The sequence below is a fragment of the Fuscovulum ytuae genome, from assembly GCF_029953595.1.
Lineage (GTDB): Bacteria > Pseudomonadota > Alphaproteobacteria > Rhodobacterales > Rhodobacteraceae > Paragemmobacter > Paragemmobacter ytuae.
This window is the reverse complement of sequence record NZ_CP124535.1, coordinates 2,335,971-2,451,313: the sequence shown is the minus strand read 5'-3', so window position 1 is coordinate 2,451,313 and position 115,343 is coordinate 2,335,971. Positions and strand designations below refer to the sequence as shown.

General features: G+C 64.0%; 100 protein-coding genes (2 of these 100 cut by a window edge). 58 read left to right on the top strand and 42 right to left on the bottom strand.

Features of this window, described 5'->3' with window-relative positions; all coding sequences use genetic code 11:
• The 3 genes from QF092_RS11840 to QF092_RS11830 all read right to left on the bottom strand — a co-directional run.
• Positions 1-780, bottom strand: partial view of a Hint domain-containing protein gene (locus tag QF092_RS11840; RefSeq protein WP_281464108.1) — the beginning only. 2,580 nt of this gene lie to the left of the window's left edge; the window shows 780 of its 3,360 coding nt (coding positions 1-780); its start codon is at positions 778-780; its stop codon lies off the left edge, out of view.
• A gap of 349 nt (positions 781-1,129) precedes the next feature.
• Entirely contained in the window at positions 1,130-1,978 is an 849-nt protein-coding gene (locus tag QF092_RS11835) for a LytTR family DNA-binding domain-containing protein (protein ID WP_281464107.1), read from the bottom strand.
• On the bottom strand, positions 1,975-2,853 hold the full coding sequence (locus tag QF092_RS11830; RefSeq protein ID WP_281464106.1) for a LytTR family DNA-binding domain-containing protein: 879 nt from the start codon (positions 2,851-2,853) through the stop codon (positions 1,975-1,977). The genes QF092_RS11835 and QF092_RS11830 overlap by 4 nt, the downstream gene beginning before the upstream one ends.
• A gap of 1,295 nt (positions 2,854-4,148) precedes the next feature.
• Between QF092_RS11830 and QF092_RS11825 the strand changes: the two genes are divergently transcribed.
• The 12 genes from QF092_RS11825 (at position 4,149) to QF092_RS11770 (ending at position 33,353) form a co-directional block, all read left to right on the top strand.
• The gene (locus QF092_RS11825) at positions 4,149-4,463 is read left to right on the top strand and encodes a hypothetical protein (protein WP_281464105.1); all 315 of its coding nucleotides are present in this window, start codon (positions 4,149-4,151) and stop codon (positions 4,461-4,463) included.
• Positions 4,464-4,475: 12 nt separating this feature from the next.
• Positions 4,476-10,037 carry a beta strand repeat-containing protein gene (locus tag QF092_RS11820; RefSeq protein WP_281464104.1) on the top strand — a complete coding sequence of 1,854 codons (5,562 nt, stop codon included), beginning with the start codon at positions 4,476-4,478 and terminating at the stop codon, positions 10,035-10,037.
• A 509-nt stretch (positions 10,038-10,546) separates the two neighbouring features.
• Complete coding sequence (locus QF092_RS11815) at positions 10,547-11,227, top strand: hypothetical protein (protein WP_281464103.1); 681 nt, start codon at positions 10,547-10,549, stop codon at positions 11,225-11,227.
• Positions 11,228-11,869: 642 nt separating this feature from the next.
• Positions 11,870-12,274 carry a hypothetical protein gene (locus QF092_RS11810; protein WP_281464102.1) on the top strand — a complete coding sequence of 135 codons (405 nt, stop codon included), beginning with the start codon at positions 11,870-11,872 and terminating at the stop codon, positions 12,272-12,274.
• Between the two features lie 12 nt (positions 12,275-12,286).
• Positions 12,287-22,750, top strand: coding sequence for a Hint domain-containing protein (locus QF092_RS11805; protein ID WP_281464101.1), 10,464 nt, complete (start codon positions 12,287-12,289; stop codon positions 22,748-22,750).
• A 184-nt stretch (positions 22,751-22,934) separates the two neighbouring features.
• Positions 22,935-24,221: an efflux RND transporter periplasmic adaptor subunit gene (locus QF092_RS11800; protein WP_281464100.1), complete on the top strand. Its 1,287-nt coding sequence runs from the start codon at positions 22,935-22,937 to the stop codon at positions 24,219-24,221.
• A complete protein-coding gene (locus tag QF092_RS11795; RefSeq protein WP_281464099.1) occupies positions 24,218-27,262 on the top strand; it encodes an efflux RND transporter permease subunit in 3,045 nt (1,014 codons plus the stop codon). Before QF092_RS11800 ends, QF092_RS11795 begins: the two co-directional genes overlap by 4 nt.
• 120 nt (positions 27,263-27,382) lie before the next feature.
• Positions 27,383-28,633: a sarcosine oxidase subunit beta family protein gene (locus QF092_RS11790; protein WP_281464098.1), complete on the top strand. Its 1,251-nt coding sequence runs from the start codon at positions 27,383-27,385 to the stop codon at positions 28,631-28,633.
• A 9-nt stretch (positions 28,634-28,642) separates the two neighbouring features.
• Positions 28,643-28,942 carry a sarcosine oxidase subunit delta gene (locus QF092_RS11785; RefSeq protein WP_281464097.1) on the top strand — a complete coding sequence of 100 codons (300 nt, stop codon included), beginning with the start codon at positions 28,643-28,645 and terminating at the stop codon, positions 28,940-28,942.
• The gene (locus tag QF092_RS11780; RefSeq protein WP_281464096.1) at positions 28,939-31,890 is read left to right on the top strand and encodes a sarcosine oxidase subunit alpha family protein; all 2,952 of its coding nucleotides are present in this window, start codon (positions 28,939-28,941) and stop codon (positions 31,888-31,890) included. Before QF092_RS11785 ends, QF092_RS11780 begins: the two co-directional genes overlap by 4 nt.
• Positions 31,883-32,449: a sarcosine oxidase subunit gamma gene (locus tag QF092_RS11775; RefSeq protein ID WP_281464095.1), complete on the top strand. Its 567-nt coding sequence runs from the start codon at positions 31,883-31,885 to the stop codon at positions 32,447-32,449. The genes QF092_RS11780 and QF092_RS11775 overlap by 8 nt, the downstream gene beginning before the upstream one ends.
• Positions 32,450-32,792: 343 nt before the next feature.
• Complete coding sequence (locus QF092_RS11770) at positions 32,793-33,353, top strand: helix-turn-helix domain-containing protein (protein ID WP_281469948.1); 561 nt, start codon at positions 32,793-32,795, stop codon at positions 33,351-33,353.
• Between the two features lie 93 nt (positions 33,354-33,446).
• Here QF092_RS11770 and QF092_RS11765 read toward each other — a convergent pair whose 3' ends face one another.
• Positions 33,447-33,665: a hypothetical protein gene (locus tag QF092_RS11765; RefSeq protein ID WP_281464094.1), complete on the bottom strand. Its 219-nt coding sequence runs from the start codon at positions 33,663-33,665 to the stop codon at positions 33,447-33,449.
• Between the two features lie 16 nt (positions 33,666-33,681).
• Entirely contained in the window at positions 33,682-35,112 is a 1,431-nt protein-coding gene (locus tag QF092_RS11760; protein ID WP_281464093.1) for an ammonium transporter, read from the bottom strand.
• Positions 35,113-35,356: 244 nt separating this feature from the next.
• Between QF092_RS11760 and QF092_RS11755 the strand changes: the two genes are divergently transcribed.
• From QF092_RS11755 to QF092_RS11730, 6 genes are all read left to right on the top strand, one after another.
• Entirely contained in the window at positions 35,357-36,253 is an 897-nt protein-coding gene (locus QF092_RS11755) for a class II glutamine amidotransferase (RefSeq protein ID WP_281464092.1), read from the top strand.
• A 5-nt stretch (positions 36,254-36,258) separates the two neighbouring features.
• Positions 36,259-36,948 carry a GXGXG domain-containing protein gene (locus QF092_RS11750; RefSeq protein ID WP_281464091.1) on the top strand — a complete coding sequence of 230 codons (690 nt, stop codon included), beginning with the start codon at positions 36,259-36,261 and terminating at the stop codon, positions 36,946-36,948.
• 13 nt (positions 36,949-36,961) lie between these two features.
• Complete coding sequence (locus QF092_RS11745) at positions 36,962-38,287, top strand: FMN-binding glutamate synthase family protein (RefSeq protein WP_281464090.1); 1,326 nt, start codon at positions 36,962-36,964, stop codon at positions 38,285-38,287.
• Between the two features lie 45 nt (positions 38,288-38,332).
• Positions 38,333-39,640: a type III glutamate--ammonia ligase gene (gene glnT / locus QF092_RS11740; protein WP_281464089.1), complete on the top strand. Its 1,308-nt coding sequence runs from the start codon at positions 38,333-38,335 to the stop codon at positions 39,638-39,640.
• A 220-nt stretch (positions 39,641-39,860) separates the two neighbouring features.
• Positions 39,861-40,394: a dihydrofolate reductase family protein gene (locus tag QF092_RS11735; RefSeq protein ID WP_281464088.1), complete on the top strand. Its 534-nt coding sequence runs from the start codon at positions 39,861-39,863 to the stop codon at positions 40,392-40,394.
• Entirely contained in the window at positions 40,391-40,900 is a 510-nt protein-coding gene (locus QF092_RS11730) for a TetR/AcrR family transcriptional regulator (RefSeq protein WP_281464087.1), read from the top strand. The genes QF092_RS11735 and QF092_RS11730 overlap by 4 nt, the downstream gene beginning before the upstream one ends.
• Here QF092_RS11730 and QF092_RS11725 read toward each other — a convergent pair.
• On the bottom strand, positions 40,872-42,194 hold the full coding sequence (locus QF092_RS11725; RefSeq protein WP_281464086.1) for a serine hydroxymethyltransferase: 1,323 nt from the start codon (positions 42,192-42,194) through the stop codon (positions 40,872-40,874). The genes QF092_RS11730 and QF092_RS11725 overlap by 29 nt on opposite strands.
• 111 nt (positions 42,195-42,305) lie before the next feature.
• Between QF092_RS11725 and QF092_RS11720 the strand changes: the two genes are divergently transcribed.
• Positions 42,306-43,211: a LysR family transcriptional regulator gene (locus QF092_RS11720; protein WP_281464085.1), complete on the top strand. Its 906-nt coding sequence runs from the start codon at positions 42,306-42,308 to the stop codon at positions 43,209-43,211.
• 157 nt (positions 43,212-43,368) lie between these two features.
• Here QF092_RS11720 and QF092_RS11715 read toward each other — a convergent pair whose 3' ends face one another.
• Positions 43,369-44,016: a response regulator transcription factor gene (locus tag QF092_RS11715; RefSeq protein ID WP_281464084.1), complete on the bottom strand. Its 648-nt coding sequence runs from the start codon at positions 44,014-44,016 to the stop codon at positions 43,369-43,371.
• A gap of 257 nt (positions 44,017-44,273) precedes the next feature.
• Here QF092_RS11715 and QF092_RS11710 point away from each other — a divergent pair, with 257 nt between their 5' ends.
• The gene (locus QF092_RS11710; RefSeq protein ID WP_281464083.1) at positions 44,274-44,795 is read left to right on the top strand and encodes a putative pterin-binding protein; all 522 of its coding nucleotides are present in this window, start codon (positions 44,274-44,276) and stop codon (positions 44,793-44,795) included.
• 54 nt (positions 44,796-44,849) lie between these two features.
• A complete protein-coding gene (locus QF092_RS11705) occupies positions 44,850-47,492 on the top strand; it encodes an ATP-binding protein (RefSeq protein ID WP_281464082.1) in 2,643 nt (880 codons plus the stop codon).
• 2 nt (positions 47,493-47,494) lie between these two features.
• Here QF092_RS11705 and QF092_RS11700 read toward each other — a convergent pair whose 3' ends face one another.
• Complete coding sequence (locus tag QF092_RS11700) at positions 47,495-48,607, bottom strand: hypothetical protein (protein WP_281464081.1); 1,113 nt, start codon at positions 48,605-48,607, stop codon at positions 47,495-47,497.
• A 119-nt stretch (positions 48,608-48,726) separates the two neighbouring features.
• Here QF092_RS11700 and flgB point away from each other — a divergent pair, with 119 nt between their 5' ends.
• From flgB to QF092_RS11635, 13 genes are all read left to right on the top strand, one after another.
• Positions 48,727-49,110 carry a flagellar basal body rod protein FlgB gene (gene flgB, locus QF092_RS11695; RefSeq protein WP_281464080.1) on the top strand — a complete coding sequence of 128 codons (384 nt, stop codon included), beginning with the start codon at positions 48,727-48,729 and terminating at the stop codon, positions 49,108-49,110.
• Between the two features lie 2 nt (positions 49,111-49,112).
• Positions 49,113-49,523, top strand: a complete 411-nt coding sequence (flgC, locus tag QF092_RS11690; RefSeq protein ID WP_281464079.1) for a flagellar basal body rod protein FlgC — start codon at positions 49,113-49,115, stop codon at positions 49,521-49,523.
• Positions 49,524-49,563: 40 nt separating this feature from the next.
• Entirely contained in the window at positions 49,564-50,280 is a 717-nt protein-coding gene (locus tag QF092_RS11685; protein ID WP_281464078.1) for a flagellar hook assembly protein FlgD, read from the top strand.
• Positions 50,281-50,315: 35 nt separating this feature from the next.
• Positions 50,316-51,587 carry a flagellar hook protein FlgE gene (locus QF092_RS11680; protein ID WP_281464077.1) on the top strand — a complete coding sequence of 424 codons (1,272 nt, stop codon included), beginning with the start codon at positions 50,316-50,318 and terminating at the stop codon, positions 51,585-51,587.
• Positions 51,588-51,596: 9 nt separating this feature from the next.
• Entirely contained in the window at positions 51,597-52,361 is a 765-nt protein-coding gene (locus QF092_RS11675) for a flagellar basal body rod protein FlgF (protein ID WP_281464076.1), read from the top strand.
• A 107-nt stretch (positions 52,362-52,468) separates the two neighbouring features.
• Positions 52,469-53,257 carry a flagellar basal-body rod protein FlgG gene (gene flgG / locus QF092_RS11670; RefSeq protein WP_281464075.1) on the top strand — a complete coding sequence of 263 codons (789 nt, stop codon included), beginning with the start codon at positions 52,469-52,471 and terminating at the stop codon, positions 53,255-53,257.
• A 9-nt stretch (positions 53,258-53,266) separates the two neighbouring features.
• Complete coding sequence (locus QF092_RS11665) at positions 53,267-53,932, top strand: flagellar basal body L-ring protein FlgH (protein ID WP_281464074.1); 666 nt, start codon at positions 53,267-53,269, stop codon at positions 53,930-53,932.
• Entirely contained in the window at positions 53,932-55,047 is a 1,116-nt protein-coding gene (locus QF092_RS11660; protein WP_420026541.1) for a flagellar basal body P-ring protein FlgI, read from the top strand. The genes QF092_RS11665 and QF092_RS11660 overlap by 1 nt, the downstream gene beginning before the upstream one ends.
• Position 55,048: 1 nt before the next feature.
• Positions 55,049-55,363, top strand: a complete 315-nt coding sequence (locus tag QF092_RS11655) for a rod-binding protein (RefSeq protein ID WP_281464072.1) — start codon at positions 55,049-55,051, stop codon at positions 55,361-55,363.
• An 11-nt stretch (positions 55,364-55,374) separates the two neighbouring features.
• Positions 55,375-59,469: a FlgK family flagellar hook-associated protein gene (locus QF092_RS11650; RefSeq protein WP_281464071.1), complete on the top strand. Its 4,095-nt coding sequence runs from the start codon at positions 55,375-55,377 to the stop codon at positions 59,467-59,469.
• A gap of 23 nt (positions 59,470-59,492) precedes the next feature.
• Positions 59,493-60,764, top strand: coding sequence for a flagellar hook-associated protein FlgL (flgL, locus tag QF092_RS11645; protein ID WP_281464070.1), 1,272 nt, complete (start codon positions 59,493-59,495; stop codon positions 60,762-60,764).
• A gap of 39 nt (positions 60,765-60,803) precedes the next feature.
• On the top strand, positions 60,804-61,727 hold the full coding sequence (locus tag QF092_RS11640; RefSeq protein ID WP_281464069.1) for a lysozyme family protein: 924 nt from the start codon (positions 60,804-60,806) through the stop codon (positions 61,725-61,727).
• Between the two features lie 185 nt (positions 61,728-61,912).
• Entirely contained in the window at positions 61,913-63,019 is a 1,107-nt protein-coding gene (locus QF092_RS11635; protein WP_281464068.1) for a sigma-54 interaction domain-containing protein, read from the top strand.
• Positions 63,020-63,105: 86 nt separating this feature from the next.
• Here QF092_RS11635 and fliD read toward each other — a convergent pair whose 3' ends face one another.
• The 3 genes from fliD to QF092_RS11620 all read right to left on the bottom strand — a co-directional run bounded on the left by fliD (position 63,106) and on the right by QF092_RS11620 (position 66,797).
• Positions 63,106-64,752: a flagellar filament capping protein FliD gene (fliD, locus tag QF092_RS11630; RefSeq protein ID WP_281464067.1), complete on the bottom strand. Its 1,647-nt coding sequence runs from the start codon at positions 64,750-64,752 to the stop codon at positions 63,106-63,108.
• A gap of 76 nt (positions 64,753-64,828) precedes the next feature.
• Complete coding sequence (locus tag QF092_RS11625; RefSeq protein ID WP_281464066.1) at positions 64,829-66,025, bottom strand: OmpA family protein; 1,197 nt, start codon at positions 66,023-66,025, stop codon at positions 64,829-64,831.
• A gap of 10 nt (positions 66,026-66,035) precedes the next feature.
• Positions 66,036-66,797, bottom strand: coding sequence for a motility protein A (locus tag QF092_RS11620; protein WP_281464065.1), 762 nt, complete (start codon positions 66,795-66,797; stop codon positions 66,036-66,038).
• 352 nt (positions 66,798-67,149) lie between these two features.
• On the opposite strand from QF092_RS11620, the gene QF092_RS11615 reads away from it, so the two are divergent.
• Positions 67,150-68,622: a flagellin N-terminal helical domain-containing protein gene (locus QF092_RS11615; protein ID WP_281464064.1), complete on the top strand. Its 1,473-nt coding sequence runs from the start codon at positions 67,150-67,152 to the stop codon at positions 68,620-68,622.
• Positions 68,623-68,808: 186 nt separating this feature from the next.
• A complete protein-coding gene (gene rpoN / locus QF092_RS11610) occupies positions 68,809-70,167 on the top strand; it encodes an RNA polymerase factor sigma-54 (RefSeq protein ID WP_281464063.1) in 1,359 nt (452 codons plus the stop codon).
• A 105-nt stretch (positions 70,168-70,272) separates the two neighbouring features.
• On the opposite strand, the gene QF092_RS11605 is transcribed toward rpoN, so the two are convergent.
• The 8 genes from QF092_RS11605 to QF092_RS11570 are packed head-to-tail and all read right to left on the bottom strand — an operon-like array spanning position 70,273 to position 75,368.
• Positions 70,273-71,001, bottom strand: coding sequence for a hypothetical protein (locus tag QF092_RS11605; protein ID WP_281464062.1), 729 nt, complete (start codon positions 70,999-71,001; stop codon positions 70,273-70,275).
• 7 nt (positions 71,002-71,008) lie between these two features.
• Positions 71,009-71,779, bottom strand: a complete 771-nt coding sequence (locus QF092_RS11600) for a hypothetical protein (RefSeq protein WP_281464061.1) — start codon at positions 71,777-71,779, stop codon at positions 71,009-71,011.
• 47 nt (positions 71,780-71,826) lie between these two features.
• Positions 71,827-72,027, bottom strand: coding sequence for a hypothetical protein (locus QF092_RS11595; RefSeq protein WP_281464060.1), 201 nt, complete (start codon positions 72,025-72,027; stop codon positions 71,827-71,829).
• The gene (locus tag QF092_RS11590; protein ID WP_281464059.1) at positions 72,024-73,181 is read right to left on the bottom strand and encodes an EscU/YscU/HrcU family type III secretion system export apparatus switch protein; all 1,158 of its coding nucleotides are present in this window, start codon (positions 73,179-73,181) and stop codon (positions 72,024-72,026) included. Before QF092_RS11590 ends, QF092_RS11595 begins: the two co-directional genes overlap by 4 nt.
• On the bottom strand, positions 73,174-73,983 hold the full coding sequence (gene fliR / locus QF092_RS11585; RefSeq protein WP_281464058.1) for a flagellar biosynthetic protein FliR: 810 nt from the start codon (positions 73,981-73,983) through the stop codon (positions 73,174-73,176). Before fliR ends, QF092_RS11590 begins: the two co-directional genes overlap by 8 nt.
• Positions 73,983-74,249 (bottom strand): flagellar biosynthesis protein FliQ, encoded by a 267-nt coding sequence (fliQ, locus tag QF092_RS11580; protein ID WP_281464057.1) that lies wholly within the window; start codon positions 74,247-74,249, stop codon positions 73,983-73,985. The genes fliR and fliQ overlap by 1 nt, the downstream gene beginning before the upstream one ends.
• 1 nt (position 74,250) lies before the next feature.
• Positions 74,251-74,997 carry a flagellar type III secretion system pore protein FliP gene (gene fliP, locus QF092_RS11575; RefSeq protein WP_281464056.1) on the bottom strand — a complete coding sequence of 249 codons (747 nt, stop codon included), beginning with the start codon at positions 74,995-74,997 and terminating at the stop codon, positions 74,251-74,253.
• The gene (locus QF092_RS11570) at positions 74,994-75,368 is read right to left on the bottom strand and encodes a hypothetical protein (RefSeq protein WP_281464055.1); all 375 of its coding nucleotides are present in this window, start codon (positions 75,366-75,368) and stop codon (positions 74,994-74,996) included. The genes fliP and QF092_RS11570 overlap by 4 nt, the downstream gene beginning before the upstream one ends.
• A gap of 135 nt (positions 75,369-75,503) precedes the next feature.
• Between QF092_RS11570 and QF092_RS11565 the strand changes: the two genes are divergently transcribed.
• Positions 75,504-75,713, top strand: a complete 210-nt coding sequence (locus QF092_RS11565) for a hypothetical protein (protein ID WP_281464054.1) — start codon at positions 75,504-75,506, stop codon at positions 75,711-75,713.
• An 83-nt stretch (positions 75,714-75,796) separates the two neighbouring features.
• Here QF092_RS11565 and fliN read toward each other — a convergent pair whose 3' ends face one another.
• From fliN to QF092_RS11510, 11 genes are read right to left on the bottom strand one after another with little or no spacing between them, the layout of a single operon-like run.
• Positions 75,797-76,081: a flagellar motor switch protein FliN gene (gene fliN / locus QF092_RS11560; protein WP_281464053.1), complete on the bottom strand. Its 285-nt coding sequence runs from the start codon at positions 76,079-76,081 to the stop codon at positions 75,797-75,799.
• 6 nt (positions 76,082-76,087) lie between these two features.
• Positions 76,088-77,056 carry a flagellar motor switch protein FliM gene (fliM, locus tag QF092_RS11555; RefSeq protein ID WP_281464052.1) on the bottom strand — a complete coding sequence of 323 codons (969 nt, stop codon included), beginning with the start codon at positions 77,054-77,056 and terminating at the stop codon, positions 76,088-76,090.
• Between the two features lie 12 nt (positions 77,057-77,068).
• Positions 77,069-77,629: a flagellar basal body-associated FliL family protein gene (locus QF092_RS11550; RefSeq protein WP_281464051.1), complete on the bottom strand. Its 561-nt coding sequence runs from the start codon at positions 77,627-77,629 to the stop codon at positions 77,069-77,071.
• Positions 77,630-77,641: 12 nt separating this feature from the next.
• Positions 77,642-78,982, bottom strand: a complete 1,341-nt coding sequence (locus QF092_RS11545; RefSeq protein WP_281464050.1) for a flagellar hook-length control protein FliK — start codon at positions 78,980-78,982, stop codon at positions 77,642-77,644.
• Positions 78,983-79,039: 57 nt separating this feature from the next.
• Positions 79,040-79,447 carry a hypothetical protein gene (locus tag QF092_RS11540; protein WP_281464049.1) on the bottom strand — a complete coding sequence of 136 codons (408 nt, stop codon included), beginning with the start codon at positions 79,445-79,447 and terminating at the stop codon, positions 79,040-79,042.
• Positions 79,444-80,778, bottom strand: a complete 1,335-nt coding sequence (locus QF092_RS11535; RefSeq protein WP_281464048.1) for a FliI/YscN family ATPase — start codon at positions 80,776-80,778, stop codon at positions 79,444-79,446. Before QF092_RS11535 ends, QF092_RS11540 begins: the two co-directional genes overlap by 4 nt.
• Entirely contained in the window at positions 80,775-81,557 is a 783-nt protein-coding gene (locus QF092_RS11530; protein ID WP_281464047.1) for a FliH/SctL family protein, read from the bottom strand. The genes QF092_RS11535 and QF092_RS11530 overlap by 4 nt, the downstream gene beginning before the upstream one ends.
• Positions 81,558-81,560: 3 nt before the next feature.
• Positions 81,561-82,577: a flagellar motor switch protein FliG gene (fliG, locus tag QF092_RS11525; protein WP_281464046.1), complete on the bottom strand. Its 1,017-nt coding sequence runs from the start codon at positions 82,575-82,577 to the stop codon at positions 81,561-81,563.
• 52 nt (positions 82,578-82,629) lie between these two features.
• Complete coding sequence (gene fliF, locus QF092_RS11520) at positions 82,630-84,339, bottom strand: flagellar basal-body MS-ring/collar protein FliF (RefSeq protein ID WP_281464045.1); 1,710 nt, start codon at positions 84,337-84,339, stop codon at positions 82,630-82,632.
• Between the two features lie 23 nt (positions 84,340-84,362).
• Complete coding sequence (gene fliE / locus QF092_RS11515) at positions 84,363-84,749, bottom strand: flagellar hook-basal body complex protein FliE (protein WP_281464044.1); 387 nt, start codon at positions 84,747-84,749, stop codon at positions 84,363-84,365.
• Between the two features lie 10 nt (positions 84,750-84,759).
• The gene (locus QF092_RS11510) at positions 84,760-85,896 is read right to left on the bottom strand and encodes a sigma 54-interacting transcriptional regulator (RefSeq protein WP_281464043.1); all 1,137 of its coding nucleotides are present in this window, start codon (positions 85,894-85,896) and stop codon (positions 84,760-84,762) included.
• 391 nt (positions 85,897-86,287) lie between these two features.
• On the opposite strand from QF092_RS11510, the gene QF092_RS11505 reads away from it, so the two are divergent.
• The 12 genes from QF092_RS11505 to QF092_RS11450 all read left to right on the top strand — a co-directional run bounded on the left by QF092_RS11505 (position 86,288) and on the right by QF092_RS11450 (position 98,106).
• Positions 86,288-86,593, top strand: a complete 306-nt coding sequence (locus QF092_RS11505; RefSeq protein WP_101921659.1) for a hypothetical protein — start codon at positions 86,288-86,290, stop codon at positions 86,591-86,593.
• A 153-nt stretch (positions 86,594-86,746) separates the two neighbouring features.
• The gene (locus QF092_RS11500; protein ID WP_281464042.1) at positions 86,747-87,958 is read left to right on the top strand and encodes a chemotaxis protein CheA; all 1,212 of its coding nucleotides are present in this window, start codon (positions 86,747-86,749) and stop codon (positions 87,956-87,958) included.
• Complete coding sequence (locus QF092_RS11495) at positions 87,955-88,764, top strand: CheR family methyltransferase (protein WP_281464041.1); 810 nt, start codon at positions 87,955-87,957, stop codon at positions 88,762-88,764. The genes QF092_RS11500 and QF092_RS11495 overlap by 4 nt, the downstream gene beginning before the upstream one ends.
• Positions 88,764-89,930 (top strand): protein-glutamate methylesterase/protein-glutamine glutaminase, encoded by a 1,167-nt coding sequence (locus tag QF092_RS11490; protein ID WP_281464040.1) that lies wholly within the window; start codon positions 88,764-88,766, stop codon positions 89,928-89,930. The genes QF092_RS11495 and QF092_RS11490 overlap by 1 nt, the downstream gene beginning before the upstream one ends.
• 38 nt (positions 89,931-89,968) lie before the next feature.
• A complete protein-coding gene (locus QF092_RS11485) occupies positions 89,969-90,490 on the top strand; it encodes a chemotaxis protein CheW (protein ID WP_281464039.1) in 522 nt (173 codons plus the stop codon).
• Positions 90,491-90,504: 14 nt separating this feature from the next.
• Positions 90,505-92,559 carry a methyl-accepting chemotaxis protein gene (locus QF092_RS11480; RefSeq protein WP_281464038.1) on the top strand — a complete coding sequence of 685 codons (2,055 nt, stop codon included), beginning with the start codon at positions 90,505-90,507 and terminating at the stop codon, positions 92,557-92,559.
• Between the two features lie 45 nt (positions 92,560-92,604).
• The gene (locus QF092_RS11475; protein ID WP_281464037.1) at positions 92,605-93,009 is read left to right on the top strand and encodes a response regulator; all 405 of its coding nucleotides are present in this window, start codon (positions 92,605-92,607) and stop codon (positions 93,007-93,009) included.
• Positions 93,010-93,071: 62 nt separating this feature from the next.
• Positions 93,072-96,332: an Hpt domain-containing protein gene (locus QF092_RS11470; RefSeq protein WP_281464036.1), complete on the top strand. Its 3,261-nt coding sequence runs from the start codon at positions 93,072-93,074 to the stop codon at positions 96,330-96,332.
• A 165-nt stretch (positions 96,333-96,497) separates the two neighbouring features.
• Positions 96,498-97,001, top strand: a complete 504-nt coding sequence (locus QF092_RS11465) for a hypothetical protein (protein ID WP_281464035.1) — start codon at positions 96,498-96,500, stop codon at positions 96,999-97,001.
• Between the two features lie 177 nt (positions 97,002-97,178).
• A complete protein-coding gene (locus QF092_RS11460; protein ID WP_281464034.1) occupies positions 97,179-97,574 on the top strand; it encodes a flagellar export chaperone FliS in 396 nt (131 codons plus the stop codon).
• Positions 97,571-97,876 (top strand): hypothetical protein, encoded by a 306-nt coding sequence (locus tag QF092_RS11455; protein WP_281464032.1) that lies wholly within the window; start codon positions 97,571-97,573, stop codon positions 97,874-97,876. The genes QF092_RS11460 and QF092_RS11455 overlap by 4 nt, the downstream gene beginning before the upstream one ends.
• An 11-nt stretch (positions 97,877-97,887) precedes the next feature.
• Positions 97,888-98,106, top strand: a complete 219-nt coding sequence (locus QF092_RS11450; protein WP_281464031.1) for a hypothetical protein — start codon at positions 97,888-97,890, stop codon at positions 98,104-98,106.
• Here QF092_RS11450 and QF092_RS11445 read toward each other — a convergent pair.
• Positions 98,066-98,266, bottom strand: coding sequence for a hypothetical protein (locus tag QF092_RS11445; RefSeq protein ID WP_281464030.1), 201 nt, complete (start codon positions 98,264-98,266; stop codon positions 98,066-98,068). The genes QF092_RS11450 and QF092_RS11445 overlap by 41 nt on opposite strands.
• A gap of 53 nt (positions 98,267-98,319) precedes the next feature.
• Positions 98,320-98,805, bottom strand: a complete 486-nt coding sequence (locus tag QF092_RS11440) for a hypothetical protein (RefSeq protein ID WP_281464029.1) — start codon at positions 98,803-98,805, stop codon at positions 98,320-98,322.
• Positions 98,806-98,951: 146 nt separating this feature from the next.
• Between QF092_RS11440 and QF092_RS11435 the strand changes: the two genes are divergently transcribed.
• Positions 98,952-99,380: a hypothetical protein gene (locus QF092_RS11435; protein ID WP_281464028.1), complete on the top strand. Its 429-nt coding sequence runs from the start codon at positions 98,952-98,954 to the stop codon at positions 99,378-99,380.
• Positions 99,377-100,000, top strand: coding sequence for an SEL1-like repeat protein (locus tag QF092_RS11430; RefSeq protein ID WP_281464027.1), 624 nt, complete (start codon positions 99,377-99,379; stop codon positions 99,998-100,000). Before QF092_RS11435 ends, QF092_RS11430 begins: the two co-directional genes overlap by 4 nt.
• Positions 100,001-100,065: 65 nt before the next feature.
• Here QF092_RS11430 and QF092_RS11425 read toward each other — a convergent pair whose 3' ends face one another.
• The 5 genes from QF092_RS11425 to QF092_RS11405 all read right to left on the bottom strand — a co-directional run bounded on the left by QF092_RS11425 (position 100,066) and on the right by QF092_RS11405 (position 103,203).
• Positions 100,066-100,485 (bottom strand): hypothetical protein, encoded by a 420-nt coding sequence (locus tag QF092_RS11425; protein WP_281464026.1) that lies wholly within the window; start codon positions 100,483-100,485, stop codon positions 100,066-100,068.
• A gap of 45 nt (positions 100,486-100,530) precedes the next feature.
• Complete coding sequence (gene flgM / locus QF092_RS11420) at positions 100,531-100,770, bottom strand: flagellar biosynthesis anti-sigma factor FlgM (RefSeq protein WP_281464025.1); 240 nt, start codon at positions 100,768-100,770, stop codon at positions 100,531-100,533.
• A 101-nt stretch (positions 100,771-100,871) separates the two neighbouring features.
• Positions 100,872-101,564, bottom strand: coding sequence for a flagellar basal body P-ring formation chaperone FlgA (gene flgA / locus QF092_RS11415; protein ID WP_281464024.1), 693 nt, complete (start codon positions 101,562-101,564; stop codon positions 100,872-100,874).
• An 11-nt stretch (positions 101,565-101,575) separates the two neighbouring features.
• Positions 101,576-102,670 (bottom strand): hypothetical protein, encoded by a 1,095-nt coding sequence (locus QF092_RS11410; RefSeq protein WP_281464023.1) that lies wholly within the window; start codon positions 102,668-102,670, stop codon positions 101,576-101,578.
• Complete coding sequence (locus QF092_RS11405; RefSeq protein WP_281464022.1) at positions 102,670-103,203, bottom strand: LPP20 family lipoprotein; 534 nt, start codon at positions 103,201-103,203, stop codon at positions 102,670-102,672. Before QF092_RS11405 ends, QF092_RS11410 begins: the two co-directional genes overlap by 1 nt.
• A 314-nt stretch (positions 103,204-103,517) precedes the next feature.
• Between QF092_RS11405 and flhA the strand changes: the two genes are divergently transcribed.
• Genes flhA through QF092_RS11390 form a run of 3 tightly spaced genes read left to right on the top strand, consistent with a single transcriptional unit; the run spans position 103,518 to position 107,558 of the window.
• Positions 103,518-105,674, top strand: a complete 2,157-nt coding sequence (flhA, locus tag QF092_RS11400) for a flagellar biosynthesis protein FlhA (protein ID WP_281464021.1) — start codon at positions 103,518-103,520, stop codon at positions 105,672-105,674.
• On the top strand, positions 105,671-106,798 hold the full coding sequence (locus QF092_RS11395) for an AAA family ATPase (protein WP_281464020.1): 1,128 nt from the start codon (positions 105,671-105,673) through the stop codon (positions 106,796-106,798). Before flhA ends, QF092_RS11395 begins: the two co-directional genes overlap by 4 nt.
• A 34-nt stretch (positions 106,799-106,832) precedes the next feature.
• Positions 106,833-107,558 (top strand): sigma-70 family RNA polymerase sigma factor, encoded by a 726-nt coding sequence (locus QF092_RS11390; protein ID WP_281464019.1) that lies wholly within the window; start codon positions 106,833-106,835, stop codon positions 107,556-107,558.
• Between the two features lie 17 nt (positions 107,559-107,575).
• Here the strand turns inward: QF092_RS11390 and QF092_RS11385 are convergent, their stop codons facing one another.
• The 3 genes from QF092_RS11385 to QF092_RS11375 all read right to left on the bottom strand — a co-directional run bounded on the left by QF092_RS11385 (position 107,576) and on the right by QF092_RS11375 (position 109,371).
• Positions 107,576-108,835, bottom strand: a complete 1,260-nt coding sequence (locus QF092_RS11385) for a GAF domain-containing protein (RefSeq protein ID WP_281464018.1) — start codon at positions 108,833-108,835, stop codon at positions 107,576-107,578.
• 66 nt (positions 108,836-108,901) lie between these two features.
• Positions 108,902-109,093, bottom strand: a complete 192-nt coding sequence (locus QF092_RS11380) for a hypothetical protein (RefSeq protein WP_281464016.1) — start codon at positions 109,091-109,093, stop codon at positions 108,902-108,904.
• 98 nt (positions 109,094-109,191) lie between these two features.
• Positions 109,192-109,371 carry a hypothetical protein gene (locus QF092_RS11375; RefSeq protein ID WP_281464015.1) on the bottom strand — a complete coding sequence of 60 codons (180 nt, stop codon included), beginning with the start codon at positions 109,369-109,371 and terminating at the stop codon, positions 109,192-109,194.
• A 181-nt stretch (positions 109,372-109,552) separates the two neighbouring features.
• Between QF092_RS11375 and zapE the strand changes: the two genes are divergently transcribed.
• Positions 109,553-110,632, top strand: coding sequence for a cell division protein ZapE (gene zapE, locus QF092_RS11370; RefSeq protein WP_281464014.1), 1,080 nt, complete (start codon positions 109,553-109,555; stop codon positions 110,630-110,632).
• 127 nt (positions 110,633-110,759) lie between these two features.
• On the opposite strand, the gene QF092_RS11365 is transcribed toward zapE, so the two are convergent.
• On the bottom strand, positions 110,760-111,524 hold the full coding sequence (locus QF092_RS11365; RefSeq protein WP_281469946.1) for a TSUP family transporter: 765 nt from the start codon (positions 111,522-111,524) through the stop codon (positions 110,760-110,762).
• A gap of 112 nt (positions 111,525-111,636) precedes the next feature.
• Here QF092_RS11365 and QF092_RS11360 point away from each other — a divergent pair, with 112 nt between their 5' ends.
• Positions 111,637-112,317 (top strand): COG3904 family protein, encoded by a 681-nt coding sequence (locus QF092_RS11360; RefSeq protein ID WP_281464013.1) that lies wholly within the window; start codon positions 111,637-111,639, stop codon positions 112,315-112,317.
• Positions 112,318-112,512: 195 nt separating this feature from the next.
• Here QF092_RS11360 and serB read toward each other — a convergent pair whose 3' ends face one another.
• Entirely contained in the window at positions 112,513-113,394 is an 882-nt protein-coding gene (gene serB, locus QF092_RS11355; RefSeq protein ID WP_281464012.1) for a phosphoserine phosphatase SerB, read from the bottom strand.
• Between the two features lie 150 nt (positions 113,395-113,544).
• Between serB and QF092_RS11350 the strand changes: the two genes are divergently transcribed.
• Together QF092_RS11350 and serA are read left to right on the top strand one after the other, a co-directional pair.
• Positions 113,545-114,702, top strand: coding sequence for a phosphoserine transaminase (locus tag QF092_RS11350; RefSeq protein ID WP_281464011.1), 1,158 nt, complete (start codon positions 113,545-113,547; stop codon positions 114,700-114,702).
• A 64-nt stretch (positions 114,703-114,766) separates the two neighbouring features.
• Positions 114,767-115,343: the beginning of a phosphoglycerate dehydrogenase gene (gene serA / locus QF092_RS11345; RefSeq protein ID WP_281464010.1), read on the top strand. Its footprint extends 1,019 nt past the window's final position; the window shows 577 of its 1,596 coding nt (coding positions 1-577); the start codon lies at positions 114,767-114,769; its stop codon lies off the right edge, out of view.

Genomic DNA, 115,343 nt, shown 5'->3' with positions numbered 1-115,343 from the left:
AAGGCCATCGGCCACGGTGCCCGCCACCATGTCGACGGTGAGGTTGCGGTTGTCGGCGGGGGTCAGGACAAGCGTGTCAATGCCCGATCCACCATTGAGCGTATCGTCGCCCGCGAAGGAGCCATCGACGGTCACGCTGTCGTTGCCGGCGCCCGCATCGACGAGATCCGAACCTTCGCCGCCGTTGATCGTGTCGTTGCCCGTGGTGACAGGCGTCGACAGGGGCGTGACGGTGACATTGTCGATCGCCAGATCGGTGTTGACCACGCCGGTCGAGTTCGGGTTCGAGAAGCGCAGCGTTGTGGTGGCCGTGGTCGCCGTGAAGTTCAACGTGACGAGCTGGCTCGTTCCATTTGCGATCACGAGGGTCTGGGAGCCGATCACCTGCCCGTTGCCGTCGATGGCCTGAACCACGAGGGTATGGTTCGCAACCGCGCTGCCCGTCTCGAAGGCGTCGAATGACAACTGGTATTGGACGCCGCCTTCGGTCGTGATCGTCTGCTGCGCGGTCCCGCCGGCAACAGTATTGGCCGCGTTGAAGGCGAGGAACCCGTCATAGGCGAACGTGCCCGACCCGGTCGTCGTCCAGCCCGTGGTGGTGTTGCTCGTGAAATCGCCATTGGTGACGTTTACGGGGGCGGGGGTTCGATTGTCCCCCGAAATCCGGTCATTGCCATCGCCGCCGGTGATGAAGTCGTTCCCGGCGCCGCCCGTGATCGTGTCGTTGGCGGCACCGCCGCTCAGCGTGTCATTGCCAGACGTACCATTTATGATCGTCACGACAGCTCTCCCTGAAGGAGATCGACGAGAATGTAGTTGCTGCCAGTCCCGATCATGAGGCCACCCACTTATTCGGGTGGCAGTCGCTGTTCGCCGAAAGATCGGATTGGGCGTCGTATCCGCTCTGGATACGTTTCAGCCGTCCCAGACTCCAGTCAGGGGCATTTGCCTTGCGGATTTCGATCACTTTGCCACTCGCTACTGCCACATCGACGACTCTTCCGGCCGTCCGTACACAGGTCACAAAAGCCAGATAAATGTGGCAACAAATCGGCGAAACATGCGCCTTTATGCATCAAGGTCGAAACAATCTCCGCGACACCCGTCCCGGCCACCGCGCCTCACGGCCTTACATCTTCAGCACATGCGCCGCATAGGCCGGACCCTGCCGCGACATCCAGTTCGTGAACTCCGCCTCGCGATCTCGCGCTACAGGCAACATGGAACCGGATGGCAAACGGACGCTGATCCTGCGCCCGTCCTTGCGGCTTCCCAGCACGAGATTGCGCGAAATCCAGATGCCTCGGTGGATCTGAAAGCCCAGATCCGTCGGCAAATCCGCGATCACCGTCGAAAACCGTGCCCGGATCCGTTGCACGTCACAGCCTGCCACCACCTCGGTATAGGGGCCATCTGCGCGGATCACTTCAACTTTCCACATCGGCAGCGTCGTCCCACGCAGAAAGAGCTGCGCCCCTTCCGGCGGCGGCGACATGTCGTCAACGGTCGTGGCCTCGTAAAGCTCGGGAAAGATCAGCACATGCACAAAGCGGATGTAGATATAGCTCACGCCCTGCAGCAGCACGATACTGGTGGCGACGCCATACAGCTTTTCTTCGCTGGTCAAATAAACGCCGACCAAGGGCAGCAGGGGCAGGGTGATCGCCGCCACGATCAAAGCTGTGGGAACGGATAAGAGTATCTCTGGCACATGGGTCCACCCCAGACGCCGGAACAGACTCAGGAAGAACACTTCAAAGGCGCCGTAGATCGGCAAGAACAGCACTGCAGCCAGCAGCCAATACCCTGTCTGAATCAGGAACGGGGCCTGCGTTAGGCCCACCATCGGGGTCAGAAGGCCCATCAGTGCCCCTGTCGTCAGCGTGAACAGTTGGAACTTTGGCACACGCATGGCACCCAGAACCCACGCTTCGGACTTCGGGATGCTTGGCCCAAGAATATGCTTGATCCGACTCATGCCGTTCCAGCCCCTTCCTCGGCGATCCGTTTCACATCCCGCCACCGCTCACGCGAGATCGGCACCTGCCCCCCCGACTTCGTCGTCATACGAAAGGCGCGCCCATGGCGGCTGATCGCCCCGAACTCTTCAAAGGCCAGCCAGTGCGACCGATGCACTGTCATTCCCCGCCCGTCCAGTTGGGCCGCAGCTTCGGACAGCCGTCCGATCACCCGAATGGCTTCGCTTCCAGCCGTGATGACCAGATAATGGTCATCCACCTCGATGTGCCGAATGCAATCCGGGTCCAGCACAAGCCGACCAACCCGGAACTGCGGGCCTTCACTCCTTGGTGCAACCTCTTGCTCTGCCCTCACCGCGTTCCACTTACGATGGGCCGGCAGGATGAACTGGAAGAACAGCAGGACCAGACCCTGCCAGAACACATAATTCAGCATGATTTGGAACAGGATATCGCCGCGCGTCAGGGTGACTTCGCCCTTGGTCAAGACCCCAACAGCCCGTCCTGTAAACGTAACAAGGACGGCGGCGGCAAAGGTTACCAGCGGTTCGAAAACGATTGTTCGATTGCGCAACCGCTGTACCGAATCATACAGCAGCATCAGGCCAAGAAAGACGGGAGGGAACAGCGCAAACCTCGCGATCATGGCTGCCGTAAAGGCCAGATAGGGGGATGTGTCGCGCAACAACGGGGGGGCCACGATCGACACAAGCGCTGCAGTCAGCATCAGCGCGACAACCGCTTCGCGCTTCACAACCCACTGCACCAGTTCGTTAACCACAAACCGGTCAGATGACCCGTTCACGAAAAGAAGGTGCAATTCGGGTCTATTGGAATTGTCCGGGTGCTGACTGTCCGGCATAGGTCTAGTCATGATTTGTGTCGATCAGATGCAGTGTTCTTTGCGGTGCCCATGGCGATCCGCAGAACACCGCGTCGGCACGATAGGCAGGATCAGGCAAAGTGTTTTCGGTATGCGCATCCCCCAGATGCGCAGCGTATGAGTGGCCTTGATCCTGCTTCCTGCTATCATTTTGTATGGCAAACGTCCTGAACGTCGGTTCCCGGGATCTTTACGCTTTACGCATCACCCTCAGTCAGTCGGCACTCGATGTAGAATATACGACACCGCCCGCTGACATTTCAGGGGCATTTGCCTGATTCTTGCGATCGCAGAATCCCAATCTGATCGCGACTTAGGCCGCGATGACCGTCCATAACGGCCAAGCGGCTCGCGCGGCGCTCCCCTTGCGTAATCGTGAATTTTTGGATTTCCATCACCTGACCACGAACCGTCCAGAACCACTTAAAACACCTACGCCCGTCCCACAACGAACGCGCCGCATCGAACGTCACTCCGGCGCAAGTGACTGACATTTCCTTAGAATTAATGCTCCTTGCGCCAACAAGCAATGCATGAATTTAACGGATTCGGCCCCGCCTCCTCGACCCGCATTAACATTTGCCGATCTCCCGCGCCGCCATTCACCCCTTGATTGAATGCCGATCCAATCGCTCGCGTCGGAACCCAAGATTCCACACTTTGGCCGCATTATGGCCAGATTTATCACCACCCGTAAGTATCGATCGGTCCCAACCTTTCGATCAGGTTGATCGGACGTCCGATCGGGTTGGCGCCATGCCCAAAACGGGATGTCCCGATCCGCAGACGTCTGGCGGTGGACCAATGTGGAAATGTTGCGGTGGGTACGAGTATGCAGTTTAGCCTCTTCAGCCTTTTTGGCGCGTGCCGTCCCCGCAGCGGAACATGGTCGATGTCGGCCCCGCCTGTACCCCGCAGTCCCCCTAGTCGCATCTCCCCGCCCCGTCCTTCCGCTCCCCTCCATCAGCCTGTCCGTGCGGATCGGGGCTAAATCCCAACGACGTCTTTTGTCCGAGTAACGAGAAGTTCTCTCATGGTAGCCACCCAACCACACCAAAGGGAAAAGGCGGGTCTCTACGACCCTCGCCAAGCCCCATCCCCGATCTGCCGCGCGATGGCGCGGCTCGCTGACCGGGCTGACCAGACAATGACCACGTCCAGAAACTGAATGATCACCCGTCCGATGGGCGCGGCGCGGTCTCTGCCATTGCCGATCAAACAGGCACCCAATCGCAACTGCGCGTTTTGCCGATCTTGGTGCGCGTAGTGGATTTAGGAAAAGTAGCATGCCGACAAACAACCCAAGCGGCAATGTCCGCAAAGTCAACGGCGCCATCTCAGGCGGGTTCATGGCTGTGGGCTGTGTCGATGCAGAGGGCGGTCGGATCACGGAAGCCAAGGGCGTGATCTTCGGCAATGGGGGCAATGACGATATTCGCTCCGGTGGGGCGGTGATTTCGTTTCCGGCGGTTCAAGCGGTCAGCTCATCGATGGCGGCCTGGGCAACGACAATCTCAACGGCGACGAAGGCTTCGGCCGCACACATCCAGTTCAATATTTCCGGCCCGACGCTGTGCGGCGGCCGGTCGCGTAAATCCTAAGGAGTAATGATCATGGCCGAGATTCGTGGACGCCTCACATTCGACATCAACCGCGACTCGCTGGAGCTTTTGAACGACGCGCCGGCGACCGTAGCAGTTCTTGATCCCGGCATCGCAGGTGTCACGGTTCAGCTGATCAACACCCGTCAACAGGTGGTCGCCACCACGGTCACCGATGCCAATGGTAACTATGCGTTCACGGGCCTGCCGTCCGGGCAGTTTGCCGTCCGGGTCCCGACATCCATCAATGGTGCCACGCTGGGCAATGACAACGACGTCGGCGTGTCTGGGTCTCCCAATGGTTTTGTCGGCACCGACGAATACGCCTTTGACAGCGATTTCTTCACGCCTCAGTTCAACGGTGTGCTGCCCCGCGAACAGGGTGGCACCTCCGACGGCACGTCGGCGTTCTACTTTCTGTCATCGAATGAGGTCGAGCCGAACGTCGACGCAAGTTACGGGTTCTACGACGGACGAGCGCTTCCAGATGGTGTCGTCAACGGGGCCGAGACGGGCGAGTTCATGTCCGTTGGATATTTTGACCAACAAGGCGACCTGATCACCGAAGGCAATGACGTCATCTTCGGCAATGGCGGCAATGACGCTATCCGCGCGGGCGGCGGCAATGATTTCGTTTCCGGCGGCATCGGCGGCGATTTCATCGACGGCGGCGCAGGAAACGACAATCTCAACGGTGACGAAGGCAATGACGACATTCGCGGCGGCGCGGGCAACGACGGCCTCTTTGGCGGTGATGGAAACGATTTCCTCGACGGTGGCGCTGCCAATGACACGATTGTCGGCGGCAACGGCAATGACGACCTGCGCGGTGGCGACGGCAATGACAGCCTGAGGGGCGGAACCGGCGCTGACCAGATCGTCGGCGGGGCGGGCAATGACACGATCATCGTCACCAGCGCGGCCGAAGGGGCGGGCGATAACATCCGCGGCAACGATTTCGGCAGCGTGGGAGATACCACCGACACCGACGTGCTCGACCTGCGCGGCGCGGGCCCCGTCACCATCAGCCAAGAGGCCGATCCCAACGACCCCGGCGCGACCCGCGGCACGATCACCTTCGGCGACGGCTCGACCCTGGCCTTCCAAGGGATCGAGACGATCCTGAGCGACCCCAACGGCGTGGTTGACGGGGCCGAGACGGGCGAGTTCATGCCCGTGGGCTATGCGGATACGCAGGGCGACCTGATCACCGAGGGCGCCGACACGATCTTCGGCAATGGCGGCAATGACGACATCCGCGCGGGCGGCGGCAATGACAGCGTCGACGGCGGCACCGGCAATGACTTCGTCGATGCGGGCGCGGGCGACGATACGGTCCTTGGCAATGACGGCGCTGACAACCTGCGTGGCGGTGACGGCAACGACAACATCGACGGCGGCGCGGACAACGACTTCGTCGACGGCGGCACGGGCAACGACACGATCCTTGGCGGCGCGGGCGATGACGACCTGCGCGGCGGCACAGGGACGGATTCCCTCGACGGCGGCATCGGCAATGACTCGCTCTTTGGCGGCGACGACAATGACCTGCTGAGCGGCGGGCTGGGCAATGACGACCTGCGCGGCGGCAACGACAATGACGTGATCTTTGGCGATGCGGGCGATGACTTCATCGAAGGCAATGCAGGCGACGACAGCATCTCGGGCGGCGACGGCGCTGACAACCTGCGCGGCAATGAGGGCAACGACACGATCGATGGCGGTGCGGGCAACGAGTTCATCGACGGCGGCACGGGCGACGATTCACTCCTCGGCGGGGCCGGGGCCGATGACCTGCGCGGTGGCGACGGCAACGACAACATCGACGGCGGCGCGGACAACGACTTTGTCGATGCGGGCACGGGCGATGACACGATCCTTGGCGGCGCGGGCAATGACGATCTGCGTGGCGGCACAGGGACGGATTCCCTCGACGGCGGCATCGGCAACGACTCGCTCTTTGGCGGCGACGACAATGACCTGCTGCGCGGCAGCGACGGCAGCGACACGCTGAGCGGCGGGCTGGGCAATGACGACCTGCGCGGCGGCAACGACGATGACGTGATCTTTGGCGATGCGGGCGACGACTTCGTCGAAGGCAATGCAGGTGACGACAGCATCTCGGGCGGCGACGGCAATGACAACTTGCGCGGCAATGAGGGCAACGACACGATCGATGGCGGTGCGGGCAACGAGTTCATCGACGGCGGCACGGGCGACGATTCACTCCTCGGCGGGGCCGGGGCCGATGACCTGCGCGGTGGCGACGGCAACGACAACATCGACGGCGGCGCGGATAACGACTTTGTCGATGGCGGCACGGGCAACGACACGATCCTCGGCGGCGCGGGCAATGACGATCTGCGTGGCAGCGCGGGGACGGACTCCCTCGACGGCGGCATCGGCAACGACTCGCTCTTTGGCGGTGACGACAATGACCTGCTGCGCGGCAGCGACGGCAGCGACACGCTGAGCGGCGGGCTGGGCAATGACGACCTGCGCGGCGGCAACGACAATGACGTGATCTTTGGCGATGCGGGCGATGACTTCGTCGAAGGCAATGCAGGCGATGACAGCATCTCCGGCGGCGACGGCGCGGACAACCTGCGCGGCAATGAGGGCAACGACACGATCGACGGCGGTGCGGGCAACGAGTTCATCGACGGCGGCACGGGCAATGACTCGATCCTTGGCGGGGCCGGGGCCGATGACCTGCGCGGTGGCGACGGCAACGACAACATCGACGGCGGCGCGGACAACGACTTTGTCGATGGCGGCACAGGCGACGACACGATCCTCGGCGGCGCGGGCAATGACGACCTGCGTGGCAGCGCGGGGACGGATTCCATCGACGGCGGCATTGGCAACGACTCGCTCTTTGGCGGTGACGACAATGACCTGCTGCGCGGCAGCGACGGCAGCGACACGCTGAGCGGCGGGCTGGGCAATGACGACCTGCGCGGCGGCAACGACAATGACGTGATCTTTGGCGATGCGGGCGATGACTTCGTCGAAGGCAATGCAGGCGATGACAGCATCTCCGGCGGCGACGGCGCGGACAACCTGCGCGGCAATGAGGGCAACGACACGATCGACGGCGGTGCGGGCAACGAGTTCATCGACGGCGGCACGGGCAATGACTCGATCCTTGGCGGGGCCGGGGCCGATGACCTGCGCGGTGGCGACGGCAACGACAACATCGACGGCGGCGCGGACAACGACTTTGTCGATGGCGGCACAGGCGACGACACGATCCTCGGCGGCGCGGGCAATGACGACCTGCGTGGCAGCGCGGGGACGGATTCCATCGACGGCGGCATTGGCAACGACTCGCTCTTTGGCGGTGACGACAATGACCTGCTGCGCGGCAGCGACGGCAGCGACACGCTGAGCGGCGGGCTGGGCAATGACGACCTGCGCGGCGGCAACGACAATGACGTGATCTTTGGCGATGCGGGCGATGACTTCGTCGAAGGCAATGCAGGCGATGACAGCATCTCCGGCGGCGACGGCGCTGACAACCTGCGCGGCAATGAGGGCAACGACACAATCGACGGCGGTGCGGGCGACGATTCACTCCTCGGCGGGGCCGGGGCCGATGACCTGCGCGGTGGCGACGGCAACGACAACATCGACGGCGGCGCGGACAACGACTTTGTCGATGCGGGCGCGGGCGACGACACGATCCTTGGCGGCGCTGGCGATGACGACCTGCGCGGCGGCGACGGTAACGACACGATTTCCGGCGGTGCGGACAACGATCTGCTGACGGGTGGGGGCGGGGCAGACCTGATCGAAGGCGGGGCTGGCAACGACACGATCTTTGCGGACAATCCCTTTGACACCACGGATGACGGTGCGGTCGACAGCGCGGGCGACCGTGTCTTCGGCGGAGCCGAGGGGGCTGCGGACAACGACGTGCTGGACCTGCGCGGCCTAGGCGCGTTGCAGATCGTGCAGGAGGCCGACCCGGACGACGCGGGTGCCTTCCGCGGGACGGTGACTTTCGCCAATGGCGGCGTGCTGACCTTCCAAGGGATTGAGACGATCCTGCGCGATACCGATGGCAGGGTTGACGGGGCAGAGATCGCCGAAACGATGGACCCCGGCTACACCGATCTTCAGGGTGACCAGATTGACGGTCCCGACGGGCTGAATGACTCCATCCGCGGCAACGGCGGCAACGACACGATCAATGCCGGTCTGGGCGACGACTCGGTCGATGGCGGCATCGGCGATGACCTCGTTGACGGCGGCGAAGGCGACGACAGCCTTTCCGGCGACGGCGGCAGCGACCTGCTGGCTGGCGGTGCCGGGAATGACACCGTCGCGGGTGGCACCGAAGACGACACCCTTCTCGGCGGTGAAGGCGATGACCTACTGTCGGGTGACGAAGGCGACGACAGCCTTTCCGGCGATGGCGGCAACGACCTGCTGGTTGGCGGTGCTGGGTTCGATCGGCTTGATGGTGGAGAGGGGGATGACAGTCTCGACGGTGGCACGGAAAGCGATTTCCTTGCCGGCGGCGACGGCGATGATCAGCTCACAGGCGGACTGGGTGACGACTTCATCGAAGGTGGCGCTGGCAATGACCTGCTGTCGGGCGATGAAGGTGACGACACGTTGGCGGGCGGCCTCGGTGACGATCAGGTCCTCGGTGGCGATGGCTTCGACGTCCTCTTCCTTGACGACGGCAACGATCAGGCCGATGGCGGTGCGGGCGACGATGTGATTTTCGCGGGCGACGGATCTGATAGCGTGATCGGAGGGGAAGGTGCCGATTTCGTTTCGGGCGGTGGCGGGGACGATGTCATCGACACGCGCGGATCGAACGAAGCACCGGACATCTTCTTTGCCGATCTCGGCGCTGCCGATATCGACCAGAACGATGATCGCGACCTCGTCTTTGGCGATGACGGGGATGACATCATCCGCACTGGCGATGACGGAGACGAGGTTTATGGCGGCCTGGGCAACGATTTGATCGACTCCGGCATCGACTCGGACATCGTATTTGGCGAGGACGGACAGGACACGATCACAGCCGGCGAAGGGATGGACACCGTCGATGGTGGCGATGGCGACGACCTGATCTACGGCGGGGTCGCGCCCAGCGACCCGGATGTCTTCAGCTTGTCAGACATGGTCGACCCAGCGCCCGAAAACGATATGGACGTCCTGCTTGGCGGTGCGGGCAACGACACCTTGTTCGGTGGCGATGATGCCGACCTGCTGATGGGCGACGATGGCGACGACTGGCTGGATGGCGGACTCGATGCCGATACGCTGGATGGCGGCACGGGCAATGACGTGCTCACAGGTGGCGAGGGGGCGGATGTCTTCGTCTTTGTTCCGGGCGGCAATCTGACGATCACCGATTTCGAGGAGGGCGACCAGCTTCTGTTGGTGGACTACTACAGCGATCTGGTGGAACTGTTGGGCGATTTCGCAGATGACCTCCTGCTCAACCAATCGGTCGGTGACTTTTCGGACAATCTCGCGCTCGATGGCAGCATCAACCTTGTTGGCGTGACGGACCAACTGTTCACAACCGACTCCACTGGGCTGTTCTGACGGCGGGCGCAGCTGGGCCTAGCCTCTGGTCCCTAATGCCTGGACCACACCGCCAAACCCCAGACGTCGCGGCATCCTTTGATGTCGCGACGTCCTGCCTTGATTCGTCGCTGTGCGCCGGCCCTTATACGTCAGGCTTGCGTACCTATCCGAAAGAAGTGGTCCGCAACGGGCAATCCGCGCCACCCCTTCCCCACCTTGCAGAACCTGCCGCAGCCGCCCCGCGCGAACACCCAACACGAGTGGGACAGATTACCCATTCACGAAAAAACCGTGCATGTCATGGTCGGCATTCTTGGGAACCCGAGGGCCAGCCGATAGATGCCCCGGCATGGCCAGCGCCAAACCAAATTGCCCGGAAGATGTTGCCGCAACATCAACCAGGATGATAGGCTGACTGGACATGATTGCAGGGTCGGAGCGAGTGTAACGAGTACAAAGTTTGCGGCATTATGATTGTAAACGGTGCCTCCGACCCTGCGTCCCCTCGGGACAATCCATCGCTGCGCATGTTGCGTGCGATTGAATGCATCGCCCGGATCGGGCCTCTTAGCTATGACAGCCTGAAGGTCGAACTTGGCATATCCAAGACAGCCACTTGGCGTATCGTGCAAACGCTGCGCGACGCGGGGTGGGTGCGTGTGCGCCGCGGTGGCAAGCTGATCGAACTTGCCACGCATCTGGACGAACTATTCGCCAACGCGCATTTCTCCGACGCGGAATTCACCGAAGTGGCGGATGTGCTGCACGATCTTGGTGCCGAACATCCGGTCCATTTCGACCTCTTCACCATGGATGCCGCAGGACAGCCCGACCTTCTCGACACCACGCGCCGCATGACGACGGCAGGCCTGCGGTTTGACATAGACGAGGATCTGCTCCTTTTCACCTTGCGCGCGGCTATGACGCCGCAGCAGTTGGTCCGTCATTTCACCAAGGTGCTGGAAACGGCCCAACCCGAACTGGCCGAGGCAATTCGCAGCGGTGCCGAAGGCCGACGTCTGCGCAAGGCTCCCGGCGCACTATGGGGCGAGACGGCCCTCTTCATCAGCCTCCGCGGGCGCATGGGCAGCCCTGCCGTGATCCGCGTCGAACCGCGCGACGGGCTGCCCCTCTTCTCTACGGCCACCTCGGCCCATAGCGCGATCAAGACCTGCCTTGCGGCGGTGGTCGAATTCCGTAGTCTCTAGGTCTGCCGAACCCTTGCACAGAACCCTGTCGCGCGACCCGCCTCGTGCCCCTTGGGCACAGCACCAGTCACGACCAAGGGAATCACCCTAAGATTCCTGTCAGAATGCATCGCACCCGCCAATTCTACCGCGAGGGTTGAGCGATATGCGCCAATGACCATAAGCCGCACTGTTGCCAAGTTGGAAAAAATCCCCGCCACCATCCGGCATAGTCCATCCCTGAATCTTGAATGATGGACTGTAAGATGTTGAAAAATATTTAAAAAATAACAAAGTCAGCACCTTAGAAACAGGACGTAGCACCGGCCCCGAAGCGCCTCATTCCGAAAAACGGAACGCATCGGTTAGACTCCTAAATCGATTGTCGTCATCTGACATAGGGGTGGGTCATGCCTCGACCAAGGTGGATGCATGGCTAGTAGTGAGTATGTCTGTGGGTACGAATGTGTGTGCTACATTCTCAGTCGCGTTGATCGCAAAGCGTTCCGAAACGCTGTCCCGCGGCCTTATGCGCGGCCCCGGCTTCGGTCGGCCGACGAAATCCATCCAGCCTTCGCCCGTTGAGGCGTCTGCCCTTTTTGATCGGGCAGATCGCATCCCCGCATCCCCGTCCAGCTGTCCATGTAACGGCGGGTCCCTCGTATGATCACGATTAATCCGCGTGACAAAGGCTACCTTGATGACGGGGCCGACACCATCGAGTTCATGCCTTTGGGCCATTTGGTTTGCAGAGGTCATGGGACGGCTCCTCATCCATTGAAGCTCGAGTGGCGCGTCGCCAAGCGCGTGCGCAGATCGGCTGATCGCCAAAAGCGCGCCCACAAGGCGCCGAGCGACCGCATGATCGGCTTTCGGGCCGCATCTGCGCTGTGTCGCCAAAACGAATCCAATCCTGCACGCAGCCTGCGCTGCGTCCTCGGCTCGCATGACGTGTTTATGCGCCCGAACCGCTATCCCCACGCGCGCCCCACACGGCATTCGGTCGCGCACATCCCGTTCAATGTTTCCGGCCCGACGCTGTGCTGCGTCCGGTCGTGTAATTCCTAAGGAGTAGTGATCATGGCCAGAATTCAAGGACGCGTTACACTCGACCAAGACCTCGACAATCTCGAGCTTCAGGGTAAGAGTCAAACCGACCCGAATGCCCTCGACCCCGGATTATCTGGCATTACGGTTCAACTGATTGTTCCAGGCAACTTTGGCACGGTGATTGCCACCACGACCACGGATGCAAACGGTTTCTATTTCTTTGATGGTCTTGCAGCAGGGGACTACGGCATCAGGGTCCCCACGAGCGTTAACGGAGCCACGCTGGCGCGGCAAAACGCGGTCGGCAATTCTGGCAGTGCGAATGGTTTCCTAGAGGGCGATGAATACGCGTTTGACAGCGACATTTTCCCAAATGGCGACTCGGTCTTCTACTTCCTGTCCTCCAACGAGACCGAGGAAAACGTTGACGTAAGCTACGGCTTCTACGATGGTGGAGTACCTGCCGACGGCGTCGTCAACGGGGCCGAGACGGGCGAGTTCATGCCCGTCGGCTATTTCGACCAGCAGGGCGACCTGATCACCGAAGGCAATGACGTCATCTTCGGCAATGGCGGCAATGACGACATCCGCGCAGGCGGCGGCAATGACTTCGTCTCGGGTGGCCTTGATAACGATTTCATCGACGGTGGCGCGGGCAACGACAACCTCAACGGCGATGAAGGCAACGACGACATCCGTGGCGGCGATGGCGCAGATGGGCTGTTTGGCGGATCTGGCGACGATTTCCTCGACGGCGGCACCGCCAATGACACGCTTACCGGCGGCAGCGGCAATGACGACCTGCGCGGCGGGTCCGGCAATGACGAGCTGTTCGGCGGGTCCGGCAATGACCAGCTTCTCGCGGGTGACGGCAACGATACCGTCATCGGTGGCAGCGAATCTGACATCATCAACGGCGGCGCGGGCGACGACATCACCTATGGTGACAACGCGCAGGGCTTTGGCACGCTAAGTGTCGCCCAGCAGATTTCGGATCAGGACGGTGCCGGTGGCAACGATCTGTTCCAGGGCAGCCTTGGCGCCGACCAAAGCTGGGGTGAAGGCGGCAATGACACGCTGGCCGTGGGCAGCGCGGCCAATGGCGCGGGCGACATCTTCGTCGGCGGCAACGGCCCCGACCAGAACACCGACAACGACGTGCTCGACCTGCGCGGCGCGGGCCCGGTGACGATCTCGGCCACGGCGGATGCGACCGATGCAGGCGCACGGCAGGGCACGGTGACCTTCGCCGACGGCTCGACGATGCAGTTCTTCCAGGTCGAAACGATTCTGGCCGACAACCCGCTGCCCAATGGGGTTGTGGACGGCGAAAACACCGGCGAATTCATGCCGGTTGGCTATAGTGACGCCAACGCACCGAACGATGGCGGCGGCGACCTGATCACCGATGGCGATGACGTCATCTTCGGCAATGGCGGCGATGACGACATTCGCGCAGGCGGCGGCAATGACTTCGTCTCGGGTGGCCTTGATAACGATTTCATCGACGGTGGCGCGGGCAACGACAACCTCAACGGCGATGAAGGCAACGACGACATCCGTGGCGGCGATGGCGCAGATGGGCTGTTTGGCGGATCTGGCGACGATTTCCTCGACGGCGGCACCGCCAATGACACGCTTACCGGCGGCAGCGGCAATGACGACCTGCGCGGCGGGTCCGGCAATGACGAGCTGTTCGGCGGGTCCGGCAATGACCAGCTTCTCGCGGGTGACGGCAACGATACCGTCATCGGTGGCAGCGAATCTGACATCATCAACGGCGGCGCGGGCGACGACATCACCTATGGTGACAACGCGCAGGGCTTTGGCACGCTAAGTGTCGCCCAGCAGATTTCGGATCAGGACGGTGCCGGTGGCAACGATCTGTTCCAGGGCAGCCTTGGCGCCGACCAAAGCTGGGGTGAAGGCGGCAATGACACGCTGGCCGTGGGCAGCGCGGCCAATGGCGCGGGCGACATCTTCGTCGGCGGCAACGGCCCCGACCAGAACACCGACAACGACGTGCTCGACCTGCGCGGCGCGGGCCCGGTGACGATCAGCGCCACGGCGGATGCCACTGATGCAGGCGCGCAGCAGGGCACCGTCACCTTCGCCGACGGCTCGACCCTGCAGTTCTTCCAGGTCGAGACGATCCTTCAAGACGCCGACGGCACTGTGGACGGGGCCGAGACGGGCGAGTTCATGCCCGTGGGCTATGCGGATGCGCAGGGCGACCTGATCACCGAGGGCGCCGACACGATCTTCGGCAATGGCGGCAATGACGACATCCGCTCGGGCGGCGGCAATGACAGCGTCGACGGCGGCACCGGCAATGACTTCGTCGATGCGGGCGCGGGCGACGATACGGTCCTTGGCAATGACGGCGCTGACAACCTGCGTGGCGGTGACGGCAACGACAACATCGACGGCGGCGCCGACAACGACTTCGTCGACGGCGGCACGGGCAACGACACGATCCTTGGCGGCGCGGGCAATGACGATCTGCGTGGCAGCACGGGGACGGATTCCCTCGACGGCGGCATCGGCAACGACTCCCTCTTTGGCGGCGACGACAATGACCTGCTGCGCGGCAGCGACGGCAGCGACACGCTGAGCGGCGGGCTGGGCAATGACGACCTGCGCGGCGGCAACGACAATGACGTGATCTTTGGCGATGCGGGCGACGACTTCGTCGAAGGCAATGCAGGCGATGACAGCATCTCCGGCGGCGACGGCGCTGACAACCTGCGCGGCAATGAGGGCAACGACACGATCGATGGCGGCGCGGGCAACGAGTTCATCGACGGCGGCACGGGCGACGATTCGATCCTCGGCGGGGCCGGGGCCGATGACCTGCGCGGTGGCGACGGCAATGACATCATCGACGGCGGCACGGAGGCCGACTTCATCGCCGGCGGTGCGGGGGCCGACACGCTTGATGGCGGTGCCGGCAACGACGACCTGCGCGGTGGCACCGAAAACGACGTTCTGCGCGGCGGGGATGGCAATGACAGCCTGCGCGGCGAGGATGGCAATGACAGCCTGCTTGGCGAGGCTGGCAACGACACGATCTTCGGCGGCACGGGCATCGACACGATCGTGGGCGGCGCGGGCGACGACATCACCTATGGCGACAACGCGCAGGGCTTTGGCACGCTGAGTGTCGCCCAGCAGATCGCGGATCAGGACGGTGCCGGTGGCAACGATCTGTTCGTGGGCGGCCTTGGCGCCGACCAAAGCTGGGGTGAAGGCGGCAATGACACGCTGGCCGTGGGCAGCGCGGCCAATGGCGCGGGCGACATCTTCGTCGGCGGCAACGGCCCCGACCAGAACACCGACAACGACGTGCTCGACCTGCGCGGCGCGGGCCCGGTGACGATCAGCGCCACGGCGGATGCCACTGATGCAGGCGCGCAGCAGGGCACCGTCACCTTCGCCGACGGCTCGACCCTGCAGTTCTTCCAGGTCGAGACGATCCTTCAAGACGCCGACGGCACTGTGGACGGGGCCGAGACGGGCGAGTTCATGCCCGTGGGCTATGCGGATGCGCAGGGCGACCTGATCACCGAGGGCGCCGACACGATCTTCGGCAATGGCGGCAATGACGACATCCGCTCGGGCGGCGGCAATGACAGCGTCGACGGCGGCACCGGCAATGACTTCGTCGATGCGGGCGCGGGCGACGATACGGTCCTTGGCAATGACGGCGCTGACAACCTGCGTGGCGGTGACGGCAACGACAACATCGACGGCGGCGCCGACAACGACTTCGTCGACGGCGGCACGGGCAACGACACGATCCTTGGCGGCGCGGGCAATGACGATCTGCGTGGCAGCACGGGGACGGATTCCCTCGACGGCGGCATCGGCAACGACTCCCTCTTTGGCGGCGACGACAATGACCTGCTGCGCGGCAGCGACGGCAGCGACACGCTGAGCGGCGGGCTGGGCAATGACGACCTGCGCGGCGGCAACGACAATGACGTGATCTTTGGCGATGCGGGCGACGACTTCGTCGAAGGCAATGCAGGCGATGACAGCATCTCCGGCGGCGACGGCGCTGACAACCTGCGCGGCAATGAGGGCAACGACACGATCGATGGCGGCGCGGGCAACGAGTTCATCGACGGCGGCACGGGCGACGATTCGATCCTCGGCGGGGCCGGGGCCGATGACCTGCGCGGTGGCGACGGCAATGACATCATCGACGGCGGCACGGAGGCCGACTTCATCGCCGGCGGTGCGGGGGCCGACACGCTTGATGGCGGTGCCGGCAACGACGACCTGCGCGGTGGCACCGAAAACGACGTTCTGCGCGGCGGGGATGGCAATGACAGCCTGCGCGGCGAGGATGGCAATGACAGCCTGCTTGGCGAGGCTGGCAACGACACGATCTTCGGCGGCACGGGCATCGACACGATCGTGGGCGGCGCGGGCGACGACATCACCTATGGCGACAACGCGCAGGGCTTTGGCACGCTGAGTGTCGCCCAGCAGATCGCGGATCAGGACGGTGCCGGTGGCAACGATCTGTTCGTGGGCGGCCTTGGCGCCGACCAAAGCTGGGGTGAAGGCGGCAATGACACGCTGGCCGTGGGCAGCGCGGCCAATGGCGCGGGCGACATCTTCGTCGGCGGCAACGGCCCCGACCAGAACACCGACAACGACGTGCTCGACCTGCGCGGCGCGGGCCCGGTGACGATCAGCGCCACGGCGGATGCCACTGATGCAGGCGCGCAGCAGGGCACGGTGACCTTCGCCGACGGCTCGACCCTGCAGTTCTTCCAGGTCGAGACGATCCTCCGCGACAGCAATGGCGTGGTGGATGGCACGCCGGGCGCCGACAACCTTGTTCCCGGCTTTACCGATGCCGATGGCGACCAGATTGATGGCACCGACGGGAACAATGACAGCATCGCCGCGGGCGCGGGCAATGACACGGTCGATGCAGGCCTTGGCAATGACACGGTCGATGGCGGTACTGGCAATGACAGTGTCGCAGGCGGCGACGGCAATGACTCTCTCCTCGGCAATGACGGGGCGGATACATTGTCCGGCGGCACAGGCAACGACACGCTGTCCGGCGGCCAAGGCGATGACCTCATCGCCATCGGCGGCGGCGATAGCGCCACGGGCGGGAGCGGGGATGATGTCTTCGTCATCGACGGCTCGGACACGGCGCCGAATGTCAATGCCACGATCGACGGCGGCACCGACGGCACCGTGGGTGCGGGCGATGATCCGACCAATGGCAATGCGGGTGACACGCTCGACCTGTCAGCTTTGACGAATGACCTTCTGCTCACCTACGGCACCAACCCGGAAGCTGGCACGGTCAATGGTCTGGACGGCGATGCCGGCCCCGACATCACCTTCACCGAGATTGAAAGGGTCCTCACCGGTTCCGGCGATGACACTGTCGACGCAATCTCCTGCCTTGGCCCGCTGGTCATCGATAGCGGTTCTGGCAATGACGAAATCCTCACGGGCGTCGGCAACGACACCATCGTCGCAGGCGCTGGCAATGACACCGTCAATTCCGGCGGCGGCGATGACAGTGTGACGGGCGGCGGCGGCAACGACCTGCTGGATGGCGGTGAGGGCAGCGACACGCTTCAGGGCAATGACGGCGACGACACGCTGATCGGCGGTGGCGGCAACGACTCCCTCGATGGTGGCGCCGATGACGACAGCCTCTCTGGTGGCGATGGCAATGACACGCTCACGGGCGGCGAAGGTGCCGATACGCTGGATGGTGGCAATGGCAACGACATTATGGAAGGCGGGTCTGGCGACGATGACCTCATCGGCGGCCAGGGCGACGACACCATGTCGGGCGATGGCGGCAACGACACGCTCGGCGGTGGTGACGGCAATGACAGCCTTTCGGGCGGCAGCGGCAATGACAGCCTGACGGGCGGCGAGGGCAACGATACCCTCTCCGGTGGCGACGGCGGCGACACGCTGGCGGGTGGTAACGGCAATGATCTGCTGATCGGCGGCGCAGGCGATGACGACATCGTTGTCGGGGCGGGCGATACCGCACAGGGCGGGGCAGGGGATGATGAATTCATCATCGACCCGAACCTTCTTGGCAGCGCACCGATCACCGTGATCGGCGGCGAGACGGATGAAGAGGCCGTCATTGACCCGACCAACAACCCCGGCGGGCGCATCGGTGATATCCTTGATATCCGCGGGCTCAATGGCGCGGTCATCACCTATGACAACCCCGACCCGATCACCGGCACCTCGGAAAGCGGGACGGTCAGCTACCTGAACAGCGCGGGGGTCCGTGTCACCCTGACCTTCTCGGAAATCGAAACGGTCCTCAGCTCGGCCGACGGCGTTGTCGACGGGTCCGGGGCGGGCGATCTGATGACCCCGACCAGCGGCCCGGGCGGCACGCCCTTCCGCGATCCGCAGGGCGACCAGATCGATGGGGCCGATGGCGTCAACGACAACATCGCAGCAGGCGCTGGCAACGATACGGTTGACGGTGGTCTGGGCAATGACACGATCGATGGCGGCATCGGGAATGACATCCTCTCTGGCAATATCGGCGATGACAGCCTGATCGGTGGCAGCGGCAATGACACGCTCGATGGCGGCGCTGGCAATGATGTGCTGTCGGGCGGCCAGTCGGATGACCTGCTGTCCGGCGGGGCCGACAATGACACGCTCTTGGGCGAAGACGGCCGCGATACCCTGATCGGCGGCACCGGCAACGATAGCCTTGATGGCGGCGCGGATGATGACCTGCTGTCGGGCGAAGGTGGCAACGATACGCTTTCGGGCGATGCCGGGGCCGATACGCTTGATGGTGGTGCCGGGGCAGACAGCCTGTCGGGTGGCGAAGGTGCCGATAGCATCATCGGCGGCGACGGTGCCGATACGATCGATGGCGGCGCAGGTGCCGACAGCATCACTGGCGATGCCGGGGCGGACAGCATCACCGCAGGTGACGGCGACGATACCGTCGACGGCGGCGCGGATGCCGATACCATCATCGGCGGACTGGGCGGTGACAGCCTCACCGGCGGTGCCGGCGATGACAACCTGACCGGCGACGCAGGCAATGACACCCTGGATGGCGGCGACGGCAACGATACGCTGACCGGTGGCGAAGGGTCCGATCTCTTGACCGCAGGCGCAGGCAATGACCTGCTTACCGGCGGGGCTGGTGACGACGATCTGGTCGTCGGCGCGGGCGACCGTGCCGAAGGCGGCGACGGCGATGACGAATTCCGCATCAACCCGGCGCTTTCGGGCAATGCCGCCATCACCATCATCGGCGGCGAAGGCGGCGAGGATCTGTCCGATCCCACCAATGGCGGAACCGGCGATGTGCTGGATCTGCGCGGCCTGACCAATGTCGTGATCACCACCTCCGGTGCGGAAAGCGGCATCGCCACCTTCCAGAACAGCGCGGGCCAGACCGTCACCATCAACTATTCGGAAATCGAACGGGTGCTGGTGGATACCAATGGTGTGGTCGACGGCACCGCAGGCGGTGACCTGATGACGCCCACCAGCGGCGCAGGTGGCACGCCTTTCACCGACCCGCAGGGGGATCAGATCGATGGCTCCGATGGGCTGAACGACAGCATCGCAGCGGGTCAGGGCAATGACACGGTTGATGCCGGTCAGGGCAATGACACGGTCGATGGCGGCACAGGCGATGACAGCCTGTCGGGCAATATCGGCGACGACCTTCTGCAAGGCGGTGAAGGGAATGACACCCTCTCGGGCGATGCCGGGGCCGATACGCTGGAAGGCGGTCAAGGTGCCGACAGCCTGTCGGGCGGTGATGGCAACGACTCGCTCTCCGGCGGCGAAGGGGCCGATACGCTGCAAGGCGGCATTGGTGACGATCGTCTCGATGGTGGCGAAGGGGCCGATAGCCTTGCCGGTGGCGCGGACAACGACACGCTCCTTGGCGGTGCGGGCGCAGACACGCTGCAAGGCGGCGCGGGTGCGGATCAGGTCGATGGCGGCGTCGGCGATGACGACATCATCGTTGGCGGGGCCGATACGGCCGCGGGCGGCACGGGCGACGATGTCTTTACCGTCGATACCTCCGATCCGAACATCAACGCGCAGATCGACGGCGGCACCGATGGCTCCTCTGGCAGCCCGGATGACCCGGCCAATGGCGATGCCGGCGACCTTCTGGATCTGTCGGATCAGACCGGCAACGTCACCGTCAACTACAACCCGGCGGTTCCGGGTGCGGGCACGGTCAACGGCCTTGATGCCGATGGCGAAAACGACATCACCTTCACGGGGATCGAACAGCTCGCCACCGGGTCCGGCAATGACACGATCAGCGGCGCAGGCAGCGTGGGCCCGATCCTTGTCACCACCGGTGCGGGCAATGACCTGATCACCACGGGTGCCGGCAATGATGTGATCGACGGCGGCTCGGGCAATGACAACATCACCGCCAACAGTGGTAATGACAGCGTCAATGCCGGGTCGGGCGACGACACCGTCACCGGCGGCGCGGGCCTCGATACAATCGACGGCGGCTCCGGCAATGACGATCTGTCGGGCGGCGCGGGCGAAGACTCGCTTCTTGGTGGCGACGGCAACGATACGCTGGATGGCGGGTCCGAAAACGACACCCTCGTTGGCGGTATCGGTGACGACCTTCTCATCGGCGGCAATGGCGATGATAGCCTTGCCGGCAGCGAAGGCCGCGACACCCTGCAAGGCGGCGATGGCAACGACACGCTGGATGGCGGGGACGAAGCCGACAGCCTGCAAGGCGGTCTGGGCAACGACATCCTCACCGGTGGTGCCGGGAACGACATCGCCGAAGGCAACGAAGGCGATGACCGGATCGAAGGCGGCGATGGGGCGGATACCCTCTCCGGGAATGACGGCAACGACACGCTGGATGGCGGCGTAGGCAATGACAGCCTCGTCGGCGGCGATGGTCGGGACTCCGTCCTTGGCGGCGATGGCGACGACTTCATCAACACCCGCGCCACGGCGGCCACACCGGACGAGGCTGGTGCCTTCTCCGACACCAACCCGACCGATGACCTTGATACGGTCTTCGGCGGCGCGGGTAACGACACGATCCTGACGGGCGACGATGCCGACGTGATCGATGGCGGCGACGGAAATGACTCCATCGATGGCGGCGTCGACGACGACACCATCCTTGGCGGGATGGGCGAAGACACGGTCCTTGGTGGCGAAGGCGACGACAGCATCGATGGCGGGATGGGCAACGACCTGCTCTATGGCGGCAACGATGTTCTTTCGCCGATCGATCTGCCGAATGACGGGACCGATCCCCTGCCATCGAACAACGAAGACACCATCGCGGGCGGTGACGGCAACGACACCATCTTCGGCTTCGACGACAACGACACCCTGTCGGGCGACGCTGGCCATGACGTCATCTTTGGCGGCTTTGACAACGACCTCATCACCGGCGGCGACGGCAACGACTCGCTCTCTGGGGATGAAGGCAACGACACGCTCAATGGCGGGGCCGGGATCGATACTCTCCTTGGTGGCGACGGCAGCGACACGCTGGTCGGCGGGGCCGGGGCGGATATCCTCACGGGTGGGGCTGGCAACGACGTCTTCACCACCGAAGGCGCCGACACCATCACCGACTTCGACCCGACGACCGGTATCCAAGGCACGACAGGGGCACCGACCGACGACAACGACTTCGTCGATCTGTCGAGCTTCTACAACGACGCCACGCTGGCGACCTTCCTTGCCAACAACCCGGGGGCGACCTTCACGAACCCCTTGGCTTGGCTCCGGGCGGATCAGGCGGACGGCGTGTTGCAAGGGGCCGGTGGCCTGCGCATCCAGAACGCAGGGGCGGCGGTCGACGGCACCCTTCTGAACGTCGAAAACACCGCGGTCGTCTGCTTCACCCGCGGCACCCGCATCCTGACAGCCGAAGGCGAACGCGCGATCGAAGACCTCGCTCCCGGCGATCTCGTCTTCACGCTTGACCACGGCTATCAGCCGATCCGCTGGATCGGGTCCAGCACGGTCGCAGGCAAGGGCCGCTTTGCCCCTATCGTGATCGAGGCAGGGGCGCTGGGCAACAACCGGACGCTGGCGGTTTCGCCCCAGCACCGGATGCTGCTGACGGGGTGGCAGGCGGAACTGCTGTTCGATGAGGCAGAGGTGCTTGTCGCGGCCAAGCTTCTGGTCAACGACACCACCATCCGGTCCGAAGAACGCGACGAGGTGGAATACTTCCACATGCTCTTCGATGCGCATGAGGTGGTCATCGCCGAAGGCGCCCCGTCGGAAAGCTTCCATCCCGGCCATGTCGGCTGGGGGGCGCTGGCCGAGGCGGCGCGCGAGGAAATCCTCGCTCTCTTCCCGCAACTCGACGGGATGGACTTCACCGCCTACGGCCCCAGCGCCCGCCGCAGCCTGACCGCAGCCGAGGCCCGCGTCGCCCGCGACGCTCTCCTTGGCGACGGGCAGATCAGCGCCGCCGAATAAGCGCTGAGAAGTCCCTGACCTTTAAAAGGGGGCCGCTGATGCGGCCCCTTTTTTCATGGCATTGCCCCAAATTCAGACCTTCGTCCGAAATTTCACCGGACCAAGCGTAGACCACAGTGCCGCCGTCTTCTGCCATCTTCGCCCCAAGTCCCGGCCCAACCGCCCGGGAAAGGAGGGTCACCGAATGCACGCGCCGGACAATACAGTCATCGCCGCCGAAACAGGCAGAACCGGGTTCGTCCTCCGGCTCTTGTCGCGCGGGACGCTGGTCTGGCTTTGCACCTTTGCCATCCTTGTCCTGCACGACAGCCTTGCCGCCCATGGCGAAGAGGCCGCCCGTGCAGACAGCGCCGCCATGGCCCCCCGACCCGTCAGTGTGGAAACCATCCGCCGCGCCGTGGTCGAGGATCGCACGCATGTTTTTGCCCGCGTGACGGCGCGCGACCCTATCGCCGTCACCATGCCCGTTTCCGATGGCGTTGTTTCCCATCTCCCCCTTGCCATCGGAGATTGGGTCGAGGCCGGCGAAACCATCGCCAGCCTCGACCCGCGCAATGCCGAACGCGCCCTGCGCGAAGCGGAACTGCGCGTCGCAACCGCGCAAAGCGCGGCAATCAGCGCCTCGGACAGGTTGCAGCTGTCCGAGGCCGGGTTGTCGCGCAAACGCGATACCCTGGTCCGCGTCTCGCAACTGGCCGAAAACGGCGCCGCTGCCGAAACCCGCCGCGAAACCGCCGCGCTTGAGGTGGACCGCGCCGAAACCGATTACAGCCTTGCCGCGTCTGCCCTACAACTCGCGCAGGATGAATTGGCGCTGGCCGAACTGGCCGTGGATCAGGCCCGCAGCATGCTGGACGATACGGTGCTGAAAGCGCCCGTCGCAGGCCGCATCCTCGCGCTCCCGCTTGAGGCGGGCACCCGTCCGGGGCCCGGCACCCTTGCCGCCACCATCGCCGCCCATGGGCGCCTTGCGCTGGCGGTTGACTTGCCTGTGGGCCATCTGTCGCGTCTCGTGGTCGGGCAGGACATGCCGCTGACCCTGTCCGACGGCACATCGCTGCGCCCCCGCCTTCTTACCCTGCCCTTCGGCAGCCCGGATCGCACGGGTTTTGCCACACTTCGGCTCGACCTGCCCGAAGAGACGACCCTCCTGCCGGGGATGACCCTTGCGGCGGATCTTGTCCTTGAACGCCGCCTCGCGATCGAGGTGCCCTTGGCTGCCCTCACCCTGCAAGGCGAAAGTCCTGCTGTGATGCGCATCATTGATGGCCGCGCCATCGCCACGCCCGTCTCCCTTGCCGCACCGCGCAAGGATGGCAAGGTCGAGGTGATCTCAGGCCTTTCCGAAGGCGATGTCATCATCGCCCGCGCCCCCGACCTCGTGCAGGATGGCGAAGCCGTCGCCGTTCCCTCAGGTCCGGGCTATCGCCGCATCGCCTCTCTCGACATTGCAGCGGAATTCTTGCCATGACCCTCGCATTTCGGGCGATCCGTCGCCCCTTCCTGCCGCTTTTGGCGATTGGCCTGTGCAGCCTGATGGGCCTTGTGTCCCTTGGCCAGATGCCCCTGCGCCATCTGCCCGATATCGGCGATGATCTTGTCGAGGCCCGTCTTACCGCCCCCGGCCTGACCCTGTCCGACACCGACCTTCTTCTTGCGCAGCCTGTGGAAGACAGCGCCACCGCCATCTCTGGCATCACCTCGGTCTCCGTCACTGTCACGCCCGGATCGGTGACGATGTCCCTGCCGCTTGCCGACCCTTCCCGTGCCGATGACGTGGTCAGCGATCTGCGCGACCGCCTCGCCGCCCTGCGCGGCATGGGCGATGTCGCCTTTGATGTGACCAGCCTTGCCGCCCGTTCCAGCCGCCAATCCGTCGCCGCCCGCATCGCGCTTTCTGCGCCGGATGATGCAGGCATGGCCCTCATCCATGACCGCCTGCTGCCCGCCCTGCATCGCCTGCCGGGGGTCGATCGCCTGCATGCCGACGGTCTCACCCTGCCAGAGCTTGTCGTCACGCCTTATCCCGAACGGCTGGCCGATGTCGGCCTGACGCAGGCCGATCTTGCCGACGCGCTGCAATCGCGCCTTTCCCCTTCGGACGGTGGCCGGATCGATGCGCCCGCAACGGGCATCCTCGCTATTTCGCTAGGCGAAGACCAGCCCGCCGCCAATCCCGAAGCCATGGGCCGCCTGCCCATTACCCTTGCATCGGGCGCCACCATTGCCCTGTCCGATCTGGCGGATATCCGCCTTGCCCATCGCCCCGAAACCAGCCGCACCCGCATGGACGGTCACCCCGCGGTGCTTGTGGCCATCTACCCCCAGCCCGAGGCCGATCTGCCCGATCTCCTTGCCCGCATCGACACTGCCGCCGCCGCCTTTTCCCGCGATCACGGCATCGCCACCCGTCTGATTGATCGCCGCGCTGATACTGTCATCGGTCAGGCACAGGCCACGACGCTGGCCCTGCTGGAAGGCGCGCTCCTTGTTCTGGCCGTGGTCTGGGCGGCCCTGCGCGGCTGGCGTTCTGTCGCGCTGGCGATGATCGTCCTGCCGCTCTCGCTTTTGCCCACGCTGCTGGGGATGCAGGTCCTTGGCTTCTCGCTCAATATCATCACGCTTATGGCGCTGACCCTTGCCACCGGCATCGTCGTCGATGACGCGATTGTCGAGGTCGAGAATATCCACCGCCACCTCGCCCTTGGCCAATCGCGCTGGAACGCCACGCTCGCCGCCACCCGCCGCATCGGGCGCGCGGTCATCGCGACAACCCTTGCCATCGTCGCCGTGTTCCTGCCCGTGGCCCTGATCCCCGGCATGGCTGGGCGCTACTTCCTTGAATTCGGCGGCACGATCGCCCTTGCGGCGCTGTCCTCCCTCGCCGTTGTCCGCCTTGTCCTGCCGCCCCTTGCCGCGCGCTGGATCGACACGCCCGCCCGTCCCGAAACCCCAACGGTCGGCGCCGCCAACCTGACCGCCCCGCCGCCGGCGCGCCCTGCGCCGTCCCGCCTTGCCCAGATGCACATGCGCCTCCTCACCGCCTCCTTCCGCCATCCGCTTCTGGTGGGGCTGGCCACGCTCGCGCTGATCACCCTTTCCGCCATGGCTGTCTTCCGCGCCGATGGTGATTTCATCCCCGCCGAAGATACGGGCCGTCTGACCTTTGCGCTGGAACTGCCCCGCGCGGAAGATGCAGTCTTGGCCGAGGCACGGCTTGCCGACCTGACACGCAACCTTCTCGCACTGGATGGCATCCGCCACGCCACCGCCATCCGCCCCGAAGATGACCCAACCCGCCTGCGCCTGATCCTTGATCTGGCCCCCAAGTCCGACCGCGCCCCGGCCGCCGAAATTCAGCGCGATGTTCAGGCCCTGCTTGCCATCGAAATCGACCTCCGCGCGCGCCCGCTGGGCGAAACGGGCCGCCCACAGGCCGAACTCCTGCTCACAGGCCGTGACCCCGCCTCGTTGCACCAAGTCGCCACCGCCGCTGCTGCCACCCTGCACCGCAGCGCCGCCCTGCCCAATGCCGCGGTCGATCGCGCGCTGATCCCCGAACAGCGCCTGATCCTTGATCCCGTCGCCGTCGATGCCCTTGCCCTTTCGCGGGATGAAGCGGCGCGCAGCCTCTCGCTTCTCACCCGCAGCGCGGCCCCCCTTGCCCGCCTGCCGCAACCCGGTCTTTCAAGCCTTCCGCTGGTGCTGGATCCCGGCCCTGCCCGCAGCCTGCTGCTCCATTCCGGCGCGGGCCCTCTCCTCCCGCTGGCCGCCGTTACCCAGCCTGAACTGACCCTCGCCCCGGCGCGCCTGGAACGCCAAGACGGCCTGCCCGTCCTCCGCCTCATGGCAGACCGCGCCGAAGGCCAATCCGCCAGCGACGCCCGCGCTGCCCTGTCCGACGCCCTCGCCACCACCGATGCCGCAACCCTTGGCATCCAGCCCCGTGCCACCGGCGATGCCGCCCAACGCGCCGATCTGATGCAGGCCCTGCAAACGGCGCTTGCCTCGGCGCTCTTGCTGCTGGCTGCTGTCCTTTTTGCCCTCTACCGCTCGCTCGGTCAGGTGCTGGTCATCCTCATCACCCTGCCACTGGCGCTGGGCGGGGCGGCGATGGGGCTGGCGATCACCGGGCAGGGCCTGTCGCTGCCGGCCATCCTTGCCATGCTGCTCTTGCTGGGGATCGTGGCCAAGAACGCCATCCTGATCGTCGATGAAGGACTGTCCCGCATCCTGCAAGGCGAAGACCCGACGACCGCCCTTCTGACCGCCGCCCGCCTGCGCGCCCGCCCGGTTCTGATGACCTCTGCCGCGATCATCGGCGGGATGATCCCCTCGCTCGTGGGCTGGGGCGAAGGCGCGGGCTTCCGCCAACCCCTCGCCATCGCGGTGATTGCAGGAACCGCCGTCTCCACCGCCCTCAGCCTCGTGATCGTGCCAGTCCTCTCGCTTCAGGCCCATCGCCTAGGGCTTGCCCTCACCTCTCGCCTGCGCCGCGCCGTCCCCGCCTGACCTCTGCGCCTTGCCTTCCGACGGCCATGTCGGTTCCGAAATGGCCGATGGCGGAAATGGATGCTACCCCGCGCCGCGCCGCCGCCATATTCGGCGGCAAGACAAAGCAGGGGAAAAACCATGCGCTATTCCGGCTTTCGTGTGATCGCCGAGGCTTTGACAGGCCATAAAGGGTGGAAACCCGCATGGCGCGACCCGGAACCCCAAGCATCCTACGATTACATCATCGTGGGCGGCGGTGGGCACGGCCTCGCCACGGCCTATTACTTGGCCAAGGAATTCAAACAGGCCCGCATCGCCGTCCTTGAAAAGGGCTATCTTGGCGGCGGCAATGTGGGGCGCAACACCACCATCATCCGCTCCAACTATTTGCTGGATGGCAACGAACCCTTCTACGAATTTTCCCTGAAACTCTGGGAAGGGCTGGAGCAGGACTTCAACTATAACGCCATGGTATCCCAGCGCGGGATCATCAACCTGTACCACACCGATGCCCAGCGCGACGCCTATACCCGGCGCGGCAATGCCATGATCCTGCACGGCGCGGATGCGGAACTCCTGAACCGCGATCAGGTCCGCGCCATGTATCCCTTCCTGAATTTCGACAATGCCCGCTTCCCCATCAAGGGCGCGCTGATGCAACGTCGCGGCGGCACGGTCCGCCACGATGCCGTGGCCTGGGGCTATGCGCGCGGGGCCGACATGCGCGGCGTCGATCTGATCCAGAATTGCGAAGTCACTGGCATCCGCACGGAAAACGGCCGCGTGACGGGCGTGGACACAACGCGCGGCTTCATCGGCGCAAAGAAGGTGGGCGTCGCTGTTGCAGGCTCCTCCTCCAAGGTGATGGCCCATGTGAACATGCGCCTGCCCATGGAATCCCACGTCCTGCAGGCCTTCGTTTCCGAAGGCCTGAAACCCCTGATCGACGGCGTCATGACCTATGGCGCAGGCCATTTCTACGTCAGCCAGTCCGATAAGGGCGGGCTCGTCTTCGGCGGCGATATCGACGGCTACAACTCCTATGCCCAACGCGGCAATATGCCCGTGGTCGAAGATGTGGCCGAAGGGGGCATGTCCCTCATGCCCATGATTGGCCGCGCCCGCCTTCTGCGCTCATGGGGCGGGATCATGGACATGTCGATGGATGGCAGCCCGATCATCGACAAGACCGATATCGACGGCCTCTATTTCAACGGCGGCTGGTGCTATGGCGGCTTCAAGGCCACCCCCGCCTCGGGCTGGTGCTTCGCGCATCTTCTCGCCACCGATCAACCCCATCCCACCGCCACCGCCTATCGCTTCGATCGCTTCCGCAAGGGGCTGATGATCGACGAAAAAGGGCAGGGCGCACAGCCCAACCTGCACTGAGAGGGCATCATGATCATCAACCACCCCCTCCTCGGCCCCCGCGACGCGCAGGAATTCACCTATCTCGGCGACGCCGCCCTGATCGACCGTCCCGATGGCATGGCCTTCCCCGATGCCAGCAGCGCGCAGGACGCCTTTCACGATTACCTCTACCTGCGCGACAACCCCGCAGGCGAACACCGCGAACTGTGGTTCCACGAACAGGGCGACCGCTCTTGGCTCGTCGTCACCCGCAACACCGTGACGCATGACATCACAAAGGTCGAACTCGCCCGCGATGTGGCACGCGCAAAGGGGCGCAGCAAATGACGCAAGAGAACCGCATCAAGGGCGGCCAGATCGACCGGAGTAAGACGCTCCGCTTCACCTTCGACGGCCTGCCCTATACGGGCCATCCGGGTGACACGCTGGCATCGGCCCTCCTTGCCAACGGCGTCCGCCTCATGGGGCGCAGCTTCAAATACCACCGCCCGCGCGGCCCCATTTCTGCGGGCAGCGAAGAACCCAACGCCATCGTCGAACTGCGCACAGGCGCGCGTCAGGAACCCAACACCCGCGCCACCGTGGCGGAACTCTTCGACGGGCTGGAGGCAAACAGCCAGAACCGCTTCCCCTCGCTCAAATTCGACCTGATGGGCGTGAACGACCGCCTCTCCCCCTTCTTCGCCGCAGGCTTCTACTACAAGACCTTCATGTGGCCCGCCGCCATGTGGGAGAAGCTCTACGAACCCATTATCCGCCGCGCCGCAGGCCTTGGCACGCTGACCCGCGAAGAAGACCCCGACGCCTACGACAAGGGCTTCCTCCACTGCGACATCCTCATCATCGGCGCAGGGCCCGCAGGCCTGATGGCCGCCCTCACCGCAGGCCGCGCCGGGGCCCGCGTCATCCTTGCCGATGAAGATTTCCGCATGGGCGGGCGGCTGAACGCCGAAACCCTCACCATCGGCAACCACGCCGGGGCTGACTGGGCCGAAGATACCCTCCGCACCCTTGCGCAAATGCCCAATGTCCGCCTGATGCCCCGCACCACCGTGCTGGGCGCAATGGACCACGGCATCTATTCGGCTGTCGAACGCGTCTCCGACCACCTGCCCATCCCCGCCCCCGGCAAGCCGCGCCAGATCCTCTGGCGCATCTATTCCCGCCACGCGATCCTTGCCGCAGGGGCTATCGAACGCCCCATCGCGTTCGAAAACAACGACCGCCCCGGCATCCTGCTGGCAGGCGCGCTTCGCACCTATGCCAACCGCTATGCAGTTACCGTCGGCGACCGGGTCGCCATCTTCACCAACAATGATGACGGTCTGCGCACGGCCACCGACTTTCAGGCCAAGGGCATCGACGTCGCCGCCGTCATCGACACCCGGCAGGAAGGCGAACTCTTGCCCGGCATCCGCCACCTGAAGGGGGCCCAAGTTATTGATACCAAAGGCCGCCTTGGCCTGAAATCCATCACCATCCGTCATGCGAACGGTCGTTCGGAAACCCTGCCCGTCACCGCTCTCGGCGTTTCGGGTGGCTGGAACCCCAACCTGAACATCGCAAGCCACCACCGGGGCCGGCCCATCTGGAACGAAGGCATCCATGCCTTCACCCCCCCGACAGACGGCCCGAAAAACCTCACCGCCGCAGGCGCGGCGGCGGGCCACTTCTCCACCCATGCCGCGCTGGAAACAGGGGCAGCCCAAGCCAATGCCGCGCTTGAAGCGCTGGGCATGCCAACCCATAGCCCCGATATCCCAAAGGCCGAAGACGCCCCCCTTAACCTCACCCCCTTCTGGTATGTCCCCGAAGGCAAGGGCCGCGCTTGGATCGATCAGCAGAATGACGTCACCGTAAAAGACGTAAAACTCGCCAAACAGGAAAACTTCACCTCGGTCGAACACCTGAAACGCTACACCACCCTCGGCATGGCCACGGATCAGGGGAAAACCGGCAATATCCTCGGCCTTGCCATCATGGCCGAACTCACCGGCAAATCGATCCCGCAAACCGGCACCACCATTTATCGCCCGCCCTACACCCCCGTCGCCATGGGCGCGCTTGCGGGTCGCTCGCGCGGCCATGAATTCAAACCCACCCGCCTGACCCCTTCCCACAAATGGGCGTCAGAACAGGGCGCGATCTTCGTCGAGGTGGGCATGTGGCTCCGCGCCCAATGGTTCCCGAAACCCACTGAGACCACATGGCGGCAATCCGTGGACCGCGAGGTACTGCAAACCCGCGCCTCCGTCGGCATTTGCGATGTAACGACCTTGGGCAAGATCGATATCCAAGGCCGTGACGCAGGTGCCTTCCTCGACAAGGTCTATGCCAACACCTTCTCCACCCTCCCCATCGGTAAGGTCCGCTATGGGCTGATGCTGCGCGAAGATGGCATCGTGATGGATGACGGCACCACCGCCCGCATGGGCGAAAACGAATGGGTGATGACGACGACCACCGCCAATGCCGTCCCTGTCTTCCGCCATCTCGAATATGTCCGCCAATGCCTTTACCCGGATATGGATGTCCAGCTCATCTCCACGACGGAAGCCTGGGCCCAATTCTCCGTTGCAGGCCCCAACGCGCGGAAACTCCTGCAAAAGGTGGTGGATCAAGATATCTCGGACGCCGCCTTCCCCTATATGGCCTGCGGAAACATCACCGTCGCAGGCGGCCTGCGCGCGCGGCTGTTCCGCATCTCCTTCTCGGGGGAACTGGCCTATGAAATCGCCGTCCCCACCCGCTATGGCGATGCGATGATCCGCGAACTCATGCGCGCGGGCGAAGAATTCAATGCCGTCGCCTATGGTACTGAATCCTTGGGCGTCATGCGCGTGGAAAAGGGCCATGTCGCGGGGAACGAACTGAACGGCCAGACCACCGCGCTGAACATGGGGCTGGGCAAGATGGTGTCGAAAAAGAAAGACAGCATCGGCATGGTCCTGTCGCAACGCGAAGGCCTGACAGCAGAAGACGGCCTCCGTCTTGTGGGCGTCAAGCCCGTAGATCCGTCTAAACCCCTCACCGCGGGCTCCCACTTCCTCGATATTGGGGCGGCCCCCGTGGCGGACAATGATGGCGGCTGGCTTACCTCCGTCGTCTACTCCCCCCACCTCGGCTCATCCATCGCGCTGGGCTATCTGAAAAACGGCCACACTCGCATTGGCCAGAAGATGCGCGCCGTGAACCTGCTCGCCAAGACAGAGGTAGAGGTGGAAATCGTCTCCCCCCACTTCTTCGATCCTGAAGGAGAACGCCTCCGTGGCTGACCATCGTCTGAAACCCCTCACCCCCCTTGGCCATGACGCGCCCCACAGCGTCAGCATCGGCCCCGTCACAATCGCCGAGGTGGTGGATACCGCGCTCGCCTCCCTCGCCGCGCGTCAGGGCGAAGGCAAGGCTGTGGCCGACATCGCCGATGCCGCAGGCATCCCCCTGCCGCCCCCCGGCAAGGCTGCGAAAGGTGCGACCTATGCCGCCTTCTGGCTTTCCCCCGACATGTGGATGGTCGAGGCGCCCTTCGCCACCCATGAAGATATCGTTGCGATCATAAAGCCCCATTTCGGCGAAGCCGCCAGCGTGACAGAACAGACCGACGCATGGGCGCGCTTCGACGTGATGGGCGATGACTTGCCCGCCATGTTCGAACGCCTCGCTGCCTTCGACTTGCGCGCGCATGGCCCCGGCGCGGCAACGCGGACGGTGATCGAACATTTGGGCTGTTATGTCGTGATCCGCGCCGAAGGCCACCTTTCGGTCATCGGCCCCCGTTCATCGGCGGCCTCGCTCTTCCACGCGCTGGAAACGGCGGCACGATCTGCCTTCTAGGGGTGGGGTAAAACCCCACCCTACCCATGGCCCTTAGGGTTGGGTTCCACCCCACCGCCCCTTAACAGACCCTCAACCCGCCGCCCGCTGCGTGCCCACAGTTTGCTGCACAAAACCCGGCACAAAACAGGGCACAGCCGTTGCTGCCCATACTGCCGTCTTGTTCCGCGCAGTTTTTTCCTTATAGTAAAAAACCATTCGCGTATGTTTACTGCGGGGTAACAGGATGGATGATCTCGACACAACACCCGACACTGGTGCCGAACCGGTTATCCCCAAATCCAAACCCGTTTTCAGCCAAGATCCCCACCGCATCCGCGAACTCGCCGAACGGAATCTGGAAATGGCCATCGGCCGTTCGGTCCGCGCTTTCCGCCGCCAGCAGGGCATGACGGTGGCCGACCTCGCCTCTGTCACCGGCCTCTCCATCGGCATGCTTTCCAAGATCGAGAATGGCATCACCTCGCCCTCTCTCACCACGCTTCAAATCCTGTCGCATGCCTTTTCCACCCCCATCACATCCTTCTTTCGGGGCTATGAGGAGCGCCGCGAATGCCAGCATGTGAAGGCCGGCGAACATCTGGAAATCGAACGACGCGGCACCCGCGCGGGCCATCAATACCACCTTCTCGGCCATATCGGATCAAACGGGTCGGGGGTGGTGGTTGAACCCTATGTCATTACTTTAACTGCGGAATCCGACACCTTTCCCGCCTTTCAACATGACGGGATCGAACTTCTTTATATGCTGGAAGGCGAAGTGGCCTATCGCCACGGCGACACGCTCTATCACCTCGAACCGGGCGACAGCCTCTTCTTCGATGCCGATGCCCCGCATGGGCCAGAGGTGTTGATCAAGCTCCCCGCGCGGTACCTGTCTGTCATCTCTTATCCGCAAATCTAGGACGCGCGACGACAAAGCAGCAGCAAGGTTGTTGCCCGCAAAAGGCAAACGGGGCGCGCCACAGCACGCCCCGTTTTTCACATCACACGCCGATCAATAGTCGTCGATAAGCTTTCTCGCAGCGTCTTCCCGCTTTTCGGCTTTCATCTCGGCTGCGATTTCTTCTTCTTCCTGCCGGATTTGCAGCACGTGCCACCCGATCCAAAACGCAACCCCCAAGACCACCATGATCCCTTCGGTGCCCTGAAAGGGATAGATCGCGCCGACATCAGCCAGATCGACCGCCCAGCTTGAGTAACCTATTGTGGACATTTGATTTTTTCCCTTCCTACTTCAACATCGCGCGTTCTGCGGCGATGATTTCGGCAACCGCCGCGTCATAGGCAGCACGCCCTTTGAAATCGAGTCCCTCAAGCTCGATCTTCGCCGGAATCCGCAAAAGCCCAAAGCCATTCAGGATCTTGCAGAGGATATAGACAGGAACAAAGCCCAACAGCACCATGATACAGGCCCCGATGAAATTGCCCCATGGGGTGATGACCGCATAACCCTCATAGGGCGATGACGGCGCTCCCCAAAGAACAAAGCCCGCGATCACGACGCCTAGGAAACCACCGTAGCCATGCACAGCCACGGCCCCGACGGCGTCATCGATCTTGAAGGTCCGCTCTACCCAGAAATGCAGCTTGTAGGCCACGTAGGGCACGATGGCGCCGATGAACATAGCTTGGATCGGGTGATAAAGATCGTTGCCCGCAGAGGCACCGATCACGCCACAAAGCCCCGCCGAATAGGTCCAGAACGCATCCCCTTTTGAGAAGATGTATCCAGCCATCATGCCGCCCGAAAGCGCCATCAAGAAGTTCATCGTGATCGCCGAAAGCGTTGTCGGTGTCAGGTAGATATTGGTCGCGGTCCACGTTACCCCGGTGATCTGTCCGCCGATGGACTCGGGCGAGATCATGGGGATGTTGCATGCGGCATAGAAACCCCAGAAGCCGGTGTAGATCATGAACAGCCCAATCGTCACAAGCCACGGGTTATGCGGCGGGATATCGCGCGGGGTTCCATCCGGACGGAATTTTCCCAGCCGTGGTCCTAGCACGATCAATGCCGCCAACGCTGCACCCCCGGCGATCGCATGCACCACGCCAGACGCATAGGCATCGTGATAGCCAAGATATTTGACCATCCAGCCTCCCGCGCTCCACCCCCAAGCGGCATCGGTGATCCACAGGACAGACCCCAGCAGGACCGCGATCAACCAGAATGCGCCCATCCTGATCCGCTCAATCACAGCACCCGACACAATTGACGCTGTGGTGATCGAGAACAAAAGAAAGGCCGCCCAGAACACACCGTTCAAACGGTGCCAGATCCCCGCGCCATTCAAGCCGTCCGCCGTGATCCCTGCAGCCAGATCAGTTTCGTTCGCCCCAGAAAGGTGGGTCCCCATAAGCGGGCTAGCCGGCCCGGCGACCAGATTGGGATCGTAGAACAGCGCGTCCTCAACGAAATTGACCCAGTAAAGGCCGCTGGGAAACGCAAAGTAGATCCACCATCCAAAGAAGAAGAATGTGACCGTGATCAACGGAATGGCCATCGTGTTCTTCATCAGCGTGTGCATGTGGTTGCGCCGACGTGACGCCCCCACCTCGTACATGCAAAACCCCACGTGAATGAGGAACATGAAAACCACTGTTACCCAGTAGTAGAACTCAGTGAATATGACGTTCACCGTACTAAGATTATCACCCATTGTTTTCCCTCCCTTAGGCCATTTTTGCTTTGCCACCGATGGCTAGGCCCTGACGCCATTTCTCTCTCCGGCAAATTTATTTGCTCAGAGGAAATCGGCCCGCGACAATCTGTCAAGAAAAACCTGCCAAAAATTTAGGCATTTGGAAAAGTTTTCCCGCTTAGGAAAAAAAGTTTCTTGCCAGTTGAGAGTCGAATTCTTCGGTGCTAGCCTGTCATCAATGACGAACAGAGGAGTCGACGCCATGTGCGGAATCGTCGGTCTTTTCCTGAAAGACCCCAAGCTGGAACCGCAACTCGGTGCCATGCTCACCGACATGCTCATTACCATGACTGACCGCGGTCCCGACAGCGCCGGGATCGCCATTTATGGCCGCCCCGAAAAGGGCCGCGCAAAGCTGACGGTGCAATCCCCGGCCCCCGATGCCGACTTCGCCACCCTGACCGAAGACCTCGGGAAGGCCGTCGCGGCCAAGGTCACGGGGACGGTAAAGGACACGCATATCGTTCTCGAACTGCCCGAGGATCGGCTTGATGCTGCCCGCCACGCCATGCGCGACCTGCGCCCCAATGCGCGGGTCATGTCAGCCGGGGAAGGCATTGAAATTTATAAAGAAGTCGGTCTTCCCAAGGATGTCGCGGCGCGCTTTGATGTGGCCCGCATGTCCGGCACCCATGGCATCGGCCATACCCGCATGGCCACCGAATCCGCGGTCACCACTATGGGCGCGCATCCGTTCTCCACCGGGGCGGATCAGTGCCTTGTCCATAACGGCTCGCTGTCCAACCACAACTCCGTCCGCCGCGTGCTGCGTCAGGCTGGCATGACGTTCGAGACCGAAAACGACACCGAAGTGGCCGCCGCTTTCATAAGCCACAAGCTGCAAGAAGGCGCCAAATTGGGCGAGGCGATGGAAGCCACGCTCACCGATCTCGACGGTTTCTTTACCTTCGTTGTTGGCACAAAGAACGGCTTCGGCGTCGTCCGCGACCCCATCGCCTGCAAACCCGCCGTCATGGCAGAAACCGATCAGTATGTCGCCTTCGGGTCGGAATACCGCGCGATGGTCAATCTGCCGGGCATCGATGCCGCCCGCGTCTGGGAACCCGAACCCGCCACCGTATACTTCTGGGAACGCTGAGAAAAATGCAGACATTCGACCTTGCCGCCCAAGGCCTGCGCGCGCTGAACTCCACGCTCCATGCCCTCAAGGGCCAGACGAACATGACCTCGTGGGAGGTGATCAACCCCAAAGGCGCCCATGCCATCGCCGTGGGCCTTGATGCCCCTGTCGATGTCACCGTGCGCGGCTCCACCGGCTATTACTGCGCGGGCATGAACAAACAGGCCACCGTCCGTGTCAAAGGCTCCGCCGGCCCCGGCGTGGCGGAAAACATGATGTCCGGCACGGTCATCATTGATGGCGACGCCAGCCAATATGCCGGTGCAACTGGGCGCGGCGGGTTGCTTGTCATCAAGGGCAACGCCTCATCCCGCTGCGGCATCTCGATGAAGGGGATCGATATCGTCGTCCATGGCAATATCGGCCACATGTCCGCTTTCATGGCCCAATCCGGCAACCTCGTCGTCCTGGGCGACGCAGGTGAGGCGCTCGGGGACAGCCTCTATGAGGCCCGCCTTTTCGTGCGCGGCTCGGTCAAATCCCTTGGGGCCGACTGCATCGAAAAAGAGATGCGGCCCGAACACCTGGCGCTGCTGGCCGACCTGTTGAAACGCGGCGAGGCCGACCATCTGGCCAAGCCCGAAGAGTTCAAGCGCTACGGTTCCGCCCGCAAGCTTTACAACTTCAATATCGACAACGCGTCGTCCTACTGAGGCCGCAAGAAGAATGTCCGATTTCCCCCATACGCCGCCCAAAATGTCGTGGACCTTCTCCAACGACGTGAACGCCGAAATCCGCCGCGCCGCCGCGACAGGCATTTATGATATCCGCGGTGGCGGGTCCAAACGCCGCCTGCCGCATTTCGACGATCTGCTTTTCCTTGGTGCATCCATCAGCCGCTACCCGCTGGAAGGCTATCGCGAAAAATGCGCCACCGATGTCTGGTTGGGCACGCGCTTTGCCAAGAACCCGATCCATCTGGATATCCCCATCACCATCGCGGGCATGTCCTTCGGTGCCCTCTCCGGCCCCGCGAAAGAGGCGCTGGGTCGCGGTGCCTCGGCTGCTGGCACCTCCACCACCACAGGTGATGGCGGGATGACCGAGGAAGAACGTGGTCATTCGAAAACCCTTGTCTATCAATATCTTCCTTCCCGCTACGGGATGAACCCCGATGACCTGCGCCGCGCCGACGCGATCGAGGTCGTGGTGGGGCAGGGGGCCAAACCCGGCGGCGGCGGCATGCTGCTGGGCCAAAAAATTTCGGACCGCGTCGCCATGATGCGTAATCTTCCCAAGGGCATCGACCAGCGCTCTGCCTGCCGCCACCCTGATTGGACCGGGCCTGACGATCTTGAAATCAAGATCCTCGAACTGCGCGAAATCACGAACTGGGAAAAGCCGATCTATATCAAGGTTGGCGGCGCGCGCCCCTATTACGACACCGCCCTTGCAGTGAAGGCCGGGGCCGATGTCGTGGTGCTGGATGGCATGCAGGGCGGCACCGCCGCCACGCAGGACGTGTTCATCGAAAATGTTGGCATGCCCATCCTTGCCTGTATCCCGCAGGCGGTGAAGGCGCTGCAAGACCTTGGCATGCACCGCAAGGTGCAACTGATCGTGTCGGGCGGCATCCGAACTGGGGCCGATGTGGCCAAGGCCATGGCGCTGGGGGCCGATGCCGTCGCCATCGGCACGGCGGCCCTTGTTGCGCTGGGCGACAACGACCCCGCGCTTGAGGCCGAATATAACAAACTCGGCACCACCGCCGGGGCCTATGACGACTGGCACGAAGGCAAAGACCCTGCCGGGATCACCACGCAGGACCCCGAACTTTTCAAGCGTTTCGATCCCATCCTCGGTGGTCGCCGCCTGAAGAACTACCTCAAGGTGATGACGCTTGAGGCGCAGACAATTGCGCGTGCCTGCGGCAAAAATCACCTTCATAATCTGGAACCGGAAGACCTCTGCGCCCTGACCGTCGAATCCGCCGCCATGGCGGGCGTTCCGCTGGCAGGGACCAACTGGATTCCCGGGCGCAACGGATTCTGAACACAACGGCACAAAGCCGATCTGAACAAGAACAGGGAGTTAGTCATGGCCAAAGATCTTGCCAAATGGGCCAAGGAAAAGGGCGTAAAATACTTCATGATCTCCTACACCGATCTTTTCGGTGGTCAGCGCGCGAAACTCGTGCCGACGCAGGCGATCAACGACATGGCCGAGGAGGGCGCAGGTTTTGCAGGTTTCGCCACATGGCTTGACCTGACGCCCGCCCATCCCGACCTGATGGCCGTCCCCGATCCAGACTCGGTGATCCAATTGCCGTGGAAAAAGGATGTGGCATGGGTTGCCGCCCGCGCAACGATGGAAGGTGCCCTCGTCGATCAGGCCCCCCGCAACGTCTTGGAAAAACTGATTGCCGAGGCGGCCAAGGATGGCCTGCGCGTCAAGACCGGGGTTGAACCCGAGTTCTTCATCCTGAACGCCGAAGGCAATGCCGCCTCTGACATCTACGACACCGCTGAAAAGCCCTGCTATGACCAGCAGGCCGTGATGCGCCGCTATGACGTGATCTCGGAAATCTGCGATTACATGCTGGAACTGGGCTGGGAACCCTACCAAAACGACCACGAAGACGCGATCGGCCAGTTTGAGATGAACTGGAAATACGACGACGCCCTGCAAACCGCTGACAAGCACAGCTTCTTCAAGTTCATGGTCAAATCGGTGGCCGAAAAGCACGGCTTCCGCGCCACCTTCATGCCCAAACCCTTTAAGGGCCTTACCGGATCGGGCTGCCACGCCCATATCTCGGTCTGGTCGCTGGATGGCAAGACCAATGCCTTCTCTGATCCGTCAAAGGAACTCTCACTCTCCGACCGGGGGCGCAACTTCCTTGGCGGGATCATGAAACACGCCTCCGCCTTGGCCGCGATCACCAACCCGACGGTGAACAGCTACAAGCGGATCAACGCACCCCGCACCACGTCGGGCGCGACATGGGCGCCGAACACGGTCACATGGACGGGCAACAACCGCACCCATATGGTCCGCGTTCCCGGCCCCGGCCGTTTCGAACTGCGCCTGCCCGATGGGGCCGCGAACCCCTACCTGCTTCAGGCCGTGATCATCGCCGCAGGGCTTGACGGTGTGCGCACGCAGGCCGATCCCGGCCGCCGTTATGACATCGACATGTATCAGCAGGGCCATACCGTGAAAGGCGCGCCGAAACTGCCGCTGAACCTGCTCGATGCGCTGCGCGAATATGACAAGGACAAGACGCTCAAGGCCATGATGGGCGAGGAATTCTCGTCGGCCTATCTCAAGCTCAAGCAACAGGAATGGAACAGCTTCGTCTCCCATTTCTCGCGCTGGGAACACGAAAACACGCTGGATATCTGATCCTTCGTTCACAGGACGCAAAGAAAGAACCCGCCGGATCGCCCGGCGGGTTTTCTCTTGCCGAAGGGGCGGCAATCCCATATTTATACATTGTATAAAAAATTCCTTCCGAACCGGAACGCACGGAATCGAAGCTGATACCTCCACCCCGAACCAAAAGGTTCGAAACCGCATCAACAGTCTGGTTCGAAACCGAACCGCAAAACTTCGGAACCGAACCATGACCCGCGGCCATGTTTTCATCGCCACCAGCCTTGACGGCTTCATCGCCCGCCCCGATGGCCGCCTCGATTGGCTTTTGTCCCGCGGCGACCCGGCCGAAGATCACGGCTATGAGGCTTTCATCGCCGGAATGGACTGCATCATCATGGGCCGCGGCACCTATGATGCCGTCCGCAGCTTCCCCGACTGGCCCTATACACTGCCCGTTCTGGTGCTTTCCCAGCAGCTCGCACAGCAACCCGTGCCGGAAAACCTTCAGGGCAAGGTCACATTCGCCGCCCATGGCCCCGAACAGGCCATGCGACACCTCGCCGACAAAGGCCATCGCAAAGCCTATGTCGACGGCGGCCAGATCGTGCAATCCTTCCTGCGCGCGGGTCTGATCGACAGCCTGACCATCACCACAGCCCCTGTCCTGATCGGGCAGGGCCGCCCGCTTTTCGGCGCCCTGCCAAAGGACATCCCCTTGCGCCACAAGGCGACCCGCAGCTTCCCCTCCGGCCTTGTCCAATCCACTTGGGCCGTGGCATGACCCGCGGCCGCCCCGCAAATCCCCGTCTGTCCCGGGACGCAATCCTGACCGAGGCGCTTTCCCTCATCCGCGATCCTGTGCAGCCCTTCACGATCCGCACTTTGGCAAAGCGGATGTCGGTGACGCCGATGGCCATCCTGCATCACTTCGGCAGCCATGACTCCCTGATCCACGCCATGGCCGACGCCATCCTTGCCGAAATCCCCGGTGCCTCTCCTAAAACCCTGCTTGCAGCCTATGCCAAAGCCGCCCACCGCCACCCGGCGTTGATCCTAGCCCTGTTCCGCATCCCTGGCCCGTTGCCGCTGCAAGCCCGCCTCTTGACCGAACGCCTTGAAATCATGTTGGAAAATGAAGGCCGTTCGCCAGATGAGGCCCGCCTTCACCGCGATATCCTGATCGATTGGGTGCATGGCATGGCGTTGGCGCAGGCCCCCGATGACCCCGCCCCCGCCCTTAACGCGCTGCTGGACGCCCTCACGCCCGGATGTAATGCACCCCGGTGAACCGCGCCCGCATGTCGCGCACCCGCGCCGCCACGGCCCCCGGATCATTCCCCCGCAGCCCTTCGGCAATCAGCGCGGCCAGCGCGGGCGCATCTGCTACCGTCACCCCCCGGCGCACCAGCTCCGGCGTCCCGATCCGCAGCCCGTTCAAATCACCCTCCACCGGCGCAATCGGCAGCCCGATCCCACAGGCAAGGAACCCGGCTTTGCGCAACGTCTTTGACGCCGTCTGCCCCCCGCCAAAGCCAGCAGCCTCCACCGCGAATTGATGGCTTTCCGTCATCCCCCGCCCCGCCGCAAATACCGGCAGGCCCAGCCCGTGCAACTCCCGCGCCAAGGCCTGCGACAGATCCACCATCGCCCGCGCATAGTCCCGACCATGCGCCCGCCAATCCAGCAGCGTGATCGCCAATGCCGCCGATTTCGCCGCATCGAAATTCGCCGTCATCCCCGGAAAGGCGATATGATCCAAACGCTTGGCAATCTCGGCCTCGCGCGTCACGATCAATCCGCCCGCAGGCCCGCCCAGCGATTTATAGGTGCTCATCGTCATCAGATGCGCCCCCTCATCAAGTGGGTTCGCCCAAGCCCCCCCTGCGATGATCCCGCATTGATGCGCCGCATCGAACAAAAGCCACGCCCCCACCTCATCGGCAATGGCGCGCAAGGCCCGCACTGGATGGGGAAACAGGTTCAAACTGCCCCCGATGGTGATGATCTTCGGCCGCACCCGCAGCGCCATCTCGCGCAAGGCATCCAGATCCACGGTGAAACCGTCCGCATCCACCGGCGCGTCATGCGTCACCAGCCCGTACAGCCCCGCGCAACCCGCCTTGTGATGCGTCACATGCCCGCCCACCGCAGGCGGCGGCGCAATGATCGCATCCCCCGGCTGTGCCAGCGCCATGAACCCGTACAGGTTCGCCATCGCCCCTGATGCCACCCGGATTTCCGCGTATGAGGCATCAAATACCTCTGCCGCGAGCTCCGCCGCGATGACCTCGATTTCTTCGATTGCCTCCAGACCCATCTCGTACTTGTCACCGGGATACCCGAGCGATGGGCGCGACCCCAACCCCCGCGCCAGCGCCGCCTCCGCCCGCGGGTTCATCACATTGGTCGCGGGGTTCAGGTTGAAACACTCCCGATCATGGATGTCGGCATTCCAGTCGATCAGCGCCGCCACCCGTGCCTCCACCTCCGCATCGCTGCCCGTGGCGGCGGCGGCAGCCAGCGTCATCACATGGTCCTCACAGGGCGCAGGCACCCAGTCGCGGCGGTCAAGGCGGGTCATCGGCGGTCACTCCCGGTTTCGTTGCAGGGCAAGAAAATCATCCGTCCCCCCTTGTCCGCAAATCAGATTTGCAAAAATCTAGGGTCAGAAAAACTAATCCAAAAGCCACGCATGCCTGTCGCCCCGCCCCGACCGAAAGACCTGCCCCTCACCGCTCTTCGCGCGTTCGAGGCGGCAGCCCGACTTGGCGGTTTCGCCGCCGCCGCACAGGAATTGGGCGTCACCCCCGGCGCGATCACCGCCCATATAAAGCAGTTGGAACAAAGGCTTGGTGCGCCGCTTTTTGCCCGTACCCCGCGCGGCGTACGCCTTACGGCCCTTGGCCAACAGACATTGCCCGCCTTTACCGAGGCGTTCGATACCCTTGGTGCTGCTGTCAATGACCTGCGCGCCGCCGCAGCACCCCGCACCGTCCATATCGCCACGCTGCCCGCCATCGCGCAGCTTTGGCTGTCGCCGCGCCTGCCCGCCCTGCGCGCCGCCGCACCCGACATCACCATATCCATCACCGCGCTGGAACAGCCGCCAAACCTCAAGCGCAGCCCGCATGACCTGTCGCTCTTCTTCGACGAAGACCCCGCAGGTCGTCTCGCCCCCGACGTGATCTTCCCCGTCTGCGCCCCCGCCCTTGCCGCCCGCCTGTCCGGCCCGCAGGACATCGCGCGCTTTCCCTGCCTGTCGGATGCCACATGGTCCGATGACTGGGCGCTCTGGGCCGCCACGCGGCACGCCGATCCCCCCACCATCCCGCAAGGGCCCAGCTTTTCGCTCTACGCGCTCGCGGTTGAGGAAACGGTGAATGGCGCCGGCCTTCTGATTGGGCATGAGGCGCTGGTGGCCGCCCATCTGGCCGATGGCCGCCTCATCGCGCCCTTCCCCCAGCGACTTAAACTGAAACGTGGCCTGCGCCTCTGGTCAGACCGCCCCCTTCGCCCCGGCACGGCTCCCCATTTCGTGGCCGATTGGCTTGCACGCGCCGCGGTGCCCCCGCTTCCCATGCGCAATATCCAACCCTAACCTCGCCCCCGCATTGGCATGGGCAAGACAAGAGAAGGGCACAAACCCCTCCTGATTTTCATCTTGGCAAAAAATACTCTCGGGGGGAGGATCGCCCACCGGGCGATCCGTGGGGGGCAGACAGCCCCCCTGCACCGCGTCCACAGGTGCTACGGCCCTAAATCAGCCCCAGATCCCGCGCCACGATCACCGCTTGCGTCCGGTTTGATGCCGCAAGCTTCTTGCAGATGCTCGTCACATGCATCTTGATCGTCGGTTCCGCCAGCTTCAGATCGTTGGCGATTTCCTTGTTCTGCTTGCCTTCGGCCAGATAGGACAGGACCATCATCTCCTTGTCCGACAACCGCCCGTTCTTTGTCTGCCGCCCAGCATTGTGCCGCTCGCGCACCAGTTCAAGCGGCATGTAATGCTCGCCCGCATGCATGAACCGAATGGCATTCGCCAAGGACCGCACGCCCGTCGTCTTCAGGACGATGCCGGACGACCCGGCATTCATGATCTCGTCCAGCATGCGCGGCGTCGGATTCCCGGTGATGATGGCGACAGGCTTGGTGCCATTGGCCTTGATCGCCTTACGCAAGCCCGCCACGCCATTCATCCCCGGCATGTTCAGATCCAACAGCACGACGTCGTAGGGGCCATCCGACTGGATGTAATCCACCGCCTCGTCCAGGGTCTTTGCCGTGGCCACCTCCATGTCGGGGGCAGACGAAAGATACATTGCAAACACGTCGAGAACCATTTCATGGTCGTCTGCGATCAGGATACGGATCTTGCCGCTTCCCCCACCACCCAACATAGCCATTCGCCACTGCCCTCCATTCCTTTTGTGCGTCGTCCTGCAAGAAATGGGCCGATGGCGGCCCTGTCACTCGCGGTTTGTCGCAATACATACCTACAAGGATACGTCCTACACTTTCTAAAACAAATAGAACGGTGACCAATCCCGACTAAGTTGAAAGATTAACATACTTTCGTATGGGATGGCATCCGGAATCGGAATAGAGAAAAAGCAGCTTTTTGCTATGGTCCACACCATCGTCCCTGTACGCGGAGCTTCCGATGCCCCAATTTTCCGTTCCGACCGGCCGCCTTGCGGCGGCTTTTGCATTTCTGCTGCTCGCCCCCGCGACCAGTTTTGCCGAAATGGCTGCCCCGACCGGTGAAGTGATCCTGACAATCGACGGGTCGATCACTTCGACCAACGCCGATGGCGCTGCCCAGTTCGATCTTGATATGCTCAAGGCCATGCCGGTTTCGGGCTTTGACACCACCACGACATGGACCGACCGGATGCACCGCTTTGATGGCGTACCGCTCAAGGCCCTGCTCGAGGCGGTTGGCGGCGAAGGAACCAAGATCACTGCAACGGCGCTGAACAATTACGCCGTCGACATCCCGCTTGACGCGATCAAGGATGATGCGCCGATCGTTGCCTATCACATCGACGGCGAAACGTTCTCGCGCCGCGACAAAGGCCCGCTCTGGATCGTGTTCCCATATGATTCCAGCCCCGAATATCAAACCGAACTGGTCTATGGCTGGAGCATCTGGCAATTATCCACATTGACGATCGCTGAATGATCCCGGTGCCGGCACCTTGTGCAGGTGCCGGCAACCCCCATCCGGGCCCGTGCCATGACGAAGTTTTTCGACGAAGCCCTTGAGGAAGGCCGCATTCACCGCGCTGCGGTGCGGGTGCGGCACATCACCCTCGCCTTCACCTTCGTCGTGACGCTGGCCGCCATGGGTTATGTCTTTTTGCAGATCGATGGGGAACTTGAACGCTCCTCCTCGGTGAATTCCGACAACGTCACCTGGACCATGGCGCAGGTGGAGGTTGATACCCTCAAACTCCAGCGTGCCGTCATCCTTGCCGCACAACGGCCAGACGATCCCAAGGTGCTCGACGATCTCCGCCTTGCTTTCGATATTTTCTACAGCCGCTTCAACGTGCTGGCGAAATCCGATGAACTGAACTTCCTGCCGATCAACGAAACCTTGCGCGAAGAACTCTGGTCGCAAGGTGCCTTCTTCGACCGCATCACGCCCATCATCGACTCGGATGATGCAACGCTCAGCGCCGCCGTGCCTGCGCTGCAGGCCGAAATGGTCACCGTGGCCAATACGGTCCGCACGCAGGTCGTCTCGTCGCTGCAATCGCTTATGGTCAGTGGCGATGCCCGTCGCAACGAATTGCGCCGCTCGCTTCAGGTCTTTGCCGCCGCCGCGCTTGGCCTTTTGGGGCTCATGGCGGCGCTCTCGCTTGTCATCATCCTGCAGAACCGCGCGCAAAGCCGCCGAACGGAAACCACTGAACGTGCCGTTCACAACCTTCGCGCCGTAATCGAAAGTTCGCTCGACGCGCTTATCATTGCCGATGCCCAAGGCGCTGTGACCGATTGCAACAGCGCGGCCGAACTTCTGTTCGGCGTCTCACGCGATGATTTGCGTGGCATCCCTGTGGAACGCCTGCTGCATCATGAAGGTACCGACGACCCGTTGACCCTGCTGCGCAGCCTGTACCGGACCGATTCCCCGGAACTGCAGGATGGCCGCCTTTTGATGCATGGCCGCCGCGCCGATGCCAGCGAAACCCCGGTCGAAGTCGCCTTGGCCGAGGCACAGGGTGCCAGTGGCGAACCCATGTTCATCGCCTTTATCCGTGACATATCCGAACGCATCGAACGCGAAGAAAGCCTGCGCAAGGCCCGCAATGACGCGCTTAAGGGCGAAGAGGCGAAATCCCGCTTCCTCGCCGTCATGTCGCATGAAATGCGCACGCCGCTGAACGGCTTGATTGCCGCAACGGAACTTCTACAAACCTCCACCGATCTTGACCAACGGCAAAGCTGGTTGTCCGAGATTGTGCTGTCCTGCGGTTGGGCGGCGCTTGATCAGGTCAACAACGTGCTGGAACTTACCCGGCTTGGGTCTGATCAATCGGCCAGCTATCAGGTGTCGGATTTCTCGCCCGTGCAGGTGGTCCGCGACCTGATGCTCCAGAACCAGCCGCAGGCGGGCAAGCGCGGGAATCTTCTGCATTTCGAAGAGCCGGCCCAGCCGCTTCCCCTTGTATCTGCCCCGCGCCAGCTTTTCATGCGCGTCCTCTACAATCTGATCGGCAACGCCATCAAATTCACAGATGCCGGCTCTGTCACCGTCCGCATCACGCCCAAAATGCAGGAAGATGGCCGCAAGCTGGGTCTGTCCATCGCCGTCATCGACACAGGCATCGGCATCCCTGAACAGGACCTTGAACGCATCTTCCACAACTTCGAAACGCTCGATGCGTCTTATGCCCGCATGCGCGAAGGCACGGGTCTGGGCCTTGGCATCGCCAAACTGTCGGCCGAGGCGATGGGAGGCACCATCCACGTCAGTTCCGAACTCGGCAAGGGCAGCACCTTCACCTTTGACGTCACCCTTCCGGTCGCGATCGAAACCCGCGCCGCTGCCGCCGAAACGGCCGAGGCGCAAGAGGAAGAGCCCGTCCTCAACATCCTCGTGGTCGAAGATAATCCGATCAACAGCCTCTTGCTGACCGAAATGCTGCGCCTGCGCGGCCATACCGTGACCAATGCCGTCGATGGGGTCGAGGCTGTCGAAAAGGCCACCTTCACCGCGTTCGACATGATCCTGACCGATATTTCCATGCCCCGTATGGACGGGCTGGAAGCCACCCGCCATATCCGCCGCGAAGGAGCCTCGCGCAACGTCCCGATCATCGGCGTCACCGCCAATGCAAGCCCCGACAAGATGCCCGAATTCCTTGGCGCAGGGATGACGGATGTTCTGGTCAAGCCGATTACCCGCGCCGCCTTGATGGCCATCCTTGCCACCTATTCGCGCGGCATCGCCCGGAACCGCCAGCGCACGGCAATCGCCGCTACCGCATCCCCTGCCGAACCCTCTGCCCTGAATGAAGACGTGTTCCGCGAAACGCTACAAGAGATGGGGCATGATTTCGTCGCAAGGCTGGCAGACAAGCTGATCGGCGAAACCGAAGAAGTCACCGCGCAGCTGTCTGATCTATCCTCTGCCGGACGCCATGACGAGGCGGCGAAAGTCGCCCACAAAACCGCCGGTGCCGCCGCAGCCATTGGTCTTGGTGGCCTCCACGCGGCCCTGGTCGGCTTCGAAACAGCGGCCCACGCCGCCGATTCCGATGCCGAAGCGAAGGCCCTCGCCGCCCTGCGCAGTGTTCTGCCCCGCACCATCACGGCGCTTGGCGAAAACGGCATATCGATTTCCGCACAGCCCCGCGCGGCGGCGGAATAGGCCTAACCGGCCTTTTTCTCGACCTCTCCGTCATCCTCGGCCATCGCCGCAAATTGCGCCGATAGGTCGATGGCCAAAGGCTTCGCCTTGCCCGCGCCCTTGGCCGTTGCGGCTGCGGCAGCGTCCTCTTCCGCTTCCATCGCCGCGAAGGCCGCCGCTGGATCGGCCATCAAGGACGGGGCCTTTGTCGCCGGGATGGCTGGGCTGTCGGCGGCCTCCATCGCCGCAAAGGCCGCGCCAGGATCGATCATCTGCGCCTTCTTCCCGGCGCGGGGCGTAGCAGGTTCATCCCCTGCCATTTCGGCAAAGGCCGCGGTGGCGTCGAACTTAGGCATCTGCATCGCCGGGGCAGGCTTTGCCTGCTCTTTCACCTCCGGCGCCGGCAACGGGTCGTCCCCGCCCTTACCCGCCTCAACGGACAGTCCTTCGAACCCGACATCCGACAGGGCTGCGAATTCCGCCGACAGGTCTGGCATTGCCGCCTTTTTACCGCGCTTCGCTTGCGTCTTCTGCGCGGCATCCGTTGTTTTGCCGGCTTCCGCAGTCTCGTCCGCCGCCACTTCGGCCTGACCTTCATCCAGCAGATCCAGAATTGGCGCAGGGACAGGGGCCACCATCATCACTGGCAACTGTTCGGCCTCGACCGCCGGTTCGTCCGGCATGTCAAAGGCGGAAAGGCCCGCGGCCGCGGCCGCCCAATCGATTGGCGCGAATTCCGGCTCCGAGTCCGGCTCTGGCGCGGCGGCCTGCGGCGATGCCTCCGGTTCTGGCGGCTCCATCAAAAGCTTCGCCACATCATCCAGATTGATGGACATAAGCTTGCCCTTCGGCGCGGGCTTCGGCGGGGGCGGCTCTGTCACGACTTCGGGAATTGGCGGTTCGGGTTCCGGCGGCATGGTTTCCGCCACAGCCAATACCGGCAGGGGCAAGTCCAGCGCCCGTCGCATCAGCATGATCCGCGCCGCCCGCAGCGCGCGCTGCCCCGTCCCGGGCCGCGACTGCAGATAGAACGGCTCCAGCCGCTCCAACGCCTCATGCGGGTGCAACTCCGAGACCGCCTTCAGCAAGGCCTTCGCCACCTCCCGATGCGCCCTTTTCTTTCGCGCCGCCGCCATTCCACGCTCCTGCACCCACTGCCGTGCCCAGTTGGCACGCCGCTTGCACTGTTCTCCCCGATCCATGGGGCCATTCCGTCCGCAAACGGGGGGCCGCCCATCGCCAGAGGACAGACTCAATGACGGTTGGTTTCGCTGAATCGATAGGCCTTCACGCCCAAGCTCTTATCCTGCGCGAAAAGCGCGGGGAAATTCTTGCTTCCAACATCGCCAACGCCGCCACGCCCAACTTCAAGGCGCGCGATTTCGATTTTGAATCCGAACTTGCCCGCGCCCGCGGCACCACTGGCCCTGCCCGCACGGCACCGGGCCACCTCGCTGGCACGCTGGCCGATGGCAACCTTGGCTACCGCGTCCCCGTCACCGCCTCGCTGGATGGCAATACGGTCGAACTTGGCGTCGAACAGATGGAGTTTGCGGAAAACACCGTCCGCTACCAGTCCAGCCTGACCTTCCTCAACCGCCGCATCTCTGGCCTGATGACCGCGATCAAAGGAGAATAAGGATGACCGAGATCCGTAACGTCTTCGACGTCGGTGCCCGCGCCCTGTCCGCGCAGATGGTTCGTATGAACACCGTGGCCTCCAACCTTGCCAATGCCGGGTCCGTCGCGGGGACAGCCGAAGATGCCTACAAGGCCATGCGCCCCATCTTCGAAACCGAATATGCCCGCGCCGAAGAAGGCCTTTCCACTGCCACCGTCGCCGATGTGGTGATGCTTGACCGTGAACCGCAAAAGGTATTCCGCCCCGATCACCCCGACGCCGATCCCGAAGGCTTCGTCTACGCCGCAGCGGTGAATACCGAAGAAGAGATGGTCGAAATGGTCGAGGCCAGCCGCCAATACCAAAACACGCTTGAAACCATGTCCACCCTGCGCGCGCTGATGGCACGAACCATGCAGATGGGCCAGTAACGCCACCCCGGCCCCGTGAAAGGCACCCGGAAGGACCGCCATGATCAACATCGACGCCACCACTGGAAACGTCAATCTGAACGGCACCAGCCGCAGCACGGCCACGGGGTCGAACACCTCGGCCGCCGCCAGCGTCAGCGAAACGGATTTCTCCGGCGCGCTTGGGCAGCAGGATTTCCTGACCCTGATGCTGGCCCAGTTGCGCAACCAAGATCCGCTTCAGCCGATGGAAAACGGCGAATTCCTCGCCCAGCTTGCGCAATTCTCCACCGTTTCGGGGATCGAAAAGGTCAACGACACCCTCGCCAGCATGGGTGGCGGCATGGGTGGCGATTTCCGTATCGCCACCGCCGCGAACCTTCTGGGGCATGAGGTGCTGGTCCCCGGCAACCTCGCCCGTCCCAGCAAGGATGGCAGCGTGAATGGCGTGGTCGATCTGCCCGCAGATGCCAGCTCTGTCGTGGTCAGCTATACCGATTCCAAAACCGGCGCGCTTTTGCACAGCCAGACTTTTGCTGATCAACCTAAGGGGCTGATGGGCTTCTCATGGTCCGATCTGCCCGCTGGCATCGCCGAAAGCCGCACCCCCGTCCGCATCTCTGTCTCGGCCACCACATCGCAAGGAACCGCACAGGTCGGGGCCTCCGTTTTCGCCCGCGTGCTGTCGGCCTCCACCGGCACCAGCGCAAACGACATGACCCTTCAGGTCGAAGATTACGGGGCGCTGAACGCGCTCGAAGTCGAAACCGTCCGCTAAGGCAGCAAAGAAAACGTAAAGGTAAGGATACGCCCATGTCCATGAGCACCGCCCTCTCCGGCCTGATGGCCGCCCAAAGCGATATCTCGGCCACTTCGCACAACATTGCCAACGTTGGCACCATGGGCTTCCGCTCCAGCCGCGTGGAATTTGCCGATGTCTTCTCCTCATCGCCTTTCGCGAACCAGCGCACGGCCATCGGGTCGGGCGTGCAGGTCCAGCGCGTCGCGCAGGATTTCACCCAAGGCAACGTGGTCACGACGGGCAACCTTCTGGACATCGCCATCGAAGGGCAGGGTTTCTTTGCCATCCAATCCTTCGGTGATCCGAACACGGCGGCGGGAGAGATGCGCTATACCCGCGCCGGGGCTTTCACGATGGATGCCAACGGAAATGTAGTGAACGCTGCCGGCAGCGCGCTTCTGTCATGGCCCGTCGGGGCAGATGGCCGCCCGCTCACCTTCGACATGGCGCAGGCCCGCCCGCTGACCATCCCGCTGGAAATGGGCACGCCCGTCGCCTCTTCGCAGGTCAATCTCGAACTCAACTTCCCGTCGGATAACGGCATGTTGGGCCAGCAATCGGCCATCCCGCCAGCGGCACCTTTCAACCCTGCTGATCCCACGACCTATGCCACCCGCACGCCGATCCCGCTTTTCGGTGATGCTGGCACCCCGGTCGAGGCTGAGGCCTATCTCATCAAGATCGCCGAACCTGACGCCTTCTCGACCGATACGGTCTTCGAATTGCGCCTCCTCGTGCAGGGGTCCGAGGTCATCCCAACCCCTCCCGCCGTCCAGAACACCATCACCTTCGATGCGACCGGGGCCATCACCGCGGGCCAGACGCTGCCCTTCGGCACCAACGGACTGACCCTGAATTTCGCAGGTTCCACCCTGACCACCTCGCCCTTTGCGGTGCAGACAGCCACGCATAACGGTGCCTCTGCGGGCCGCCTGACGAACCTTGAACTGGATGGCACGGGCGGCGTCTATGCCACCTATGGTAGTTCGGGTCGCATACCGATGGGCCAGATCGTGCTGGCCACCTTCACCAATCCCGGCGGGCTGAAGATCAACGGCAACGCCACCTTCTCGGCCACCTCTGAATCTGGCGCGCCGCTGACGGGCACGCCCGGCACGTCGGGCTTTGGCCTTTTGCGGTCCGGCGCGCTCGAACGCTCCAACGTCGAACTGACCGAAGAGTTGGTGAACCTCATCTCGGCCCAACGCAACTATCAAGCCTCTGCCAAGGCGATGGAAACCTCCACCTCGCTGATGCAGACGATCATGAACATCCGGACCTGAGGTGGCTGAATGGACCGCCTGATCTACACAGCTCTGAACAGCCTTGCCAATCTGCGCGGCGCGCATATCGCCACCGCCCAGAACCTCGCCAACCAGAACGTCCCCGGCTTCCGCCGCGACTATCTGCCAGAGGGGCAGGCCTTCGTGCTGGAAGAACAGGGCGACATGCAGGCCCGCGCCTTTCAGGTGCCCGAAGAAAACCCCGCCTTTTCGCGCGTGTCGGGCTTTCTGAACCAGACCGACCAACCGCTCGACATCGCATTGGCCGACAAGGGCTGGTTCTACATCCGCCCCGAGACCGGCGGCGCGCCCGCCCTTTCCCGGCGCGGCGACCTTCAGGTGGCCTCTGACGGCATCCTGCGCACCGGGGCGGGGGATGCCATCCTCGATCAGGGCTTGCAGCCCATCGAAGTGCCGCCCTTCCGTAGCCTGACCGTAAACGAAATCGGCACCATCTCGATCGAACCGCTGGATGGCGCGCCCGGCGAACGGGTGGAACTGGCGACCATCGCCACCACCCTCGCCCCCGGCGCGGTGCTGACAAAGGGCCTTGATGGCCAAATCCGCCCCGTCGATGGCCGCCCGCTTCCAGCCCCCGATCAGGGCGGCAAGGTGCTGCAAGGCGTTCTCGAAGGGTCGAACGTGAATTCCACCGAGGAACTCATCACCTCCATCGACATCCAGCGCAATTTCGAACTGAACATGCGCCTCATCTCTTCGGCCAAGGAATTGGATGAGGCGGGCACCCGCCTCCTGCGGATGCCCGAAGCCTGATCCCACGGGTCGATCCGGCCCAACCCCTGAATTCGCGCGCCTCGCAACCGGAAATGGCACGGCCCTTGCACCAGATCGGATGACGAACACATCCCAAGGTGCCCCCGATGACAACCGATGCGATGCACGTGGCCAAGACCGGGCTGGATGCCCAGCAGACCCGGATGCAGGTCATCGCCAACAATCTGGCGAACGTGAACACGACGGGTTTCAAACGCGACCGCGCGAATTTCGAAACCTTGCTCTACCAGAACATCCGCCCCGCCGGTTCGCCCACCTCCGAAGGCACACAGCTGACCACGCCGCTCGCTGTCGGCACCGGTGTCCGCGTGGTGAATACCGAAAAGCTTTATACCCAAGGCAGCCTTGTCACCACCGACAACGCCTTCGACGTCGCCATCGACGGGCAGGGGTTCTTTCAGGTCCTCCTGCCCGATGGCCGCATCGGCTATACCCGCGATGGCACCCTGTCGCGCAATTCCGAAGGCACCCTGACCACCGCCTCGGGTTATATCGTCCAGCCGGAAATGCAGATCCCCGACGGCGCCACCTCCGTGGCCATTTCGGGCGACGGAATTGTCACCGTCACCCTGCCCGGTGACGTCGAACCGCAAGAGGTGGGGCAGATCACGCTTGCCACCTTCTCCAACCCCCGCGGGCTGGAACCGATTGGCGAGAACTTCCTCGTTGAAACCGCCGCCTCCGGCCCCGCCATCGTCGGCAACCCCTATGCCGACGGCATGGGCAAGCTGGTGCAGGGCACGCTTGAATCTTCGAACGTCAATGTCGTTCAGGAACTGGTCGACATGATCGAAACCCAGCGCGCCTACGAGGTGAACTCCAAGACCATTTCCGCATCCGACGAAATGATGCGCTTCCTTGCCAACAATCTCTGAGGCTGACCGATGAAATCCGCGCCCCTCTTCTTGTCCCTGATCCTCGTTACGGCGGCCTGCTCGCCCACCTATATCGAAGAAAAGGAAAGCGAAAACTACGCCCCGGTCTACCCGGAACTGGCCTATACCGACAGCGATGCCGTGCCCACGGGCGGCATCTACACGGCCTCATCGGCAGGCCTTTTTGCCTCGGACAACCGTGCCGCGCGGGTGGGCGACATCCTGACCGTGCAATTCACCGAACGCTTCCAGGCCTCCAAGACGCAATCCGCCTCTGGCTCGCGCTCGAACGACTATTCGATCGATCTGCCCGATGTTCTGACCCTTGGCCTTGATGATGGTGTTCTCGACAATGGCACCGATCAATCCTTCGCGGGGCGCGGTCAGGCGCAGCAGTCGAACTCGCTCACGGGTCGGCTGTCGGTGCAGGTCGTCCGCGTCCTGCCGGGTGGCCAGCTGGAAATCATGGGCCAGAAACGCCTGACCCTGAACAACGGCAACGAATATGTCCGCCTGACCGGCGTCGTCCGGCCCGAAGATATCAATGGCCAGAACGTCATCTCCTCCGACCGTATCGCCCATGCCTCGATCAAATATGTTGGCGCAGGCTCGGTGCATGATACGTCGCGCCCCGGCTGGCTGCGCCGTGGCCTTGATGTGGTCTCGCCGCTGTGATCCGCGCGGCCCTCGTCACTCTGCTTTTGCTGTTCGGTCTGGCCCCCCCGGCCAGCGCCGACCGGCTGAAGGACATCACCTCGGTTGCGGGCGTGCGCTCCAACCCGCTCGTCGGATATGGCGTCGTCGTGGGTCTTTCCGGCAGCGGTGATGGCAATTCGGGCCTCACGCTGCAATCCCTGCAATCCCTGATCTCACGCCTCGGCCTCACGGTCGAGGCGTCGGATCTGAACGCCAAGAACGCCGCCGCGGTGATGGTCACCGCCGAACTGCCACCCTTCATGAAGGAAGGGCAGGTTCTGGATGTGACCGTCTCCACCGTCGGCTCGGCCAAATCGCTCAAGGGCGGCACGCTTCTGATGACGCCGCTGATGGGTGCGGATGGCGAAATTTACGCCATCGCGCAGGGCAATCTCATTGTCGGCGGCCTCGGTGTGCAGGGGCAGGACGGGTCCTCCCTCACTGTCAATGTTCCGACAGTGGGCCGCATCCCGCGCGGTGCCACCGTCGAAAGAATCGTCGAAGCCCCGTTTCAGGACACAGACTCCCTCGTTCTCAATTTGAACCGTCCCGATTTTTCGACCGCCGCCGCCGTCGCCAAGGCGATAAATGAAGTATTCGGCCCCGGCATCGCCAGCGCGCTCGATGGCACCTCTGTCGCGGTCCGCGCCCCCTATGATCCGAACCAACGCGTCACTTTCATGGGGATGCTGGAAAACATCGAGGTGACCCCCGATGCCCCCGCCGCCCGTGTCGTGGTGAATTCCCGCACCGGCACCGTGGTCATCGGCGGCCATGTTCGTGTGACACCCGCCGCCATCACCCATGGCTCCCTCACCGTCTCCATCTCGGAAGACCCGCAGGTGAACCAAAGCGCGACTGTGGTGAATGGCGACGGCACCGTCGTCGTTCCCGGCGAAACCACCGTCACCCCCGACAGCACCATCACTGCCACCGAAGAGGCGAACCGCGCCTTTGTCTTTGATCCCGGCGTGTCGCTGACCTCGCTTGTCGACGCGATCAACGCCGTCGGTGCCTCTCCCTCCGATCTTGTCGCCATCCTCGAAGCGCTGCGCGAAGCCGGCGCCCTTCGAGCCGAACTCGTGGTGATCTGACATGGATTTCAAACCCATCTCCACCCCCGTCTCGCTGGCCCCGCCGCTCAAGGACCAGCAGGCCGAACTGCGCAAGGCCGCCGAAGGGTTCGAGGAACTGTTCCTCGGCCTCTTCCTCAAATCCGCCCGCGCCGCCTCGCTGGGCGATGATCTTCTCGGCAGCAGCGCGGTAGAAAAGACCCGCGACCTTTTCGATGCCGAAATCGCCCGCGCCTCATCGGGCCGCACGGGTTTCGGCATCGCCGATGCCGTGGAACGGCAATTCTCGCGCTTCGCCTCGCCCTCTGCGGCGGCCAACGCTTACAAGGCTGACTGATGTCAAACATCATGGACATCGCCAAGTCGGCGATCGGTGTCTACCGCACCGCGCTGGGCGTCACGGGCGAAAACATCGCCAATGTGAACACCGAAGGCTATCGCCGCCGGGATGTCACCACCGAACAGATCGGCGGCGCGCGCACCACCGTCACCACCCTTGCCACAGGCGGGCAGGGGGTCGAGATCGACCAGATCCGCCGCGCCTTCGACGAATTGCTGGCCCAACGCCTGCGCACCGCCTCTGCCGATCTTTCTTCGGCCGAGGTGCATCACGACGCGGCGCTTGCTGTCGAAACCGTGCTGTTGCCCCGCACAGGCGGCATCGATGCCGCGCTTGAGGATTTCTTCGCCGCCGTGGGCAGCCTTGCCGCCTCGCCCGCCGATACCTCGCTGCGCCGCGTGACGCTTGAGGCGGGCAACACCCTTGCCTCCGCCTTCCAAGGCATCGCGGCAGGCCTGATCCGCCTGCGCGAAGACACCTACAACGCCGCCGAAGCCGCCGCCGCCCAAGCCACCCGCGATCTGGCCGATCTGCACGAATTGCAGCTGCGCTTCACCTCCAACACCGGCAATGTCGGCGCGCTGAATCCGCTGCATGACGAACGCGACCGCCTGCTGGGTCAGCTGGCCGAAACTATCGGCATCTCCGTCACCCTCGACCCTGCAGGTCGCGCCACGGTCACACTGGGCGTCGATGGGGGTGGCCCCACCCTTCTTGGCCCCAGTGGTCCTGCCAACCTCACCGTTTCTGGCACCACTGACCTCACCCTGACCATCGATCGCGATGGCACCACCCGCGATACCCGCATGCTCGGCTCTGGGGCCTTGGGCGGCTATTCCATCGCGCTTGGCGCCATCAACACCGCTTTGCAAGAAGTGGACGCGCTGGCCCGCAAGATGGCGGGCGAGATGAACGCCGTTCATTCCGCAGGCCTCGATCTGACCGGGGCACCCGGTGGCGACATGTTCTCGCTTGACGGTTGGGCCATGACGCGCGCTGCAGGCAATCAGGGCTATGCCCGTTCCGTCATCACCCCCACGGGTGAGGCGACGACCGGACCCATCACCCTCATCCGCGATGAGGCGCTGGGCGTCTGGCGGGCCGAAGATGCGCTGGGCAATGTTCTGGGCAGCGCCGACCGCCTACTCGTCCTGCCCGGCGTCACAATCGAAATCGACGGCGAACCCGCAAATGGCGACCGGCTGACCTTTACCCCCACCTCGGGCCTTGCGATCAACATGCGCTTTTTGCCCGAAGTGCCCGAACGCCTTGCCGCCGCCGTCGCCACCCTTGTCGCCCCCGCCCCCGGCAATACCGGCTCTGGCTCTGTCGCGATGGCGGCCACGACCGTTGCCGCCCCGACGATCCCCGAACTCTCCACGCTCCTGACCGATGCCAACACTGCGGCGGGGGCGGTTACGCTCCTCTCCTCCGGCGTCGTGGGTTACATCCCTGCCGGAACCACAGCGGCCAGCTTTGCCAGCCTCGGCTCGCAATCCACCGCCGATTTCGCGCTGACCGATGCCGCCGTCGACGGAACCACCAGCCTCACCGTCACGCTGGATGGCACCCCCCATACCTTCAACCTCACCACGCTTGCAGGCGGCGCGCCCCGCCCCGCAGGCTGGACCGTGGCGCAACTCGCCGCCGCCCTGACGGCGGGACAATTCGAAACTGGCACGGGCGAAACCTTCGCCTCCCTCGGCCTTGCCGCCGCCGGAACCGACGGCGCCCTGACCCTGTCGCGCAACACGGGCAATATCACCTCGGCCACGCTGGATGCCCAGGCTGCCACCGTCACCCCCGGCGCGGCACAGGGCGGCACGCTTCAGATCTTCACGCGCGAAGGCCGCCAGATCGCGGGCACCCCCCTTTCCGCCGCCGAAATCGCGCTTCTCTTCACCGAAGCCAACGGCTTCCTCCCCGGCGCGGAATACGTCACCGATTACCTTGAGGCACCGGGCGGCGTCGGTTATCGCGGCCTGACCCTGAACAGCGATCAGGCCAGCGGCCTGCAAACCGCAACCTTCGCCCCCCATTCCGCCGTAACGTGGTCCGGCCCGATCGAGGCCGCCGCCTCCCCCGCCCGAAATATCCTGCTGGAAGAGCCGGGCGCCTCGCCCATCCCCCTGACCCTGCCACCGGGCAGCAGCGCAGAGCGTCTCGCGCAGCTGATGAACGATGTCTATCCGGGGCTTGAGGCGCGCGCCTCCACCTCGGCCACCCTCACCGTCGCGGGCGACGGCCGCGTGTCCTTTCAGATCGAAGGCAGCAACGGCACGCCCCTCATCGTATCGGGCGATGTCGCGGGCGGGCGGCTGGATGCACTGCTCCTTTCGGTCAACGCCCTCTCCGGCACCACCGGCATCGCGGCCGAACTTTCGCCGGATGGAACGCGCCTTCTGCTCACCCATCCCGATGGCGCCGATCTGCGGATCACTGACCTCACCCATGCCGGTGCGGGCACCGTCACCCTCACCCCGGCCAATGCGCAGGGGCAATCGCTTGCCGCAGGCGTCACGCTGGGTGGGGCAGGGCCCACCTCCATACGCCTGTCAGGTCAGGTCACCTTGGCCCAGACACAGGGCTTCACCGTCACCATCGATGGCAACCGGATCGACTCCACCGCCGATGCGCTGCAAGGCGGCCTTGTCACCTCCACCTCCATTGCCGCAGGGGCGGGGCGCACGCTCTCCTTCGCCTTCGATCCCGCCATCGACGGCTCCACCGCCGCGCCCACCGGGGCCTTGGCTGGTCCCACCGATTACAGCCTTACGCTGGGCGGGCGCAGCGTCACCTACAACACGGCGACGGGCGCGGCCAGTTCTGCCGCCGATGTGGCCGCAGGCCTTGCCACCCTCCTGCGCGAAGACATGCCCACCGCCAGCCTGCAAGGCGCGGCGCTGGGCAGCCTGCCGCCCGATGGCACCTCCACCATCGTCCGCCTTGACGGGCAGGATTACGTCCTCAGGATGCAGGCTGGAACCGTGCAAGTCACCGGCCCGGAAACGGGTCGTCTGTCCGCCGCCTTCGATGGCTCGAACCGCCTGCAACTCACCGTCAATGGCGGCAGCACAGATGCGGGCTTCCTTTCCATCCCCAACACCTCTTCCGTTGCAGCCTTCGGCCTTGCCCCCGCGCAACTGCCGCAATCGCGCCTCACGGGTATCCCCGCCCCCGGCCCCTTCCCGGTGCCCGTGCAGGTCGAGGTGGGCAGCACCCTTTACACCCTCACCGTCAATGGCGGGCCGAGTGTCACCTTGCCTCCCGGCTTTCCCGGCACGGCCAGCGTCGATGGCACGGGCGCGATCACCCTGTCGCTTCCCGCCACCTCTGCCAGCGCCCGCATTCTGCCGGGGGCCGAGGCCGCAGGCTTCGCCTCCCTTGGCGCCGCTGTCTCCGTAAACGGGGCGAACCTCACCGCGCTTTCTTCGGATGGCAGCGCACTGGACATCCCGGTCACCACCTCGTCGCTCGCGGGCCAGCGGATCAACCTCAGCAACCTGCCCCCCGAAGACCTGATCGTGGTCATGACCGGGTCCGGCAACCTGCGCATGTCCGGCTCCATTACCGCAGGCCCGCCGCCCTCCATCCTGCCCTCCGTTGAATTGCGGGTGCTGGATGCTGCCTCCAACCGCGTGGGCCTGTTCGACATCGCCACCGGCCATTCCATCGGCACCCGCGTCCTTGATGCGACGGGCGGCACGGTCATCGACGGCCTCTCGATCTCGGTCACCGGCAACCCGGCAACGGGTGACAGCTTCCGTCTCACCCCCAACACCGATGGGCGCAACGACGGGCGCGCGCTGGATGCCATCCTCGGCCTGCGCTTTGCCGATGTCACCACCGGCAAGGGCGGCTTCGCCTCCATCCTGTCGAACCTGCAATCCGAGGTGGGCACCCGCGCCGCCGCCGCAGGCCAGCGCGTCTCGGCCCGCGAAGCGGTGCACGACACCATCCGCCGCGCCGATGCCGAACAAGGCGCCGTCGATCTGGACGCCGAAGCCGCCCGTCTTCTGGAACTGCAACAGAACTACAACGCCGCCGCCCAGATCATGCGCGTGGCGCAGGAACTCTTCGACACGCTGCTCTCCTCGCTCTGACCCCTATCTGAAAGGTCCTCCCCATGGCCGCCAGCATCGGCAACGCCCTGTTCGGCAAGATCACGATGGAGAATTTCAACCGCCTCTCGGGCGAAATCTCCGATCTGCAGGCACAAATCTCCTCTGGCAAGAACGACCCGCGCCCTTCGGCCGATCCGATGCGCGCGGCCAAACTGTCTGCCGTCACCGAACAGCGCGGCGCCATCGACCGTTTCACCGAAAACGCGCAGCTTGCCTCCGACCGCCTCGATCAGGCCGATCTTCAGATGGCCGAACTGGGCAACATCATCCGCGCCTTTCAGCAGATCTCGCTTCAGGCCGCGAACGACACCCTCACCGAAGAAGGCTTTGCCGGCCTTCGGTCCGAGGCTGAATCGCTCCGCACCTCACTCCTCACCGTCGCCAATGCGCGCGATACCTTTGGCCTGCCGCTCTTTGCAGGCTTTGGCAGCGGCGAACCCTTCGTCGATGGCCCCAATGGTGTGGAATATCGCGGCGATGGCGGGCGGCCCACCCTGCGCCTGACCGAAACCGCCACCCTCGCCACGGGCCTGAACGGATCCGAAGTGTTCATGTCCGTGCCGCTTGATGACGGCACGGCGAAAAGCATGTTCGAAATGGTCGATGACCTGATCGCCTCCCTGACCCAACCCTTGCAGACCGCCCGCCCCGACAGTTCCGTCGCAGGGCAGGGCCTCTTTACCCCCATCACCACCCGCACCCCGGCGAACCTCAGCTTCGACCTGACCGGCCCCACCGGCACCACCCGCATCTCGGCCGAAGTGATGACCGGCGCGCCCGACTCCATGCTCGCCGCAATCAACGCAGCCACACCCCAAACCGGTGTCAGCGCGACGCTCGCCCCCGATGGGCAGGGCTTCATCCTCTCTTCCATTGGCGACATCCGCCTGTCCAACTTCTCGCAACCCGACAGCCCGCGCGCCCCTGTCGCCAACCTTGTCCCGCTGGACCAATCGCTACAACCCACCCGCGCCGGGGTTCTTCTGCGCAACGACGCCATTTCCGCCACCCGCCTTGTCGGGGTCTTCAGCGACACCATCACCCACGCCGCTGCCCAAAGGGCCGAGGTGGGGGCGCTAGGCCGCCTTGCCGAAGATCACGCCTCCGTCCTTGCCGACCGCAAACTGCGCATCGATCAGGCCATCGCAGGGCTTGAAGATCTGGATGTCGCCGCCGCCATTACGCGCGTGCAGCAACTCCTCCTCACGGAACAGGCCTCGCAGCAGACCTTCGTCAAGATCAACGGATCGTCCCTCTTCGACTACATCCGCTGATCCACCACGATATGGCCCGTCCCTTGCAAGAGGGCGGGCATGATCCGCGCCCTCGTCCTTAGCCTTGCCATCCTCGCACCCGGCCTTGCCGCCGCGCAGGATTGCGCGCGCCTAGCCACCGAAGCGGGGGCCGAAGCAGGCCTTCCCGACGGTCTCCTTCCCGCGATCTCGCTGGTCGAGGCTGGTCGCGGCACCGGAAACGGCGGCCTCGCCCCCTGGCCCTGGACGCTGAACGAAGGTGGCAAGGGGATGTATTTCGACACAAAGGAAGAGGCGCTCGCCTATCTCGAACAGGCCCTCGCGCGTGGCGTCACCAATATCGATATCGGCTGCATGCAGCTGAACTGGAAATGGCACTCCGCAGGCTTCGCCTCTCCGGCCGAAATGATGGACCCGGTCCGCAACACCCGCTACGCCGCCCGCTTCATGACCGAACTCAAGAACCGCCTTGGGTCGTGGGACGTGGCGGCCTCCGCCTATCACTCCACCGATCCCGATCGGGGCCGCCGCTATCTGGAAAAGGTCATGGCCGCCCGCTCCTCTTTCCGCTACAGCCCGCAGCCGGGGCATGACACGGCTGATACAGGCGGCACCCTTCTGACGGCGATCCCGGCAGAACTCGACGGCATCCTTGCCCATGCCGGTTCCCCCCTCATCGCACTCGCCTCTGCGCCCCCGGCGGATGGCTGGGAAGGGGAAACCCCCTTCGACAGTCTGGAACAGCCACCCGCCCCCACCGCCACCGCCGCCGCCGATCTTCCCGAAGGACGCCCCGACCGCTCCCCGCCACCCCGCCCGACACCCGCAAATGCCGCGGCCCCCCGCCGCGATGCGCCCGACCTTCCTATGGTCCTCGCCGCCGCAGCCACCACCCTCGCGCTGCCCGAAAACCTGCCCCCACGCCTGCGCCATCGCTGGTCCGAAGTGCAGGCGATGCGCGAACTGCTGGCCGATGATCCATAAACCATTTGTCTAATCACTGTTAACACATTGTAGTTTATTCAAAAAAGAACCATCCCAAAGTATGTTTAAAACGTATCCGATGGTCCATCGGCCATCCTTTTCAAAATTCGTATATCCCCGGCGCGTCATTGAATTGTCCCAATTGCCCCTATCAATTCAGTCTCGTGAACCGTTGGAGATTTCTTATGACGACGCACTGGATTGACCGTGATGTTTCCGCCCAAGCCGTTCCTGTTTCCGTAAATATGGTCGATCGCATCATCGTCGGAGAAACCGCTCCGATGCGGCAGTTGAAACGGATGATCGCCGCCGTCGCCGTGTCCGAGGCCGCCGTCCTCGTCCGTGGTCCCACCGGGGCCGGCAAGGAGCTGGTGGCCGAAGCCCTGCACCGCGCCTCTGGCCGCAAGGGCGCGCTGATCGCCGTCAACTGCGCCGCCATCCCGGCCGAGCTTTTGGAAAGCGAGCTTTTTGGCCATGAGAAAGGCGCCTTCACCGGGGCCGAACGCGCCCGCCCGGGCCGCATCGAACAGGCCGCCGGCGGCACCCTCTTTCTGGACGAAATCGGTGACATGCCGCTTGCCCTTCAGGCCAAGCTTCTGCGCGTCCTCGAAACCCGCCGTATCCAACGTCTGGGGGCCAGCGGTGAACAGACCGTTGATTTCCGCCTTGTCACCGCCACGCATCGCGACCTGACCGCCGCCGTGGCCGACGGCACTTTCCGGGCCGACCTCTTCTTCCGCATCTCGGTCTTCCCGCTGACGGTACCCAGCCTTGCCGAACGGACCGCCGATATTCCCCTGATCCTCGCCCGCCTGATCGAGGATTACAGCAGCACCAACCCCGCTGCCGAACCCCCGCATTTCGATCTGGGCGCGATCCGCGCGCTTTCGGCCCATCCGTGGCCGGGCAATATCCGCGAACTGAAAAACGTCTTGATGCGCGCCTTCGTCATGCTGCCGGGCCGCATGGTCACCGCGCGCCATGTGCGCGACAACCTGCTCGGCATGGAAATGCCCGAACCCGAAACCGCCGATATCGCGCTCCCCGAACCGCCCGCCCCGCAGGCCAAGGGCGATCTGCCGGATCCCTCGCAATTCCATGATGCGCTGCAACGTTTGGGCGATATCGATCTGCGCGGCTATATCCGCGATATCGAAGTGGCCCTGATCGAGGCCGCGCTGGACAAACGGCAAGGCAACGTCGCCCAAGCCGCCGATGCACTGCGCCTGCGCCGTACAACCCTGATCGAAAAGATGAAGAAATTCGGAATCCGTCGCGGCCTCGCCGCCTGACAGATCTTCCTTTTCCCGCGTCCTCCCCTGCGATTGGGAAAAGGCAACGGGCCGCCCTCAGAGATTGCTCTGACGGCGGCCCGTCTTCATTCCGACTTATTCCACTGCGCGACAAGGTTATCCAGATAGGTGCCCGTGCTTTTCAGCCCGGCAATCGCCGTCTCCATCGCCGTAAAGCGCGACAGGTACCGCTTTTCCAGAAGGGCGGCCCGCGCATCCAGTTGTTCCAGCCGCTCAGTCGCTTCGGTCACCCGGCTGTTCAACTGCGCCTCGCGCTCGCTGATGCTGTTTGCCCCGCTGGAAAGCGCGCCGTCCAAAAGCCGCTCCATCGTGGTCAGGAAACTCTTGCCATAGCGCACTTCCGTCTCGGTCAGGTCGGCAGGTACCGTCACGTTCAATCCGGCCAGCCGCCCGCCAAAGGCGAAATACTGGTCCTCTCCCGTGGCCTGCGGCACGCGGAACACCGGCGATCCATCCAACGTCGCGACGCCCGTCGCCACATCCCGACGGAAGGCAAAGGTCCCGCCCTCCACCGACGAACCCACCGCACCGCCCACCGTCACCCTTGAATCGCTGGCCGAGAAGCGGTCGGTGAAAATCATGTCGAACCCTGTCGGGTCCTGATTGAAGGCCCGCTCGAACCGCAGCTGATCCACCCTCAGCGACCCATCCCGGTTCGTCACAACCCCAAAATCCGACAGCCGCCGCGCCTCGCTGCCAAAACCCGCAATCGGCGCGGCAATCAGCGCGGTCAGATCGGATTTCAGCTTCTCGATCAGCCGATCCCCGGCAAGCGCCCCGGACTCTGCCCCTGCTACACCCCGCGCCGACAACTCATTCAGCAGATTGCGCGTGTTGTTCACCTGCTCGACCAGCGCTTCCATGTTCAGCCGCGCCGTTTCGATATTGCGCGAGAAATTCACCGTCGTGGTCGTGCCCTCTGGCGCGGTGATGTCCAGCCGCGCGCCGGGGATCAGATCGTCGATCACATTCGTCCGCCGCGACACCGTGATCCCGTCAACCGAGATCTCTGCATCCTGCGCCGCCTGAATCTGCACCGTCTCGATTGTCGTATTGGTGTCAAAGGCCGCGAGCCCCGGCTCCGTCTCTGTCACCGTGATGTTCAATGCCGCCGCCGCGCCCATTTCTGACACCACGCCCAGCGAAAAGGTTCCATCCCCCTTGTCCAGAACCCGCGCTTGCAGCCCCGGAATGCTGTTCATCGTCTCGGCCAGCATGCTCAGCGTCGCGCCGGTGGGTATGGTCAGCGTGCGCACCGTGCTGTCCGGGTTCAGCGTGAATTCCGGGGCGCCCAAGGCATCCTCGCCCCAGGTCCCGACGGCAATCTGCAACGTCCCCGCCCCGACGGCCTGATCCAGCCCGGTAAAGCCGGTGAATTCCATCACCTGCCGCTGCGCCACCTTCTGCACGCCGATCGACATCGTCTGGCTGGCGATCTTCGACGGATCGGTGATCGTCACCGCCACCCCGTCATTGCCCGAATTGGCCCGCAGGATCGGGTTCTGCCGCAGGATATCGACGGCTGTGCTCAACGCGCCGAACTGCGCCCGCACCTCGCCCAAGGCCGAGATTTGCGTCGTCGCCGCATCCACCCGCTCGGTCTGCCGCGCCTTCTGCGGATCGATCTCCGCCGAGACAAGCGATGCCGTCAGGTCCCGCAGGTTCAACCCCGACCCGTTCTTGTTCAGTGACGAAAGGATATCCACGGTCATCTGTCAGACCTTTCCTTGCGCATCTATGAACGGCACAACCGCCGCTTGTCTTAGCTGCCCGCTCAGAAGGCAGGGGTTATTCCGCCGCAGTGCCGTCATAGTCGATCTCGATCTCGATCCGCCGGTTCTGCGCCCGGCCATCTTCCGTAAGGTTGTCGGCCACGGGGGCCGTCTCGCCCTTCGACACCACGCTGATCTGGTCAGGCCGCACCAACCCGCTGCGCACCATCTCTTGTGCCACCGCCGATGCCCGCGCCGCGCCAAGGCCGAAATTGTCGCCAAAGGGCGAATTGGCCAAGGGCACGTTGTCGGTATGGCCCGTGATCGTCACCTTCGCCCCCGGCGCCAGCCCGTTCTCGGCGATCTGGCCAAGGATTTCCCGCGCCTCGGCGGTCAACTCGGCCGAACCGGACGAAAACGCCCCGCCAGCGCCCACCGTGACAAAGACCGATCCATCCCGACGCTCTACCTCCACAAGGCCCTGCGCGCTTTGATCCCGCAGCGCAACGCCCAGCTTCGCCTCGGCAAAGCCGGGGCTGGTGCCGCGCCCGGCCTCGGCCGTCCCGCCTGCACCGCCGCTTCCCGGCGCAGCCTCACCCGTGCCTGCCTCGGCGGGTTGATCGGGTGGGGTGGTCGCCTCGGCGACCTGTTCGGCGCTGTCATTCGTCGCGCCAGATGTCGGGTCTTCCACCGGCTCTGGATCGGTGCGCGCCAGACGCGCCAGCGCATCCGCCACCGTTTCGGCGGTCGGCTGGTTCTCGCCCTCGGGCAGGCGGATCGTCACCTGCGACTTGCCTTGCTCCACCTTCACCTCGCCGGATGCCAGCGCATCCATCAATGCCTTAGCGGCGGCCTGCGCCGCCTTCTCCCGCATCTGGTCGGCCGGGCTGCGACTGTCGCTTTCGCCGTCCCGATCCTGCCATGGGCCTTCATCGCCCTTCGGCGGCTCTTCGCCTTGCACCTGATCCGGCGGCAAGCCCTGCGGTTGGAAGCTCATTTCAAGAACCGTGCCGCCCTCGGGATTTTCCAGAAGCGGCGCCACCATTTCCGTCCCAAAGGTCTCGCGCATCGACCCGGCCATCTTCTTGAAACTGACCTCGTCGAATTTCGCAAAACCAAGGATCAGCACGAAGAAGGCCATCAGATTGGTGGCGATATCGGCAAAGGTGGCCAGCCATGCCGGCGCACCGACAGGTGGGCATTTCGGCGGCTCATCCTCCTCTTCGGGGATGACCGGGGCCACCTTCAACGCGACGATCTTTGCGGCTGCCATGACCCTGTCCTCAGGCGGCCATCAGCCGCGCCTGCTCTTTCGGCGGCAGGACGGTCACCATCTGCTCTTGCACATTGCGCGGGCTGTCGCCCCGCGCGATGCCGCGCAGCCCTTCGATCACCAATTCGCGGTAAGCCACCTCATCGGCGGTATAGCCTTCCAGCTTGGCCAGGATCGGCCCGAACAGAACATTGGCGATCAACGCGCCGTAAAGCGTGGTCAAAAGGGCCACCGCCATCGCAGGGCCAATCGACTTCGGGTCCGACATATTGCCCAGCATCAGCACCAGACCGATCAGCGTGCCGATCATCCCCATCGCCGGGCCGAAATCGATCCAAGCCTTGATCGCGCTCTGATTGCCCTCATGCCGGGCCTTCATCGCCTTGATCTCTTGCTTCATCGCCTTCACCAGCTTTGCCTCGTCCGCCCCATCAATCAGCATCTGCAAACCGCGCTCAAAGAACCGGTCCGGCACTTGCTGGCCTTCCAGCGCCATCATCCCGTCCTTCCGCGCCACGGCAGCCAGCTCCACCATCCGCTCCACCACTCCGGCCATGTCAAAGGTGGCGGGCTTGAAGGCCTTTCCCAGCGATTTGAAATGTCCGATGAACACGCCCATCGGCATCTTCATCATCACGATGAAGAAGGTGCCGCCAAAGACGATGATGACCGACGCCACGTCGACAAAGGGGCTCAAGCCGCCAGCAAAGACCATCGAACCGATGATCATTGCGACCGCCCCCAATAGGCCGACAAGGGTTGCGATATCCATCGCGCCACTCCAGTGACTGCTGTGCTTCAGACCCTAGGAACGGCAGACATCCCGCCACCTATATACGCCGCGATGCAAAAACTGCGTGATCGCGCGATTTCCTGCCCCCGCACCCCCACAGGCGCGTCTCACGCGCGATATTCGCGCCCTCGCGCAGGGGCGCGCAGCCCCGCCCGCGCCCAGGTCCGCGCAATGCGCGGTTAAACAAGCACAGGCCCCGACTGAGCCGCCAAGCCCCCGAAAAAACGAAAGAATCCGTAAATCTTTCACGCCACGCTAAACATCTGCGTAACAGGCCGTTGTCAATGCCGAGCGCATTTGGGGCGCGAAAGGGTATCAGGAGGCTGAAACCATGACGACGATCAATACGAATATCGGTGCCATCGCCGCGCAGGCGAACATGACCAAGGTGAACGACGACTTCAACACCGCCATGACGCGCCTGTCCTCGGGTCTGCGCATCAACGGCGCAAAGGATGACGCGGCCGGTATGGCCATCGCGGAAAAGATGACCTCGCAGGTGATGGGCATCAACCAAGCCATCCGGAACGCTGCCGACGGCAAGAACCTGCTCGACACGACGGAAAGCGCGCATGTCGAAGTTTCGAACATGCTGCAGCGCGTCCGCGAACTGGCCGTGCAGTCCGCTTCCGACACCAACACCAGCTCTGACCGCGGCAACATCACGGCCGAAGTTCGCCAGCTCTTGTCGGAAATCAACCGCGTCGCTGAAAACACCACCTTCAACGGCATGAAGGTCATGGATGGCTCCTTCACCGACAAGCAGTTCCAGATCGGTGCCGATGCGGGCCAGACCCTCAGCATCTCGATCGACTCGACCGCCGCCACCAAGATCGGCGCGTACAAGCAATCGACGCTGGCCTCGGCCGCCGCCACCGGTGTCGCGGCACAGGACATCGTGATCACCGGCAGCGCCGGTAGCGCCGAAATCAACGCCACCGCCGGCCAGTCGGCTGAAGAACTCGCCGCCGCCGTCAACGCGGTGCAGTCGATGACGGGTGTTGCCGCTACGGCCAAGACGCAGGCCACGCTGTCCTTCACCGGCGGCGCTGCGGCGGCTGGCACGGTCAGCTTCACGATCAACGGCACCTCGATCGGCGAAGGCGTCGCGATCTCCACAGACTCGGCTGGCGCGATCGACCTGACCTCGCTGCGTGACGCGATCAACAGCAAATCGGCCTCCACCGGCGTGACCGCGACGATGGGCGATGACAACACCTCGATCGTGATGACCGATGCCAACGGCACCAACATCACCATCGACGACTACACCCACACCGCGACGACCACGGGCATCACCTTGTCGATCGACGCCGACGGCGATCCCTCGACCGCTGCCGTGACCTCGACGCTCGCCACGGGTGCCGCGACCACCGTCACCGGCCAAGTCAGCTTCACCTCGACCGAAACCTTCGCGATCAGCGCGACGGCGGCGGCGACCGGCTTCTTCGGCAACGCGGCGGCGGCGTCCTTCACCTCTGAACTGGAATCGGTGGCCGATATCGACCTCTCCACCGCTGAATCCTCGGCCAAGGCGATCGAAGTCATCGACGTCGCCCTGCAGAAGATCAGCCAGTCCCGCGGTGACCTCGGTGCTCTGTCCAACCGCCTCGACTCGACGATCTCGAACCTGACCAACATCTCGGTTTCGGTTCAGACGGCTCGCTCGCAGGTTGTGGATGCCGACTTCGCCAAGGAATCGACGAACCTCGCCCGTGGCCAGATCCTGTCGCAGGCTGCCACCGCGATGCTTGCCCAGGCGAACTCGTCCAAGCAGAACGTGCTGAGTCTCCTCCGCGGCTGACGAAAGCCCGACATCCAAACGGATGCCCCCGGTCCATACAGACCGGGGGCTTCTTTTATTTTCAATGGGTTAAAGCGTCGAAAACCCGTTTAATTCACTGCCCATCGGCCATTTTAGGGGTGTCAAACCAAAATTTTGCGCCACACGCATTGGGTGAGTCATGGTCGCTGCAAGGAGACATTACCCATGCAGCTTTTCACGTCCCAGTCCATCGGCCAGCGCCAATCCGTCGTGGTGACCGCCCAGCTTCAGCAGGCGATCCAACTGCTTCAGATGGGCAATACCGACCTCGCCTCCTTCATCGAATCCCAGGCCGAGGAGAACCCCTTCCTCGATCTCGGTGCGCGCGCCGCGCAACCCAAAGGCGCCAGCACCGCCCGCGACCTGACCCTTCCCTCGCAACTCCGCTCCGGCGAAGATGACTGGGACAAGCTTGGTCAGCTCGCCGCCGATCCCGGCCCCTCGCTCTATGCCCATGCCGCCGCCGAAGTGGCACGCCTAGGCCTTTCCCCGCGTGACTCCATGATGGCCGAGGCCTTCCTCGATGCGCTGGAACCCTCGGGCTGGCTGGGCCAATCCCTGTCCGCCATCGCCGACCGCCTGATGGTGGACGAGTCCGAGGTTGAGGCCCTCCTTCACCGCCTGCAACAGGTGGAACCGGCAGGCCTCTTCGCCCGCAACCTTGCCGAATGTCTGCGCCTTCAGGCCCGCGATCAAGGCCTTTTGACCCCGGCCTTCTCGGCGCTGCTCAATAATCTGCCAATGCTGGCGCAGGCCGATCTGCGTGGCCTCTGCCGCGTCTGCAACGTCGCGATGGATGATCTCAAGGCCATGCTGCGCCAACTCCGCAGCTTCAACCCCAAGCCGGGTGCCACCTTCGACGGTGCCCCGATGCCGCAGCGCGCGCCCGATCTTTTGGTCACCCGTGGTGCCGATGGCTGGCGCGTGGACCTCAACCGTTCCACCCTGCCCACAGTGGTGGTGCGTGAAGGCGAAGCCCGCCGCCTCGCCCTCCGCCGGATCGAGGCGAACGCCTACGTCTCCGAACGCCTGTCCGTCGCCCGCTGGCTGTCGCGCGCCGTCGAACACCGCAACCAGACCACGCTCAAGGTCGGGGCCGAGGTTGTCCGCCGCCAAACCGAATTCCTTGAACATGGCCCTTCCCGTCTGCGCCCCATGGTCCTGCGCGAAGTGGCCGAGGCGATCGGCGTCCACGAAAGCACCGTCTCGCGTGTCTGTTCGGGCATCCTGATTGCCACGCCGCAGGGCACCTTCCCGCTGAAAAGCTTTTTCAGCGCGGCCCTCGCCAGCCGCGATGGCGACGGGGGTGAGGCTGGCTCCGCCGCCGCCATCCGCCACCGCATCCAGAAACTCATCGCCGCCGAGAATCCTGAAGAGCCGCTGTCCGATGATATCATCGCCCGCATCATCGGGCAGGAAGATGGCATCCAGCTTGCAAGACGGACGGTGGCAAAGTATCGCGACCAGCTCCGCATCGCATCGTCGGTGGATCGTCGCCGCCGCGCCCTGATGACTAAGGCCTAAGGGGCCGCGACAGATACATGCACTTGTGACAGGGAAGTCAGGTCTCCCGCTCACACAAGGGAAAAGGCCCGCCAGATCGGCGGGCCTTTTTCTTTTCCAGAACCCTCACGCGGCGGCGGTCGGGGCCTCTTTGTCCGGGCAAAAGATGCAGCGATCCCCCGGCGCCCGCGCCTGATGGATGGCATGCGCCTCCGTCTCGCTTCGCGCAGCGACAACCCCGGCAAAGCCAAGGCCACGCGCCTGCCTGTCCGCCCGCAGCAACGGCATCGCCGCCCCACGGATCCACAGCGCCGCCGACAGCCACACCGCCAGCGAAAGCCAAGGCGTCACAATCGCCGCCGCCACCAGCCCCGCCAACAGCGTGGCCCCCGGCGCCCAGACCCGCATCTGAAACAGCCAGAGGGGCGGCGCTATCACTGCAATCAACGGGGCATCGACGGCATAAAGGTCATACTGCCCCTCCGGGCTCCGCATGACCTCGTAATTCCGCAACCCATCGGGATCGATCCGCGCCGCCTCGCCCTCCGGCGCGGGCAGGGCGGGCACCTGCTCCCACCGTCCCAGCGCCGTGGTCGTGGTCAGAACCAGAAGGTTCCCCCCCTCGCGCGCGAATGTCAGGGCAAGGGGCTTTCCGCGCCGGATCAAAAGCCGCGCCGTCAGCGCCGTCTCGGTCCCGGTAAAGGGTACGCCATTGACCAACAGCAAGACCTCGCCCCCGGTCAGGCCCAGCCGCCGCCCCTCTGCGTTGACCGATCCCTCGCGCAGGCGCAGGGTCTGCGGCACCGCAGGGGCCTCTCCGGCCAACGTGCCAGCGTCTGCGCCAAGCTGGCTCATGGCTGTCTCACGGATAAACGAAAGGGTTGGGTTCCGGCGCGCTGGCCGCCCGCGTGGCGGGCCGCGTGTTGCGTGCGCCGCCGGCCTGCGTGGCCGGGGTGGGCGTCGCCTGCGCCGGGGCAGGGGATGCCGTTTCGCGCGCTGCTGCGGCGCTCCGCATCGACAATTCGGTAATCAGCGCCTTCAACTCGTCCAGACTTTTGCTCCCGCCCTTCACTTCGATCTCGGCCAAGGCGGTCATCAATTCAGTCTTCGCCGCATCGATGTCTTCCTTCACCCCGGCGCGGACGGCTTCGGCAATTTCCGGCCCCATCGGCTCCGCCTCTGGCAGCTTCAGGGCATCCGCCCCGGCGATGCGGATCTCGTCCTTCACCTGTTCCAACAGCGCCAGCAGATCGGTCTTCATCACGTTCTGCTGTTCTTCGACCGTATCGCCGATCCCGTCGATCTGCTTGACTTCTTTCACCAAAAGGGCGGCCGCCTCCGATTGCACGCCGGCCGCCATCCGCAGATCGGCGACCGACCGGAAATAGACCAACCCGCCCAGAACCACGGCGACGATAGATCCGGCCAGCGCCCCTGACGCGAACAACGTATTGCGTCGCTGGCCCTTGATCACGGCCTCGGCAAAGGCGCGATGCGCCGCCGACAGATCGGCAAGCTCCTGCGCCGCATCATTGGCTGCTTCTGCCGCTTCCAGCGCGCGGCGGATCTTATCGGTCGCGCTGTCGCCTGCGGCGGTCGCGGCATCCATCTCCGACGTGTCGGCGCTTTTCATGGCCTTCTCCTTCTGTCGTCCCGGCATCTAGGGCAAATCCCGTGCCATCACCGCCACCGCGCCCACAGCGCGGCGATCAGGAACCGCGCCGCCGCCGCGAACCCGCCCAGCGCGCCAAAGCCCAGCGCCAGCCGCTCGCCCAACGTCATTTCCGGGTCCAGCGCGCCCAGCATCAACAGGCACCCGGCCCCGGCAAAGACCATGGTGGAAATCATCTCTCCGGTCGTTTTCTGGCTGCGTTTCGTCATCCATACCTCCGTGCCTCAGGCTGCCCGAATTCGCTGAACCGCAGCTCCGGCGGCAGATCGACATCGGGCAGCACCGACCCTTCGCCACGATCCAGCCGATAGACATGCGCCAGCACCGCCGCGACGGCGGCGTAAAGCTGTTCGTTGATCTCCATCCCGATATCCCCGGTGAAATACAAAGCCCGCGCCAGCACCGGGATCTGCATCGGCGCAAGCCCCGCCTTGCGCCCGCGCGCCATGATCTCCAACGCCATCGGCCCCTTGCCCATGGCAAGGATCATGGGCGCGCGCGTCTCGCCCGGGACATAGCGGATCGCCACGGCAAAGTGCGTGGGGTTCGTCACGATCGCCGTCGCCCGTGGCACATCGTCCAGCGCCTTCCTGCGGCGCGAGGCATTCCGGCTCGCCTCCATCTGCAACTGGCGCAGACGGCCCTTCACTTCGGGCGACCCGTTCTGTTCCTTGTTCTCTTCCTTCACTTCCTGAAGGGTCATCATCATCTTCTGGCGCAGGCTGTACCACTGCCACGCCACGTCCAGCACCGCCACTGCCGCCAGACCCAGCACCATCCCCCACATCAGCCGCAGCGTCGCGTCTCCCATCACCGCCGCGCCCGCCGCAGGCCCCGCCTGCCACAGCCGCTCCAGCGCGGGCAGCGCCGCCGCCATCATCGCCCAGCCCACCGCGCCAAGGACCAGAACCTTCGCCACCGCCTTGCCCAGTTCCACTAGCGCCGTCGCAGACACCATCCGCTTGATCCCGGCCAGCGGGTCGATCCGGTTCCACTTCAACCCCGCCGCCTTGATCGACCAATGCATCCCGCCCATCGCGATCTGCACGCCGATCACTGCCAGCATCACAGGCACCGCAACCACCACCGACAGGCCGATGATCTGCCAGAACGCCCCCCAGACATGCTGCGTGACGACCTGATTCAGATCGGCACCCGGCTGGATCAGGAAATAGGCCTGAAACTTCGGCAACAGCGACGGCATCGCCTGCGCCGAAAGCGCAAGCATCCCGGTCCCCACCGCCATCCCAGCAAAAACCATCGCCTCTTTCGAGGTCAGGACATTCCCTTCCTCCCGCGCGTCATCCAGCCGTTTCTGCGTCGGCTCATGTGACTTTTCGGCGCCGTCATTCTCGTCAGCCACCGCCACCTCCCAACAGAAGGTCGCTGATCAGCGACAGCCCCGCCGTCACCACCTCTTCCATCGACCCGGCCGTCCCCGGCGCGGTCAGATACAAAAGAAGCAGCGTCACCGTCATGGTCAGCGGAAAGCCAAAGGAAAAGATGTTCAACGTCGGCGCAGAGCGCGTCACCACCCCCACCGCGATGTTCAACAACAGCAGCACCGCGATCACCGGCATCATCACCGCAAAGCCAAGGGCGAACATCTGCGATCCCGCCGTGATCCCCGCCAGAACCAGCCGATCAAACCCGATCGGGCTGCCGGGGGGCATCGCCTGATAGCTTTCCAGAACGATCCGTATCGCCGTCAGATGGCCATCGACGGAAAAGAAGATCACCGTCATGAACAGCCCAAAGATCTGCGCCACCACCGGCGTCTGCCCGCCCGCTGCCGCATCAAACTGCGCCGCAAAGCCAAGGCCCGCCGTCGCCGCGATCCGGTCCCCCGCCAAGGCCGCCGCGCTGAACAGGATCATCAAGACCAGCCCCGCCACCAGCCCGATGGCCAATTCGTTCAGGATCATCGGCACCGCCGACAGCCCCGCCAATTCGGCCGGCGCAGGCAGCGCCACGCCCCCCGCCATCACCGGCAGCGCCAGAACCGCCGTCACCATGATCCGCACCGGCAAGGAAACAAACCGCCCGCCAAAGAAGGGCGCTGCCAGAAGAAAGGCCCCGATCCGCAGCATGGCAAAGACATATTGCGCCAGCCATCCCGTGATGGCCTGCAACCCCATGCCCGGCAGCGGAAACTCTCCCCCCATCAGCGGATCGCCCGGATCGTCTCGAAGACATAGGCGAAGTAATCCGTCATCACCGTCAGCATGAACCCCGATGCCAGCGCCATGGTCAGCATGGAAATCGCCAGCTTCGGCACAAAACTCAGCGTCTGCTCGTTGATCGACGTCGCCGCCTGCACGATGCCCACCACCAGACCGGTGATCAGTGCCACGCCCAGAACCGGCCCCGCCACCAGAAGGATGTTCCAATAGGCCAGCCGCAACTGTTCGATATTCCCGTCGAAATCCATCCTATCCCCCCACGCCATAGGTCGCGGCCAGCGACCCCACGGTCAAAGCCCAGCCATCCACCAGCACGAAAAGCAGCAACTTGATCGGCAGCGACACCAGCATGGGCGACAGCATCATCATCCCCAGTGCCATCAGGATCGACGCCACCACCATGTCGATGACAAGGAAGGGCAAAAAGATCAGGAACCCGATCTGGAACGCCGTCTTCAATTCCGATGTGATGAAGGCCGGCAGCAGCACCGACAGCGGCACATCGTCCTGCGTGGCATAGGGGCCATCCCCCGCCAATTGCTGGAACATCATCAGATCGTTCTGCCGCGTATTCTCGATCAGAAAGCCGCGCAGGATGCCGCTGCCGATCTCGATCGCCTGATCCGCCGGCATCTGCCCATCCAGATAGGGCGACAGCGCCTGATCATAGAACGCCGTCATCGTCGGCTGCATCACGAAGAATGTCAGGAACAGCGCGAGCGCGATCAGAACCTGGTTCGGCGGCGTCTGCTGCGTGCCCAAGGCCTGCCGCAGGATGGACAGCACGATGATGATCCGCGTAAAGGCCGTCATCCCCAGCACGATTGACGGCAGCACCGTCAGCGCCGTCATCAGCGCGACGATCTGCAAGGACAGGGAATAGGTCGTCCCGCCCTCTGTCTCCGACATGGTCAGCGCAGGCAAACCCTGCGCCAGCGCCGCGCCGGGCAGCGCCACGATCAACAAGGGCAGAAGAAAGGGCAAAAGGCGCGTCATGCCGCGCCCTCCGCCTGCGCCAAGGGCGCAGGCTCCAGCGGCGTCACGACAGGTGCCTCACCCCGGCAACGCAGGATCAGGAACTCGCGCGCATCCACCTGCAAGATCATCGCCCGGTCGGTGGGCGACAAAGCCGCCACCTCCACCAAACGCATCCTGCGTTCGCCCGCGATCCGTCGCGCGATCCCGCCACGGTTCATCTTCACCACCAGCCAGCCAAGGCCAAGCACGGCCATGAACAGGATCAGGGTCAGAATTTGGTCAGGTCGGATCACATCCAAAGCAGGGCACTCCGTCAGAAAGGCGACATCTGCGCCAATCCCTGCAAACCCCGTGCCGCATGGGCCGGGGATGGAACGAAACCGCACCATTTTTTCAGGCCTGGGTTGCAAGGCCGCGATGGGCCATCCTTATGTCAGCCCGGTCCAGACCTCCGACCGTCTGACGATGGCATCCCGGCCCCGATACGATTTCCCGACAGTCCCAGTAGCCAGTGCGAGAGAAAAATGCCCGTCACCACACTCCGCGACCTGATCGTCCCCCACCGCATCGATGGCTTGCCCAGCAAACGCGCGCTGGAACATCCCTTCTTCAATCTCGCCGTGGACGAGGTTCGCACCATGCCCAAGCCTGCGCTGATCAACGAATTGCGGCTTCTGCCGAAGGTCGGCAGCAAATCCTTCCGCATCATCCTTGATGTGCTGGGCACCGCCTGATCCCTTGCCAAAGCCTCACCTCACCGCGCGCTCTGTGGCCACAGTTTGCTGCACAAAACCCGGCACAAAACAGGGCACAACCGTTACAGGCTTTCCGCCCGCTTTTCCGGGTCGATGATCTGACCAAATCGGATGCCGAACCGTTCGCCAACCATGACCACCTCGCCCTTGGCGATCAGGGTGCCATTGACCAGAACATCCAGCGGATCACCCGCCAGCCTGTCCAGTTCAATCACGGAACCCTCTGAAAGTCTTAGCAAATCTTTGATCGTCAGCTCCGCCCGGCCCACCTCGACCGTCAGCTTTACGCCGATATTTTCCAACAGGCGCAGCCCTTCGCTGCTGGTCGAACTCGCCGCTTCGGTCATCTTTTCTTATCCTTTCACGCGTTTGCTGATCGAGAGGGCCGACTTCCCCCCCAACTCACCCGGCACCGCTTCGAAATAAACTTTCCCGTCGATCAGGATCTCGACTTTGTCCGTCACTTTCGCAGGCACCACATCCCCCTCCTTCAACGAGGCCAGCCTCTTCAGCGGAATTTCCGGCTCGCACAGCCGCGTCCGGACGGCCAGCGGGATGGTCATCACCGCCCGCTCCAACCGCTCGCGCCAGCTGGCATCATCCTCAAGGGAATCCGACTGCGTGCGCGATCTCAACTGGCTGGCGATGGGCTTAAGTGTTTGAAGGGGATACAGAATATCAAAGCTGGCCGGTTCGGCATCGGGCAGTTGAACCATGAAGGAACAATTAACGATCATATCATCGCCATCCACAAAGGCGGCGAATTGCATGTTCTCTTCCCGGGTCTGAACCGCAAAGGTCAACTGCATCAGATCGCGCCATGCCAATTGCAGCGCGTTGTTCAATCGGTCGGTGACAATCTCGATCACCCGCTGCTCAGTCGCGGTGAACTCGTTCCGCCCATTCTTCACATAGCGGATCGACCCCCCGTAATAGGCATCCGTCAACAGGCTGATAAAGGGTGGCGGGATCACGATCAGATGGCTGCCCCGCAATTCTTCGATCCGCGTATTGGTCAGCGAAACGAAATTGTCTTGGCTGTTTCGATAGTCGTCAAAACTCCGCATCTCGGCCGGAAAGGCCGAAATCCGCGGCTGTATCCGCAGCATCGGCAGAAAGACGGACCGGGCGATACGGCAGAACCTTTCGTTGATCATCCGCAGGGCGTGGTAGTCGCCCATCTGGGAAAGATCATTGGAACCAAAGGTATAGGGCCGAACCTCAACCCCATCCGCCGACTGGCCGAAACTCGTGTTATCCATCAGGCCGCCGACGAGGGCGGCCACCTCATTGGCAGACAGCTTGCGCGGTGTCATCGCCATCGCGCGGGTCCTTTACTGCATCATGAAGGACGGAAAGAACACGTCCTCCACCCCACCAAAGCCTTCCATCCGCATCAGTCGGGCATTCACCGCATCCTTCAGCGCATCCGCCAACCGCGCCCGCCCATTCGGCCCTGCGATATCTTCTTCCGTAAAGGTCGCGATCACCGCCAGCATATCTGATTGCAGGGCAAGCTTGTGGGTCTCCACATTCGTGATGACCTGCTCGTCATACTGCGTCGAAACGCCGATCTGCACCTGAAGAAAAGACCGCGAATCCTTAAGGTTAGACGTGATCGGGTCGGGAAAGGTGAAATAAAGCGTCTGAAACAGCGTTTCGTCCGGCGTGTCTTTCGGCACCTTCTCGCGCCCATCCGCATCGGCCCGCGCGGCTTGATCGGGTTCGATCAGGCGCAGCATGTCCTGCGTGGGTGAAAAGGGATTGGCGAAATAGACATACCCCCCGCCAAAGCCCGCCCCCAAAAGGATGACGGACCCAAGAATCTTTCCCACAAGGCCCAGAATGCGCCCCTTCTTGCGCGGCGCGACGATATCGACGGTTTCGCTGCTCATCCTTCAGTCCCCTCAGGCAATCAGATTGACCAATCCGCGCCCCGCGCGACCGGCCTGTTCGGCCAAGGCTCCGACGCCCTGACGATCAAAATGCAACTCCATGCTGCGCGGTCGTGGCCCCCGGTCCCCCGGACCATTTCCACCCTGCCCAGCCTGCCCCTGCCCATTCTGGGCATCGCGGCTCTGGGCATCCTGTCCACCAAGGCTTAGCCCCGCGCGCGACAGGCTTTCCGACAGCCGGTGTTCCGCTTGCTGGAACAGCCGCGCGGCTTCGGTCGTTTCCGTAACGATCCGCACCTGCGCCAAACCGTCCACAACCTCCAGCTTGATCTTCAGATGGCCCAGCGTTTCAGGGGCAAGATCAAGCTCGATCTCCTGCCCATCGCCTGAAAGCTCTGCCGCGATCCGATCCGCCAGCGCCACTTCCCAACCGGGCCGCGCAAGGTGGATTGGGCCACCTGCCGTCACGCCAAAGGGCTGCGCCCCGACCAGCGCTGCGCTGCCGCCCGTCGATGTGGTCGGGGCGCTCACCTCTGCCTTCTCGGCACCCAAGGCGGCAAGGGTGATCTCCGCCGTCTCACGCCGCGCCTCGCCACCATTGCGCGGTTCGGCGGCCACTGGGGCCACGCCTGCTGCCACAGGCCGCAACTCGGCCCCCGGCGCGACTTTGCCCATGGCGATCTCGTCCTTGCCTTCGGTTGCCGTTTCGGCCTCGGAGGCAGCTTCCGGCCCCTCCAGCGGCCCCTTGCCATCCTTGTCGGCCTTGGCCAGACCCGGCATCGTCATGCTTGCGGCCATCGCGCGACGCGCGGCCTCGACACTTGCATCGGTGGGCTGCACGGTCGGGGCCGCCGCCTCGCCCGTCGGCGCTACAGGCAGCGCCGCCGCGAGCATTGCCGCCATTGGCAGGTCCAGCGGAATGTCCTCTTCGGCACCCGCCTCCTCAGAGGTCAAATCCACCTCGGACCCTTCCACGGGCAGCTCGGCCACATCATCCGGCAAAGGTGCAGGGGCCCCGATCACGGCGGCCGCGCCTTCGACCGGGGCTTCCGTCCCAGCCACGGCAAGCTCCTGCTCCAGACCCGCGCTCGGCGTCGCACCCTCGCCCTCAATCGCGACCGCCCGCTGTTCCAGATCGGCCAGCATCGCCTCGGCATCCGTGGGCACCTCGACAGCAGGCACGGTCTCATCGGCCTTCTTGCCCGCCTTGCCCTTCGCCTCAGGTCCCATCGCCCCGGCCAGCGTTTCCGCGAACCGCGCCTCGCCGCCTTCTTCCGGTGCAGCAGCAGAGGCGGCCGCCTCGCTCTTACGGGGCAGGGCAGGGGTCTCGGCAAGGGTGACGGGCAGGGTCATCGTGCTCTCGATCCGAAAAGGGGCATCTGCGCCCCGCTTGCAAAAGGAATGCCAACCTCAGCGTCGGCGCGGGGGTTGGGCCGCATCACGGGCAGCCTGCCGTTCCTCCGCCTCACCGCGCCGGGCGGCCTTGGCCTTGTCGGCAAGGGTCTGGTGGCGATGTTCTTGCCGGGCCAGCTTTGCCTGTTCCTCGGCCATCTGGGTGGCAAAAGCCTCTCGCTTCATGCGGTGACGCTCCGCCTCGGTCAGGATCTGTGCCGCCATCGCCCGCTCGGCCATCACTTCCGCAGCAAGCCGCACGCCCGCACCTTTCGATTGCCGCGCCAGCGCATCATGCAGGCGGGAGACCATCCGCTCGGCCTCATCCTTCTGGCGCGCCGCCTCGCGCAGATCGGCCAAGGTGCCTGCAATGCGCGCCTTTTCCTGCAAGGCCATAAGGCCAAGAACCCTGCTTTTTCCCGTCATGCCACACCCGTCCCGGCCAGCATGATCAACGCCTCACGGCTTGCCGCGAAATCCGCCGGGTCATGCGGCCCCTGTCGGATCAGATCAAGGATGCGCGGCCACAGCCGTATCGCCTCATCAAGGTCGGGGTCTTGCCCCGGAACATAGCCCCCCATCAGCATCAGATCGCGGTTATCCATGTAAAGCGTGATCATCCGGCGCAGCTTCTGCGCCGCCTCCCGATGCGCAGGGTCGGTGATATCCATCATCACACGGCTGGCCGATTGCGGCAGGTCCACCGCCGGATAAATGCCCATCTGCGTCTGGCGCCGCGACAGAACGATATGCCCGTCCAGAATGGCCCGCGCCGTATCCACCACCGGGTCATTCGTTGTGTCATCCCCATCTGCCAGCACGGTATAGATTGCCGTGATCGCGCCTTCCCCCGGCAGCCCCGGCCCGGTCCGTTCGATCAGCCCGGGGATCAGCGACACGACCGATGGCGGATAGCCCTTCGCCGTCGGCTGTTCGCCCAAGGCCAGGCCGATCTCGCGCTGGGCATGCGCCACCCGCGTCAGGCTGTCCATGATCAGCAGGACCTGCTTGCCTTGCGCGCGGAAATGTTCGGCAATCGCCGTCGCCCGCCGCGCCGCGCGCAGCCGCAAAAGGGGGGAACGGTCGGCAGGCACGGCCACCATGCAGATGCGCTTGGCCGCCTCGCCCTGCATCACGCTGCGCACAAAGGCCCCCACCTCGCGCGCCCGTTCGCCGATCAGACCCACCACGATGACATCGGCCTCGGTCTGGCGGGCCATCATCTCCATCAGCACCGATTTACCCACGCCCGACCCGGCGATGATGCCCAGACGCTGCCCTCGTCCCACCGTCAGCGCGGCATTCAGAATACGCACCCCCACATCCAGCGGTCGATCCACCGCCGTTCGCGCCAGGGGGTTCATCAACCGCCCCGCAAGGGGCCAAACCGCATCACAGCGCGGGGGTGGGAGCCCGTCCAAAGGATGCCCCTCGGCATCCACCACACGGCCCAGCAGGGCATCGCCCACCTCGGCCATCTGGCCTCCATCGATCACCTTCACCCGCGCGCCCGCCATGATCGCGGCACCCGGCTGGTTCAGGAACATCAGCACATGCCCCCGCGCAAATCCGATCACTTCGCCCTGCACGGGCGTGCCGGTTTCCGTCGCGATTTCGCACAGGCTGCCGGGGCTGGCCGGGAAACCCGTCGCCTCAAGGATCAACCCGTCATAGCGCAAGACCCGCCCCTCGACGCGCGGCGCAGGCGCAACCGCTTGCCGTGCCACCTCGGCCCCGATCCGCTCCAGCAGGCTCATCCCCGCACCTCCAGAAGGTCGGCCAGACGGATGCCCTCGGCCCGCACCTCCACATCGCCTCGGCTCAGCCGCGCATCTGCGGACAGCATCGCGCCCTCCAGCACCTCGCATCCCGCCAGATGCGGGCGGATCGCCTCAAGGTCATCCGGGTGCAGCCGCACGGAAACCGCACGCACCCCCTGTGCCACGCGATCCGCAAGCGCCTCTACCCGTTCGGCAAAAGCCACAGGCAGCGCATCGATCATCTGCCCCGCCCGTTCGGCGGCTAGATTGCGCACCGCTTCTGCCAATATGCCTGCAAGGCCGTCAGCGATCCCTGTGCTATCCTCCAGCCGTGCCACTGCCTCCAAAAACAGCGCGCGCGCCGGTCCAATGGTGGCCTCCGCTTCGGCCCGTCCGGCAACCACGCCTTCCGCATGGCCCGTGGCATGACCCGCCTCGATCCCATCGGCGCGCCCTTGGGCATAGCCTTCGGCCCGCGCCTCGGCCAAACGCTGCGCCATCTCTTCCGTCGACACATGCGCTGACGGTGTCGCCCGCGCTGGCGCCATCACCTCGCCCGCTGCGACCGTGATGCCGCCATCTTCCGTGGCCACGACAGCCTCGACCATGGCCGTGGCATCGGGATCAATCCGCCGCACCGCATCCAGCCGTGCGGGGCGGAATACGGCATCCGCCTCTCCGACCGGTGATCTTGCTGCAAATCCCTTCTGGGCCGAGGCGCGGATCATCGCCATCACCTCGGCATGTCCCATGCGCGGGGCTTCCCCATCGGTCATGGCTTACACCATCTGCTCGCCGCCGCGACCGGCAAGCACGATGGCCCCCTCGTCCGACAGTTTCCGCGCCGTAGCAACGATGGCCTTCTGCGCCTCTTGCACATCGGTCAGGCGCACCGGGCCCAACGCCTCCATCTCGTCGCGCAGGTTGGCTGCTGCCCGGCTCGACATGCAGCCCAAAAGCTTGTCGCGCAACGACTCGCCCGCCCCCTTCAGGGCCAACACCAACTGCTCGTTGTCCACGCTGCGCAGCAGGGTTTGCAACGACCGATCGTCCGATTGCTCCAGATTGTCGAAGACGAACATGTTGTCCATGATGGCCTGCATCAGGTCGCGATCCTCTTTCTTCACCTCGCGCATGATGCGCTGTTCCATCGCCGTCCGCGTAAAGTTCATGATCCGCGCCGCTGCCTTCACGCCGCCGATCTGGCTGGCGCGGCTGGTGGACGATGCCTTGAACTTCCGCTGCATCACCTGTTCCAGATCGTGCAACGCCTCTGGCTGGATGGAGGACAGATCCGCAATGCGGCGGATGATGTCGGGCTGCACCTCTTCGGGCAAAAGCATCAGGACATCCGCCGCAAGGCTGTAGTCCAGACAGGCGATTACCAGCGCGATGATCTGGGGATGCTCGTCGATGATCAGTTCCGCAATGGACCGCGCATCCATCCAATCAAGGATCTCGATCGGCCGCTCTGCCGAAGACGGGTTGATCCGGCTGATAACCGACTGCGCCTTGTCCTCACCCAGCGCCTCGGTCATCACCGACCGGATATAGACCGGCGCACCGTGGTTCAGCCCTGTCTCGCGGTTCAGGCCGATCAGGAATTCCTCGACCACATGTTCCAGCGTCAACTGGTCCACATCGTTGATCGAATACATCGCCGCGCCCAGATTCTGCACTTCTGCCGGGCTTAGGTTGCGCAGCACGGCAGCGGCGGCACGTTCACCGAACAGCATCATCAGCACCGCCGCACGATGCAAGGGCGTCAGCCGTTCCATCGGGACAGAGCTTCCCATCGGGGCAGGGCCGGATACGGGGCGAGGGGCGGGCATGGCGCGTCTCTTCTCCTTAGGCTTTCGGGGCGGACGGGTCGTCCTTCATCATCTTCTGCAAGACCGATGCGATGCGTGCCGGGTCTTCGGCCACGATCTGGCGCAGCACGGCGAACTTCTCTTCGCGGCTGACATTCGCGCCCAGGGCGGCACTGGTCAGCTTCGCGCGCCGCGCCTCAAGCCGGGCCTGCACATCGTCCAGACTGTCGCCTGCGGCCACCTCGACCCCGGCCACGCCACCCATCTGCATCGCACTCGCCGCCGCCGCACCCGGCAGCACCACCCGCGTCAGCAGGGGCCGGATGATCCCAAGCGCCACGATGGCCACGAGCGCGATCATCCCCACCTGACGCAGCACTTCCGGCACCCAGGAAAAATCGGTCGGCACGTCCATCACCATCTCATCCATGAAGGGCTGCGCCGCGATGGTGATCGTATCGCCGCGTTCCGCGTCAAAGCCGATGGCCGTTTGCGCCAGCCGCTCCAGATCGGCCTTCAGCGCCTCGGGCAACAGCGGGGGCGGTTCCGCCCCCTCTTCCACCGGGGCCTGCGGCGTGGCGCGCAAAAGGATCGCCGCGCTGATCTTCATCACGCGGGCCGTGGCGGGCTGCGTGGTTTCAACCGTGCGGCTCACTTCGTAATTCTTCGTCGTACCAGTGGACCGGTTGGTGATCGTCCCTGCCAAAGGCTGCGGACCTGTCGGCGCGGGCACCTGACCCGCCGCCTGCAACTGCGCCTGGTTCGGCGGCTGGTTCGCCACCGCGCCCGGCACGCCCCGCGCCGGCGGCTCGGCCGATTCCACCAATTCCGACTGTTCCGACCGCAGCGCCGTTCCGTTCGGATCGACCCGCTCTTCAGTGATCTGGCTTTGCGTGAAATCCATATCCACCGTCACCTGCACCGACAGGTTCCCCGGCCCCGCAATCGGCGTCAGCAACGCCTCGATCCGCTCGCGATACAGTTGCTCCACCTCCAGCCGGTGCTGCAACTGCCGGTCCGACACCACCGCCGCCGGATCATCCGAACCGCGCGACAGCAGTCGCCCCATCTGATCCACCACCGTCACATCGCCCCGCGCCATGCCGGGAACCGAAGTGGACACAAGGTTCACGATCGCTTCCACCTGCGAGGGCTCCAACATCCGGCCCGGTGCAAGCTGAAGGAAAACCGACGCACGCGGCGCCTGCGTATCGCGCAAAAAGGCCGATTTTTCGGGCAGCGCCAAATGCACCCGCGCCTGCGACACGGATGAGATTTCGGTGATCGACCGCGCCAATTCCAATTCCTGCGCCTGCCGCAGCCGCGCCCCTTCCACAGACCGGCTTGCCCCCATCGGCAGATCGGTCAGCACCGCATTGGCATCCGGGGTCGAAGTCGGCAGCCCCTGCGATGCAAGCTGCATCCGCGCGCGGTGGTATTCCGCGGTTGCCACCTCGATCTCGCCTGTAAAGCTGTCGACCGAGGCCGCAATTCCTGCCGCGTTCAACGCCTCGATCACCTGCGCCTTATCTGCTTCGGCCATTCCGGGAAACAGCACCATCCGCGCCGGTTCCCGCAGGATCAGCCAACCGCCCACCGCCAGAACGGCAACCGACAGGATCAGGATTGCCGGCATCGCGCGGCGCAGCGCGGGCTGGTTGCCCATGCGCATCACATTACTGACGGCGCCCTTCATCTGCGCCACGATCGGGTTGCCGCTGCCGACCGGAATGGGGGTCATTGCCATGTTGCGTCAATCCTCTCGTCTTGTCAGACCGGCATGTTCATAATGTCGCGGTAGGCACCCAGCGCCTTGTTCCGCACGTTCAGCGCGAACTGGAACCCAAGCGATGAGATCTGCTGATCGATCATCACCGAGGCCAGATCCGTCTCCAGACCCATTTCGAAATCCCGCGCCCGCTGCGTGGCTGTGTTCTGTGCTTGGGCAAGGTTATCGACCGCGCCCGCGATGCGTTCGCCAAAACCCGGCCCCTTTGCCTCGCCGATCCCCGGCGTGGCCTGGGGTGCAAAAGGCGTCTGGATGCCGCCTGTCTGCTGGCCCGTCTGAAGACCCGCCTGCTGGCCCACCTGCGGCCCTTCTGGCCGGATCAATCCGGCAGCGAAGGGCGAAAAGCCGTTCACCGATCCGATGCTCATCTTGCCTGCCTCAGACCGCGCGTGCCATCAGCCGCGTCACCGTCGGCGTCGCCGCCCGGATCAGCAGATCATTGGGCGTGATCCGCCCGCCCTCCTGCATCACCAGCGCGCGCTGGATGACGTTTTCCAATTCGCGCACATTGCCCGGCCAGTCATGTGCCACCAGCGCGGCGATGGCATCCGGCGTCAGCATCGGCAGGGGCTGGCCCGCAGGCGCGTGCCGCCGCACCATGGCGCAGGCCAGAACCGGAATATCCTCCGGCCGTTCGCACAGCGCGCGGGTGGCCAGCGGAAAGACGTTCAGGCGATAGAACAGATCCTCGCGGAACCGGCGTTCGCGCACCTCTTCCTCCATGTCGCGGTTCGACGTTGCGATCACGCGGATATCCACCGCCACCTCAGCCTGCGCCCCAATCGGCGTCAGCGCCCGCTCCTGCAACACGCGCAAGAGTTTCGACTGCAACCCCATCGGCATTTCCGAAATCTCGTCCAGCATCAGCGTCCCGCCCTCGGCGGCGCGGATGATGCCCTTGTTGGCGTTCGATGCGCCGGTGAAGGCCCCCTTCTCATGCCCGAAAAGGATCGCCTCCAGCATATTCTCGGGGATCGCCGCGCAGTTGATCGCCACGAAAGGCGCTGCCGCCCGGCGGCTTGCCGCATGCACCGTGCGCGCCAGCACTTCCTTGCCCGAACCGGTGGGGCCGTTGATGAAGACGGTCACATCCGTCCGCGCCACGCGGTTGGCCAGATCGATCAACTCGCCCGTTGCCGGATCGGCGGCGACCATCCCTTGGACCTGCCCGGCAATCATGTCGACCAGCGTCATCAGCCCCGCATCGCGCAGCGCGGGCTGGCCGCTGCGGGGCAGGGCCACGCGCAGCACGCGCCCGCCCATCTCTTCCACCACGCCAAAGGCTGCCGCCCCTTCCGAAACGACCATGATCGACTTCGCCCCGGCGCCCCGCGCCAGATCGGTCAGACCGCGCGCGCCACCCAGACCCGCCTCCGCCGCCGCCGAGGCGACAAGGACATGCGTCCCCGCCACCGGCTTTGCGCCCCGCTCTGCCGCAATCCGGCGGCGGGACAAAAGCTGTGCCATCGCGGCACCGGCTTCGAAAGCGTCGTCAAGGATGTGGATCACGGCCATGGGTTTACTCCGGCTGATGGAAACGCATTCGGGTAAGGAAGAGGCAGGAACCGTGCCACCCGCCCCGCGCTGACGAAAATTCTTCGATACCCCCCGCTAAAACGCCTCATGCCCCGGCCGTTTTCGCTGTCAGGGCCCGGCTTCATCGGCGCTTCCGACACCCATCAGCGCAAAATGCGCCGAGGTTTCGGAATTCCGACACGACCATCGCCGGGGTCAGACCCATCCGAATGGGCGGGGTCCATCCGGGCGGTTGCTTTCCCGGCATCCAGCGCAGTTTTCCACCGGGAAAAGCGCAACAAACTGCCCTCCCATCCGAAAGTATGTATCACATTCTGCGCCAACGGGTCGTTCCAATCACCGCAAGACCGACCAACCCGGGGCAGAGTCCATGCTATCAAAGACGTATCATCTCAAATTTCCCAGCCTTGACGCGGCGCAGATCGCTGCGCCTTTCGTGATCGAGGCTTTGGGGAACGCCATTCCCAGCTGCAATCTGACAGGGCTTAACGTCCTGATTTCAAAGGAAGGCGACGTGTCCATCAACGTCTTCTTCCCCGCAGTGAGCGAGTTGAAGAACTTCGAAAAGAACCATGGCGGGTTCCTCGATACGATGAAGAAGACATTCCTTTTCAAATCCACCGGATTTGACGGGGTCTGCATCTTCAACTTCGACCGCAACTCCGAGGCGGCCTGACAAGGCCCCCCTCAGTCGTGCTGCTGACGTGGCCCACCACTTGCAGATGATCGCGGCGAAAGCGCCGATGGATGCGAAAGAAAAGGACGAACACATGATGTCTCGGCTTCGGGACAGTGCGGATTGCGCCCTTTGCACAGCAGGGGGCCGGGCATGAGCGGCGCCGTGGAAACCACGCCGGCCGATGGCGGCCTGATGCGCGTCTCCTCCGACAAGATCAGCCGTCTGATGGATCTTGTGGGTGAACTCTCTCTCTCGGTTTCTGAAACCGTGCAGTCGCCCGATCTGTCGGGGCTGCAACTCACCAATTTCGATGCCGCCGTCCATCGCCTGAACATGATCGTGCGCGAAGTGCAGGATGCGGCCACCGAGCTGCGCCTTGTCCCCGTGGACGATGTATTCCGCCGCCTGCGCCGCATGGTGCGCGAACTGGAACGCCAGACTGGCAAGCAGATCGAGATGGATATCGAAGGCGGCGATACCGCCATCGACAAGCTGGTGGCCGACCGTCTTTACGACCCCCTTCTCCATGTCGTGCGCAACTCCGCCGACCACGGCCTTGAAGGCCCCGAAGATCGCCGCGCTGCGGGCAAACCCGAACAGGGCCGCATCATCCTTTCCGCCGCGCAAGTAGGGTCCGAGGTCCGCATCACCGTGGCCGATGATGGCCGTGGCCTTGCCCGCGACAAAATCCTGAAAAAGGCCCGCGAAAAGGGCTTTTTCGGCCCCGACGAGGAACCCGAACCTTCCGCCCTCTGGAAGGTCATCTTCGAACCCGGCTTCTCCACCGCCGATGTGGTGTCCAACCTCTCAGGGCGCGGCGTCGGCATGGACGTGCTGAACGCCACGATGAAGGCCCTGCGTGGCCGCATCGCCGTGGACAGCACGGCAGGGCAGGGCACCCGCGTTGCGCTGCATATCCCGGTGTCGTTGGCCTTCCTCGATTGCATCATCCTGCGCCTGCGCCACCAGCTTTTCGCCGTGCCGATCGACGTGGTGTCGGAAATCGCCAAGCCGCGTCCCGAAGACCTTGTCGGCATCTCGGCCGATACCGGGTCCGAAATGTTCCGCCTGCGCGGCGCCTTCATCCCGGTTTGCCGCCTGGATCAGTTCTATGGCACCCCCCTCGACCGCGCCGAAGACCCGCCGACGCAAGTGCTTGTGGTCTTCAACACCTCTTCCGGCCCCATCGCTGTACCCGTGGACGAAATCCTCGACCGCCAGCAGGTCGTGATGAAACCGCTCATTGGCCGTCTCGCGCAAGTTCGCGCCTCTTGGGGCTGCGCGCTGCTTGGCACGGGCGAAGTGGCACTTGTCTTCGATTGCGAACGCCTCGCCGTCGGTCCATCCGGGGGTCCGCAATGACCACGACCGACCGTCAGGGGGCCGAAGCGATCCGGGGCTGGCTGTCGCAGCGCTGCGGCATCCACTTCCCCGAACACAAGATCGAACAGCTCCGCCAGCGCCTTGCGCGCGTCCAGCGCGACTTCGCCATGCGTGATCTTTCCGACATCGCGGGGCGGCTGAACTCTGGCTCCTCGATGGAACTGCAATTGGCCGTGATGCATGCGGCCTCGACCAACCACACCTATTTCTTCCGCGAAATGGATGTGCTGGATGCCTTCCGCATCCACATCCTGCCAAGCCTCGCCCAGAGGGATGAAATCCGTATCTGGTCAGCCGCCTGCGCCGCCGGGGATGAGGCCTATACGCTTGCCATCCTCATTGCCGAAACGCTTGGCCCCGTCGCCTTGCGCCGCACCGCGATCCTTGGCACCGACATCTCCGCCCCCGTGATCGCCGAGGCCGAGGCCGCCACCTATCCTGAAAACCGCCTTGACCGCGTTCCGCCCGATTACCTCGCGCGCTGGTTCGAACCCGCCGAAGCCGGTCGCCTGCGCGTCAAAAAGGAAATCCGCGACGTTTGCACGTTCCGGCAGATGAACCTGAAAACGCGGCCCTATCCCTTCCGCAAGACGTTTCAGGCCGTCTTCTGTCGCAACGTCCTTTATTACTTCGAACGCGACGACCAGATCGCCACCCTCCGCGCCTTGCATGAGGTGACGGAACCCGGTGGCTGGCTTGTCACCTCCGTCACCGAAAACGTGCGCGATGTCATCGCGCCTTGGACGCCCATCTCCAACGCCATCTTCCGCAAGGAGGGCGCGTGATGCAGGCCCGCACAACCCGCGTCCTGATCGTGGATGACAGCGCGATGATCCGCCGCGTCCTGTCCATGGGCCTAGCCGCCGACCCCGAGATTGAGGTGATCGGCACCGCCAGCAGCGCCGAGGCCGCATGGGAAGTGATGCGCCGCGATCGCCCCGATGTCATCACGCTGGATGTCGAAATGCCGGGCGTCGATGGCCTGACCTTCCTGCGCCATTACCTGCCCTCCATGCCGATCCCCACGGTGATGATCTCCTCCCTCACCCGCGACGGCGCTGATATCAGCATGCGCGCGCTTGAAGCGGGGGCCGTGGATGTGATCTCCAAGCCCAGCCTCGGCCTGGCCGCTGGCCTGCCCACGATCATGACCGATATCTGCACCCGCGTGCGCGCGGCTTCGGGCGCGCGCGTCGCGACGGGGCGCACCCGCCACGCCTTGCCGATAACCCCCGCCAGCCTGCCCGAACCCCCACCGGCTGCGGCCACGCCCAGCATTCCCCGCCATGCCCGTCCCGTTGCCCAGCACAACGTCGCCACGGAAATCTCCCCGCCCGCGACAAAGCCGCGCCACACGGGTGGTTCGACGCTCCTTTGCATCGGCTCTTCCACCGGGGGCGTGCAGGCGCTTTCGACGATCTTGCCCTGTTTCCCGCCGGAAACCCCGCCGATCCTCATCGTCCAGCATATGCCCGAAGGTTTCACAGGTCCCTTCGCTTCTCGTCTTAATACGATCTGCGCCATGGCGGTCCGCGAAGCACAGGATGGTGATACGGTCCAACCCGGCCAAATCCTCGTGGCCCCCGGTGGCACCCGCCACATGACGGTGGAACGTCAGGGGCGCGGCTACCGCGTCGCCCTGCGCCCCGGCGATCCAGTCTGCTTTTCGCGCCCTTCGGTCGATGTCCTGTTCCACAGCGTGGCCCATGCCGCAGGAACACAGGCCATCGGCGCGATCCTCACAGGGATGGGACGCGATGGTGCAGCAGGCCTTCTCGCCATCCGCAGCGCGGGCGGCGCGACCCTCGCTCAAGATGAGGAAAGTTCGGTCGTTTATGGAATGCCGATGGCAGCACGCGACATGGGCGCCGCCCAGTCGATCCTGCCACTTGAACAGATACCGGCCCGGATGTTGCAGGCCGTGACCGCCCCCCACGCGGCACGGGTCTGAACCGGACCACAGAACGGAACACGGAAGGAGAGAGCGTCATGGCCCAAGACACTGCCGAAGCCACCAAGGCACGCCCGGACGGGCAGTCGCTGCGCGAGGCCGACAATATCGACGAAATGTATCTGACCTTCGCCCTCGGGGCCGAAGAATACGGTGTCGGCATCGCCGGCGTGACCGAAATTGTCGGCATGCAGCGCATCATGTCCGTGCCGGACGTGCCCCATTACATCAAGGGCGTCATCAACCTGCGCGGCAAGGTCATCCCGCTGATGGATGTTCGCCTCCGCTTTGGGATGCCCGAACGCGCCTATGATGAACGCACCGTCGTCATCGTCATGGATGTGGGCGAAGCACCCATCGGCCTGATCGTCGATGGCGTTTCCGAAGTGCTGGAAATCCCGCCTTCGCAGGTGGATCGCCACACCCAGTTCGGCCGCGCCTCCAGCCGCCCCGTCATCGCTGGCATCGGCCGCATCGGTGACCGCGTTGCCGTGCTGCTGGATACCGAGGTGCTTGTCGCCGATGGCGACATCGCCCTGCCCGCCGATATGGCCGCCTGAACCGGAGGATGGCGATGACCGAACCGACCCACCGCTCGCGTCCGGCCCGCGCCACCACCGGCCGCGCTGCCGCCCGTCCCGACCCGCGTCCCGATCCGCTAGCTCTGATCGAGGATGATGCCGAAACCCCGCCCATGGTCGATGCCCCAACCGCCGACCTTTCGAAAAGGACCGAAGACATGCCTGCCGCGACCGCCGACACGCCGCTGCCCAGCCTGTGGGAAAGCCAGTCCTGCCTCGCCGCCTATGACGCTCTGGCGACGCCTGTCGTGATCACCGATGCCGACATGACGATCCGCTTCGTCAACAAGGCGGCCCATGCCATGTTCGGCCCCCATGAATCCGCGATCCGCGGTGATCTGCCCAGCTTTGCGCTGGACGCGTTGGTGGGCAAATCCGTGGACCTCTTCCATCGTGACCCCGCCCAGCCGCGCCTGTCCGATGGCCTGTCGGATCGCTGCCAAGGCAACCTCGTCGTAGGCGGTCGCCACTTCGCCTATTCTGCCACGCCGCTGCTGCTTGAGGACGGCAGCGCAAACGGTGCCATCCTCGAATGGCGCGACGAAACCGTCGATCACAAGGCCCGCGCGGAAGCTTCTCGCTTCATCGCCGCCATCTCGGACATGGCCGCCGCCCATCAGAAGGGCGACATTGACCACTTCGTTGATGCGCAGGGCTACGCCGCAGGCAATGCCGATGTCCTGAACAAGGTGAACCACATGGTTCAGGCGCATATCGAAACCAAGCGCAAGATCATCGCCTGCATTTCGGACTTCGCCGAAGGCAATTTCGACGCGCCCTTGGAAACCTTCCCCGGCAAGTCCGCCTTCATCAACGAAGCGATGGAAGGCGTGCGCGCCAACTTCAAATCCGTGTTCCGCGATATCGAAACGCTCGCCGCCGCGCTGGTAGAAGGCCGCTTCGATGTCCGCGTCGACACCTCTGCCCATCGCGGCCAGTTCCATCATCTGATGGCCACGCTGGACCGCATCCGCGGCAACTTCCGCGACGTGACGACCGAAATCGAACGGCTGTCGAACGCCATCGTCTCGGGCGAACTGGATACCTCTATCGACGCCTCGCGCCACAGTGGTGCCTACCGCCGGATCATAGAGGCGTTCGAGGCCGCCTTCGAAAGCCTGAATGGTGCCTTCTCGGCCCTTGATACACAGGTGCAGCAGGTCTCCGTCTCGGTCCGCCAGATGGCCCAATCCTCGCAATCCCTGGCCTCCAACGCGCAGGTGCAATCCTCGTCGGTGGACGAAGTCTCCGCCACCGCCGAAGAGACCGACATTCAGGTGAAATCCAACGCCGCCGCCGCCACTTCCGCCAGCCAGCTGGTGACGGGCGCCTCCGAAGTCGCCGAAAGCGGCAAGGAAAAGATCGCCGAGATGGTGGCCTCCATGGAAGGCATCCGCGCCTCCAGCCAGGATATCGCCAAGATCATCAAAGTCATCGACGAGATCGCCTTCCAGACCAACCTCCTCGCCCTCAACGCGGCGGTCGAGGCGGCGCGCGCAGGCCAACATGGCCGGGGCTTTGCCGTCGTCGCACAAGAGGTGCGCAACCTCGCCGGCCGCTCGGCCCGCGCCGCGCGCGAAACCTCGGACCTGATCGAAGACGCCTCCACCCGCGTGCAGGCCGGTGTCCGCATCGCCGATGAAACCAGCCGCGCCTTCGTCTCCATCGCCGATGACATCGCCAAGGTGAAATCGCTGGTCCGTGACATCGCTTCCGCCTCCGACGAACAGTCGCGCGGCGTAGCCCAGATCAACGGATCGATTGGCGAGATCGCGAAATCCGCCCTCTCCACCTCGCAGCAGGCCGAAGAACTCGCCTCTGCCGTGGCCGAGATGCAGTCCGCGACCGAAGGCATGCGCGGCGAACTGGCCCGCTTCCGCCTCCGCCGTGTGGCGCAGCTCAAGGGCAGCGCCATCAACCTCGACCAGATCCCTGCCGACCTCATGTCGCAGATCCAGTCGATGATCGCCCAGACATCGCGCGGGGCGGCCCCGGCCCGCGTGCAACTCAACAGCGACCGCGACCAGCGGGGCTACGCAAATTTCTGACGGCGGGACCACACACCCGCCCCAACTTCGACCGGAGAGAACCTGATGCCTTACAATGTCATGATCGTCGATGACGCCGCCATGATGCGGCTCTACATCGCCTCCTTCATCAAGACCCTGCCCGACTTCAAGGTCGTGGCACAGGCCGCCAATGGGCAAGAGGCGCTGGACAAACTGTCCACCGTTCCCGACGTGGACCTGATCCTGCTGGATATCGAAATGCCCGTCATGGACGGCCTCGAATTCCTGCGCCATGCGAAACTCAAGACGCGCGCCAAGATCTGCATGCTGTCCTCGGTGGCAGTGTCCGGCTCGGCCCATGCCGCCAAGGCGCGCGAACTTGGGGCCGATGGGGTGGTGGCCAAACCTTCGGGCACCGTCTCGCATGACCTTGAAGAAAAGACAGGCGACGAACTGGCGCGCACCATGCGCACCCTCTGCGCCGCCTGATCCTTTCGCACCGGCAATCCTGACGGCGGGTTCTCACCCGCCCGACACAGCACGAGGCTGACATGTCTGACGAAATGGACGAAATCTGGGCCCTCTACGCTGATGATGGCGCGCAGGCTCTGGATGCGATGGAAACCGCGCTTCTTGCGCTCGGCAATGGGGGTGCCGCCGATCAAGGCGCGCATGTCTCGGCCCTGTTCCGCGCCGTCCATACGTTCAAGGGCAATTCCCGCGTGCTGGGTCTGGCCGTGGTGGAAAGCCGCGCGCATTACGCCGAAGACCTGATCGGTCTGGTCCGCGATCAGGGCGTCCCGTGGGATGCCGAGATCAAGGATATCCTCCTTCTCGCCGCCGATACGCTGCGCGGCATGCTGGAAGATACGGCTGCCACCCGCGCCGATGTGGACCCCGGCCCGTCCGAGGATCTGCTCCACCGCCTGAAGGACAAGATCGCCCGCGCAAGCGGTGCGCCCAGCCCGGCAGAACCGGCAGAACAGGCAAAGACGGCGGACCCGGTCCCCGCCGCCCCTGAACCTGTCGCCGAAGTTTTGGCCGAACCGGCCCCCGCTCCGCTGCCAGAACCCGAAGCCGTCGCCCCCGTGGCGGCGGCCCCCGAACCCAATCCCGAACCTGCCCCCCAACCGGTGGCAGCACCGGAACCCGCCCCGAAAAAACGCGCCCGCAAGGCCTCCGAACCTACCCCCGAACCCACCGCCGAGCCCGCGCCCGAAGTGGTGCCGGAACCCGCCCCGGCCCCGGTCGCCGCGGAACCGGAACCCGCCGCCGCCCCGCGTGCCGAAAAACGCCCCGAAAAGCGCCTTGCCGACGATCCCGCATATCGCGAAATCTTTCGCGGCATGGCCAGCGACGCCACGCGCAAGCTGACCGACCACCTCGCCGCCTTCGACAGTGATCCCGACACCATCCGCCCCAAAGCCCGGCGCGAGGCCGACAACCTTGCCCATGCCGCAGGTCAGATGGGGCTGGATGACTGGTCCGTCACTCTCAAAACCTATCTCGCCGCTCCGGAACAGGGGTCCGAACCCCTTGCCGCGCTGCTGCTGGCGCTTTCGGAACTGTCCGACGCCACCTTCGGCCCGTCAGAAACCGCCGACGAGGCCCCCGAACACGGCTTCTTCGATCTGATCCGCGATCCCCTGTCCGACATTGCCGCCTTTGGCACCGGCTTCTTCTGCGGCGAAACCCCCGATCCCGTTGCCGTAGCAGACCGCGTCGCCATCATCCGCAAGGCCGCCCAGCAATCCGGCTATGTCCGCGCCGATGAGGCCGCGGCCCGTATTCCCGTTGCCACCAACGCGCAGGATTTCCACGCCGCCGAATTGCGGCTTTACGAAGAACTGGCAGGGGTCGAGGCAGTGATGCCCGACGCCGCCCGCGCCTCGGGCGTCAGCCCGCGCGAACTCTTGCAAAGCTGGTGCGCCGAACACGTCTTCTCCACCCTCTCGGAACTCGAAGCCACGCTTGAACGGCTCAGGGCCGCCGCCGACTTGGATGCCGACTTCCTCCGCCTTGATCGGCTGATGCGCCTTGTTCATCACGCCTGCGGCCATCACCGTATCGAAACCGCCGGTCAGCTGGCCATGTCGCTGATCGATCTCTTTTCGCGCCTGCATACGCGCGGCGTCGTCCCCGACCCGATCCTGTCCCATGTCGCCCGCGGCTTCATCGACACGGTGGAACTCGTTTTCGACGCCATCACCCAAGGGCAGACCCCCGACACCGCCTCACTTGAAAAGCTGTTCGAAGAGGCATCGAACCTCTGCTTCGTGCAAGATGGCGTGATGACGGCCTCTGCCGTCGAACGCCGCCTTGGCCTGCCCAAGGAATTCCACCGCGTCCTGTCGCCCGAAAGCGTCCGCACCGCGTCCGAGGCCATCGAACAGGGTCTGCGCTTCTTCATCGTCCGCGCCGACATCAACAATGACGAAAAACTGGCCGAGGCTTTCATCGGTTGGCTGTCGCAAGACACCGTCCGTTCCATCACCAATGTCACCGTCTTTGATGGCGACAACACGCTGTTCGACTTTCTTCTCGCCTCTGCTCTCGATGAGGCCGGGATGGGCGAGGCGCTGGCCTCCCTTGATGCCACGGCCCGCAACCTGAAACTCACCCGGATGCTGGTGCCCACCACCGCCGATGTGCCGGAAACCGCGCCCGCCGACCCGGATGCCGCCTTGGCGCAAATCCCGCAGGCGGGCATCAGCGCCGAGATGGTTGAACAGATCGGCGAAATCGCTGCCAGCCAATCCATGATCAGCCATATGCTGACCGAACTGTCCGAAGACGATCTCTTTGATAGCGTCGAGGCCGTGATGCGCGGCGTCGGCAACGATTGGCGCCGCGCCCGCACGCCGCTGCGCGCCCTCCTGACGGGTTTCAGCACAAAGCTTCAGGAACTCGCCCAGTTGGAAACCCAACTCGTCGGCCAGATCACGCGGCTGCAGGAAGAAACCGTCGAAATCCGCTCGCGCCGGATCGAAACGATCTTCCGCCCGCTCGAGGCGTTTATTCAAACCTACTCGCGTCGCAATCGCCGCGAAGCAACCACCTCCTTCGCAGGCGGCGAACTCACGCTTGACCTGACGATCCTTGAAAACCTCCGCCGCATCCTGCGCAACCTTGCCGTGGCGCGGCTGGAACTGGGCACCGAGGCACCGCGCACCCTCCACATCTCGTTCCACCGCGATGAAGAACGGGTGCTGGCCATCTTCGAAGACGACGGCACCGCGTCAGAGGCCTCGCCCGCGCTCGAAGACCTGCGCGCCAATGTCACCCGCATGGGGGGCAGCCTGCGGCAGGTGGCGCTACCGGGCACCGGTATGCGTTTCCATATCTCGCTGCCCCTTGCCATGGTCGTGCTGGAAGGCATGGTCGTCGGTGTCGAAGGCGTGCGCTATGTCGTGCCCGTCGATGCCATCCGCATGATCCTGCAACCCGAAGCCGACCGCCGTCTCCGCGTCTCGGCCGCCGAAGGGCGCGAAATGCTGCGCATCGGCGAAAATGAGATCGTCGCGGTCCATTCCCTTCCCGGCCCGCGCGGTGGCGCGCCCGTGCAATCCAGCCGCCGCAACGTCTATGTCGTCGTGGGCGCGCAGGGTCGCTCTGTCGCTGTGCCGGTGGATGAACTGATTGGTCAGCAGCTGGTCCTTCTCCGCCCGCTCAAAGGTGTGCTGTCCGGGCTTCAAAACATGACCGGTATCGCCCTTCTTGCGGGCGGCGATGTGGGCATGGTCGTCTCGGCCAATATGCTCTGCGCAGCCCAGGCGCCGACCCATTCGGTATCCACATCCCTTCGGATGTAAGGGGGTATACACGGATGCCGCCACCTGCGGCATCCGTATCGGAGGGCCCCAGTAACGTTGAAAACATCAGTGAAATAAGGGAATTTCAGAGTCAGAGAAAGCACTGAGTCGTCAAAACCCGCAGGGGTAGGGCGGCTCCTGTCGAAAAGGTTCCGGGGTAGTCCCATGATGATGCATCGCGCCGTTGTTCCTTCTGAATCCGCTCCCTTCCTCCCCGAGGCCGCGAACTGGCGCCACCCCGTCCATGCGGCGATCCTCTCGCCCCGCGCCCCCCGCCTGCTTCAGGCGCTGGCCGCCCGCGATATCACTGCGATCGACGCCACCGGCTGCGACCTTGCCCTGCTGCGCCGCGATGCGCCCGACATGCTGATCCTCGACCTTGATCCCGGCACCGTGCCCGCCCGCCGCCTTGCGCTTCTGGTGGCACAGCTCGGCTGGGCCCGCCGCGATATCGTCATCGCCGCCTCGCGCGCCACCGCCGCCGAAGCCAGCGGTTTCGCCATCGACCTGATCTTCGACGCTGATGCCGATGATGACACTTTGGCCGATACGCTGGCCACCGCGCGCCAGATGCTCGCCCATTCGCGCCTGCGCCAGGTTGCGCCGGAACCGTCCCGCACCGCGCTCCTGCGCCGTCCGGCCACCCGCCGCGTGGCCCTCTTCCACTGATCTTGGACACATCCTCCTGTGCCATTGGGGCGGGCCTGCTGAAACATGCAGCCCGCCCTTCGTCGTTCGGTCTAACCCACCAAAACCGCCGCCAAAAGCCGCTAAACATAAGTGCCAAAAGGCCGTTTCTCTTTTCAACAACAGGCAGTTCCAAGCGCCCACGAAAGGATGCAGCAAATGACTTTCCTCGATGCCCGTGCCCAGTATCGCCGCACCGACACCGGCGAGGCGCTCGCTGTCGAAAGCCCCCATGGCATCATTCTTGTCACCCTGCGCGAACTGGAACGCTCGCTGCGCGTCCTTGCCGCTGCGGAACCCGATCGCACCTATCCCGCGCCGCATATCAACCGGGCGTTCACCGCGATCTACATCCTGCAATCCAGCCTTGATTTCGAAAAGGGAGGCGAGATTTCCGAACATCTGTTCCGGGTCTACGAATACTGCCGCCTCCGCGTGGCCGAAGCCTTCCGCCGCGAGCCGTCACCCCGCCTTTCCGAATGCGCCGACCACATCGGCAGCCTTCTCGCCGCATGGCAGCAGATCGGCACCCGCGTGACGGGCAGCGCAGCATGACCTTCCAGCGCGTCCCCTTCGCCGATCCCGCCGCGGTCGAGCTGGCGCTGATCACCGCCCGTCTCGAAGAGGCGGCGCAGCGCGAAGACATCGTGCAGACATTGATATCAACCGCAGATCTGGACCGCATGGCCCGCAACCTTGGCCCCCAGCACGAAGCCGCGGTTCGCCATGCCCAATCCGTGGTTGCCTGTGCGATTGCCGTTCTGGAACAGGCCCTCGCGCGGGGCGAGGTCGCGGCCCGCCGCGACGATCAGCTTCGCGCCGCCTACAACGCCCCGTCGGGCGACCGTCCCCGCTAAAGGGGGGTGCCATGGCCTGTCGGCGCTGCCTAAATATCCGCTGGTTCCTGCTCTCGGCCGCGCCGCTTTTGGGCATGGGCCTTCTGGACCCTGTCCTGACGGACCGGCTCCTGTCCAACCTGCCGGACCTGCGCCAGCTGGTTCTGTGGTTCCCGGCGGTGATCGCCGGAACCTTCCTCTACCGCTATCTCAGCTGGCGTCGCGCAGACCGTCACCCAGACGAGAAGTGACCAAAGGTGCCAGCAGCCCGGCAAGGGGCATCAGGCGCCGCCGCAGGGGCTGCTCTGCCCCGTCGAAATGAACGCATTCCACCGCCACCGATTGCATCGCCGCCGCCAGAACGGCGCGCTCTTTTGCCTCGGTGATTGCTTTATCCGTCATCGCTGTCATGTCCTGCCTCCTTGGGCGGTCTATCGCCCCAGTCCTGCAAGATGCATGCCGCCTCAGTCCAGCACCGCCACCCCGATAAGCAGAACCTCCGTCACCGGTGCGGGAAAGGTCTCGTCGCCCAGCATCGCGTTCAGTGCATCCCGCGCCCGCGCTGGCAGTTTTGCATGAACAACCGCGCTGTCCGCCCCATTGATGGCCAGTTCCTGCGCCTCGGCGCTGATTGCCGCCGCGACGCGGGCCTGCGCCCCGTCCACCATGCCATTCAACGCCAGAAGCTGCGCCGTCGTCCCCTCGACCGAAACGGCAATGTCCAGCCGCATCCGGGTGCCGACACCCATGTTGATGAAGATCGGCGCATCCAGCGTGACATAAAGATGCCGTGTCCCCGGCGGCCGCACCGCCTCTGCCGCCTCATCCTCCGCCCGCGTCTCCTGCCTGGGCGGGGTGGCCAATAGCGTCACCGCCAGCACAAGGGCTAGCCCCGCCGGAAAGGCAAAACCAAGAATGGCTGGCGTCTGGCCCGGCAAGGCCACGGTCATGGCAATCCCCATACTTCACCGTTCTAGATCAGAACGGCAGCGCAACCCGCCATTTGAGGGTATGGTCCTAAACAAATCGCCGGATCATCCGTTTTCCCCCTAGAATTGAACATTCTGCGAAGGGCTGCCCCGCGATGAAAGAGAGGATGTCCCGGGCGCTTGTCCCCGTCATCTCTCGTTTGCCCACGCTCACGCGCCTGCGCGACGCGGTGCGCCATGCCTATGGCGTGTCCGGCGCGGCAGAGCCGAAGGTCCAGCCCAACGCCCGCGATTATGATCTGGTGCGCCACGAAACCCGCCTGCGCAACCGCGAGCAGGTGGAACGCTACCTGCCCGATATCCTCGGCCGCGCCTTGGCCCGCATCTGGATTGATCCCGGTTTTCGTGACCGCTTCGCCGCCGATCCGGTGGCCGTGCTGGCTTATTACGATGTCTTTCTCCCCGAAAACATCGAGATCGAATTCGTGGCCGAGGCGAACAGCCGCCCGCAAGTCGTGGTCTATGAACGGCCTATCCGGCACATGCCCCGGCGCAGGCTTCTGTATCTGCAACTTGTCCTGACGGCCGCCCGATGAAATCCCGCGCGCTTCTCCTTCCGCTTCTGCTAATGCCGCTTGCCGCACAGGCCGCGCCCGATCTGGGATCGGCCATCGAAACCCTGCGCGCGGGCCGCGCACCCGAGGCGGCGCAGATGCTTCTGGATCTTGCCCGTGCGGGTGATGCCGAGGCACAGTTCAACCTTGGCCTTCTTTATGCCGAAGGCATTGGCGTTCCGCAGAACGACCGTGAATCGCTTTACTGGGGATGGCGCGCCCGCCTGTCGGGCGTGCCCGCCGCCCGCGCGTTGATCGAAAAGCTGGGCGAAAAGGCCACCCCCGCCCTGCGCGAGGAACTCGTCGCCCGGATCGAGGCCGATCTCGCCCCCCGCATCCAATCGGGTGACGGGCGCGCGATGCTGGAACGTTCGGTCCTTCGGCTCGACCTTCTGCCAAAGCCTGATCTTGAAGGCGGCTATGTCTGGCAGGCCCTTTCGGCGGCATTGGCCACGCCCAATGCGGCGGCGGCCCGCGATGAAACCATGGCCCGGATCGACCCCAAAAACCGCCTTGCCGCGCAAGATGCCGCCATCGCCACACTGCGCGACCTTTGTGCGGGCGGGATGGCAGGCCATCCCCTCTGCGCAACACTGCCCTGACCACCCCAAAAGAAAAGGGGGCCGAACGGCATCCCGTCCGACCCCCGCTTTTGAATGCGCAACCTTTAGTGGCGGCGGAACATGCGGATCGTTTCCGCCGTTTCCCGCGTCAGGCCCAATTCGCGCCCGATCTCCTCCGCCTCCAGCCCGGTCTGCGCCAGCGTGATCGCCTGCTCGATCATCCGTTCGCCTGCCAGCCATTCCACGTCCGATTTCAGATGCTGGATATCCGACTTCAGCCCCGCCAGCGCATCGCTCAGCGCTTCGGACTGCCGGGCCGTCTGCTCGGCCATGATCACCTCCAGCCGCGCCGCAAAGGCCCCTGCCAGATCATCATGCAGATCGGGCGCAACAGCGCCTTGGGTGGGTCCGATATCCGCCAGCGCCTCTTCGCCCCGCGCGCGGTTGCGCAGCAGACCAAAGGCAACAAGGGAAATTCCCGCCAGAAGGGTGGCCAGAAGAATGGCAGACGTGCCGAGTGTCATGTCGGAAGGCTCCGGGTCGTTGAGTCTTGCAGATCAGGCGTGGGATCACTGGGTCAGTTCGAGATAGTTCTCGAACAAACTGTCGGTGATCTTCTCCAGATCGATGGGATATTTGCCTTCCGCGATCGCTTCCTTGATCTTGGCCACGATGGTCAGATCAATGGGTGGTCCACCCTTCAGCTCCGCGGGCAGGGATTGTGCCGCCGGGCTCAGCGAAACGCTGTCCCCTGCGGTTGGTCCGACAGCCATCGCAGCGCCGCCCGCGGTGGAACCCTGAACCGGCATAGCCGCATCCTCGCCCGGACGGGCGATCCGCGGACGTGCAACAGATGTTGAGATTGGGTCTACCATGAGAGCCTCCGTTTAGCTGTCATTACGGACGGATTTCAGCGCATGTTAGTCTGCGCCAGCACGGAATTTCGTCCCGTGACGACGGCTTTCACTTCGCGCCCGCTCGACTTGTTCAGGACGCGGATCACATCGCCCATCCCCCCGTCGTCAAGCGCCTCTGCCGGGGCCGAAACGGCAAGCCCCCCGGCCATTGCCACCAACACCACGGGATTGCCCCGCGCCACCATCCAGACAGGCTCCAACTGGCGCAAAAGCACGGGCTTGCCCGCCCCCAGCGCCGTCTTTGTCCGCCGACCGATCACCTCTTGGGGATCGGTGAAAATGCCATCCGGCCCCCGCATGCCTGCCGGGGCAAGCGTCACATCCTCGGCCATCAACACCGCGCCCCGCGCCACGCTGCGGGCCAGAACCACGGCCATCGGCCCCTCGTCAGCGGCCCCCGGCGCGGCGGCCAAACTGGCCGCCCCCGGCGTCGCCCCTGTCCGCACCGCACGGCTCCAGACAGGCGCATCACAGCGCACCTCGGCCGTGGCCCAACTGCCTTGCCGCGGCAGAACCACGGGCACAGTCGCGCAGGGTGGAAAGCCCCGCGCCGGATCGGCAAAATCCGGCACAATCTCGCCCGCCTCGGCCATCGCCGCACGGATTAGACGCCCAATCTCCGGCCCCGGCACGCCGCCGCCATAATCCATCGCCAGCGTGGGCGTCGCCATCAGCATCGCAGCCATCGCAATCCCCCTCACAGCCCCGCCTCCACGAACCGGACGGGCCGCCCAGCAAAGGCCTTGGCGCCGCGTCCCGGATCAAGCGGGCGCAGCACCACACGGTCATTGCCCAACTCGACCACCTCCAGCATTTCGGTCGATGCATCGGCATCGGCGGTAAAGGCGATGCTCCCCCGCGTCAGACCTTGTCGCTTGCCCACCGGGGCCACGATCTTGCCGCCTGCAACATCCAACCGCGCCGTGACTGGCTTGCAGGTCTCGATGTCCAGCAAGGTATCCATCTCGCGCTCCAACCCCTCGGTCAGCTTGGCCGCCAATTGCCGACGGTCCGGTTCCAACGCGATGGCCAGACGACCCAGCGGCGATACCCCCGGCAGCGCCACGCGCCGCTCGGTCGCTTGCCGCGATTCCTCGCCCGTGCCGGAAATCAGCACCATCTCGATCCGCATCCGCAGATCGGGGCGCGGGCCTGTCCCGCCCACATCCACCTCGACCACCGGGATGAACGCATGCTCCCCTTCGCCCAGCCGCACCGACCCGCGCGTCAGCGTCACGTAATCCGTGGCCTCGCGCTTTTTCGAAAGCCGTGGGAAGGGGCGATCCGTCACCCGCACCAGATCGGTCGACGGATGCGCCTCAAGCCGCCGCACCATCTGCTTGGCCACATCCATCGCCAAGGGTTCCGTCCAGGCCGGCGCCTGCGGCGCAACCGAAATCACTGGCGCATAGACGATCAGCGAAAGATCCCGCCGCCGCGTGCATTCCCCCGAAACCCCGGTCCCGACCACGGCCTCGATGGTGGCATTCCATGTCGCGCCATTCTGCGACAGTTCCACGATCTGGTGGCGCAATACCCGGCCCACGGGCCGCACGATCAGAAGGTCGCTGGTAATCACGCTCTTGTCCATCACCGTATGCCCGGTGACCGATGCGCCCCCCGACAAGGCGGCTTGCAACAGCGCATCCGCCACGGCGCGGCGCTTGGCGCTTGCGGCATCCTCTGCGCCGGATTGGATGGCAAAGCCCGTGGCCCGCACCACCTGCTCCGCCGCCGCCCGCAAAGGCAGCGCCGCCAGCATCAGGGCAAGGGCTAGGGCCGCGCTGCGCATCACACCCGCCCCTTCAGGGCGCGCACGATATAGGCCACCGTCTCACGGTCCAGCGCCATTTCAACCTCGTAACTGTCGCTGCCCTTCGGCGTCACGCGCACGGTCCGCGCGCCGCGCAATGTGCCCTGCACCACCGCCGAAAGACTGTCATCCCGCACCACGGCCTGACTGACCGTCGTTGTCGCATTGATGCGGATGCCATGCACCTGTTCCGTCAGATCGCGCAGCGCATCCATCCGTGCCGCCCGGATCGCCATCAGGCGCTTTTCATTCTTCGACTTGCCCGGCTGCCCCGCGATCTGGGCAAAGCCCATCCCCTTCAAAGGCTGCACCGCCGGATTGGACGCAATCGCCGAAGGCGGCGGCGGCGCGTTCATCCGGTCGGCGGCATCAAGGTTGTCCTTCACCTCGGCCAGCTGCTTTGTCGCCTCCGTCGCACTCAGGGGCAAAGCCTGCGTCGCCGTCTGCGGCGTGGACACGCAGCCCGCAAGCAGGGGTACGATCAGAAAAAGGGCAGGGGCGGCGCGGTGCATCGCAAGGCTCCAGTCAAGGGTCCGTCAGTTGGCCCTTTCCCTGCAATCCCCATGCCACCCGTTCCCCCGCGCACGCCCCAGATCACGCAGCCGTCAACGTCACGGCGAAAATCCGCCCTCGTGCGGGCAGGCGCGCGCGATCCTTTCCCCGCACTGCCCACAAATCCCCGTACAGCCCACAAACTCCACCCATCCGCAGGTCTGCCGCCCTCTGGCACAGGCTTTGCAAGTCCCGTCCCGAAGACACGCAAGACTACCGGGGATGACGGGCCAATGACACCAGCCGCCACCGCCAGAACAGGGAAACCCGCAGCATGAGCAGCGCCGCCGCAAAGACCGGCTTCGTTACCGCCATGGGCGGCATCGCCCTGCCGCTCGGCATCCTCGCCATCATCGCGATGATGGTTCTGCCCCTGCCTGTCGTGCTGTTGGATATCTTTTTCGTCGGCAATATCCTTCTGTCCCTCGTCATCCTGATGGTGGCGCTCTACTGCTATCGCCCGCTGGATTTCTCCAGCTTTCCCAACCTCTTGCTCATCGCGACCATCTTCCGCCTCGCGCTGAACGTGGCCTCCACCCGGATCGTCCTGTCCGAAGGCCATACCGGCCACGATGCCGCCGGCAAGGTGATCGAGGCCTTCGGCGCCTTCGTCATCGCAGGCAACCTGATCGTCGGCATCCTCGTCTTTACGATCCTTGTCATCATCAACCTCGTCGTGATCACCAAAGGCGCAAGCCGGGTGTCCGAGGTGTCGGCCCGCTTCACCCTCGATGCCATGCCGGGCAAGCAGATGGCCATCGACGCCGACCTGAATGCCGGACTTCTGACACCCGATCAGGCCCGCCTCCGCCGGGCCGAGGTCGCCGCCGAGGCCGATTTCTACGGTTCCATGGACGGTGCCGGGAAATTCGTGAAGGGCGATGCCATGGCGGGCATCCTGATCCTCGCCATCAATATCATCGGCGGCATCCTCATCGGCACGATCCAGCACGATCTGGGCCTGTCCGAGGCTGCCCATAGCTACGTCCTTCTCTCCATCGGCGACGGTCTTGTCGCACAGATCCCCGCGCTCCTGCTGTCCATCGCCACCGCCATCATCGTCACCCGCGTCTCGTCCTCGCATGACATGTCGGGCCTCATCGCCAAGCAGATCCACCTGCGCCAGGCTTGGCTTCCGGTGGCGGGCGTCATGGCCATCATCGGCCTCGTTCCCGGCATGCCCAATGCCATGTTCCTTGTCGGTGCCGCCGCAGCTGGCGTGCTGGCATGGTTTGGCCGCCCCGACGTAACCCCCGAACTCGAAGAGGAAACCGCAGCCCAAGGCGGCCCCGCCGCCCCCGGCACCGATGCCACCCGTCCGGGAACCGAGGCGATCACCGCCGAGGATGTCACTGACCATGCCCCCGTCTCGCTTCAGATCGGCTATGGCCTGATCCCCCTTGCAGGCGAAGGCGGCGGCGCGCTGGTGCAGCGCATCACCGCCATCCGCCGCGAAGTGTCCAAGGCGATGGGCTTCGTCGTCCCCGGCGTCCGCATCCGCGACGACCTCACCCTGTCGCCGAACCAGTATCGCATCCGCATCGGGCAGGTGATCCGGGGCGAAGACGTGGTCTATCCCGACCGCAAACTCGCCATCCCCGGCGCCTCCTCCACGCGCAAGCTTAAGGGGATCGATGTCAAAGATCCGTCCTTCGGTCTCGACGCTGTCTGGATCCTGCCCCACCAACTCCCCGAGGCCGAGGCCGACGATCACGTGGTGGTGGAACCCGAATCTGTCATCGCCACCCACCTGTCGCAGCTTCTCTACAAACATGCCGCCGATCTGATCGGTCCTGATGACGTGCAGCTGCTGCTCGATACGCTTGCCCGCATCTCGCCCACCCTTGTGAATGCCGTGGTGCCCAAGGTCGTGCCCCTGCACACCGTCACCGCCGTCCTGCGCGGGCTTCTGTCCGAACGCATCCCGATCGGTGATCTGCGCCGCATCCTTGAAGGCGTGGCCGAACTGGCCCCCCGCAACCTTTCTGCCGCCGACATGGCCGAAGCGCTGCGCCCGATGCTGATCCCGCTCCTTCTGCAACAGATGGTGCCGATCAACACGCCTTTGCCGCTCATCACGCTGGACCCGGAACTGGAACAACTCCTGATCCGCGCCCGCCGTCAGGGCGAAGAGGGGCTGGTGCTGGACAACGGCCTCGCCGCCACGCTGGTCAAGTCGATCTCCGAGGCGCTGGATAACGCCCAAGGCCAAGGCAAACAGGCCGTGCTCATCGTCGCAGGCCAGCTTCGCCGCAGCTTCGCGCAATTCCTGCGCCCGCATCTGCCCGACGCCATCGTCATGGGCATCAACGAACTGCCCGACAACCGCCGCGTGGAAGTCGTGGCCGCCATTGGCGGACAGCAGCAATTGCCGCGCGTGCCCACTCCTCAACCGCAACCTCAGATGACTCCGATGGGGGCTGACAGATGACACCAATCACCGTCCGCGCCACAGACAGCCAAAAGGCGATGGAGGAACTCCTCCGCCGTCTCGGCCCCGACGCGCTGATCCTTTCCACCAGCCGCGTCGGCGGTATGGTCGAGGTGACGGCGATCTCGCCCGAAGGCGCGATCCCCGCTCCCGCCCCCGATCCGGCCCCCGATCCAGCGATGGCGGCGCTTCTCGCAGCCGCCCCCCAGCTTGCCTCTCGGCTGGCCGAAGTGGCGACCACTGCCGCCCGCACACCGCCGCGCCCTCCCATTGAACCGGTTCCAACCACGCCCGCCACGCCCGCCACGGACGCCCCGGCGCAACCGGCCTTCCGCGCCGTCGATCCCCGCAGCCCGCGCCTTGATGCCGCCCCGCGCCCGCATCCCGTGCCGCCCGATCCCGCGCCGTCGGACCCGCAAACCTACGATTTCGCCTCCGCCCTGCGGGCCGAGGCCGCCCGTGCCGTCCCCACCGATCCCTTCACCCGCTTGGCGCGCAGCCTCCTGCCCCCTCCGGGGCTGCAGGAAGAGATTGCGCCCCGGCTGCTGATCGTGGGGCCCCCCGGCGCAGGCAAATCCATGCTGGCAGCGCGCATCGCCGCGCATTGGATGCTGGCCGATCCTGAACTGCGGCCCCAGATGATCGCGCCCGTCCCCGGCACCCTTCTGGTCGAAGATCGCCTGCGCGGCTGGGCGCGGCTCATGGGCCTCACGCTTGATCGTCCGCATATCGCGGCGGCGATGGACCTGCCCGAACCCCATCCCCTTGCGCCGCAGATCATCGATCTGTCCGACGTTCCCGCCGATGCGCCCGCCTTGGTCGCCCGGCTTATCGAAATCGAAGGGGCAGAGCTTGTCCTCTGCCTGCCTGCGGGCCTTCACCCGGCCCGCGTCGCGCGGGCCTGCCACGATTGGCAGGCCTTCGCCCCCACGGTCACCCTCACGGGGCTGGATCAGTGGTGGCCTGAACAGGGTGAACTGGCTGCCATCTCTGATGCTGGCCTCAGGCTCACGCGGACGGCGGCGGGAACGGGGCTTGTCCACGTCCTCTCCCGCCCCGGCCTCGTTGATTTGCGCAACTGGGTCGATGGCTGGTCCCCCGCCTATGCCGGGGCTGCCGAATGATCTGTTTCCACGAACCCTCATCGAAAGGGCGCGAATGATGCTCGCCAAACGCTATGCCGAACAGGACGGCCCCTCGCCCGAGAAACTGGTCCGCTCCCATATGGACCTCGTCCGCAAGATCGCCTGGCACATGCATGGCCGCGTCGGCCGCATGGCCGAGGTCGAGGATATGCTTCAGGTGGGATACATGGGCCTCGTCGATGCCGCCCAGCGCTACACCCCGCGTCAGGGCGCCAGCTTCGCCGCCTATGCCGCGATCCGTATCCGTGGCTCGATCATCGACTATCTCCGCGCCTCCTCCTCGCTCTGCCGCGCCACCATCGTGATGCAGCAACGCATGCGCGCCTCGATGCAAAAGCTGGAACAGACGCTCCTCCGCACCCCCGAAAAGCACGAGATCGCCGCCGACATGGGCATCACCGTGGGCGAGTTGGAAGATTGGGAAGCCCAATTCGGCGCCTCGCAGATCAAGTCGCTGGACGAGGTCTATACCGATCACTCCATGCTCTTCCGCGACGGCGGCCATTCCGTCGAAGACAAGATGCAGCATGACCAGATGCGCCAGATGCTGCGCCGCGCTCTGGGCGAACTGCCTGAACGCGAGGCGCTTGTCCTGCAACTCTATTTCGTCGAAGAACTGAACGTCTACGAAATCGCCGAAATCCTTGGCGTCACCACGGGCCGCGTCAGCCAAATCAAAAAGGCGGCCGTCGGCCGCCTTCGGGAAAGCATCGTCAAGATGGAGGGGGACGCCGACTGAAGCGTCCCCTCCTACCTTCAGTTGAAAACAGGCGTGATCTCCGATCCGGCGGCAATCCGCTTGGACCATTCATGCACATCTTCCCCGATACGTGTCTCCAGATCGGGGATCGCCGCAAAGGCCGCCAGGGCCGAAAAGTCCCGCGGATTGTCCGGGCTTGCGCTGGATGCGTCAAAGCCGCGCCACACCCCATCCTCGCCCCGCGCCTCTGCCGCTTCGGGTGTGCCACGCACGCACCATTCGATGCCATAAAGGTCATAGCGATACTCGCCCTGCGGCATCGGCGCGTCGCGGCGATGGATCATGTGCATGCGCACATAGTCAAAGGTCGCATTGCGGGTGCGCTTGATGATCTCGGCCGCCATTTCCGGCCAACCCTGCTCCAGCCCATTGTCCAGAAGCACCCAATCCGCATCGCTTCCCGTGATACGGAAGGCAAACTTGTCCGTCTCGTCATCCCGCGCGATGTCGTGATGCACCTCGCCGATGCGCAGCCGCGCCATCGCCTGAAATTCCTTCGGCGCAGCCGAGGTCGCCACCTCTTCTTCTGCCTCTGGTTCCACCAACTCCGACGAAGACAGTCGGAACCCATGCGTGAACAGGATCGACTTCGCCGTCTCGGTCAACAAAAGCGTCCCGTCCACCATTTCGGCCAGCCCGGTGATCCGCATCGCCATCGCTTCGTCATTGGCGGGCAACCGCCCGGTGGCATAGCGCATCAACCCGCGCAGCGCAGGCGAGGCGGCGCCCTCTTCCAGCTCGGTCACATCCTCGATCACGCCCAGCGTCTGCCGCGCCAGAACCCGGATGACGGATGCCGCCATGCCGATCCCCAAGGACAGGATGCCCGAAAGCTGCACCAATTGCTGAACTGTCACATCGTTCAGGCTGCGCGGCGCACTGTCCATCAGCCCCAGCACGCCCAGAACGCGCCCGCCCTGCGATTTCAGCGCAAAGCCCGCCCAAAAGGCCAGCTCCGGCAGGCCGGCCTCGGCCAACTCCCGCGATGCTGGCATGTCGTCCAGCACCGTCAACCCGCGCCCATTCGGCAAAAGCGCCGCGGGCAGGTCTTCCACGCCCGGCAATCCCGGAAAAAAGGCCAGCCGCATCTCGCCCGTTTCGTCATCTTCCAGTCGGATGCAGGCCCGCTCGCAACCGGCGATGGATCGCGCCAGTTCCGCCACAGCGGCAAAATCCGCGGGTTCAACGAACATCCGCGGCGCCCGCGGCGCCTCGCGCTCGACCGGTTTAAGACCGTAGAGATGGGCCACTGCCATTCCTGCCTCCTGCTCGAAAATACTTCTCACCTGAACGGCTTGACCCGTGAAGGGTTTAGCGCTGCCTCAGAAGAACAGGGCTTGGATCAGGAACCCCCATCCCGCTAGCCCAAAGGCCAAGGACGGCACCAGCCACCAGCCGCGCGCCAAACCGATCCGTGGGATGCTTTCACCCGGCAGGGCATAGGCACGACCATAATCCTGCCCGAACTCCGGGTCTGGGCGATGGATCGGAAAGCCATGTGTCGCGTCGCTCATCTTGATTGGCCCCGTTCTGCATGCGGGCACGGTGATCGTGCCGCATTCTCCGAAACGGCACAACCAGAAAGCGATTTAGGGCTCGCCAATAGGAAGAGTTAGAAAAAAATCGCGCGCAGGATCATCGCCCAGCCCGCCACGCCCCCGGCCAGCATCGGCAGCAGCCACCAGCCACGCGAAATCCGCAATTGCGGCATCACTTCACCCGGACGCTGATACGCGCGGCCGAACTCTGGGTCCGGCGTGTGAATCGGCAGTCCGTGGGTCGCGTCGCTCATGATATTCCGGCCTTACAAAGCCGCCTCAGAAGGCTGGCGGCCTATACGTAAAATACGCAACCCAACCCAAGCCTGCATCCTGTCGAGAGGTCATCGCCGCCTTGCATCGGTCGGTGGCCCATCCGATGGTATGTGCTATCCCGCCGCTTCCCTCATCCGGCATTGCGCGGTATACAACGGTATGCGGAAAACCCTGACCGAGCTTTATGACTCCCGTGCCGCCGAAGGCGGCCTGCGCGCCGATCCGGCGCAACATGCCGTGCTGCCGCAACTCGAACAGATCCGCCACTGGCTGGAAACCCATGCCGACCGTCGTGTCGGACTGTTTGCCGGTCTATTCGCCAAGCCTCTGATGCCGCCCAAGGGGCTTTATCTCTGGGGTGGTGTCGGGCGCGGCAAATCCATGCTGATGGACCTTTTCCATCAGGCAACAGACATCCGCCAGAAACGCCGCGTGCATTTCCACGCCTTCATGCAAGAGACGCAAAAGGCCATGCATGCCGCCCGTCAGAAAGGCGTCGAAGACCCGATCACCCCGGTGGCCGAGGCGATCCTGAAGGACACCCGCCTTCTCTGCTTTGACGAAATGCAGATCACCGATATCACCGATGCCATGGTGGTGGGCCGCCTCTTCGAAAAGCTTCTCGCCGGGGGTGTGGTGATCGTCACCACGTCCAACAGGCCACCCGAAGACCTCTATCTCAACGGCCTCAACCGCGCGCTCTTTCTGCCCTTCATCGACATGATCCGCGCCCGGCTTGAGGTCGTGGAACTCGAAAGCCCGACAGATTACCGCCAACATCGCCTGCAGGGCGCGCAGGTCTATTTCCATCCCTCTGGCAAGGTGCGGGGCGAGATCGACGCCATCTGGTCAGATCTCACCGGCGGCACCAAGGGCGCACCCCTGACCCTGCCGGTCAATGGCCGCACAATCGAAGTGCCGCGTTTTGCCAACGGCGTGGCTCGCGCCACCTTCTGGGATCTCTGCGCCCGTCCTCTCGGTCCCGGCGACTACCTCGCCATCGCGCAGGCGGCCCGCGTCCTGATCCTCGAAGACATCCCCCAACTTTCCGCCTCGAACTACAACGAGGCGAAACGCTTCGTCACTCTCATCGATGCCTTGTACGAGGCGAAGGTGCGTCTGATCTGCTCTGCCGCCGATGAACCCGAACGCCTCTACCTCGAAGGCACGGGCGCCTTCGAATTCGAACGCACCGCCTCCCGCTTGCGCGAAATGCAAGCGGCCGATTGGGGGGCGTGACTGCCTTCTGCGCGTTGCGCATAAGGCCGGTCCACCGTTCGCTGCGTGCCCACAGTTTGCTGCACAGAATGCGGCACAAAACAGGGCACAGTCGTTATCGGCCAAGCCCCTGAAAAACCGCACAAACCTAGCCCATCCAAACCTGCCACAAAAGCCGTCCCGCCATCGCCGTCGACGTCACCACCAAAAGCGGTTTGATCAGCCGCGCCCCCACCCGCATCGCCAGTCGCGCCCCAATGGATGCGCCCAGCACCTGGGACGCTGCCATGCACAGACCGACCGCCCACCACATCGCGCCAGAGGGGATGAATACGGCCAAACTCCCGATATTGCTGGCGAAATTCAAAAGCTTGGTATGCGCCGTCGCCTTCAGGACGCCAAACCCCGCCAACATCACGAAGGCCAGCATGAAAAAGGACCCCGTGCCGGGACCAAAAAACCCGTCATAGGCTGCAATCAAAGGCACCGCCGTCACGGCAAACACAGCGGGCCGCATCCGCTGCACCCGATCCGCATCGCTAAGCCCCGGTTTCAATGCGAAAAAAAGCGCGACCGCCACCAGAACCACCGGCATCACCACGCGCAGGACACCCACCGGAATCAGATGCGCCACAAGCGCCCCCAACCCCCCGCCGATCGCAGAAATCACAGCCATTCCAAGCTGTTCGCGCAACCGCACATGCCCTGCACGCGCATAGGTGACCGTCGCCGTCGCCGCCCCGAAAGTGCCCTGCAACTTGTTCGTCGCCAAGGCCTCAATCGGCGACGCCCCCGCCAGCAGCAGCGCGGGCACCGAGATCAACCCCCCGCCCCCCGCGATGGAATCGACAAACCCGGCCAGAAAGGCCGCAAGGATCAGGAACAGCGCAAGATGGGTGGCGATTTCAAAGATCATGGCGCTTTCATCCGCCGCCGTTCTGGCGAAGTAAACCCCGTTCCCGCAGGCCCTTTGCAGCCCGACGCGCACAGGCTACCCTGCCGCAGCACCATAACCGAGGATACCCGTGACCCGTCCAGCTGCGCTTGCCATCCTTCTGCTTGCCTCCCTGCCAGCCTACGCTGACACGCGCTTCACGCTTGATGCCAACCGTCTGATCTACAACACGGATTTTGCCGTCGACACGACCCTTATCGATCCGTCCTCTGGTCTGACCCCGGCTGATACCGTGGGCGATATAGCCTATGAAGATATCGATGCCCTGCGCGCGCTTCTTGCCCGCCATGCCGATCGGATTGACACCCTCCGTCTCACCTCGGATGGCGGCTTTATCGAAGCTGCCTATGAAATGGCCGCCATCATCAGCGATTACGGCCTCAAGACCGAAGTTGCAGGGGAATGCGCCTCGGCCTGTGCCATCCTCTTTGTCGCGGGCACGGAACGCCGCATGAATCGCGGTGGCCGCATCGGACTCCATCCCTCAAGTTGGGGTGTAGACGCGATGCGCAGCTACTATCAGGATTGGCAGGCCGAAAGTGGTTGGATCGACGAATTCGCTTTCGCCGAATGGGTTTACGACGAAGGCCAGCGCGACGCGAACAAGCTGATCACCCATTTTCTCAATCACGGCGTCAGCGCCGATTTCGCGGTCAAGATCGTTTCGCTTGGCATGGGTACCATGTGGTATCCCTCGCGGGCCGAGATGGAGGCCGCCGGTTTCCTTACCCCTGACCCCTCGGCCAACTGATCGCGCCCGCTGCGTTAACTGTCCATTTCCCCGACAGCGTCACTCTGATGGGATGGCCAATACCGTTCTCGCGCGCCGCATCAAACATGACAAGCCCGCCCCACGCCTGACATGGGGCCCCCGGTCTTGGCCAATTGCAGGGCTCACAAAGGGGGCATGTGTCACGCCCGGGACCGGGTTTTCGGGGCCTTGCCGTTACGCCCCGCCCACGAACTCCTCACGCCGATACCCTTGGATGAACAAAAGCGCCGTCAAATCCCCATGGTTGATCCGGATATCGCATTCCGCCGCGACAACGGGCTTGGCATGGAGCGCCACACCCGCCCCCGCCCTTTTCAACATCCCCAGATCATTCGCCCCGTCGCCAACCGCCATCACCTCGGACTCGGCGATCATTAACCTTTTGGTAATGTCTTCCAGCGCATCCACCTTGGCCTGCCGCCCAAGGATCGGTTCCGCCACGGTCCCATCCAAACGATCACCATTGAAATTCAAAAGGTTAGCGCGGTTTTCATCAAACCCCAAAACCCCCGCGATCCGTGCGGTGAAGGCCGTAAAGCCGCCCGACACCAGCGCCGCATAAGCCCCATTCGCCCGCATCGTCGCCACCAAGGCAGGCCCCCCCGGCATCAGTGTGATCCGATCCCGGATCACCCGGTCGATCACCGCCACGGGCAGGCCCTGCAGCAACCCCACCCGCTCGCGCAGCGCCGATTCAAAGTCCAACTCCCCGTTCATTGCCCGCCGCGTGATCTCGGCCACCCGCGCGCCCACCCCGGCCTCATCGGCCAATTCGTCGATGCATTCCTGCTGGATCATGGTTGAATCCATATCGGCCAGCAGCACCCGTTTACGCCGCCCCTCCGCCGCCTGCACCACCAGATCGACGCGCAAACCTTGCAACCCTTCCCACACCTCCCAGCGGTTCAAGGGCATTGCTTCCAAGGGAAATTCCGCAGCCACCCCCGGCTCCAGCCAGATCGCATCCCCCCCGCCCCAGGCATTGCGCACCGCCTCTACCGTGGCACGTTCAAGGATCGGGGTTTCTGGGTTGGTCAGCAGGGTCGCGATGAACATGAGGTTTCCGATAGTGAACAGATGCGTCGTTTTCGCACGACGTTCCGCCGCTTTATGGCAGTTTTCCCGCTTGTGCCAGCCCAGCCCTGCCGCTATCCCCATCGGCGGGACACCCTTCCCCAACGAAGGGCTTTTAGCTGGAAGGCTACCATGACAGACCTGACCCCGCCGGCCAAGCGCCCGGCCAATCCGCGCTTCTCTTCTGGCCCCTGCGCCAAAATCCCCGGATTCACCCTGAACCACCTCGCCGACGCGCCCTTAGGCCGCTCGCATCGCGCCGCGGTGGGCAAGGCAAAGCTGCAAGAAGCCATTGATCTTACGCGCGAAATTCTTGGCGTTCCGGCGGACTATCGCATCGGCATCGTCCCCGGTTCCGATACGGGTGCCGTCGAAATGGCGATGTGGACGATGCTGGGTGCGCGCCCCGTCGAGATGCTGGCATGGGAAAGCTTTGGCGAAGGCTGGGTTACCGATGTGGTGAAACAGCTGAAACTCGACGCCACCGTGAAAAAGGCCCCCTATGGCCAGATCGTGGACCTGACCACCGTCAATTTCGACGCCGACTTGGTCTTTACCTGGAACGGCACCACCTCCGGCGTCCGCCTTCCGAACGCCGACGCCATTCCTGCGGCCCGCCAAGGGCTTACGATCTGCGACGCGACCTCTGCCGCCTTCGCGATGGACCTGCCTTGGGACAAGCTCGACGTCACCACCTTCTCTTGGCAAAAGGTGCTGGGTGGCGAAGGTGCGCATGGCATGCTGATCCTGTCGCCCCGCGCGGTTGAGCGTCTGGAAACCTATACCCCCGCATGGCCCCTGCCGAAAATTTTCCGCCTGACTTCCAAGGGCAAACTGATCGACGGCATCTTCGTGGGTGAGACGATCAACACCCCCTCCATGCTGGCGGTGGAAGATTATCTTGTGGCCCTCAAATGGGCGAAATCTGTGGGCGGCCTCAAGGGCCTGATCGCGCGGGCCGAGGCGAACGCCCGCACCGTCTGGGATTTCTGCGCCGCAAATCCGTGGATCGCCAACCTCGCCGAAGATCCGGCGACCGCCTCCACCACATCGGTCTGCCTGAAATTCACCGATCCCCGCATCACCGACGGCGCGGCCTTTGCCAAGGCCATAGCAAAACGGCTGGAAAAGGCAGGTGTGGCCTATGACATCGGCGCCTATCGCGACGCCCCCCCCGGCCTGCGCATCTGGTGCGGTTCGACGGTCGAAACCGCCGATGTCGCCGCCCTGATGCCGTGGATCGCCCACGCTTTCGAGGCCGAAATCGCGGCGCTGGCGCAGGCCGCCTGATCCGTAGGATGGGCATTATTGCCCATCCCACCCATCCCCCAATTCCCAAAGACAGGAGCCCCGTATGGCCCCCCGCGTTCTCGTTTCCGACGAACTTTCCGAAACCGCCGTCCAGATCTTCCGCGACCGTGGGGTCGAGGTGGACTACATGCCGAAACTCGGCAAGGACAAGGAAAAGCTGGCCGAACTGATCGGCCAATATGACGGCCTCGCCATCCGCTCGGCCACCAAGGTCACCGAAAAGTTGCTGGAGCAGGCCACGAACCTGAAAGTCGTCGGCCGCGCCGGCATCGGCGTCGACAATGTCGACATCCCGGCGGCATCGAAAAAGGGCGTCATCGTGATGAACACGCCCTTCGGCAATTCCATCACCACTGCCGAACATGCCATCGCGATGATGTTCTCCATCGCCCGCCAAATCCCCGAGGCGAACGCCTCCACCCATGCCGGCAAATGGGAGAAGTCGAAATTCATGGGGGTGGAGCTGTTTAACAAGACCCTCGGTGTGATCGGTGCAGGCAATATCGGCGGCATCGTCTGTGACCGCGCCGTCGGTCTGAAGATGAAGGTCGTGGCCTATGACCCTTTCCTGTCCGAAGAACGCGCGAAACAGCTCGGCGTGACCAAGGTCGACCTCGACG

Coding starts and splice junctions, on each gene's coding strand:
- serB (WP_281464012.1), bottom strand. CDS start 113,394: ATGTTCATCGCGACCCTGCTGACCAACCCAGAAACCCCGATCCTTGAA.
- QF092_RS11350 (WP_281464011.1), top strand. CDS start 113,545: ATGACAGACCTGACCCCGCCGGCCAAGCGCCCGGCCAATCCGCGCTTC.
- QF092_RS11530 (WP_281464047.1), bottom strand. CDS start 81,557: ATGACCGATGGGGAAGCCCCGCGCATGGGACATGCCGAGGTGATGGCG.
- QF092_RS11830 (WP_281464106.1), bottom strand. CDS start 2,853: ATGACTAGACCTATGCCGGACAGTCAGCACCCGGACAATTCCAATAGA.
- QF092_RS11395 (WP_281464020.1), top strand. CDS start 105,671: ATGACACCAATCACCGTCCGCGCCACAGACAGCCAAAAGGCGATGGAG.
- QF092_RS11475 (WP_281464037.1), top strand. CDS start 92,605: ATGCCTTACAATGTCATGATCGTCGATGACGCCGCCATGATGCGGCTC.
- QF092_RS11800 (WP_281464100.1), top strand. CDS start 22,935: ATGCACGCGCCGGACAATACAGTCATCGCCGCCGAAACAGGCAGAACC.
- fliR (WP_281464058.1), bottom strand. CDS start 73,983: ATGGGGGGAGAGTTTCCGCTGCCGGGCATGGGGTTGCAGGCCATCACG.
- QF092_RS11735 (WP_281464088.1), top strand. CDS start 39,861: ATGACCCGCGGCCATGTTTTCATCGCCACCAGCCTTGACGGCTTCATC.
- QF092_RS11535 (WP_281464048.1), bottom strand. CDS start 80,778: ATGAGCCTGCTGGAGCGGATCGGGGCCGAGGTGGCACGGCAAGCGGTT.
- flgC (WP_281464079.1), top strand. CDS start 49,113: ATGACCGAGATCCGTAACGTCTTCGACGTCGGTGCCCGCGCCCTGTCC.
- flgG (WP_281464075.1), top strand. CDS start 52,469: ATGACAACCGATGCGATGCACGTGGCCAAGACCGGGCTGGATGCCCAG.
- QF092_RS11485 (WP_281464039.1), top strand. CDS start 89,969: ATGGCCCAAGACACTGCCGAAGCCACCAAGGCACGCCCGGACGGGCAG.
- QF092_RS11410 (WP_281464023.1), bottom strand. CDS start 102,670: ATGCGCAGCGCGGCCCTAGCCCTTGCCCTGATGCTGGCGGCGCTGCCT.
- flgB (WP_281464080.1), top strand. CDS start 48,727: ATGACGGTTGGTTTCGCTGAATCGATAGGCCTTCACGCCCAAGCTCTT.
- QF092_RS11730 (WP_281464087.1), top strand. CDS start 40,391: ATGACCCGCGGCCGCCCCGCAAATCCCCGTCTGTCCCGGGACGCAATC.
- QF092_RS11455 (WP_281464032.1), top strand. CDS start 97,571: ATGACCTTCCAGCGCGTCCCCTTCGCCGATCCCGCCGCGGTCGAGCTG.
- QF092_RS11495 (WP_281464041.1), top strand. CDS start 87,955: ATGACCACGACCGACCGTCAGGGGGCCGAAGCGATCCGGGGCTGGCTG.
- fliG (WP_281464046.1), bottom strand. CDS start 82,577: ATGGGAAGCTCTGTCCCGATGGAACGGCTGACGCCCTTGCATCGTGCG.
- QF092_RS11725 (WP_281464086.1), bottom strand. CDS start 42,194: ATGACCCGCCTTGACCGCCGCGACTGGGTGCCTGCGCCCTGTGAGGAC.
- fliQ (WP_281464057.1), bottom strand. CDS start 74,249: ATGGATTTCGACGGGAATATCGAACAGTTGCGGCTGGCCTATTGGAAC.
- QF092_RS11700 (WP_281464081.1), bottom strand. CDS start 48,607: ATGGCGGCGGCGCGAAAGAAAAGGGCGCATCGGGAGGTGGCGAAGGCC.
- QF092_RS11770 (WP_281469948.1), top strand. CDS start 32,793: ATGGCCATCGGCCGTTCGGTCCGCGCTTTCCGCCGCCAGCAGGGCATG.
- QF092_RS11665 (WP_281464074.1), top strand. CDS start 53,267: ATGAAATCCGCGCCCCTCTTCTTGTCCCTGATCCTCGTTACGGCGGCC.
- QF092_RS11550 (WP_281464051.1), bottom strand. CDS start 77,629: ATGAGCAGCGAAACCGTCGATATCGTCGCGCCGCGCAAGAAGGGGCGC.
- QF092_RS11810 (WP_281464102.1), top strand. CDS start 11,870: ATGATCACGATTAATCCGCGTGACAAAGGCTACCTTGATGACGGGGCC.
- QF092_RS11600 (WP_281464061.1), bottom strand. CDS start 71,779: ATGAAAAGCGCCGACACGTCGGAGATGGATGCCGCGACCGCCGCAGGC.
- fliE (WP_281464044.1), bottom strand. CDS start 84,749: ATGAGCATCGGATCGGTGAACGGCTTTTCGCCCTTCGCTGCCGGATTG.
- QF092_RS11625 (WP_281464066.1), bottom strand. CDS start 66,025: ATGGCAGCCGCAAAGATCGTCGCGTTGAAGGTGGCCCCGGTCATCCCC.
- QF092_RS11685 (WP_281464078.1), top strand. CDS start 49,564: ATGATCAACATCGACGCCACCACTGGAAACGTCAATCTGAACGGCACC.
- QF092_RS11680 (WP_281464077.1), top strand. CDS start 50,316: ATGTCCATGAGCACCGCCCTCTCCGGCCTGATGGCCGCCCAAAGCGAT.
- QF092_RS11375 (WP_281464015.1), bottom strand. CDS start 109,371: ATGAGCGACGCGACCCACGGACTGCCGATTCACACGCCGGACCCAGAG.
- QF092_RS11540 (WP_281464049.1), bottom strand. CDS start 79,447: ATGACGGGAAAAAGCAGGGTTCTTGGCCTTATGGCCTTGCAGGAAAAG.
- QF092_RS11390 (WP_281464019.1), top strand. CDS start 106,833: ATGATGCTCGCCAAACGCTATGCCGAACAGGACGGCCCCTCGCCCGAG.
- QF092_RS11440 (WP_281464029.1), bottom strand. CDS start 98,805: ATGACCGTGGCCTTGCCGGGCCAGACGCCAGCCATTCTTGGTTTTGCC.
- fliP (WP_281464056.1), bottom strand. CDS start 74,997: ATGACGCGCCTTTTGCCCTTTCTTCTGCCCTTGTTGATCGTGGCGCTG.
- glnT (WP_281464089.1), top strand. CDS start 38,333: ATGGCCAAAGATCTTGCCAAATGGGCCAAGGAAAAGGGCGTAAAATAC.
- QF092_RS11675 (WP_281464076.1), top strand. CDS start 51,597: ATGGACCGCCTGATCTACACAGCTCTGAACAGCCTTGCCAATCTGCGC.
- QF092_RS11435 (WP_281464028.1), top strand. CDS start 98,952: ATGTCCCGGGCGCTTGTCCCCGTCATCTCTCGTTTGCCCACGCTCACG.
- QF092_RS11385 (WP_281464018.1), bottom strand. CDS start 108,835: ATGGCAGTGGCCCATCTCTACGGTCTTAAACCGGTCGAGCGCGAGGCG.
- QF092_RS11615 (WP_281464064.1), top strand. CDS start 67,150: ATGACGACGATCAATACGAATATCGGTGCCATCGCCGCGCAGGCGAAC.
- QF092_RS11720 (WP_281464085.1), top strand. CDS start 42,306: ATGCCTGTCGCCCCGCCCCGACCGAAAGACCTGCCCCTCACCGCTCTT.
- QF092_RS11620 (WP_281464065.1), bottom strand. CDS start 66,797: ATGGATATCGCAACCCTTGTCGGCCTATTGGGGGCGGTCGCAATGATC.
- QF092_RS11705 (WP_281464082.1), top strand. CDS start 44,850: ATGACGAAGTTTTTCGACGAAGCCCTTGAGGAAGGCCGCATTCACCGC.
- QF092_RS11825 (WP_281464105.1), top strand. CDS start 4,149: ATGCCGACAAACAACCCAAGCGGCAATGTCCGCAAAGTCAACGGCGCC.
- QF092_RS11405 (WP_281464022.1), bottom strand. CDS start 103,203: ATGCACCGCGCCGCCCCTGCCCTTTTTCTGATCGTACCCCTGCTTGCG.
- QF092_RS11505 (WP_101921659.1), top strand. CDS start 86,288: ATGCTATCAAAGACGTATCATCTCAAATTTCCCAGCCTTGACGCGGCG.
- QF092_RS11500 (WP_281464042.1), top strand. CDS start 86,747: ATGAGCGGCGCCGTGGAAACCACGCCGGCCGATGGCGGCCTGATGCGC.
- zapE (WP_281464014.1), top strand. CDS start 109,553: ATGCGGAAAACCCTGACCGAGCTTTATGACTCCCGTGCCGCCGAAGGC.
- QF092_RS11430 (WP_281464027.1), top strand. CDS start 99,377: ATGAAATCCCGCGCGCTTCTCCTTCCGCTTCTGCTAATGCCGCTTGCC.
- QF092_RS11605 (WP_281464062.1), bottom strand. CDS start 71,001: ATGAGCCAGCTTGGCGCAGACGCTGGCACGTTGGCCGGAGAGGCCCCT.
- flgA (WP_281464024.1), bottom strand. CDS start 101,564: ATGGCTGCGATGCTGATGGCGACGCCCACGCTGGCGATGGATTATGGC.
- fliN (WP_281464053.1), bottom strand. CDS start 76,081: ATGACCGAAGCGGCGAGTTCGACCAGCAGCGAAGGGCTGCGCCTGTTG.
- QF092_RS11380 (WP_281464016.1), bottom strand. CDS start 109,093: ATGAGCGACGCGACACATGGCTTTCCGATCCATCGCCCAGACCCGGAG.
- QF092_RS11755 (WP_281464092.1), top strand. CDS start 35,357: ATGTGCGGAATCGTCGGTCTTTTCCTGAAAGACCCCAAGCTGGAACCG.
- QF092_RS11710 (WP_281464083.1), top strand. CDS start 44,274: ATGCCCCAATTTTCCGTTCCGACCGGCCGCCTTGCGGCGGCTTTTGCA.
- QF092_RS11425 (WP_281464026.1), bottom strand. CDS start 100,485: ATGACACTCGGCACGTCTGCCATTCTTCTGGCCACCCTTCTGGCGGGA.
- QF092_RS11785 (WP_281464097.1), top strand. CDS start 28,643: ATGATCATCAACCACCCCCTCCTCGGCCCCCGCGACGCGCAGGAATTC.
- QF092_RS11790 (WP_281464098.1), top strand. CDS start 27,383: ATGCGCTATTCCGGCTTTCGTGTGATCGCCGAGGCTTTGACAGGCCAT.
- QF092_RS11805 (WP_281464101.1), top strand. CDS start 12,287: ATGGCCAGAATTCAAGGACGCGTTACACTCGACCAAGACCTCGACAAT.
- QF092_RS11570 (WP_281464055.1), bottom strand. CDS start 75,368: ATGGTGCGGTTTCGTTCCATCCCCGGCCCATGCGGCACGGGGTTTGCA.
- fliF (WP_281464045.1), bottom strand. CDS start 84,339: ATGGCAATGACCCCCATTCCGGTCGGCAGCGGCAACCCGATCGTGGCG.
- QF092_RS11815 (WP_281464103.1), top strand. CDS start 10,547: ATGTTGCGTGCGATTGAATGCATCGCCCGGATCGGGCCTCTTAGCTAT.
- QF092_RS11510 (WP_281464043.1), bottom strand. CDS start 85,896: ATGGCCGTGATCCACATCCTTGACGACGCTTTCGAAGCCGGTGCCGCG.
- QF092_RS11765 (WP_281464094.1), bottom strand. CDS start 33,665: ATGTCCACAATAGGTTACTCAAGCTGGGCGGTCGATCTGGCTGATGTC.
- QF092_RS11640 (WP_281464069.1), top strand. CDS start 60,804: ATGATCCGCGCCCTCGTCCTTAGCCTTGCCATCCTCGCACCCGGCCTT.
- QF092_RS11445 (WP_281464030.1), bottom strand. CDS start 98,266: ATGACAGCGATGACGGATAAAGCAATCACCGAGGCAAAAGAGCGCGCC.
- flhA (WP_281464021.1), top strand. CDS start 103,518: ATGAGCAGCGCCGCCGCAAAGACCGGCTTCGTTACCGCCATGGGCGGC.
- QF092_RS11745 (WP_281464090.1), top strand. CDS start 36,962: ATGTCCGATTTCCCCCATACGCCGCCCAAAATGTCGTGGACCTTCTCC.
- QF092_RS11480 (WP_281464038.1), top strand. CDS start 90,505: ATGACCGAACCGACCCACCGCTCGCGTCCGGCCCGCGCCACCACCGGC.
- QF092_RS11460 (WP_281464034.1), top strand. CDS start 97,179: ATGACTTTCCTCGATGCCCGTGCCCAGTATCGCCGCACCGACACCGGC.
- flgM (WP_281464025.1), bottom strand. CDS start 100,770: ATGCCGGTTCAGGGTTCCACCGCGGGCGGCGCTGCGATGGCTGTCGGA.
- QF092_RS11820 (WP_281464104.1), top strand. CDS start 4,476: ATGGCCGAGATTCGTGGACGCCTCACATTCGACATCAACCGCGACTCG.
- QF092_RS11545 (WP_281464050.1), bottom strand. CDS start 78,982: ATGACCCTGCCCGTCACCCTTGCCGAGACCCCTGCCCTGCCCCGTAAG.
- QF092_RS11780 (WP_281464096.1), top strand. CDS start 28,939: ATGACGCAAGAGAACCGCATCAAGGGCGGCCAGATCGACCGGAGTAAG.
- QF092_RS11565 (WP_281464054.1), top strand. CDS start 75,504: ATGCCCGTCACCACACTCCGCGACCTGATCGTCCCCCACCGCATCGAT.
- fliM (WP_281464052.1), bottom strand. CDS start 77,056: ATGGCGATGACACCGCGCAAGCTGTCTGCCAATGAGGTGGCCGCCCTC.
- QF092_RS11490 (WP_281464040.1), top strand. CDS start 88,764: ATGCAGGCCCGCACAACCCGCGTCCTGATCGTGGATGACAGCGCGATG.
- QF092_RS11635 (WP_281464068.1), top strand. CDS start 61,913: ATGACGACGCACTGGATTGACCGTGATGTTTCCGCCCAAGCCGTTCCT.
- QF092_RS11835 (WP_281464107.1), bottom strand. CDS start 1,978: ATGAGTCGGATCAAGCATATTCTTGGGCCAAGCATCCCGAAGTCCGAA.
- QF092_RS11650 (WP_281464071.1), top strand. CDS start 55,375: ATGGACATCGCCAAGTCGGCGATCGGTGTCTACCGCACCGCGCTGGGC.
- QF092_RS11715 (WP_281464084.1), bottom strand. CDS start 44,016: ATGGCTATGTTGGGTGGTGGGGGAAGCGGCAAGATCCGTATCCTGATC.
- rpoN (WP_281464063.1), top strand. CDS start 68,809: ATGCAGCTTTTCACGTCCCAGTCCATCGGCCAGCGCCAATCCGTCGTG.
- QF092_RS11760 (WP_281464093.1), bottom strand. CDS start 35,112: ATGGGTGATAATCTTAGTACGGTGAACGTCATATTCACTGAGTTCTAC.
- QF092_RS11655 (WP_281464072.1), top strand. CDS start 55,049: ATGGATTTCAAACCCATCTCCACCCCCGTCTCGCTGGCCCCGCCGCTC.
- fliD (WP_281464067.1), bottom strand. CDS start 64,752: ATGACCGTGGATATCCTTTCGTCACTGAACAAGAACGGGTCGGGGTTG.
- QF092_RS11595 (WP_281464060.1), bottom strand. CDS start 72,027: ATGACGAAACGCAGCCAGAAAACGACCGGAGAGATGATTTCCACCATG.
- QF092_RS11470 (WP_281464036.1), top strand. CDS start 93,072: ATGTCTGACGAAATGGACGAAATCTGGGCCCTCTACGCTGATGATGGC.
- QF092_RS11750 (WP_281464091.1), top strand. CDS start 36,259: ATGCAGACATTCGACCTTGCCGCCCAAGGCCTGCGCGCGCTGAACTCC.
- QF092_RS11465 (WP_281464035.1), top strand. CDS start 96,498: ATGATGATGCATCGCGCCGTTGTTCCTTCTGAATCCGCTCCCTTCCTC.
- flgL (WP_281464070.1), top strand. CDS start 59,493: ATGGCCGCCAGCATCGGCAACGCCCTGTTCGGCAAGATCACGATGGAG.
- QF092_RS11450 (WP_281464031.1), top strand. CDS start 97,888: ATGGCCTGTCGGCGCTGCCTAAATATCCGCTGGTTCCTGCTCTCGGCC.
- QF092_RS11795 (WP_281464099.1), top strand. CDS start 24,218: ATGACCCTCGCATTTCGGGCGATCCGTCGCCCCTTCCTGCCGCTTTTG.